The sequence below is a fragment of the Pseudidiomarina sp. PP-1MA genome (assembly GCF_041200125.1).
In the GTDB taxonomy this organism is placed as follows: domain Bacteria; phylum Pseudomonadota; class Gammaproteobacteria; order Enterobacterales; family Alteromonadaceae; genus Pseudidiomarina; species Pseudidiomarina fusca.
This window is the reverse complement of the sequence record NZ_CP165718.1, coordinates 1,203,377-1,318,331: the sequence shown is the minus strand read 5'-3', so window position 1 is coordinate 1,318,331 and position 114,955 is coordinate 1,203,377. Positions and strand designations below refer to the sequence as shown.

Here is a 114,955-nt window from a genome sequence, read left to right as displayed (position 1 = left end):
AATCCAACTTTCTCCCACCATCCCCCGTTCTGGGCATAGGTAAGAAAAATCAATCACGGTCAGATCGTTTACAAATAACTGCATATAGACATCAACTCTTAAAAATAGTGAGCTTAAGTTAGGCGAAAAACGCCATGCTACTAAGCTTAGTAAGGAATAATTTGATTACTCGCAATGATATCATAGCTGGCTGTTAAGCCTTATAAAAATAGTGCAAATTAAAGCTGCCACCAATCCCAAATTAGCTTCAGGCTCAATAATACTAGCGCTAAGCCCATGAGCCTATCGAGCCAATGGCTGTATCGCCAAAGCTTGCGGTAGAAAGGCCCCCAAGTAATCGCGGTGGCTAACGCCATAAACCATAAACCAGTAGCTATGGCCATATAACCGCCGTACCCGATTTTTACCAACGTTGGTGTGGCTGGGTCGATCACGGTCGAGAATAACGCTAAAAAAAACAGCGTGGCTTTAACATTTAAGCCATTGGTTAAAAAACCTACCCGAAAAGCTTTGCTTGCACTGACTTGACTGGCCCTACTGGTAAACTCTTCGGTACTTGGCATAGCGCCGCGAGGTTTAGCTTGTAACGCCAGCCATCCTAACCAACCTAAATAAATGGCACCCACCCACAGTAAAGTTGCGTAGAGCCACTGGTATCGATGAATTAATAACGCTACACCTAACACTGAATAGGCAATATGCAGCAAGATGCCGGTACCAATACCGACGGCGACCCAACGCCCTATGCGGCCACCAAAACTAATACTGTAGCGAGTGACTACGGCAAAATCAGGTCCTGGGCTAGCTACCGCCAGAAAATGTAACACTGCGATAAGCAAAAACTCATCCCAATAGATTGCTATTTGATTCATTCTGATTTACTTTTAGTTAATTAAATAATCACTCTGGCATGCTTATGAAATCGCAAAAACAGCCTTCTCTCAATGCGTTACGTGTATTTGCTGTGGCAGCCACGGCTCCATCATTCAAGCATGCAGCGCAGCAACTTAATGTATCGCAATCCAATATAACTCGACAGATACAGGCACTGGAAGAGCAGCTTGGCACGCGTTTGTTTCAACGTGATAATCGCGTGCATGCGCTAACTGCCGCCGGGCAAGCTATTGCAGCAGATGTTAGCCAGTTATTTAATGAGCTTGACCGCATCATTGAGCGCGCCCGTAACTTAAGCTATACCGAGCATACGACCCTAAAACTTGCCGTGCCAGAGAGCTTTTTGCGGTGGTGGCTATCGGCCCGCCTGGCTGAGTTTTATAGTCTTTACCCTCACGTGCAATTGCATTTTACTACCATCCCTTTGTTTCCGGAACCTGGCAGTAGAGCTCATGTTATTGCCGAGTTACAACATGAGTCCTTAGATATAGCCATTCATTACGGTCCGTTAAAAGATAAGACCATTCAACAACAGCCTCTGTACCAACCTTCTTATCGCGCTGTAAGTGCCATCGACAGTAGCACCGCTTGGGCCTCACGGGTATGGCATATTGATGTAAATGCGCCTTATTGGGCGCTATTTAAACGCCAACAACCCGCTTTAACCAAACAACTGCAGTTGCGTCCCGTAGGAAATAGTAACATCGCCATTGATTTAATGGCTGGTAGTGATCAAGTAACCCTATTAGATAGCTTGTATTTGCAACATCCCCAGTTGCAGGAGTTTAGCCAAGCGCCGGAACTAAGCGTGCAATTACCTGATGCTATCCAACTGGCGGTGAAACAACGTCAACGCCAGCCGGTCGCTGTGATTGCCTTTACTAAGTGGCTCCAAAGCCGATTACACAAAGGTTAACCCTAACCTTGGGTGGGTGGATAACGCTCTGCCAAGCTAATACTATCGCCGGTGTGGGTAACGACACGGGCATGGCGCCGAGTGAGTTCTCGAGGATCTGCAACACCACAAGAGTGCGCGATGATATTAACGCCGTATTCAAGGTATTTGTGGTAATTCGCAACTCGGACGCTTTTATCGGTTGGGTCAAGGCCCTTCTGCAGGCTCTTATTGTGAGTGGTGATACCGGTCGGACAGGTATTTTTATTGCACTGCATCGCTTGAATACAACCCAGTGAAAACATGAAGCCGCGCGCGGAAACAATAAAATCCGCACCAATGGCAAGCGCCCAAGCAACATCAGCGGGCGTGATCATTTTTCCAGAAGCGACCACTTTGATCCGATCTTTAAGCCCTGCTGCCATTAACTTATCAACTAAAATCGGCAAACTTTCAGAGAGTTTTAATCCCACATAGTCCATCAAGGGTTGTGGTGCCGAACCCGTTCCGCCATCAGCACTATCAAGGGTAATAAAGTCAGGTGCAGAGGCTGCTCCGCGCGCATGAATAGCGGCAATCAATTCATCTATCCAAGTCGGGTCGCCCATCACAAACTTAATCCCCGTTGGCTTACCGGTGATATCGCGTACACGCGCGATAAAATCGAGTAACTCTTCGTTATTACTAATTTCAGGATGACGATTAGGACTAATTGAATCCTGGCCAACTGGAATGCCGCGGATGTCTGCAATTTCTTGATTGACCTTAACCCCCGGCAAAATACCACCTTTACCAGGTTTAGCGCCTTGGCTGAGCTTAATCTCAAACATCTTAATCAAATCATGGTCGGCTATCTGCTTGAGACGTTGTTCACACAATTCTCCTTGCTCAGTGCGAACGCCATATTTTGCGGTACCTATTTGGAATACCACATCGGCTCCGCCAACTAAGTGATAGGGGCTCAGCCCTCCTTCACCGGTATTAATCCAGCAGCCAGCAAGTTTGGCGCCTTTTGATAACGCCGTAACCGCAACCGGTGATAGCGCCCCATAGCTCATCCCTGAAATATGAAAATAGCTGGTTGGCGAGTAAGGATGAGGGCATTCTGCGCCAATAGTCACCGCCATGGGCTGTGTTTTCTCTTCTTGCTGCCGCGGGTAGGCACTATTGGCAAAAATGATGGTGCCCTGCTTGGTTAAGTCTCGGGTAGAGCCAAAGGCGAGCGTTCTATCAGCATTTTTAGCGGCTCGATAAACCCAGCTACGTTGGGCTCGATTAAACGGCATTTCTTCTCTATCCATGGCATAAAAATACTGGCGAAAGAATTCACCTAAGTGTTCAAACAGGTAGCGAAACCTGCCAATAACCGGGAAATTTCTGCGAATGGTGTGTCTGGTTTGGGTCTTATCAATAATGTAGAGAACGAGTAACCACAACGCGCCTAATATAAGCACAAGGACAAATCCGGCTACCAGCCATTGGGCTATCATTAACAGCGTGTCGAGGCCGTTATAGGTTGTTTCAGTCGTGGCTGGCGTCACCGTTTGCAGGGTTAATAACATAGTTCACCTAATGCGTTCGTAGAAGATGCTATAACCATATAAAAAGCCCTCGTATTTAGCGAGGGCTTTTTTTACTCACCTAAACTGGATATGTGGCTCTTTTGTGGTGCAGAGCTTGAAAAACATCAGCAAAGGTATTTACTTGCGGATACAGTCTGACCGATTCTCCCGTCGCCGCCATGATGTGCAGTGAGGTAATCACTCCAGAAAAGGTTTGAGCGTCGGCATCACCCACCCACAGTACATCGCGTCCTGATGCTTGCATCGTGGCAGCTAGATCACCGATACGTGCGTTGGCTAAATCATGCGGATGAATCACGGGTAACAAATTGGCAGGTTGCATCACATAGCTCACTTGTAACTCGTGCCAAGGTAACTGTAATAAGTTCGCAATGGCTAGGGTTTGCCTACTTCGCAAATCACTGCTCATCACAATACCACTCACCTGGTTATCGGTACCTAGCACTACTGCATACCGCGATGCCTGCTTGCTCAACAAAGCTTCTGCTTCGGGTAACAACAAAGACTCGTTGATTCGTAACACCGATGGCGCTTGCCATTGCTCAACCACCGCCGCTGCTGGTTGATGCCAATCTAGCACCGCCGGCGCTGCGTATACTGCTGCTGGTAAAAACGTCGCGCTGGTGGCCGTAGCCCAGCGTAATGCATGAAAATCTGCCATAACTAACCTCGTTGCTGATAACAGCACATATTGAATTGAATGTTTTATAATGCGAATAAAAGTTCAACCAACAACGGGCGGAGCTCTGGCTTTATAGGTTTGGTAGGTTTTTTGATAGGTAGCAACAATGACTGGGGTAATTTGAACTGACCCAGTCGGGACCAAGGTTGGCCGAATGAAGATCGGCAACGCCGGATCGGGCTCGTCTAACGACAGCACCTCTTGATGAACACTGGTGGAATTAACATGGCTAGCAATGGCCTGAGACTCAAGTTGATAGCCGTCAGCAGTCTGCACTTGCGCATGTGGCGCAAACCAGAGCAAGCTCACGATGAGGGCTAAACTGAGTAATCGAATGGCGACCATGAGGTTCCTAAGTTGGACAAACTACGTCTTAACTTAAGATAAGGTCGATTGGATCAATAAACAAGATATATTTCAAAAAAAGAAGTGGTGCCCGGGGCCGGACTTGAACCGGCACGCTGTTACCAGCGAGGGATTTTAAATCCCTTGTGTCTACCAATTTCACCACCCGGGCATACATTGTAATTCCGAGGTACTACCTAAGGTCTTCGAGATGGAGGCGGGTCCCGGAGTCGAACCGAGATCCACGGATTTGCAATCCGCTGCATAGCCATTCTGCCAACCCGCCAACCGAATTTGGAGCGGGAAACGAGATTCGAACTCGCGACCCCAACCTTGGCAAGGTTGTGCTCTACCACTGAGCTATTCCCGCATCCAGTGCTTGCGCATTCTACTGGCTATTTCGTTAACGTCAACGCTTTTTTTCAATCATTTGGTTCGTTTGCTTTTTTTTTAATCCACTTGGCTTAAATCTGACCAAGCAGCCCGCAAATATTCCCACATTGACCACAGAGTTAACACAAAGGCTATGTATAACAGCAAGGTTGCGGTGCCAATTATAAAACTATTTGCCTCCCAAATTAAACCTCCAATTGCCACCATTTGTGCAATTGTTTTTAATTTTCCCAAATTAGAGACTTTAACTTGTTCTTGCCGCCCTATTTGCGCCATCCATTCGCGTAGCGCCGAAACGACCAATTCACGACTTACAATCGCCAATGCCGGAATACTGATCCACCAAACCGCGTAGTTCTCTACTACGACAATTAACGAAGCTGCCACCATAACTTTATCGGCAACCGGATCTAAAAAGGCGCCAAACTTAGTAAATTGATTAAATTTGCGTGCCACCCAACCATCTAAAGCATCGGTAATCCCGGCAATAGCAAAGACAAACGCTGCCCAAAAATGAGATTCAGGCCCGGGAATATAGTAAATAATTAAAAATACCGGAATTAAAACAATGCGAAAGCTGGTAAGCAGATTAGGAATATTCCACATCTTTAAAAGTTATCCTCTATTCGTCCCGAAATGCATGATAGATGGTTTCAGCGATTTCTCGGCTAATTCCGGGCACTGCGCTAAGTTGATCAATACTAGCCTGTTTTACTTCCTGTAATCCACCGAGATTTTGCAATAATTTCTGCCTTCTCTTGGCGCCAATACCAGGAATATCCTCGAGCTTGGATGAGCGTTTTACTTTTGCTCGCCGTTGCCGGTGCCCGGTAATGGCAAAACGATGGGATTCATCGCGAATATGCTGCACCAAATGTAAAGCAGGAGCATCGCCAGCTAAAGGTATGGTTTGATGGCTACCAGCAAGGATCAAGGTTTCTAAGCCCGGTTTGCGTGATTCGCCTTTGGCCACGCCAATTAACAACGGCGCATGTATATGTTTGGGTGCGGCCCATTGTTCAAAATAGGCTTCTGCTTGTGATAACTGCCCTTTACCACCGTCAATAAACAAAATATCAGGCAACGCCGCCAATCCCTCTGGAGTCTTCAGGGCTGCATCAAAACGGCGCTGTAGCGCTTGCGCCATCGCTGCATAATCATCACCAGGCGTGATGCCTTTGATGTTGAAGCGGCGATAATCACTCTTTTTCGGGCCTTGGCGATCAAAAACGACACAGCTAGCCACTGTTTCTTGGCCCATAGTATGGCTGATATCAAAACATTCCATCCGTTGAATCGGCTCAGCGACATCCAGTACTTGTTCTAACTGCTGCAAACGCATACTCATGGTTGAGGCTTGGTTTAATTTAGATTCAAGCGCATTGAGCGCATTCTTTTGCGCTAACACTTGATATTGTTTGCGTTCACCTCGCACATTGTGCGTCATCCGTACTTGTTGCGCTAAGGCTTGCTCAAGTACTTGCAAATCGTGTTCGGGGTCAAGCAACAAAGCGGCATTGTCGGCCGGTAGAATAATTTCTCGCGGTAAGCGTCGACCTACTTGGTCATTCAGATAAAATTGCAGCAAAAAGGCTAACAACACTTCGTTATCACTGGTGTCACTAGGTAGTTTCGGAAAATAGCTACGACTGCCCTGCACTGCTCCTTCACGAATAAATAGCAGATGGATGGCAGCAATACCTCCACGGCGAGCAAAGCCAATCACATCCAGCTCCTGCTGATTACCGGTAACGGCATTGCGTTCTTGTACTTTGCGCAAAGCTCCAATTTGATCACGAAAACGAGCGGCTCGTTCAAACTCCAGTTGCGTACTGGCTTGCTCCATTTTCACCACCAACTGATCGATCACTTGTTGGTTCTTACCCTGTAAAAACGACTTCGCTAAGTCTACTTGCTCTTGGTATTCCTCATCACTGCAGTAGCCTTTAACGCAAGGAGCTAAGCAGCGTTTTAGCTGATATTGCAAACACGGACGGCTGCGGGCGCGATAGTAGGAATCCTCACATTGCCGCACCGGAAACAGCTTTTGTAACAAGCGTAAGCTTTCACGCACGGCTACGCCATTAGGGAATGGGCCAAAATACTCACCTTTTTCGCGGCGCGTGCCCCGATGAAAAGCTAAGCGTGGATGCTGGTGTTGGCTGACAAGAATGTATGGATAAGACTTATCGTCACGCAATAAGACGTTATAGCGCGGGCGGTACTTTTTAATGAAATTATTTTCAAGAATTAGGGCTTCAGCCTCAGTATTGGTAACTGTGACATCCATCGCCGCAATATGACGGACCAAGGTTTGGGTTTTAGGTCTATCAACCGTAGCGCGAAAATAACTACTCACGCGTTTTTTCAAGTCTTTGGCTTTGCCCACATAAATAACAACACCTTCGTCATCATACATGCGGTACACGCCAGGTTGATGAGTCAGGTGTTGAATAAATGCTTTTGCATCAAATAACTGCTTTTCGGTCATGCTGTTTTATGTAGGTTCTAGGTCAACAAGTCCCGATTGTATCGCAAGATGAGTTAATTCTACATCTCCTGCGACACCAAGTTTTTGGAAGATACGATAGCGAAAAGTATTTACTGTTTTACTACTGATATTTAAATGCTTGGCTATTTCGACGACGCGAATACCTCGGCCTAACATCTGTGTCACTTGTAATTCACGCTCACTTAAGGAGTTTATCATTCGCACCTGCTCTTGCCGCCGCGGATTCTTAGCAAAGTATTCCGCTACTGCACTGGCCACAAACATTTGCCCACGACTTAAAGAATAACAAGCCGCATCAAACTCTTCATAGTTTGCATGATCTAACAAATAACCGTCTACTCGTGAAAGATTGCACTGATAATCCAGCACATCTTGAAATGATCGCGCCCATAAGAGCAGCTGCAAATCATTATATCGTCTATGTAACCGACGCCAACTTTCAATTGTCCCATCACCTACAAGCTGACTACTAAGAATAACCGTGGCATACGGGTTGTTTTTTGCTTCTTCCCGTAATTCATTCATATTCTTGACGCTTGCAACAACTCGGTATTTTTTATTCGAGCTTAACGTGGCGTACATTCCTGCACGCACTAAATCACTCGATACAGCTATAATGAAATCAGCCATGAGCCACATTCCTTTGTTTAGTATTCCACGAGTCCTGAAACCATTTCAGGTGGCTTAGATTTGCGCTATATCGGCATAAATTGCAAGCAAAAATTATTGATTTAATTAGCTATTAGGAAATTAACAAGGCGTTTTTAGTCTTTTTAAAAACACCTTGTTTCAAATGACATAAATAAGGTTTTTTTGAGTTAAATCAGCCTGTTTAAGCCTTAACCAAAGACCGTCACAGTCTGACGGCTAATGGCAACTAGGTTACCAGCGGCATCCCAAATATGTGCATGAGTATGACCATACCCCTCATTGGCGTAATCAATATAGGCAGCATACTGCCACCAATCATGACTATTTAATTGGTTATCTAACGGCTCTGGGAACTCAATGGTCCAGGTAAGAGAACTGGCTGGTGCAGGAGCGGTTAAATGCGGCAATACGGCAGGCGGCCAAGCATCAACCATACCTAAGAGCAGGCCTATCGTCATCGGTTGTTGTTCTGCACGAAAACGCATCCAGCCACCAAACTCGCGACTAGCATTGCCAGTAAAAGGTAAACCACCCAAACTCACACGGTAATCAAAGTGACTAGTAAACTCTGGCAGTATATCGATTGGCGGAAAAGCTGGGCCTTGCTCTCGAGGCGGCACATGGGCGCTGGGCAAATCTACCACTCGTACGCGGGATGGCCGTGATCGGCCATAACTTGCTAAAGCAGCTAACACCACCTCACCAGCCTGCTCGATGTCAACGGCGATTTGCGTCACATTTTTGCCTTCACGTAAAATTCGCCGTTTTAATGTTGCTGTGCCTGGTTGCACTGGGGCTACAAAAGAGACAGTTAGTGCCCTTAGGTGTTGTTCAGAACTGGCGCCAAGATGAGCATGTTGCCATGCAATGGCGGCAGTAAGCCCACCAAATAACGCGCGTCCTTGCCCCCAGCCCTCAGGCAGCTCAATCGTTTGCTCTGCGGCAGTGCTTATTTGCGCTAATACCTCACTAAACTGCATGGTAAGTTTCCTTGTGCCATTACTCTTTGCTTCAACAGAAACCAGTCACTATTCACCTAGCCACAGCAAAAATTGAGCTATAAGCCGTTAGGATACGTATGAATAGTACTGAACTAATGCCTTGAGATTATACACAGGTAAGACCAGATGGCTAGCAGCAGCCGTGATGAAAAACGGGCAAAAAAAAGCCCGCTTAAGTAGCGGGCTTTTCTAGAATGTGGCGGAGAGAGAGGGATTCGAACCCCCGGTGGGCGCAAACCCACGCCTGATTTCAAGTCAGGTGCATTAAACCGAGCTCTGCCATCTCTCCGGTGTCTGTGGCTGTGTGCCTCAAGACGAAGCGAATGATAAAGAGCTAAAACGCGCTTGTAAAGCAAAAATTTGAATCATTTGGTTCGTTTGCTGTCATTTTATACAATAAACCTATAAAAGTGCTGAAATCATTGCTAAGTGCCCCCATATATAAGGTACACTGGTTGGAGTTTTAATTTGCAGTAACAACAACACGGAGATATCCATGAGTAACCAAGCTCACCTATCAACCACTCATCAATCAGAGTCGGTGTTACAAACAAATAAGGTTTTACGCAACACCTATATGTTGTTGGGCATGACCTTAGGCTTTAGTGCCTTAATGGCGTTCGTAGCTATTGCTACTAATGCAGCACCAATGCACTTTATTATTACCCTTGTCGGTTTTTATGGTTTGCTCTTTGCTATCCACAAAACGGCTAACAGTGCTATGGGGCTGGTATTAGTGTTTGCCTTAACCGGCTTCATGGGTTACACCATTGGGCCGTTACTGGGCATGATTAGTGCCATTGGGCCGCAAGGTAATGAGATTATCATGACTGCCATGGGTGGCACCGCGTTAATCTTTTTTGCCCTATCAGCTTATGTATTAACCACTAAGAAAGACATGTCTTTCTTAGGTGGCATGATGGTTGCCGGTTTTGTGGCCTTGGTGGTCATGATGATCGCCAATATCTTCTTGAACATGCCAGCGCTAAGTTTAGCTTTGTCAGCGCTGTTTATTTTGTTCTCAGCAGGTGCCATTTTGATGCAAACCAGCGCCATTATTCACGGTGGTGAGCGTAACTATGTATTAGCTACGGTTACCCTATTCGTGTCTATTTATAATATTTTCTTAAGCTTGATTCAGTTATTAATGGCGTTTGCCGGCGGTGACGAATAAGTTATCTGTTATCTAGCAGGGGCTCCCGCCCCTGCTGCTCAATTTGAAGCTCTTGCTATGGCCCAATTTGTTTTAGCCTTACATACTTCCCCAAATGCCGCTCAACCAGCTCATTATCGTAGTTTACTAGCTTTACGCTTTGCTCAGGCTGCCGTGACTGCTGGCCACCGTATTAGCCAAGTGTTCTTTTATCAAAGTGCGGTATTACATGGGCACGCTGCCGCCGCGCAAGATATTGCCACCCAATGGCAGGCATTTGCACAACAACATCACATTCCCTTGGTGCTTTGCCATACCGTAGCCGCTACCGAGTATCAGCTCGAGCAACTTGCTGAGGGGTACAGTAACGGTGGTTTAACAGAATTTGCCACGGCGGCAGCCGCCGCCGACAAAGTTGTTCAATTTTAAGCTGAGGTTGCTTGTGAGTTTCGCTATTATTCAAACGAGTCCAGTCAACCACGCGGCCATCTGGCATGGTCAAGATATGCTGTTGGCGTTAGCTAGTGTAGATCTTAATCCACAACTTATCTTAACTGGCGCTGCAGTACAGGCATGGTTGAGTAACCAAGATCAACAACGTCATGGCCAATCACTGCATAAGAGATATGCGTTATTAGAGCTGTTTGACTGTCCTAACGTATGGATTCAAGCCAGTGAGTACCTAGCTGCCGGTGGCCCCGACAGCAACTGGATAGCTACGGTAGAAGTGATAGATGACGAGCTATGGAGCGCTCGCTTAGAGGAGTTTCAACATGTCCTACGCTATTGAGGGCTTATCCGAGACAATCGATACTCAGGCTGCGAGCAATCCCTTATGGGTTTTGCGCACTTGGCCTGATGCAGCTTGGTGTCAGCAGTGGTTAACTGCAGCAAGCCAAGTTATCTTATCGGAACTTGCCTTACTTGAGGTCTGGTATCACCCTGAGCGCATTGATGAGCTCCCGGCACGACCATTAGCGCTGCATACAGAAATTCAACTACTGCGCCAACAGCAGCCTGAATTAGCGGAGTTAGAGCTGCCTATCACGGTGATTCAGATTGGAGACCAACGTTGGGTGGAACTTACCTTGGAATGTCAGCCAGTCATTTTATGGGAGCAACCATGTTCGAATTAGAGGGTCAGCAATATGCTACCGACCAACACGGCTATTTAGCTGATTTTAGCCAGTGGTCGCCGGCTTTAGCTGAGCATATTGCCGAGCTAGAAGGTATTGCGCTTAGTGATGCCCACTGGGAAGTCGTCCATTTCGTCCGTGATTTTTACCAACAGTACGATACCAGTCCTGCGATGCGAGTGTTGGTTAAAGCCATAGGCAAGAGCCTAGGCGCAGACAAAGCTAGTAGTATGTACCTTTACAAGTTGTTTCCTAAAGGCCCGGCCAAACAAGCCACACGAATTGCGGGGTTACCCAAACCAGCCAAGTGCATTTAAGCTTTCGCCATAAACAACAACGCCAGCGATTCATGTTTTCGCTGGCGTTGCTATCAACCTAGGTTGTCCACCACTTTACCGCAATTCAGTAGCGCCACCTAAATAAGGCTGCAAGGCTGCTGGAATAGCTACCGAGCCATCAGCTTGCTGGTAGTTTTCTAACAAGGCCACCAACGTACGTCCTACCGCCAACCCAGATCCATTTAAAGTATGCATCAACTCAGGCTTCTTCGCTCCTTTGCGACGGAACCGTGCTTGCATTCTGCGAGCTTGAAAATCTTGCATGTTAGAGCAAGAACTGATCTCACGATATTTCTCTTGGCTTGGTAGCCATACCTCTAAATCATAAGTTTTGGCGGCACCAAAGCCCATATCGCCCGTACACAAAAGCACTTTACGATACGGCAGTTCTAAGCGTTGTAGAACGGTTTCAGCGTGCGCGGTGAGCTGCTCTAAAGCTGTCATCGAATGCTCCGGTGCAACCAACCACACTAATTCAACTTTATCAAACTGATGCTGACGGATTAAGCCACGTGTATCACGCCCATGAGACCCTGCTTCGCTACGAAAACAAGGAGTATGAGCTACGTATTGCAATGGCAGTTGAGCTTCGTCGGCAATCTCATCACGCCACATATTGGTTAAAGGAACTTCAGCGGTCGGAATCAAAGACAAAGGCACTTGATTCTCCGTGGCACCTTGCACATGAAATAAGTCTTCACCAAACTTAGGCAATTGTCCGGTTCCAAACAAGGTTTCATGGTTCACCAGATATGGCACATAAGTTTCTTGGTAACCATGTTCATTAGTATGTAAATCAAGCATGAACTGGGTTAAGGCGCGGTGTAAACGGGCAACCTGACCTTGTAACACCACAAACCGTGCACCGGCTAGTTTGGCTCCAAGTTCAAAATTCATCCCCTGCTGTAAACCTACTGCAACATCCACATGATCTTTCGGTGCAAAGCTAAACTGGCGCGGTGTACCCCAGCGTGCCACTTCTTGGTTATCGTCTTCATTAGCGCCTAACGGCACCGAGTCATCGGGTAAATTAGGAATGCCAGCAATGATACTATGCAGTTCATCTTGTACCTGCTGTAACTCCGCCTTGGCCGTATCTAAGTCCTTACCCAGTGCATCTACAGCAGCTAACAAAGGGGCAATGTCTTCACCTTTGGCTTTGGCTTGGCCCACGGCTTTGGCACTGGCGTTACGCTCAGCCTGTAGTGATTCAGTACGCACTTGTAAATCTTTACGGCGTTGTTCTAATTGCGCTAAGCCAGCAACATCCATGGTAAAATTACGGGTGGCTAGCAATTTAGCTGCGGTTTGCTCTAATTCACTACGAAAAAACTTAGCGTCTAACATGTTAATCCCAGATATTTAAATAATAAGGTTTTAGCCACAGCGCTATCAGCACTGCCGCCAGACAACAAATAAAATTAGCAGCTGCATGAATCGCAGCTTTAAATAGTTCGCCTTGTTGGGCTAGCTGCACAACTTCTACCGAGAAAGTTGAAAAAGTAGTAAAAGCACCGAGCAACCCGACTCCTAGAAAGAGCCACCAAGACTGATGAATGCTTTGCTGTTGTTGCCACACCAGCAGCATTGCCAACAAGAATGACCCCAATATGTTAACGGTAAGTGTTGCGAAAGGGAACGTTTTACCAAGGATATGTGGCAACAGTAACCCTACCCCATACCGAGCCATAGCACCGATGGCGCCGCCTAAGCCTACCCAAACCCAGTTAGTCAACATCACTGCGTCGCCAATTGCTACGTTGATCTTGTTCACGCAACCACTCTAGTTTAGCTTTTAGTTGCTGCTCTAAGCCGCGGTCGTTAGGGCGATAAAGCTGTTGATTGGCAAGAACTGCAGGCAAATAACGTTCACCTGGAACAATCGCTTGTGGATAGTCATGGGCATAACGATAATCGGCACCGTAGCCATCAGCTTTATGCAACGCTGTGGGTGCATTGGTTAAATGCTTAGGTACAGCTAAATCTGGATAATCTGCCGCCAGTTGCTTGGCTTGGTTAAAAGCTTGATAGACAGCATTACTCTTGGGCGCTAAGGCACAATAAATCAAAGCTTGCGCAATCGCCCGTTCGCCCTCGGCTGGGCCTACTCGGGTAAAGGTATCCCAAGCATTTAAAGCCAACTGTAGCGCACGTGGGTCGGCGTTACCAATGTCTTCAGAGGCAATCGCAAGGACACGTCGTGCGACGATCAAAGGGTCGCCGCCGCCATGCAAAATTCGAGCATACCAGTAGAGTGCGCCATCAGCAGAAGAGCCGCGAACTGATTTATGCAAAGCTGAAAGCAACTCATAATAAGCATCACCCTGCTTATCAAAGCTTGCTTGCCGCCCACCGACAGCCTCCTTGACTAAGGCTAAGCTCAGTTCAGACTCGGTGGCCGCATCGGCACTAATTTCTAAGTAATTCAGGGCACGCCGTGCATCCCCAGCAGCAGCATGCAATAAATACTGCAAGGCGTCGTCGCTAAGCTGCAAGTGGCGTTCACCCAAACCGCGTTCAGAGTCGGTTAAGGCCTGCATGATGACTTTTTTAATGGCCTCTTCATCCAGACTCTGCAATCGGTAAATGCGGGTCCGCGACAGCAGCGCGTTGTTGAGTTCGAACGCCGGGTTTTCAGTGGTGGCCCCCACGAAAATGATCGTGCCATCTTCTATGTGAGGCAAAAAAGCATCTTGTTGACTTTTATTAAAGCGATGTACTTCGTCGACAAACAGTACCGTGCGCTGTTGCCGTTGCAGAGCTCGCTGCTTGGCCGTTTCGATAGCTTGGCGAATATCTTTCACCCCGGCAGTTACCGCACTGATTCTATCTAATTGGGCAGCGCCGCTGGTTGCCACCAGCTCAGCTAAGGTGGTCTTACCGGTACCAGGCGGCCCCCATAAAATCATCGAGTGCAACAGGCCCTTGCTGATAGCTTGATAAAGCGGTTTTTCTGGCGCTAACAAATGCGCTTGACCGATGTACTCAGCCAAACGCCGAGGTCGCATCCGTGCCGCTAATGGCCGAAAATCAGGGTCGAACGCCAAGCGCTGGTTAGCGTTGGTCATCCACATCTACTCCAGCCGGCACTTTAAAGGTAAATAATTGCTTGGCGACCGCACTATTAAGCTTCACGTCGGTTAGCTCAATGGTACTCATTTGTCCTTGCCCATCATCAAGGATAATTCGGCTCAATGGTGCCTTTAGATCCGCACCGGCAAACACCAACTGCAAACTTTGCGGGCTCTGTGCTTGGTCATTTGGTTGCAATGCAAAACTATTGTCAGCCATTTTAACCTCATAATTTGCCCAAGCTGTCGCATCAGCATCAAGCAATAACAACAACGGACTTTGCTCCACTGCTTCTGCTTGTTGATAGACAGTAACCTGTTCAACAAAGGGATTGTAGTACCACAAATTAATGCCATCTGCGACCATCAGGGTTTCATCAGGAGCATCGGTTTGCCAATACAAATAATTAGGACGTGCGAGCGCCATGCGACCATGTAATTGCTGTACCAAATCGCCGTTCATATCGGTAACTTGCTGACTAAAGTCTGCTTCGAGTGTGGATACTTGCGCTAAGCGCTCTAACAGCGCATCACGATCGGCATCGTTGGCCGCAACTGGCTGCAACGCCTGCTGTACAAGTGCAAAGACACCAACTGAGTAGACTACTAGGGTTTTAAACGTCATTTTTTACCTTCTACCTTTTTGAGTGAGACCAGCAATGCTTAGCTAACAAGCCTTAATCGCGTGGAGCGCGCGGCGCAATAACGTCACGCTGGCCATTGTTGCCGGCACTACTAACGACCCCACTTACTTCCATTTGTTCCACAATTCGTGCCGCCCGATTGTAACCAATTCTGAATTTGCGCTGCACGCTAGAGACGGATACTCGACGTGTTTCGGTTACAAAAGCAACAGCTTCGTCGTAGAGTGGATCACTTTCTTCATCACCCATGTCTAATTGTTCGCCAGGCAACAGATTGTCTTCATCTAAGCCGCCCTTGAGAATTTCATCCAAGTAATTAGGTTTACCGCGTTTCTTCCAATCAGCGACCACTGCATGTACTTCGTGATCATCCACAAAGGCACCGTGAACTCGCGTTGGTACTCCGCTGCCGGGCGGTAAGTACAACATATCCCCTTGCCCTAATAGCTGATCAGCACCGGGCTGATCCAAAATGGTGCGCGAATCGATTTTAGACTGCACCTGAAAGGCGATACGCGTAGGAATGTTTGCTTTAATGAGCCCAGTAATCACGTCTACCGACGGACGCTGAGTTGCAAGAATCAAATGAATTCCTGCTGCCCGCGCTTTTTGCGCAATTCGAGCAATCAATTCTTCTACTTTTTTGCCAACAATCATCATCATGTCGGCAAACTCATCAATCACCACCACAATACTTGGTAATTTTTCTAAGTAAGGTGGTAATTCGTCCATCGAGTCCCCTGGTTTCCAGATCGGATCGCGCAAGGGTTCGCCCGCTTCAATGGCCTCTAACACCTTTTGATTGTAACCTTTCAAGTTACGTACACCCAAGGCTGACATCAGTTTGTAGCGGCGCTCCATTTCTCCCACACACCAACGCAGCGCATTGGCCGCATCTTTCATGTCGGTGACCACTTCGGTAAGTAAATGAGGAATCCCCTCGTACACCGACAGCTCCAACATTTTTGGGTCGATCATGATTAAGCGGACATCATCAGGTGAGCTCTTATACAGCAAGCTCAAAATCATTACGTTCACACCAACGGATTTACCCGAGCCGGTGGTACCCGCGACCAATAAATGCGGCATCTTAGCTAAATCAACTACAACCGGCGCACCAGATATACCTTTACCTAGCACCATGGTTAGCGGAGATTGGCTTTGTTGGAACGCATCACAGGCTATCACTTCACTGAAAAATACCGTTTCTCGAGATTTATTAGGAAGCTCTAAACCGACGTAGGATTTGCCTGGAATAACTTCGACAACGCGAACCGAAATAGCCGAAAGTGAGCGCGCAATATCCTTATCTAAGTTTGAAATCTTAGACACTTTGACACCAGGCGCTAAATCAAGCTCAAACCGGGTAATCACTGGGCCTGGTTGAACATTCGCGACCTTCACTTCCACCCCAAAGTCTTGCAGTACAGCCTCAACGGTTTCACTGATTTGCTGCAATTCAGCTGGTGTTAATGGGTTACCCGTGCGATTAGGACGGTCTAATAACTCAATCGATGGTAATGGATCTATCGGGCCCTGATTTGGTTCTTCGTTAGCATCATCATCCGCGGCTGACGATACTGCCGTATTCGCCCCAAGCTCAGTGTCCGGCTCTGGTTGCACAGCGTTACTAGTACTCAAAGAGGTCGCGTCAGAATTCACCCGTACTGGCTCGCGCGGTGGTTGGAATCGGCTCAGATCATCGGTGGCTTGAATACTTGGCAAGTCAAATGTTTCATCTAATTCTGGCTCTACTCGCGCACTAACAGGAGAGTCAATCGCTCGGCGGTTTGCTTTGTTAGCTGTGTCAGCGCCTTTCTTATTAAGCGCAGCATCGCTCTCATTGCTATTTTCGGTATCACTATGTTCTGTATCGCTATCTTCTGTATCAATGATGCGCTGCGCCGCTTGGCGCTCTGCCGCTTGTTGCTTGCGCTGTTGCGCTTGACCTTGTAACTTCATCATCGCCCAAGCCCAGCCGCGCTGACTTTGGGCGGCTAGCCATAATGCTGCGGTAATGGTCCACTCACCTAACTTATCGGCTAACCAAATCCAACTAACACCGGTAACTAAGGTCAAGCCGGTACAGAGAAAAGTTAACAGTAATAAGGTCGTGCCGATCAAATTAAAATAGGGTAACAGCGATTGGCTAATAACGTTTCCCACTACCCCGCCGGCAGAAAAAGAAAAAATATTAGCAAAATTTAAGGAAGCTAAGGCTGAAGCACCGATCAGCGTCAGGACTAAACCAATCAGGCGCAATCCTACCGCCAAATAGTCCAGCTCTAATAAACGGTGGGGTTGCCGAAACATCAAATAGCCCAAACCAGCCAGAGCAAAGGGGATTAAATACGCAACATAACCCAAGGCAAAGAGCAAAGCGTCGGCAAACCATGCGCCAATGGCGCCGGCATGATTATGAATGGTGCCTTCAAATCCCGTTTGCGACCAACTAGGGTCGGCCGGATGAAAGCTTGCTAACGCCAGAAACAAAAATACCGCAAAGGCCCCACATAAAATAAGGCCAACTTCCAACATGCGTTGTACACCGCTCATTTAAGACCTCGCGGTTGCTGCTGTTTTGCCATGGTATCGATATCCTTGCGCTTAGCGTTATAATTATTTTATCCCCTATTGTAGCGTGCTTGTGCGGGTTATTCAGCTATTTAGTAGGGTTCTTTTGTTAACCTTTAATCAAGACCTTATTATCAGCTTTAACTTCTTCCATCACCACGTAAGTACGTGACTCATTGACCCCTGGCATGGTTAAGATAGTTTCGCCTAATAACTTGCGATAAGAAGGCATATCTGGCACTCGTGCTTTAATCAGAAAATCAAAATCACCGGCAACCAAGTGGCATTCTAGAATTTCCGGTGTTTTTTGCACCTCAGCGCTGAAATCAGCAAACGCATCAGATGAGGTTCTACTCAAGGTAATTTCTACAAATACCATTAAGTTAGCCCCTAATTTAGCGGGATTAATCCGAGCATGATAGCTTTCAATGACGCCCTCTCGCTCAAGTTTACGCACCCGCTCGCTGCAAGCCGTTGGGCTAAGCCCCACCCGCTGGGCTAAATGCACGTTACTAATACGCCCCTCAGCTTGCAAGATGCGTAGAATCCGCCGATCGATACGGTCGACCGTGATTTCTATTGGAACTTCCGGACTAAACATTGTTTTTCTCTATTTAGCGCATGTTAATGCTATTTATACACTAATTCCTGCGTCAAAAAAAGTACGAAACACACCCCTGCTTTCTACTATAATGCCCGCCATTATCCATTGTTTTACAGAATCAACCAAAGAGGCTTGTTCCATGCTTATCGGTGTACCAAAAGAGATTAAAAACCACGAATACCGCATTGGCTTAACCCCCGCTGCAGTGCGCGAGTATGTTGCTCATGGCCATCAAGTTATGGTTGAGCAAAATGGCGGCTTAGCGATAGGTTTTACCAACGAAGATTACGAGCAAGCCGGTGCCACTATTGTTGCTGACCCAAAAGATATCTTTGCCAAGGCTGAAATGATTATCAAGGTCAAAGAACCGCAACCACATGAATGTGAACAATTGCGTGAGGGTCAGATTCTTTATACCTACTTACACTTAGCGCCAGACCCAGTACAAACTGAGTTGTTAGCAAAAGCTGGCGTAACTGCTATCGCTTACGAAACTGTAACCGATCGCAACGGTGGCTTACCTTTGCTTGCTCCGATGAGTGAAGTAGCTGGCCGCATGAGTATTCAAGCAGGTGCACACCACCTTGAAAAAGCCAATGGCGGCAGCGGCACCCTGCTTGGCGGCGTGCCTGGCGTAGCTCCTGCAAAAGTCCTGATCTTAGGTGGCGGTGTGGTTGGTACTCAAGCAGCTAAAATGGCTGTTGGCATGGGTGCTGACGTTACTATTCTAGATCGCTCATTACCGCGGTTACGTCAGTTAGACGACATTTTTGCTGGCCGCGTGAAAACCATCTACTCAACGGTTGATGCGGTAGACACCTACTCGCGTGAAGCTGATTTAGTGATTGGTGCGGTACTTATTCCTGGAGCCGCAGCGCCTAAGTTATTAACCCGTGAACACCTGAAAAACATGAAGCCAGGTTCAGTGGTTGTCGACGTAGCAATCGACCAAGGTGGCTGTTTTGAAACCTCTAAAGCAACGACCCATCAAGATCCAACCTATGTGGTTGAAGATGTGATTCACTATTGTGTGGCTAACATGCCAGGTGGCGTTGCTCGTACGTCCACCATTGCCCTGAACAATGCTACCTTGCCATTTGGTTTGGCATTAGCTAATAAAGGTCTGCAAGCATTAGCGAATGATCCACACCTGCTGAACGGTTTGAATATGCATCAAGGTAAAATCACCTATAAAGCGATTCACGATGATTTAGGTGCGCAATTAGGTCTGGAATACCTAGACCCACAACAGGCGGTTGCTGGTTAAATTTCACCTTTTGTCAACCTATTAAGCCAAGACCCGCAGCGTGAAAACCCTGCGGGTCTCTTGTTTCTTAGGGTTGCAAACCCTACAATCAGGCCATATACCTAAGAAATAATTTGAACGCATAACGGAGTACATTTTTCATGGCTACAGCCAAACATTGTCGTCTTCTCATTTTGGGTTCTGGCCCAGCCGGATATACCGCTGCTGTTTATGCAGCACGAGCCAATTTAAACCCAGTGCTAGTGACAGGTTTACAACAAGGTGGACAATTAACCACCACCACCGAAGTAGAGAATTGGCCAGGTGATCCTGAAGGTTTAACAGGTCCTGATTTGATGGTGCGGATGCAGCAGCACGCGGAAAAATTTAATACAGAAATCATTTTTGACACCATTAATAGCGTTGATTTTTCTACTAAGCCGCTCAAGTTATTCGGTGATAGCGGCGAATACACTGCCGATGCGGTGATTGTAGCTACTGGCGCGTCAGCTAAATACCTAGGCTTAGAATCAGAACAAGCTTTTATGGGCAAAGGTGTTTCTGCTTGCGCAACCTGCGATGGTTTCTTCTATCGTAATCAGAAAGTTGTCGTTGTTGGTGGTGGTAATACTGCCGTTGAAGAAGCTTTGTATCTTGCTAACATTGCTAGCGAAGTTCATGTTATCCATCGTCGCGATAGCTTCCGTGCTGAGAAAATTTTGGTCGATCGGTTAATGGAAAAAGCAGCCAACGGTAACGTGACCTTGCATTTACATAAGACCCTCGACGAAGTCCTAGGTGATGATATGGGCGTTACTGGAGTGCGCGTAAAAGACACTCAAACCGGTGCCTTGAGTGAGATTGAGGCTATGGGCTGCTTTATTGCCATCGGCCATCAGCCAAACACAGGTATTTTTGCCGATCAGTTAGACATGCAAGACGGTTACATCAGCGTGCAATCGGGTACCCACGGTAATGCCACAGCGACCAGCGTACCTGGCGTCTTTGCGGCCGGTGATGTGATGGATCATATTTATCGTCAAGCCATTACCTCGGCAGGCACGGGCTGTATGGCGGCACTAGACGCAGAACGTTATTTAGACGGCTTAACCAAAGCCTAAGTTTAGTTCAAGACGACTAGGGCAAAACGTGATTGCACATCTTGCAAGCGATTCTATTTGGTTTCCATCACCACGTTTTGCTCTAGCTGATCCTAACGGCTTGCTCGCCGTTGGCGGTGATCTTGCCCCCGCTCGTTTAATCGCTGCTTACCAACAAGGTATCTTTCCGTGGTTTGGCGAGGACGACCCCTTGTTGTGGTGGAGCCCGGATCCGCGCTGTGTGTTTAGTCCAACCTCCCTCCACGTCAGTCGCTCGATGCGTCGATTTATCCGCACTACGAACTTGCAGGTCACCATCAATCAGGATTTTGCCGGGGTGATCCAAGCTTGTGCTGAGGTACACGCACAAGCTGAACGTGGGGTCTGGATTCATCCAGAAATGATCGCGGCTTATCAGCAACTGCACCAATTAGGCCACGCCCACGCCATTGAGGTATGGCAACAAGGTCAGTTGGTCGGCGGTTTATACGGCGTTGCAGTCAACAACCTTTTTTGTGCAGAAAGCATGTTTCAAAGGGTCACCAATGCGAGTAAATTTGCGCTGCTGCGTTTTGCGCAGGCATTTTTTACAGCTGGTGGCAGCTATATTGATGCACAGATTATGAATCCACACACAGCTTCCTTAGGTGCCTTTGAACTCGCCCGGGCGGCTTATTTAACTGAACTTGCACAGCCGCAACGGGCAAGCGTCAAGCAATTTTGGCAGCAAGCTCAGCTTTAAATCATGGCTAAACGGCATTATCAGTGGCATTTATTGTCAAAAGCGGCTAAAATTCTGGCCACTTTTCGCACGGGGATGTCATCAGCGCGAGCGGTTAACCTCTTAACCACCTTCATCATACCCGGCAACGCATATATAAACGATAAAATATCGAGGATTTGAATGGCAAAAGAAGACAGTATTGAAATGCAAGGTACGGTACTAGATACCCTACCTAACACTATGTTCCGTGTTGAGCTAGAAAATGGTCACGTGGTGACTGCGCATATTTCTGGCAAAATGCGCAAACACTATATCCGCATTTTAACGGGTGACACTGTCACGGTGCAGCTTACCCCGTATGACCTAACCAAAGGTCGGATCGTCTTCCGCGCTCGTTAATAGCACCACCGAGCCCTGCTTAACTAGCAGAACTCGGGGTGGTTTCGCGCTCACTAATGGCGAGGTCTAACTCGCCATTTTTCGTACTAACAGCCACTGCCCCACCATTGCTTAAACGGCCGAACAGGATTTCGTTAGCTAATGGCTTTTTCAGATATTCCTGAATAACACGAGCCATCGGCCGCGCGCCCATCGCTTTATCATAACCTTTTGCTGCTAACCATTTCACCGCTGCTTGATCTAGAGTCAGCGACACTTGTTTTTTGTCTAACTGCACTTGCAGCTCACAAATAAACTTGTCGACGACTTGTTCAATCACTTCGGTATTCAAATGGTTAAACCAAACGATGCTATCGAGGCGATTACGAAATTCCGGCGAAAAGGTTCGGTTGATTTCTTGCATGGCATCAGGAGCATGATCTTGTTGCTGAAAACCAATACTTTGGCGCACAGTTTCTTGCACGCCAGCATTGGTGGTCATCACCACAATAACGTTCCTAAAATCCGCTTTACGGCCGTTATTATCAGTAAGGGTGCCATGATCCATCACCTGCAATAAGATGTTGTAGATATCGCTGTGCGCTTTCTCTATTTCATCTAACAGTAACACTGCATGCGGATGTTTTATCACCGCATCTGTCAGCAGCCCACCTTGCTCGAACCCTACATAGCCCGGCGGTGCACCAATTAACCGGCTAACGGCATGGCGTTCCATGTATTCAGACATGTCGAAACGCAAGAACTCAATGCCCATGGCCTTAGCTAGCTGCTGCGTGACTTCAGTTTTACCAACACCCGTTGGCCCGGCAAACAAAAACGAACCAATAGGTTTTTGTTCATGACCTAAACCAGATCGAGACAGACGAATGGCTGCGGTTAATTGGTCAATAGCTTGGTCTTGCCCAAACACCACCAGCTTTAGGTTACGATCGAGATTTTTCAGAATGTGTTGGTCTGAACGAGACACCGATTGCTCTGGAATACGGGCAATCTTGGCCACAATCGCCTCAATATCGCCAACGCCTATGGTTTTCTTGCGTTTCGACGGAGGCAATAGCCGTTGGCTGGCACCCGCTTCATCAAGCACATCGATAGCTTTATCTGGCAACTGGCGGTCGTTAATGTAACGTGCGGCTAATTCAGCAGCCGCTTTGATGGCCGGTTGGGTATAACGAATTTGATGGTGCTCTTCGTAACGTTCTTTCAGCCCCATTAGAATGCGGGTGGTATCTTCCACCGATGGTTCGCTGACATCAATTTTCTGAAACCGACGTACTAATGCCCGATCTTTTTCAAAAATATTTTTAAATTCACTATAAGTTGTAGAGCCTATGCATTTTAGCTCGCCGTTTGAGAGTAACGGTTTGAGCAGGTTTGAGGCATCTAGTACCCCACCACTGGCAGCACCGGCGCCAATAATGGTATGAATTTCGTCAATGAAAAGAATCGCATTAGTTTGCCCGGCTAATTCTTTGAGTAATTGTTTAAAGCGCTTTTCAAAATCACCGCGATACTTGGTGCCCGCTAGCAAGCCGCCCATATCAAGGGAATAGATCACGGCATCAGCCATCACGTCTGGTACTTCATGATGCACAATGCGGTAGGCCAAACCTTCCGCAATAGCAGTTTTACCTACGCCTGCCTCGCCCACCAAGAGAGGGTTATTCTTGCGTCGACGACACAGCACTTGAACACACCGTTCTACTTCGTACTCACGGCCAATCAAAGGATCAATACGACCATCTTTGGCACGTTGGTTTAAGTTGCTGCAAAAGCGGCTGAGAAAGCTCTGTTCTTCATCGGTATGATTATCAAGGGTTTCGCTAGCGCCGTGCTCATCGCTTTGGTTGTTAGCTTCATCCTCTAGCTTAGTCAGCCCATGAGATAAATAATGCACCAAATCGAGGCGCGTAATGTCGTGTTTGTTCAGGAGGTACACGCCATGAGATTCTTGCTCACCAAAAATGGCGACCAAAACGTTAGCACCGGTCACTTCGCTATTACCAGCCGACTGCACATGAAACACCGCGCGCTGCAACACCCGCTGAAAGCCTAAGGTAGGTTGGGTCTCGGTATCCGCGCTGTCATCGTCAAAACTCGGTGTAGTGCGCTCTACATAGCCTAATAACTCAAGCCTAAACTTAGTGAAATCCAAACCGCATGCGCGCAACGCTTTGCTGGCTTCAGGATTATCCAATAATGCTAGGAGTAAATGTTCAACGGTCATCAACTCATGCCGATAATCTCGTGCTAAACGAAATGCATCGTTGAGTGTTACTTCTAAAGCTTTGTTCAACATATCAACTCCTTATACCCAAACAACCCAACATTCTTATGCTTAGGCTAGTTCCATGCCACATAACAACGGATGTTGATGTTCGCGCGAATAGTGATTTACCTGCGCAACTTTCGTTTCAGCTATCTCGGCTGAATAAATACCGCAAACGGCTCGACCTTTGTAATGAATGGTCAGCATGGTGTCGGTAGCTCGCTCCTGGTCCATCCGAAAAAACTTGATTAATACTTCTACCACAAAATCCATCGGAGTGTAGTCATCATTATGTAAAACCACTTTATACATGGGTGGCGGCTTTAACGCCTGCTTGTCTTCAGTATGCACTTCACCCTGGTGATGATGATTTGGATGACTCATCGATAACCCTTTCTCTTATATATAGTATTAAATTCAAAAAATGGCTTAACTTTAAAAAAATAAGCTGTTCGGTTACTAACTAGACAAAAAACGCCTTGACTATCCGCAAAAGTCACCTATTGTAAAACATGGCGTTAACAAAAAAGAAATTCAAGACCTGCGCTTATGCATACTGGTTTCTTTTTTCACGATGCCATTCTAACAATAACTAAATCTTAAATGCAGAATAAAGGAAGTAGAAGTATGGCAACCGGTAAAGTGAAGTGGTTCAACAACTCTAAAGGGTTTGGCTTTATCGAGGCGGAAGATCGCGAAGGTGATATCTTCGCGCATTATTCAACCATTGAAATGGATGGATACCGCACTCTGAAAGCTGGCCAAGATGTTGAATTCCAACTAGAACAGGGCCCTAAAGGTTTACACGCAACCAATATCATTCCCGTTCAAGGTAAATAGCCCTGCCGTGGTTAGATAATGAAACCTTCACAAACGCCGGCTTTCGCCGGCGTTTTTTTAACTATCAATGCCAAAATACCGCCGCAGTTGATCGCGTAAGTTAGGTGGTGTGCCATGAATGGTTAAGGTATCTGTGTGTGGGTCATACTTAACCCGTTCATTCAACAGAGTTTGTTCAAAACCAACACTCAAACCACCACCTTGCCCTTGAAATTTAACCAGTTTTCGTAAGGTGGAACGATCTGTTAAAACTTCCTCGGGCAGGGCTTGCTCTTGGCTACCGGCAAAATCAGCAAAACTGCGCTCCAATGGCACTTGAGCCTGCAACTGTTCAGACAAGTCCTTAACACGCACTGGTTCGCCTTGTTGCCATTGATTGTCACAGATGTCGTACACCGATTGACGAACTTGACTCGCCTGCTCAGCAGCTAATTGTGACTCTTGGACGAACTTTTGCACACTTTCAACCAAGTGTTGTGATTGTTTTTTCGGGTTGGCAGCCTCGGCACAGCCCAAAAAGTCCAAGAAAAAGTCTGAAACTTTGCGCCCCACTCGTCCCTTAATAAAGGAAATGTAAGTGACTGAATCCGGCTCTTGCTGCCACTCACTGATATTAATAGTGGCAGCTAATTGCACTTTGCTGATAGCTAATTGCGACGAACGGTCAACAGATAAATCTGGGGCTATGGTAACGCCATCTTGAAACGGCAAAAAAGCCACCACGAGATAATCTTCACCGCGGTCGGTATAGCTCGCCATCAATAAAAAGCCAGCCTCTAAGATACCGTAATGCTGCAATTGCTGGTGCAAAATTTTAGCGGCTTGCTGCGAAAAATCGACAAATTCTAGTTGTTGACCTAACCACCCCGTAAGTAAGTGCGGAAACTCACTAAGCTGATGCGGCTCGGCATCCTCATCATTGGCGCTTAAAAATCTAGCGTACCCCTTGCTTGGCTTGGCTTGGTATACATCGGTTAACTCAGTCAGTAAGAGACTAACTTCATCGTTAATCGGTAAAGTTGCTGGAGCTACGCGCAGTCCAATTTGGCCGTCATTGGTATAAAACTGATGAATAATGCTATGTTTTACTTCTGCGTACATGGTCACCCTTGTATTCTGTTGCAGTGCCTGTGGTAAGATGACGCTATTCTATCAGATTGAGACAAAAAACTATGCCTATTGTGTCCAAATACAACGCCGACCAACAACAGCAATTACTCGACGACGTGTTAGCCGTATTCAGTCAACACCAAGCGCCTACGGATCTTATTTTAATGACCTTAGGGAATGCCGTTAGTAATACCATTCAAGCTCGTTATCACCCTGACGATACGCATAAGATTGCTGAACAATTTGGTAAAGTGCTGTTACAATCACTAGCATCTAATAAACAATAATCGCTAGAGCTTACTATGAAGCAACGTAAACAACGCAGAGACAAAATAGCTCGCTTAATAAGCTGGGGCCATTGGTTTACGTTTTTTAATATTCTTTTAGTATTAGCTATTGGTACCTTATATATAGAAGCATCTGCTGCGCCAGGGTCTGCACTTGGCGTTATCTACCTGATAGTAAATTGGCTTGGCCATTTTGCCTTTTTACCCTTTATTGTTTTTATCATTCTGATTTTTCCGTTCTGTATTTTTATTCCGATATCACGAGTGCTTCGGGGCATCGCCACGTTAGTTGCTAGTTTTGGCTTGATCGCTTTAGTTGCTGATGCTTTGTTTTATCGCCAATACGGCTACCATTTAAATACCTATTCACTCAGTCAACTGGCAAGCGACGCTGAATCAGCTTTTGCCGGCGCTAGTTTTTTAATTCTCTTAGGCATGCTACTTATTTTTGTGGTGTTGTTGGTCTTTGAGCTAGGCCTGTCTAATATCGCTTGGAAGCGCCTAGATTCATTACAACAAAAGCATTGGGGACCAACCTTTGCTAGCATCTTTGTCGCCTGTTTTTTAGCAAGTCATAGTATTCACGTGTGGGCAGATGCGGTGTTTTACACTCCGATAACCAAACAAGATGATATGTTTCCGTTATCTTATCCAACTACCGCAAAAACCTTAATGAGCAAGCACGGCTTGTTGGTGGAAGAACGCCAAGCCATTACCCAGAATCTGATCCGCACCCGCGCTGATATCAATCTGCAATACCCGCTTAACGAGCTGATGTGCTCGCGCCAGAGCAACCCTAACGACACCTTGTTAATTGCCGTGGATAAGCTAACGAGCAGCCAAGCAGCTAAGCTTATGGAGCTTTCCAGCAGCCCAGTAAAGGCGGCTAGCTTACGAGAGTTTAGTAGCGTTGCCACGCCGGTACTCGGACAAACCCATGTCAGCGCAGCACTGTTTGAATTAACTTATGGCTTACCCGATTTGTATCAACGCGCGGTGCAGCAAGCCAACACCCCACCGGCCTACCTAACCGTTTTGGAGAGCTACGGCATTGAGCTTCGTGCCGATGACGAATTTGCACTTGCGGACATCACCTCAAATAACCCGAACGCAAGCCTCGAGCTGCTCTATTATCGCCAAGATCAATGGGCGGAATTAGTAGCCCAGGTTAAGATCGCACTCACTGAGGTACAGAACCAACAACTACAGCTCATTATTGTGGGGCTAACGCCAGCAGTATCTAGTGGCACTGAGACTTATGCCATCAACAACCTGCAGGTGCCTTTGTTGATCAGTTCAAACCTGTCATGGCAAGCTCAACCCTTGGTGCTACTATCGGATATTATGCCCTCGGTGTTGCACAGCTACATGCGCTGCGCGAACGAGGCCGCAAGTTACTCGGTGGGCGTGAATATGACCGAGAAAGTGAGAAAACTGCCATTGATGACGAGCTACGGTACTGATTTAGTCATCTATCAAGAACAGATGACGTCGGTGATCGAAGCGGATGCTAATATTCGAACCTTTACCAACGATACTTATGAACCTTTAGCTGGGGTGGTTCCGGCAACCCCTATTCTTGTAGACGGTATTCGCAAGCTCAAACGCTTCAGTAATAATAACACGGCTGCAATTGATTAAATAACCCGCAGTTGAACGGTGCAGAGCTTGCTAAAGTTGAATTTATCAGTAATATAACGCCCTCGGTCGGCGTGTGGCGCAGCTTGGTAGCGCACTGTCATGGGGTGTCAGGGGTCGCTGGTTCAAATCCAGTCACGCCGACCAACTTTCTCTCAGCTCTCTCCACTATTGACTTACAAGGCATTAAGCATTAAAAATGCACCCATTCTGAGCAGCTAGTATAGCACCGTAGGGTCACTTTCTGGGTCACCTTTCGGGTCACTACGAGCCTCATACGCATCTAAATTGAGTGTTAGTAAACGAATGGATAAGAAGCACCTTAAGCGTCAATCATCTGGCTTGTGGCTCTACAGGCGTAAAACCCCTGTCCAACTGAAAGACAAGTACGATTCAGCCTACATACAGTACACACTGCACACGCACAGCCATCATGAAGCTATCATCAAGCGCAATAAGATAAATGCTGATATTGAGATGGAGCTACATCACGCTAAGCAAGGCAGCACAGACAAGTCTAAGTTCTTTTACTACTACACTCCTTGGAGACGGGAGCGTATAGAGCGTGAGTCTGAGCAGCAGCAAGACGACAAGCATCACCCGATGGAGATTGCAGACGTTGAGGTCATAGTCGAAGACCCTGACGACAAGCACAACCCAACTGTTCACGCTGCGTGGAATGCTGCAATGACAGGTAATATCCCTGATGAATTCCAGCCCACTATCAAAGAACTGGCAGATGAATGGTCGAGTTGGGCTGTCGATAAGAAAGACGCTAAGTACATCTCAGCATTAAAGACATACGTTAACGCATTGGTAGCCTTCTTGGGCAATGATGAACTCCCCTTCAATGTGTCGTCAGGACAAGCACAGCTGTTCATTGATGAACTATTAGCGCAAGGCAAGTCAGCTAACACAGCAACGCATTACAAGAGCAAGCTACAGGAGTTGTGGCGCTGGTCACTGACTAGGGAAAAGACTAAAGGCGGTAATCCTTGGCTGAACACGAAGGTTGAAGGTAACCGTAAACAATCTAAGTCAGAACATTTCAGGAACTTCACTGACGCTGAGCTGAAACACATATTAGCTGAAACAGAGTACGACAAGTTAAACACGGCAACGTGGAAGTACCCATACGCAATGCACATACTGACACGCCTGCTCCCCTTCCTCGGAACACGTCTCAGTGAACTAGCCAAGGCTAAAACAGAGCAGTTCGTAGAGATAGACGGTCACCTTGTCTTTGAGGTCAGAGAAGGTAAGACCGTGAACGCTCAGAGCATTGTCCCCGTCTGCCCTACCGTATCGCATCTCGTTCATGACGCTATCAAAAACGCTGGTGATTCACCTTGGTTGTTCCCTGATATAGCCACAGCAGAGATAGGCGTTAACGAAGCGGTCAATAGCATATCATCGAAGTTCGGCAAGATAACGAAAGGGTTTGCGAAAGTTGAAGGCTACAAGACAGGGCTACATTCATTCAGAGGACACTTTGCGACAGCACTTGAACAGATCGGTTGCCCTGAAGACATAGCAAGCGTTCTAGCTGGACATAAGCGACTATCATTGACTTACAGCCTTTACAGCAAGCACAGTGACAAGGATAGACTGTGGCAGTATATCGAAAGGATACACGAGGCGGACTGTATGAAGGTGCTAGTTCCTAAAGTCATTGACACTGCTGCTTAACAGGCTCGCGTACACATGCATGTGCTTTTATAAGGAAATGTGGGCTTACTTCAGAACAAATTATTCTGTGTTGCCGAGCCAGTCACCTTCAATCGTGTATTTGCCATGAAACGCATGACTACCTTTCCAATAGTTAGCAAGAAGCTGCTTGTAGATACCCCCAAGCTCTGACATTGCATTACAATATTCACTCCAGAGAGCGTCAGTCATTGGCCTTTCTGGTCGTGTATCACCCTTGTTTAATCCACATGGGTATCTCGCCCACGACTCTAAGCCATCCTCGAGAGCCTTGAGTGAGTCAAGGATGTGTGACAAGTCGACCAAACCCGTACCGATGAGTTCAACTGCAAGCTGCTCTAATGAGTGACTCTTCAACCTTGCATTCAACTTTCCGTTCTCAATCCACTGAGGGTTACTATAAACTAGCAATCCCTTAAGCGCGTTCTCCATAGCAAATCCTGCAAGCAGGAATGAAGCTCTACTAGAAACATCAATCTGCCATTGCTCTTCGCCATCAGAGTAATGTGTAAGCTTAGAAAGACCTTCACGTTGACGTACGTTCACAGCTTGTTCATGGAGGTTGTCCGCTACTAGAAACCAAGAGTGAGGAACTGCGGACTCTTCGAACTGTTCGTTAGTTATCATAATTAATTCTGCTCCGACACAGCGCATTATATGGCAGCTCAATGGTTGACGTTTTAGCTAGCATAGTAGTCAAGATTATTTAGGGTCAAAAATCTGAACGCGTATTCAACCTTCATGTAATCTTGACTCCCCCCCCCGAGGGGGCTCGATACGCATACAGACTGGGATGCAGTTGCCTCTCAGGTTAGGCCTAACGCCATTCTGAAAGAAGTGACTGAATACGAACAAAGTCAGGTCTCAACTTTGCTTCATGATTGACTAGTTTTTCAACCTCGCCTAAGTTTTGCTGCTCGTATTGGCAACGATTAAAGTAGCTCTTTAACTTTGAGCTCATTGACTTTGTCATTCGCCCTGAGGCGCTCCCCCATGCAGCCCAATACACAATATGCACGAGTGCCTGACGATGCTTACTTTCTAGTCTCAATACATTCGCAAGTTGTTCGTTAACAGTCGATAAGAGCACGAAGGCCTGCTTTGATGTAAAATGCCCTATCGGTGAGTTAATGTGCTTGGCATACGCTGATTGCTGCTCATGAAAATAGTACCAAGCATCGTCATAGTTGCCAGACTTCACTGCCTGCATTCCTTTGTGCTTAGCTTCTGCGGCCAAGCCTAAGTAATCGTATATGCCATTGAGCTTTTGGGGCTTCATTGGGCTACGCATACTCAATCCTTTCTGTTGCCATCACCTTGCAAGTCTATCTCAATTTTACAAGACAACAAGCCTGACATCGCGGTGTAGCTATGTGTCATACGACTAAAAGGCTACATGACAGGAATACATTCATTCAGAGGACACTTTGCCACAGCACTTGAACAGATCGGTTGCCCTGAAGACATAGCAAGCGTTCTAGCTGGACATAAGCGACTATCATTGACGTACAGCCTCTACAGCAAGCATAAGGACAAGGATAAGCTGTGGCAGTACATCGACAGGATACATGAGGCAGATTGCTTGAGGTCATTAGTGCCTTGCGTAGATGAATACACGCCTCAGGTCGGCTCTATTACTGCTAATTGCGCTTAGTTCGACTTCGCCATCTACGGTAAAGCTCGTTCAGGTTAAGTCCAACCCCAAAAAAGTTGGGCTTCACGTCTACAATATCGTCTCGATGAGCTTTCTGGGTATCTACCTCGTTCCCCTCAGCTTCAATACGTTCAACATTGTCGAGCGTTGCAAAGTCAGGTTGGTCAGTCTTATTGTCTTTGAGAACGACATCCTTTGAGTTCTTAATGTCAAACATTGGCACTAGAGCCCCTCCTTTTGTTTGAGCGTAACGACATTTATATTAGCTAGGTGAGTAGAGGTACTGCCTAACCAAAACAACAGAAGGCTTCAGGTCAAACACCGTCCCGTCTGGGAAGGTAACTTCCTTATGAATAGGCATTGACTGCATGTAATTACGGGCAGCCACCAACCTTGTTACTCTATCTGCCTTAATGGCTGTGCCAACATCACTAAATCGCATTCCTGAGACGTTGACATCGGAGCTACCTACTACATCTATTGCTATGTCAGCTCCAGTGACAGAACCGCCTTCAATCCTGATGTTACTACTGTTCTCGATGCGAATCCCTGCCGACATTGCTCCACCTCTAGCTGTTACATACCAATCAGAATGTACTCCACTCCTTACCCGTTGGCAAACAGTCGGCTACAACGTCATAGGAAGACATCTCGCTGGTGTTACTAACTTGGTTTATTTCCAACTAAAAATCTGTGAATGGATATACACAACGGTGAAGTCGGAAGTTCCCCCGTACGGGTGCTTTGTGTTAGATGTGCAAGAACCTTAACTCTTTCGTCATAATCACAGAGTCATTCAGTAGCCATCTGAACATGCTGCAAGATTGCCACATCGCTCGAAGGCAGCATCTCAACTAGGTACAGCGTAGCGATACACATGCATGAGACATAAAAAGTGTATCAAATAGATTGTCTTTTGAATTCTGATACAGTATAACTCACTACATCTAGACCCAAGTGAGACACAATCATGCAGACAATCGCCTACGTTCGAGTATCAACAGCAGACCAAAACACTGAGCGCCAGCTTGATGGCTTAGCGTTCGACCGTACCTTTACCGACAAGTGCTCAGGCTCAACGACAAACAGACCTGCGCTCAAACAGTTAAAGGAGCATGTCAGGGAGGGCGACACGGTTGTAGTGCATAGCATTGACCGAATGGCTCGTAACCTTGAAGACCTGCTAGAACTGATTAACTATTTCAACGACAAGGGCGTACAGATACGCTTCATCAAGGAGAACATGACCTTTGGGGGCGCTGAAGCTAGCCCGATGCAGAAGCTCATTCTGTCAGTCATGGGCTCAGTCGCTGAGTTTGAGAGAGCTATCATTCTGGAGCGCCAGCGTGAAGGTATTGCTCAGGCTAAGAAGCGAGGCGTTTACAAGGGGCGTAGACCTACCGTTGACCGTGAACAGGTGCTTGAGTTGCATCGTCAGCGAGTCGCTAAGGCTCAGATAGCTAAGCGCTTGGGCATTGGTCGAGCTACTGTGTACCGTATCTTGGATGAGCAGAGCAAAGAAGCAAACGTAGAAGCCCCGTAAAGACGCCTAAATGAGCCTGTAAGATCGTGTAAGCGCTGAGGCTATACGATGGTAGCGACATGCTTGTAGCCGATCTTACAGAGCTTCCTAGGCGTTCACTTGTCTCACCCTGCTTAAAATCTCAGGGGCTGACACGGTGACTATCATAAAGCAGCCACACAGCAACGCCTATAGAACGACTCAGAGCCTTGTAAATAAAGGGCTCAGTTTCAGGTCACGCACCTATGGGTGGGAAACTAAAAGAAAAACTCAAAGTCTTACTATGCAAGAACTTCTGGTGACTACCTCACTTACCTCTAATCGTTGGACTATCATGTCTGACCGACCTGTCATCTTAAGGGGGCATGACAGGAATCGTGGGGGTAAGGGGGCGAACTCTAAGTCATCTTAAGGTCTTCCCTTAAGTCTTCTCAGAGTCTTGATATAGGTAATAATCAATAATGATTAACACTAAACATGAATTACAGGTCTTCTTTAAGATGACTCTAGGTCAATCAGAGGTGGCATTAAGCTCATCCTAGAGATAACTTAAAGACAACCTGATGCACTCTAAACTAAGGCAAGTTGTAAGTCATAATCTGTCAGCCACTATCACAGGTTACGCTTACTTAGCTTCACCCATGCCAGTCCCCTTCTGTGCTTGCAATAGCCAGTACATCGACGCTAAGTATACTCTACTGCACTCAGTCACCAATGGCGGTGAGTCGATGGGAAATGCGTACAAGGCCGATATTGAAGCGTTTGATGCCTTGCGTTACTTGTTCAAGCAACTCACAGCAAGTAATCACGCAAACAGCGCCAGCGCTCGCCATAGAGCCCCACATGACCTAAACAACGAATAAGAGAACATCTAGCCTCAGCGACTATCATCAGTCACTGGGGCTTTTTTGTCAGATTCTTAGAAGTAACAAATTGCGCTAGAGTTACATCCGGAAAGCGAAAAATAACTATGACTTTCAAATGTTGGCATTTTTAAGTAGATTAGATTTTCTACTGAAAAGGAGAACGATAATGGAAGCGTATGAAATTACCTCACACCAAAAGAATTACAACGAGGTCGTCGAGCGAACTAATAAATTCTGGGAAATCCTCTGCGATACTGCTGCTAAAACTAACTTTGCTCAAGTGTTACCTTTAAACAAAGTACAGGGGCTTGGTACGCTATTTGGGTATAAAGTCACTTTCCAAGAGCGGCCATGTGTCGTAGATGGTAGCATCAAGGCAATGAAGGTAACTTTCTTTCTGGAATACTTTGAAGTGGGTGACGAGGATATGACAAAGCCTAAGTTCGCCGAACTTACTTCCATTTACATACTTAAAGGTGGGTTAGTACAGAAAGAGATAGATAGTAAAGATTACCTTACTGATATTGATTCTTACGATGCTGCGAACACTATAGCCCCAATCATAGTAAGCGCGGCTTTAAACAGCTCTCTCCTTCAACCTTGAGTTAGGGCTTACAAATATCCCCAAGGGCGTGTCCCCTTGGGATTCTATACTAGTCTTAGAATTCGAGTTTTTTCATCTATCTCTCGAAAAAATCAATTTAATAGCAAGTCATTATCTGGGTCACCTTTAGGGTCACCACATGGCGTACTTATTGTTCCAAAAGACGTACTTATTGGCTTTCACCACACCCTTAACTGCACTGTCATGGGGTGTCAGGGGTCGTAGGTTCAAATCCTATCACGCCGACCAAAAATCAAATAAAACAAGGGTTTAGGCTAACGCCTAAGCCCTTTTTTTTAGGCCCGTAAAATGTTGGTATACGAGGGGCTCGTGGAGGGGCAAACGGCCTAGCTGCTTATCATTCCGCCACGCAATACCTATTGCGGCCACTTTCTTTCGCACGATACATGGCATTATCGGCTTTATTGAGCAAGGTTTCGTAGTCTTCACCATGCTGTGGATAAAGCGCTATCCCAACCGATGCTCCAACGGTGACCGTATGCTGCTCGAGCACAAAGGGCTGCTGTAAGGCAAGCACCAGCTTTTGAGCAATAGCCTCGGCATCTTTAGGCTCAGTGAGTGCATTGAGGACAATCACAAACTCATCGCCACCAATGCGCGCCACCACGTCATGATGGCGCAGTTGCGCCTTAATTCTTGGTCCAATACAACGTAACAATTGGTCCCCTACATCGTGACCATAGGTGTCATTAATAGGCTTGAATTTATCCAAATCTAAAAACAACACGGCTAGGTGTGTCGGTGCATTGTGCAGCAGCACCGTAATTTGATGGTTGATAGCAGCTCGGTTAGGTAATCCAGTTAAGGGGTCTGTTAGGGCCTGTTGTTTGATGTTTTCCACCGCTAACTGGTCTGCTGTTACATCATTAAAGATATGGATAAGCTGTGTGACCGTGCGTTCTTGATTGCGCACCGCTGTGATCGTTTGCAATGCAGCAATGGGTTCGCCTTTTGCAGTGCGATACCAGATTTCGCCTTGCCAGCCATCCTGTTGTTGTAAATGTTTACGAACGGTTTCGGTAAGCCGTAGAGAGACTTTGTTGCTGTCAATAAAATCACTTAAAGAATGCTGCTTTATCTCTGTGCTGCTTAGGTTAAGCAAATTCAAAAAAGCTTGATTAGCTCTCTTAATACGTAAGTCCACATCCGTAATGACAATAGCTTCATGAGTTTTTTCAAACACCATCCCAGCTAGCTGGAGCTGCCGATTGAGTGCCTGTAGTTGCTGCTGTTGTTGTTGTTGCTGCTGGATAATGGGCCGCATGTATAATTTTAATAAATAGGCACCTATCGCTACAATCAAGAAAATTATGCCACTTACCCAGAGCAGCTCAACCAAGAGCTCTTCACGCAATGACGTTTCTGGCTGTGTTACCCACAAGCCCCAATTAGACTCGCTGAGTGGAATATAAAAGTGACGATGTTGTAAATTATGGAATACGCCGCTATGAAGTTGAGGTTGCTGGCCTACTAAAGCATGGGCAACTGAGACTGCTTCAGAATGAATCAGCTCGCGCACATTCGCGTTGAATTCAGTTGCTCCAGCAGTGCCTCTGGGGGACAAACTAAAATGCAGTTCAACTTTGCGGGTTAAATGCAACAAACTAAATTCGGTGGTTGCATCAAATTTATTCAAATGCACTAAAATATCAATGATTTCGGTTTGGTCGAATAACAACACATCATGACCAATGATTTCATTATTGAGGCTTATAATAGGCGCTACTACACTGATATAAATATGCCCAGAGAGGTTAATGTAGTCCGTTCTATGCAGATTTAATTGGCTCAGATTTACCTGCTTTAATAGGCTGGTGGTGCCTGATTCACCTGCAACTCGAGCAATCTCAGTGCCATTAGCTGCAATTCTTATAACCCCCACTAGGGTTGGAATAAACTCCACTGCATGGGCCAGTCGTGCGGCTGTCTCTTGTTGTACTTGAGCTAGCGCAATTTGCTGGTCCAAATACAAAGCCAAACGCTGACGTATCTGTGAGCGACTCGCAAACTGTTGAGCTATCTGTTCATAGTGAGTAAGTTGTTGCTCTACTGCGAGAGCCTGCGCAGAGGCATAAGCTAAGCCACGCCGATCTTCTGTTTTATCTAAATAAAAAAACAGCGGAACTAGGGTACTGATGCTAGCGATAATCCCCGTCATTAAAACGCCAATAATCACTCGGCGGCTTAATAGAGACAATGCATTCGTGTAAGGCGGTGGGGATTTGCCTTGGTCCTTTATTTTTACGTGCAATCCTTGGTCTGGCAATGATGATATCCCTATGCTAGAAACAACTACCCCGTAAATAATCAACAGTTGTGCATCTGTTACCAACTGGGTTGGCTCGCTCAACGTTGGCTATCTAACACATAAGACTTGAATTGATAAAATTATCTAATTAACTGTGCAACTAACTTGTCTATATATGTAGCACGTTCTGGCTCATTGATAAAATTTTCTTGCGCTAAAGTTGACCATTGCGGATTTTTTCGCGCTCCTTTAAACAAAGATTTTAGCTTACTTAACTCTTGTTCACGCTGGCTGTTATCACTACTGAGTAATAAGGTGTTTGTCGCCCCATGACCACGCAAGCTCAATTGCTGCAACAACTGCAGTTGGCGCACGGCTAAAAGCAAGATAATAGGGTCTTCAACGATCAGTTGATGTTGGCCTTGTAGCTTATGTTTCAGTTGCTTGCCGTAGTGTTGCCAGCCCTGCCACAAACCACCGATCGTGGCGCCTAACAAGGTTCCTGCGCCTAAACTGGCACCGCCCACCAAAAGATCAAAACCAGCACCTACGGCCGCCCCGCTGCCCACACCTAAGCCGGCTTTGATGCCAAACTCAGCCAAGGTCTCAGTATCGAAGAGATCGTCGTGCCAGTGACCGGTGCTAATATCTAAGTTATCGAGCGCCACGACATCTAAGTTGAACTCATACAAAGCTAGTAAGTCTTGCACACATCGACGCTCGCGTTCGGTAACTTGACGCTGTACCTTAGCTAAAACCTCCTGCAGAGCGCTACTATCGAGCTCCGCACTCACCAGATGTTGCAGTGCAGCTACATCGGTCAGTAATTCAGCGATCTGCTGTAGCCCCTGCTGTAAACGTCGTTGCCGTTGCTGCTCGCGGTGCTCAATAAGTAGGTTTAGCTGCTGATCAAAGCCTTTCACCACTAACTTTAAGCGGGTTAATAATTCGGCTTCACCTCCCTCAGGTGGGCTCACCGCATCAAACTCAATAAAACTATGCAAATTTACCTGCGCTAATGCTTGTTGCCAGGCGTTGCTGTAGCCTGCGGTAGTTGCGGTAAAGTTAAGCACAGGTAGTAGCGGTTTACCGCAGCGCATCAATACGGCTAATTCATCTTGGTATTTTGGCAACACAGGATCACGCACATCAATCACATAGAGCGCAGCGTCACTTTTAAGCAGTTGTCGTAGTACTTTGGCTTCTTGCGCAAATTCTGTTTCGGCTAAGGTAGAATTTAGAAACTGGTGTATTTGTTTGGCGCCATCGTGTCTAAATTCGGCATCGCTTAGGCTTAAACTCTCAAATAAGTCACTACCAGCTTCTAGCCCCGGAGTATCATAGAGCTCAACCAACACCTGCTCAGCATTCCCAATAGCCATGGTAAGCACGTCACGAGTGGTACTTGGGCGGCTAGCTACTTCACCAAATTGGCTGTCATGCAAAAGTGTACGCAATAACGAGGTTTTGCCCGTATTGGTATGCCCCACTACGGCCAATTGTAACGCCGTTAAACGAGTCGCCATGGTATCTCCTGTTCGGCTAACAGCTGCTGCCAATGCTGCAGGCGCTGTTGTTGTTCGGCACTAGCATGCTCATTAGCTGTGATCAGCAGTACTTCTAGATCAGCAACATATGCCATCATCTCTCGTAACAATTTAAGCGTGGTACGGTCTGGGCTTAGTTCACTATTAACCCGCACCCATAATTGCTGCGGAGGGTGCGCATGTAGGTGAGCTAATAACCGGCGTTTTTCTAGACCGCTGGCAACAACACCATAAAAACCAACCGATGCTGCAGTTTGCTGTTGTGCTAACCACGCATGGTCTAATTCAAAATCCAGGCTTACGGTTAAGCTATCAGCAGTTAATTGCGGCGGCTCCATACGCTGGCGTCGTGCTGAACTAGCCATGGCTACCGTAACTGGGGAATTCGTTGGCGGTTGGGTATCTGCATCAATCACCACGGCTTGGGCGCGAGGTTTTAAGCCCTGCACGACGGTTGCCATACCAGGTGCTTGTAAATCAAGTTGGGCCCGCCACGCGCGCCAGCCTAGCAGCAGCATAGCAGCAAGCAGAAACAACAACCGCGGCACAATACCGTAGCTAAACACGCACATAAGTAGCCAGCGGCCGGCTGCCAGTTGATTCGTGGCATCAGCACTAGCAGGGCCTAAATCAGCATAGCTAGGAGCGCTAACTCCCCACCAGCTGGGGCCCCAACCTATCACTTCAGCCCAGCTAGAAACCGTCGCCGCCGGCCAGATGGTGCTAGCCCAGGTAAATTGATAGACATTGGTGCTTAAGCTCACAAATAAAAACAACCAGGTGGCCAACATCACCAAGAGCCAATACCCATGGCTGAGCATAGCGGTGCCCGGCGCAATCATTTTATTGCGCTGAGCAACCGACCACAGGGCTGTTTGATACTGCTGATGTTGCGGCTGCCGACCTAGGCGCTGCATCAACCACATCGATAGTCGCAAAATACTGGTGCCGCGCGCCTGTGAGCTGGCTGAACGCCGTACCCCCTGCAGTAGGCTCAGCACCAGCCACAGCAGTAACATGACACTATTCATTCCGAGTAATAGCACTAAGGCAAATAGCAAGGAAATTGGACTTGGCAAGGCCAGCGTTGCCTGCACTTGCGCCAAGCCAATGAGTACTGCCAACAAACTTAAGCTGATCGCAATCACCCGCCGCAGTTGGTGCCACCGTTGCAAGTGCTGCGTAAGCCCGAGGCGCTCTGCCCAGAGTTGTCCACGCAATAAAACTTGCTGACTGAGCTGCGGTTGTTGCCGAGCCTGCTGCTCAATCACAGCATCGCGCTGAAAGCCGTGTTCGAGCTCGTATCGACGAACCAACTCGGACATCCAAATAGCTTTAAATTTTGCAAAAATAGCTGTCATAGTGCCTATTATTCTTCCGGAATAAAGCCGCCTGATTGGCGCGCCCATAATTGCGCATAGATACCGCCCTGCTGCAAGAGTTGCTCATGAGTTCCTTGCTCTACAATTCGACCTTGATCCATAACTACCAAGCGATCCATTGCGGCTATAGTTGATAACCGATGGGCAATAGCAATCACGGTTTTACCTTCCATCAAGCGATATAAATTCTCTTGAATGGCCGCCTCAACTTCTGAATCTAACGCCGAGGTGGCTTCATCTAAAATTAAAATCGGCGCATCTTTAAGCATCACCCGGGCGATAGCTACCCGCTGCCGTTGTCCGCCTGACAATTTAACCCCACGCTCACCCACATGTGCAGCTAAACCACGACGCCCTTCGGCATCCTCTAACTCATCAATAAAGGTATCGGCTTCGGCTTTGTGGATGGCTTCTTCAATCATCGCATCGGTAGCATCGGGCCGACCATAACTAATATTACCGCGTACCGAACGGTGCAATAACGAGGTATCTTGAGTAACCATGCCGATGTGCTGACGTAAACTGGTTTGCGTCACCTCAGCAATATTCTGTCCATCAATCCGAATCGCCCCTTCATTTACCTCATAAAACCGTAGCAACAAGTTAACTAAGGTTGATTTACCGGCACCCGAACGTCCTACCAAGCCAATTTTCTCACCGGCAGCGATGTGTAAGCTCAAATCATGTAAAACCGGTTTATCGCTATGATAATTAAAACTTACCTGATCAAATTCAATACTTCCTTGGGTAACATGAAGCGGTACTGCACCCTCTTTGTCGAGAATATCTTGCGGTACCGAGACGGTCTTGATGCCATCCTGCACTGTCCCTATATTCTCAAATAATGCGGAAATCTCCCACATAATCCATTGGCTCATGCCCCATAAGCGTAGTACCAAACTCAAAGCAACAGCAATGGCACCCACACTGATCTGATTGTCTACCCAAAGCGAAATGGCTAAAAAGCCGACCGCAAATAACAGCGTTGAGTTAAGCAGGTAAAGACAGGTATAAAGCTTGGTCACCCAGCGCATTTGTCGATGCACTGTGCCAAGAAACCCCGTCATACCGTCTTTGGCAAACTCTAATTCGCGCTCTGCATGTGAAAATAACTTCACCGTTTGGATGTTGGTATAACTATCAACAATGCGACCCGTCATGATTGAGCGCGCATCTGCTTGGGCAGCAGCTACTTTGCCCAGGCGCGGCACAAAAAAGCGTAATAGCAAACCGTATAACACCACCCAAACCACCAACGGTGCCGCCAAGCGCCAGTCCGCACTGGCAATAATGGCAACGGTACCAATAAAATACACGGTAACATAATTCAGTACGTCGAACAGTTTGATCACGCACTCGCGCACTGCGAGTGCTGTTTGCATCACTTTGGTGGCAATGCGTCCGGCAAACTCGTCTTGATAAAACGTGAGTGACTGATTAAGCAAATACTTGTGCACTAACCAGCGAATACGCATGGGATAATTACCTAATAGCGACTGATAGGTAATTAAGGAGTGCAAAATGACCAGCATGGGCAAGCCCAACATCACCACCAAGGCCATCCCAGTTAGCCCCCAGAATTGCTCCTGCACAAAGGTTTCGCGATTCTGCTCAGCCAGCCAATCGACAATATTACCGATAAAACTAAACAGCCAAACTTCAGTTAGCGCAATCAACATCATCAGCAGCCCGGCCGCAATGATATAAGGCCAAGCGCCGCGGCTATAATAAAGGCAGAATTTCACCAGGGTTTGCGGTGGTTGCTCTACTTTATCTTCGGGAAATGGATTTAACCGGCTTTCAAACCAACGAAACATATCGATCCTTAAATTGAGGTTTAGCCTAGACTTTGGTCCAATGTCAGACTTTACTATCTATGCATTACCATAACGCAGTTATTGATTTGCCAATAATAAACTAAAAAAGGATAAGCCATGAATGCAATTCTGCTGATGTTACTGGGCTTAGGTGCGATGTTTTTGGGCTACGTATTTTATTCAAAGTTCGTAGCCGAAAAAATCTACAAGCTAGACCCTAATTTTCGCACGCCAGCGCACGAGTTTGAAGACGGCGTAGATTTTGTTCCCACTAACAAGTACGTGTTGTGGGGTCACCACTTTACCTCAGTTGCGGGTGCCGCGCCTATCATTGGGCCAGCTATCGCCGTTATTTGGGGTTGGGTACCGGCCTTTTTATGGGTAGTGTTCGGTACTATCTTCTTTGCTGGTGTTCATGATGCGGGTGCTATTTGGGCCTCGAACCGCAACAAAGCCCGCTCCATTGGGGCGCTCACTGGTGATGTGGTAGGCCGACGCTCACAAAGCCTATTCATGATCGTGATTTTCTTAGTTCTGCTCATGGTTAATGCGGTATTTGCGACCGCTATTTCAGGGCTACTGATCAACTTCCCTAGCTCCGTAGTGCCCGTATGGGGAGCTATCTTTGTGGCCCTGATTATTGGCCAATTTATCTTCCGTAAATGGATGAACCTAGGCACGGTTTCTATTTTAGGGGTGATTGCACTCTATGCACTGATATGGGCTGGACCATCGTACCCGATTGAATTACCAGAAACTGTATTTGGCGTTTCTGATAACGCGCAGTGGATTATCGTACTATTCCTTTACGCTGCTATCGCTAGTTTGTTGCCGGTATGGATGTTACTGCAACCACGTGATTACATTAACGGCTTACAATTATTCATCGGCTTAATTCTTCTTTACGCTGCCGTGCTAATAAGCGGCCCTGAACTCGTTGCGCCAGCATTTAATACCAATACTCCAGAAGGGACACCATCGCTGGTGCCACTGTTATTTGTCACCATCGCTTGTGGCGCTATATCTGGGTTCCATGGTTTGGTTGCATCAGGAACCACCTCAAAACAGCTCGACAAAGAAACGGATGCTCGTTTTGTTGGTTATTTTGGTGCGATCGGTGAAGGTTCATTGTCTCTTGCCACCATTATTGCGGCAACTGCTGGCTTTGCTACGTTAGCCGATTGGCAAGCCGTGTATCATAGCTTCGGTCAAGGTGGCGTGGCTGCCTTTGTATCCGGTGGCGCAAATATCCTCGAGAATGGCATTGGTCTCGATACCGAAATCTCGCAAACCTTGCTCACGGTGATGGCAGTGTTATTTGCCGGTACCACCATGGATACTGGATTACGCTTACAGCGCTATATCTTCCAAGAATGGGGCAATATTTATAACATTAAATGGATGGAAAAAGCTGCGCCTGCTACCTTTCTAGCCGTAGGTTCGTGTTTATTGCTAGCCTTTGGTGCCGGTGGTGCCGATGGTTCTGGTGGCTTGCTAATTTGGCCTCTGTTTGGCACCACCAACCAGTTACTTGCTGGATTAACCCTGTTGGTGATCACCACCATGCTGGTTAAGTTGGGTCGCCCCATGTATGTGACCTTGATACCTTTGCTGTTTTTGCTAGTCATGGCTATTTACGCATTGCTTATTCAGCTAATGACCTTCTATCAAAAATCAGATTGGTTCTTGTTAAGCTTAGACTTAGTTGTGTTAGTTGCTGCCATTTGGATTTCTTTAGAAGCAGCTAGTACCCTTACACGGCTACGTCGTGAACAACGTAACAAAGCTTAATAAGGCGAGACGTAAAAGGTAATACTATGAAAATACGAGCTATTGTCGATTGGTTAGGGAAAGCTAATAGGTATGCCACGGCGGTCTATAACGCTCCTTACCGAGCTGCCATAGCTCGTGCGAAGCGGGACGAGGACGATCTTTTCATGCTGTTAGTATTCTCAGAACTGATGGGGGTTCCTAATCCCGCTTCTTATTACACCCTTGAACTACAACCTTTATTGCTTGAACGTTTTCATGAATGGCATCTACGCATGGGGATGGAACACTCCCCATTAGATGGCTTTCGTTGTTGTTAACACCCCTAACCTAGCTGAGCTTTTATGTTACCTATCTTATCTAAACGTATCTTATTTGTCGGCGGTAAAGGTGGCGTAGGTAAAACCACGGTTTCAGCAGCCATTGCCTTACAAGCAGCGCAACTTGGCAAGCAAGTCTTATTGGTCTCTACAGACCCCGCCCATAGCTTGGCTGATGCCTTTGATTTAACTATTGGTGACCCCAGTAGCGAACAAGAACAAGAGCAATATCAGCCACTGTTGCCAAACATTGATGCGTTAGAAATTGATCCGGATAAACAAGTGCGGGCGCACATCAATCGAGTCATGCGTACCATGAAGCGTTTTGCACGGCCGCAAATGTATGGAGAAATTGAGCGCCAAATGCGCTTAACCGAGCAGTCCCCCGGAGCGCAAGAAGCAGCGTTATTAGAACGCATTGCGAAAATCATCGATAGCGCACCCAGTCGGTATGATTTAGTTATTTTTGATACGGCACCTACGGGTCATACATTACGCCTGTTAACCTTGCCTGAAGCCATGGCCGCTTGGACTCAAGGATTGTTACGGCAAACCAAAAAGAGTGAACAGCTAGAGGGCGTATTAGCCCATCTCTCGGCTAAATCAGGCCGTGATATCGCTAACCCAATGGGCGACCCAACCACCCATGAAACAGCAGAGATGGATGATCGAACGGCTGAAATAACGGCTACTTTGCAACAACGGCAAAGCCTGTTTCATCGTATTCGCCATCAGCTCACAGATGCGCAGCAATGTGGCATTGTGTTTGTATTAACCCCAGAAAAACTCCCGATCCTCGAAACGACGCGGGCCGTGCAAACCTTACAGGCTGAGCATCTGCCCGTTGCGGGGTTAGTGATCAACCGCAATGTTCCTGATGCGATCGATAGTGAGTTTTTTGCCCAGCGTCGCCAGCAAGAGGCCATTTATCGCGAACAAATTCAGGCGCAATTTAGCAGCCTGCCGCAACTCTATTTACCGCTCTTCCCTACTGATTTACATGGCGTGGAAGCCTTGCGTGCGATCAGCGCCAAACTACAACTCAGCTAAGGCTACTAAACCAATAAGTATACTGCATAACCGCCCCCCAACAAGGTTAGCAACAACCATCCAGCTTTACGCGAATGTTGTTGCCACCATCCTAAAACGAGCGGTCCAAACCAATAAACCAAGAGTGCTAGGCCATAATAGCGCAGCCCGCGTGCTATCACGGCTGCCAACATAAACAGAGAAAAAGGATAATTACTACTCCCCGCCGCTAACATCCCTACCTGAAATGGAATGGGCGTGATCCCCGTCAGTAACAGGGTCACAAAGCCGTGCTGTTGAAACTGTGCGGTAAATTGTTCAAACGCTTGGCTGTAGCCAAAATAGGTGAGAATAGCGTCGCCGATATCATCAAATAGCCATAACCCAACCCCATAACCGATACTCGCGCCAACCAGACAACCTGCCAGCACCACGGTAGCTATGGCCCACAGCCGCTCGCGCTGATGAATCAACAACGGAATCAGAATAAGCTCCAGCGGGATCGGAATAATGATCGATTCTAACATCGACAATACAAACATCAGCGGTAACACCGCCGATGATTCAGCAACCCGCTGATACCAAGCGTCAGCTTGGCCGCTGTTAGAGCTTGGAGTGACTGCTGGTTTAGACACTTTGGACACGCTAATTCCTTAAAATGCATTGGCCCCTGAGTTGGCCGCTCATCTTAGCATCATGTTGTTACATAATACTGGGCTTTGATTCCCTCAACGAGGGACCTAAATTAGTCTACAATATTGCTAATAAATTCGCTTAATCTTGCTATGTTAACGTATTGAGCAAAGTTTCAGTTAGTTTAACCTCTGGCTTACTGAGTTTTTACGTTAAGCTAAACCAGAACATCACTTCGGCACTGAGGAACCAAGCATGAAAGCAGTCGGTTACCAACAATCGTTACCCATTGATAACAACCAAGCTTTATTGGATATAGAAATAGCTGAGCCAACTCTGCAAGCCGACGACATCTTAGTTGCTGTATACGGCTTATCTGTAAACCCTGTTGACACTAAAATTCGCCAGCGCAAACAGCCGGCAGCCGGCGAGTTTGGCGTTCTTGGTTGGGATGTCGCCGGGGTGGTGATTGGCGTTGGTGACAATGTCATGGATTTTAAAGAAGGTGACGAAGTTTGGTATGCGGGCGCTGTAGACCGTGCCGGTGCTAATGCTCAGTATCATGTGGTTGATGCACGCCTCGTCAGCAGAAAACCGCACAGCCTTAACTTTGCGCAAGCGGCGGCGATGCCGTTAACCTTTTTAACAGCGTGGGAGCTGTTGTTTGAGCGCTTAGCCTTAACCGCAGATACTACCGGTAGTTTGCTGATCACCGGGGCTGCTGGCGGCGTTGGTTCAGCCTTGATTCAACTTGCAAAACAACTGACCAAACTCACAGTGATTGCAACTGCATCCCGACCAGAAAGCCAGCAATGGGTGCGTGATTTAGGAGCTGATCTCGTTATCAACCATCATCAGCCGTTAGCCCCACAATTGGCTCAACATGGTGTAACTGGAGTTGATTATGTGGCCAGTCTAACCCATACCGACCAGCATTTTACTAGCTTAGCTGAGCTGATCGTGCCGCAAGGAAAATTAGCGCTCATTGATGATCCGAGCGAGCTGTTAGACATTCGCCTGTTAAAACAAAAGAGCATCAGTTTGCATTGGGAGTTTATGTTTACCCGCTCCATGTTCAACACCGCTGATGCCTATGTACAAGGCCAGATTTTGCAGCAAATTGCTGAATTAACCGATGCCGGTATTTTAAAAACGACCCTATCTGAGCATTTAGGCCCCTTAACCGCGGCCAATCTTCGTCTAGCTCACAGCTTGCTTGAAAGTCATCAAGTGATTGGCAAACTGGTGTTAGATGGCTTTAATGCGCCTGATTAGATGACCGCGCGGCTTTGTGTCTATCCGCTGCAGTCGGTAGGCACAAAGCGTAGTGTAAACAAAGACTGGTCATTTTGGTCGAGGTAACGAATTTCCAAAAAATCAGCATGCTCACGATAAAAGGCTAAACTATCATGCTGGCAATACTGGCGTAACATTGCTGGTTCAAGCTGTTGTTTGATATTGGCTTCATCGTGACTGTACTTGTCGATGCCCACTAACGAATAAATAAAGCGCATGCCGTAATGAACCACTTCGGCCCGTTCAAACCTAGTTTGCCGGTCGAGTAATTTAGGTAAGTCACGATTTAGCTGTCCCGAACGTTCCAGTAATTGTTGATACAAATAGTTACGATTTTTTGTTGAATCAGTGGCCTGCCATTGGCGTTGAACAATCATTCCAATAAGGGCAATCGCTAAAACCAATAATCCTAGTAACAACTGGCGTTTGAACGAAGTAGACATAATCTTTCTCGGTGTTTGAAGCGTACTTAACACATACCTTAGCATGTTTCTAACGCAGATAAACAAAGTGATTTTCGCTAATTTGCACTTACAAACATACATGAATGTATGTATAATTAGCGCAATTTTGTCGTCCTAGATTATTCCAATTGGCTGCGGCCAATCCATACATAAGAATAGAGGTAATTCATGCAGCAACGTTTACGTGTACCTTTGTTAGTTTCGATGCTTAGCGCATCGTTAGCGCTAGCAGGTTGCGGTGATGCAGAACAGGCACAGGGGCCTGGCGCACAACAACAACAGCAAATGACCGTAGGAGTAGTGACTATTGCTCCGCAAAATGTCGACCTCACCACCACCCTGCCCGGTCGTGCTAGCGCTTATCGCGTCGCTGAAGTACGCCCGCAAGTGAGCGGTATTTTACAACGCCAGCTATTTCAAGAAGGTGCGATGGTCGAAGCCGGCCAGCAACTGTATCAAATCGACGCAGCCATGTACGAAGCAACTTTAGCCAGTGCCGAGGCCGAATTAAAGCGTGCACAAGCCACGCTAAGAGCAAGCCAAGCTCGCTTTGAGCGCTCGCAAGGCTTGGTCGCTGATAAAGCCATTAGCCAGCAAGATTATGACGAAGCTGAAGCTGCATATTTACAAGCTGAAGCCCAACTTAAAATAGCTGAAGCCAATCTCACACAAGCTAAACTCAATCTCGAGTATACTCGTGTTGAGGCGCCTATTAGTGGGCGTATTGGGCGTTCACAGCTTACCGAAGGTGCGTTATTAAGTGTTGGTCAAGCCCAAGCATTAACCAGCATTCACCAATTAGATCCAATTTACATAGATATTGCGCAAAGTAGCTCAGAGTATCTGCAGTTGCAGCAAGCTATGCGTTCGGGACAAATTGTGACTGATGCCAATAACCGTGCGGCAGTGACTGTTAAAGTCGGTGACAACACTGAGTTACAAGGCGAATTGTTGTTCAACGAAGTTACCGTCGATCCGCAAACCAGTGCGATTACCTTGCGTGCCAAAGTAGCCAACCCTGAGCAGGTGTTGATGCCTGGTATGTACGTACGCACTGAGATTGCTAGCGGTGAACTGCAACAAGCTATTTTAGCGCCGCAAACAGGGGTAACCCGAGACCCACGCGGGCGCGCCATCGCCATGGTGGTTAACCAAGCGGGTGAAGTTGAGCAGCGCTACTTAACCGTGCAAGGTACCGTAGGCAGCGACTGGATTGTGACCGATGGTTTAACTGCTGGTGACCAAGTCATCGTCGAAGGTTTGCAAAAAATTCAACCGGGGATGCCGGTTAAAACTGAAGAAGTGAAATAACCTATGGCCAAGTTTTTTATCGATCGCCCAATTTTTGCTTGGGTTATCGCTATTATCATCATGTTGGCAGGCGGGTTAGCGGTCACGCAGCTTCCCGTTGAGCAATATCCTGAAATTGCGCCGCCGTCGGTGCAAATTAACGCCTCTTATCCTGGCGCTACGGCAGCCACCCTTGAAGAGAGTGTGACTCAGGTTATTGAGCAGAACATGAATGGTATTGATAACCTCAAATACTTTTCATCTACCAGCGATTCCGCTGGTAACGCCAGCATTACGTTAACGTTTGAAGCCGGTACCGATGCGGACATCGCGCAGGTTCAGGTGCAAAACAAATTGCAGTTGGCGTTACCGCTGTTACCACAAGAAGTACAAGACCAAGGTCTGGTGGTAGCTAAAGCGAACAACTCTTTCTTGTTAGTAGCAGCGCTCATTTCTGATAACCCTGAAATTACTCAAATCGATTTAGGCGACTATATTGCTAGTAACATTCAGGACCCGATTAGCCGTACTCCTGGCGTTGGTAGCGTACGTTTGTTTGGTGCGCCCTACTCCATGCGTATTTGGCTCGACCCTGAATTGCTAGTGCGCTACAACATGAACACCATCGATGTGGTGCAAGCGTTGCGTGAGCAAAACAATCAGGTTGCTGCTGGCCAAGTTGGTGGCACCCCGTCCGTTGAAGGCCAACGTCTAACCGCATCTATTATTGCCCAAACGCGCTTAGAAACGGTGGCGCAATTTGAACAAGTGTTACTACGGGTAAACAACGACGGCTCGAAAGTCACCGTGGGTGATGTCGCCAAAGTCGAACTTGGTGGCCAAGACTACAGTGTTGCCGCACGTTATAACCGCCAACAAGCTTCTGGTTTAGCGGTTAACTTGGCGACCGGGGCAAATGCTTTGGATACGGCTAAGGCAGTGAAAGCAACCTTAGCTGAACTCGAGCAATTCTTCCCTGAAGGCGTCAGTTTAGTCATTCCTTATGACACCACTCCGTTTGTTGAGATCTCCATCAAAGAAGTGGTGAAGATTTTATTTGAAGCGGTCATCTTGGTGTTCTTGCTGATGTTCTTGTTCTTACAGAACTTACGCGCCACTATCATTCCATCGTTGGCCATTCCAGTGGTACTGTTAGGTACCTTCGGGATCATGTCGGCCCTTGGTTTCTCGATTAATACCCTAACCATGTTTGGTTTGGTGCTTGCCATTGGCTTGTTGGTGGATGATGCCATCGTGGTGGTCGAGAACGTTGAACGTTTGATGAGCGAAGAAAAACTATCGCCACGTAAAGCTACGATTAAGTCCATGCAACAAATAACTGGCGCCCTGGTAGCCATTGGCTTGGTCATGGCGGCAGTATTCGTGCCTATGGCCTTCTTCGGTGGCTCTACCGGTGCCGTGTATCGTCAATTCTCTATTACCATTATTTCAGCAATGTCGTTATCGGTTTTGGTGGCCATCATCTTCACGCCATCTTTATGTGCGACCATTCTGAAACCATTAAACCATGACCATCAGCCAAAAGGTTTGCTAGGTTGGTTTAACCGTACTCTCGATAAAGCCACCAACAAATACACCAACTCTGTCCAAAATATCATCAAACGTAGTGTGCGTTTTGTACTGGTTTATTTGGGCTTGGTTGTGGTACTTGGCTTCTTATTTGCTCGTATGCCGAGTTCGTTTATTCCGAACGAAGACCGCGGTGTATTCTTAACTCAGATGCAGTTGCCCGCTGGCTCGACCCTTGAGCAATCACGTCAAACCATGGCTAAGATTGAGGATTATTACCTCGAGCAAGCAGAGGGTATCCAATCCGTCTTTTCGGTGGTTGGCTTTAGCTTCAGTGGTCAAGGACAAAACTCGGGGTTAGCGTTTATTCGGTTAACCGACTGGAGTGAGCGTACTGAGCCACACCTGCAAATAGATGCCATTATTGGTCAAGCTTTTGGCTTCTTCTCGCAAATTCGTGAGGCTATGGTGTTTGCCTTTAACCTACCTTCAATTCCTGAGTTAGGTACTGCCAGTGGTTTTAACCTTTACATTCAAGACCGTGTTGGTTTAGGCCACGCAGAACTCTTGAATGCACGCAACCAATTGCTGGGGATGGCCGCACAAGAACCTAGTTTAACTGGGGTGCGTCCGAATGGCTTGGAAGATACCGCACAACTGCGTATTGACGTTGATTATGAAAAAGCCAAAGCACTGGGCTTAAATATCAGCGAAATCAACGCGACCTTATCGAATGCTTTCGGTACTACCTACGTTAACGATTTCGTGGATCGTGGTCGGGTTAAGAAAGTTTACCTACAGGGTAAACCGGAAGCCCGGATGACGCCAGAAGACGTGAATGAGTGGTATGTGCGCAATAATCAAGGCGATATGGTCTCTTTTGCTTCCTTTGCGACCACCCGTTGGGACTTCGGTCCGCAGCGCTTAGAGCGCTACAACGGGGTGCCAGCGATGAACATCCAGGGTGAAGCTGCACCAGGTTATTCGTCAGGCGATGCCATGATGAAAATGGAAGAATTGATCAGTCGTTTGCCGCCTGGTATTGGTTATGAATGGAGTGGTATCTCACTCGAAGAGCGTACCTCTGGTAGCCAAGCACCACTGCTCTACGCGTTGTCGTTGCTCATCGTATTTTTGTGCCTAGCCGCACTTTACGAGAGCTGGTCCATTCCATTTGCGGTCATGTTGGTGGTGCCCTTAGGTATTCTTGGTGCCGTGATTGCAGCAACCATGCGCGGCCTTGAAAATGATGTCTATTTTCAAGTGGGACTGCTAACTACGGTTGGGGTATCGGCACGTAACGCGATTCTTATCGTGGAATTTGCTAAAGATCTACAAGCACAAGGCAAAGAGCTCTTGGCTGCAACGCTAGAAGCCGTCCGCTTACGCTTGCGCCCAATCTTAATGACCTCGCTGGCCTTTACCTTCGGCGTCTTGCCACTAGCCTTGTCAACTGGTGCCGGTGCGGTAAGCCGTCAAGCCATTGGTACCGGGGTGATTGGTGGTATGGTCGGTGGCACCATATTAGCTATTTTCTTTGTTCCTCTGCTGTTTTACGTGGTACGTAAAACCTTCCCGCCGAAGGCTCGGCCCGAGGATTAATAGTTAGCTAAACCCATAAAACATGCTAAGGTTGAGTCACTTTTGTGACTCAACCTTTTTTTTATGCTGAGACGATACTTTTCTTTATTATTAGCATTAGCTGCGGCCTTAGTTGGAGTGCAAATTCCTAACTACGTGACCCAGTACCAGCAGCGCATTGACGCCCAGTACACCGAAGCAATGATTTATTACCGCGAGTATCAGGCTATCGCCGATACTTATTTAAATGGTGATATGCAAGCACTGCTAGCTGCACATGAAAATAGCGATAATGACATCTTTAAGGCAGAAGCGGTGCCGCTCCGTACGCTGATTGATCGGGTCGAATTACTCAGCTACGAACAACAACAATTGCAACGGGCCCTGCCCGTTCAAGTTTGGTTTATTGCGACGCAAGCCAATCCCCAAATTCGCCAAGATACCTGGCGCATGTATAGCTACAACGTACCTATGACGACGACCGCAGTGGTGACCGCGTTGGTGAGTGCAGTACTGACACTACTGCTATGGGATGCGTGTTGGGGCTTATTGGGATGGGGTTGGCGACGTGTTCGTGGTGCCCACAAAGGGCGCCGAGTGACACCCTAGATTGCATCGATAATTAGGCGACTTCTGCAAGGATTAGGAGTCGCGCTTAACCTCATACTCACCTTCAATAACGCTATCATCTTGACGATTTTGGCGTTGCTGATAAGCATTCTGTGCCTGTTGACGAGCTTGCTGCTGTGCCTGCCGCGTCGCTTTACTAAACTGCCACATTTGCTTGAGTTGGCGACGTTTACGCCACATCACTGGGAGTAATAGAATCCAACCAACCAGTAAAAATACCAGCCCTAAAAATAAACCAACCAACAACAAAGTACCAAATAACAACCAGCCCAAAATAACCACCAACGGATTCGCTCCAGGCTGTGGTTTTATTTTGCTTTGCATTTGGCGAATATAAATCAACATAAGGTCTCGCTTGTTTAGCTTCTAAGTATCACCCTAACTTAATATATGGGGATGATTATTTCTCAGACAAGTCATTGCCATTATTGGTTGCACGAGCAGCGAGCTTGTCTTGTAGCATTTTAAGAATAATGCTGGTTAAGTTAACAATATTAAATACGGTACCAGACACACTGCCAACTAAAATGGCATAGGCTAAACCCAGTATTTCAGCCAGTAAAAACCAACGCCGAATCAGCACAGGATCGTTGAGTACGATAGCGCCAGCAGTAAAAATAATAGACGAGGTATAGGCCATCAATAAAGGTAATAATGGGGTATCGCCGGTTAATTCCCAAAAGAAGAAACCTAGGTTGATGCTAATAAATCCCCATAACACCAACTTGCCGCGCCATCGTAATGCAATCAGATTACGTAATACTGCAATCCCAGTAACAATAGCGCCAGCAACAGCACCAAGCATCGCAAAGTGAATCGACAAACTGCCTAAAGCAATCGCCGAGACAATACGATAGCGATTTGCGGTGCCTTGACGGTAGGCAATAAAATTAGCTACCAACGCAATAACGCCAAAGACTTCCGCTATTCCTTCTATACTTAAACCCACGGTTCACCTTTTCCAGATCAAAGCAATAAAAAAGCGGTCATGGTAGCTGCGCCACCACCACCGCTTTTTAATGTCATTTACGTCACTTAATTATTGGCGCTCGCCTGCACTTGCGTCACGAATCGCTTTAAATTCGTTGCCAGCATTCCAGTTCGGCCATAGCGCACTATTGGCAAGTTCTTCACCTACCCAGTAATACAACCAAAGATCTTGTTGTACACCGCGTAAATCCCAATTCGGGTCAAACTCATCAGCTGGCTTATGATAAGCTACTTGGACATATTCTGCACGTTTTTGCTGACCATATTCCTTGCCAAATTCAATGTGATCATTGCCACCTTTAGCGTACAACATAGGTACACCACGCTTAGCTAAGTTAAAATGATCTGAGCGATAGAAGGATCCCGCTTCAGGGCTTGGCTCAGGCGCAACGTAACGCCCTTGTTGTTCCACATACTTAGCTAAATACCCCTCAAGCTCGGAATTACCGTAGCCAACCACAACCATATCGCGCATCGGACCATAGACATTCAAAACGTCCATGTTGATACCACCTACAGCTTTACTAAGAGGTAACATCGGGTTATCCGCATACCAATCAGACCCTAACAGCCCTCGCTCTTCTGCTGTTACCAACACAAACACCACCGAACGCTCTGGTTGCGGTTGGCTGCTATAGAACTCTGCTAGTGCCATCACCCCAGCTGTACCACTGGCATTATCTTGCGCTCCATTAAAGATACCGTCGTCAGGATTGATCGGATCTAACCCCATATGGTCCCAATGAGCCATATAAATGACGTGTTCTTCAGGTTTTGATTTACCTTCAATGTAACCAATCAAGTTAGGTGAGTTGAGGTAGTCAAATTTGGTTGATACGCTAATGCTCATAGCTGTATTCAGCGCAACTGCTTTAAAGTCTGGTTGTTGTGCCGCTTTACGCATTTCATCATAGCTGCTACCTAAGCGAGCAAATAACACATCGGCGGCGTCTTTTGTGATCCAACCTTCAATTTGAGTTCGGTCCATGTTTTTATTGTCACGGGCCAAATCAAATCGCATCGGCGAACCACCAGCAATCACGCCCCAGCCATAACCTGCAGGCCCAGTGTCATGAATCACAATAACCCCAGCGGCTCCTTGTCGAGCTGCTTCTTCAAACTTATAAGTCCAACGCCCGTAATAGGTCATCGCCTTACCGTTAAAGACTTCCGCATCTTGGCTATCGTAACCAGGGTCATTCACTAACACCACCACGGTTTTACCGGCCACATCTAAGCCTGCGTAATCGTTCCAACCAAATTCAGGGGCAACAATGCCATAGCCAGCGAACACCATCTCGCTATTGCTTAGGTCTACTTGTTCTTGTACTCGTGGGGACCAAGCCATCATATCTTTGCGGTATTCAAACGCACTGATATCGTTATTGCTAAACGTCATATTAGATACTTGCGTTGGCAACATACGTACCAGCGGAACTTGCTGTTGATAGCTACCCTTCTCGCCATCATAAGGCTGCAAGCCCCATTCTTTAAATTTACCCTCGATGTAGGCAACTGTTTTTTCTTCACCTGCTGACGCTGGTGCGCGCCCTTCAAATTCATCGGCGCTAAGGGTTTGCAAATATTCCGTATAATTTTCATTAAAGCTATACGGATTAACGTCTACCGCCGGCTTGCTAGTTTGTTCTTGAGGTGCTTGCGCTGGGCTACAGGCAACCATCAGTAAACTAGCCGCAGCCAACGCTGAGAGCTTGTTCATGGGTTTATTCTCCTGGTTGTTTGCATGACTGTAATTGGGCGCCAACGGTAATACCATAACGCTCAAAATAGCCTTGGTTTAGTTCTAATGCCGCCATATAACGTACTTTAGGTTCGTACACGGGGCAGCGACGTGAATCAATACTTGGGCATGGGTCCATCGATAAAATGGTGGCAATTTTCATGTCCTTATCGAGATAAGCAATATCTAACGGTAAGTAGGTATTGTACATCCAGAAACCTGCATTACCGGGGCGTTCCTGTTGGTACTTAAACAACATCCCCGCGTGTTCAGCGAGAGTCTCGCGAAACATCAAGCCACGTGCTCGGCTATCAAAGGTGTCAGCAATTTCTAACTGCAATGGATGCTCGTGGCCAGCAATGCACCATTGCTCGGTTTCTAACGAGGAAGATGCCGGCTGCCCCGCCAACGCCGCAGTACCGGCTGGTTCTAAATGCAACAAGGACACTAACCACGCGGTAGAAATAAGACTGGTAAGAACCATGAGCTATGCCTCTGTGTTATTAGCTAAAAACCTAGTATCGCTTTATTTAACTCAGAAAAAAAGGTAAAAAAAAGCCTCCAGGTAAGGAGGCTCAAAGGGAGAGTGTATTCTTTACTCAATAACCACCGTCGTCACCTCACCATTATCGACAACTGTGACTGTTTGATGGCCTAACAAGCTAATATCGTCATCCACTTCAGGATCATCTGCGACATCGCAGGTATAGCCTAGGGTATAGTCCCCAGCGCTCACATAACCAAGCTCAAACTGATAATTTACCGCACCATCAAAATAGACCGCGCTCACGGCATAAGGTTCAACGGCTTCGCTACCACCAACATCAGCAAGATCCGCAACAACATGATCAACACCTGGGTACAGGTAGACGCTTGCTACCGCCGTGCCAGTATCAGCAGGGGCGACAGTGCAGCTATTTTCAATCAAAAGGGCTTCCGCCATGCTGCCTTCAATGTGTCCTACGGTTAGGTTATTAACCAAACGAACGCCGCGCGGTTTCAAGAAATACTGATCTTGTCCGACCGGATTAACTAAGGCTTGGCGTAAATCAAACTCCGCAGTGTAAGCAGTTTCACCGCCAGCACCAACGGTGATACCATCAAACTTCAATTCATTCGATGGCACGCTTAATGGGACCTTTTGGTCCCCCACTTGGACATAAGAACCATCCGCCATCACTAATCGTAGTTGACTGTAATCCCCAGCAGGAACCTCCACACCACTGATTAAATCTTCTGCTGCTGAACCAGTAAAGTTCATAAGGTTAATGCCGCGAGTATTAGCGATAACCTCACCGTTGCTATCTACACAGACATCGTTACTAGCAATGGTGTTACTGTCCTCGCCAATGGTGAAAACTTGCTTGCCAGTACTATTGCCGAGCAATTCGATAGCATGAAAGCAAGCCCATACCTCATCAGCGGCGTCTACGGGGGCATCACTGACAGCAAAGGAAAATTGACCGGTTTGCGCAACCACTTCAGAATCACTATCTGAACCACAAGCAACAAGCATGCTGCTGGCTAACGTTAAAGCAATCATGGTACTAATAGGAGCTCGGCTAAACATATCAACCTCTTCGTTATATGAAAGATGTCATATATATAGCAAAATTGAACAAAGAAAAAAGCTTTGTCCTTCCCTTTTACTTAGCCTTTACAGTTATCAACAAAAGATAGCTTGAATGCCATCTAACCGTTGATAAGCACCGCAGAACAGCATAAAGTAGCGCTATAAACAAACCACATATTGTTAACATGACACTAAAGACATCTCCTAGTCCCCTAGTAACAGCACCTAGACAACTGCAACAGTTGCGCTCAGTGACGGCTATTGGCGGTGGCCATGGTTTAGGACGGGTACTCTCAACTTTGGCGTTTCTAAATCGACGCTTAATAGGGATTGTGGCCACCACCGATGATGGAGGCGCTAGTGGCCTGCTTAGACGTAATCATGACTGTATTGCTTGGGGCGATATTCGCAATTGTTTATCACAACTGGCCAAGCATCCATTAGCGGCGGATGTGCTTAACTATCGCTTTACCACCGAACACAGCCTACATGGCCACAACTTGGGTAACTTATTGCTCTACACCTTAGATCAGCTAAGTGCGCGACCACTCGATGGGATTGCGCTGCTGAGTCGACTACTCAATATCAATACCCGTTTGCTGCCGATGTCTGAAACGCCCGTTGATTTGGTGGCAGCCACCCACGATGGAATGGAGTGTTTCGGTGAACTCTTGGTCGATGGCTTACAACAGATGCCTGCACAACTGCGCTTATCGCAACCGGTGGCGGCAACTCCTGAAGCCTTGCATCATGTGGAACGCAGCGAGCTGATCATTTTAGGCCCAGGCAGCTTTCTAACCTCGGTGATGCCACCGTTATTGGTAGAAGAATTTGCTCAAGCTATCGCAAACAGTGCTGCGCAAGTCATTTTTATTGATAATCTAGTGCCGGAAAATAGTCCTGCGGGGCAATTATCATTGAGTGAAAAATTAGCTTGGATGGAGCAGCAATTAGGTGTGCAAGTGGTAGATAAGGTCATTACTAATCGACCGGACCCGAACCTCACCCTGCCTAGTTTTGATCACGTCTGCCCCTCCTCAGAAGCAGCTCATCGGCATCAACCTGAATCCTTATTAGCAGCGCTAACAAAAGCTTTTAACGCCTAACCGGCAGCGCTGTGATCCTTACCTTATCGAGGAATGGCCCATGAAATTAACCAAACTTGTGGTGCAATTGGCGGCACTGTTAAGTTGCACCAGTTGGAGTGCGCTTGCCGCAGAACCAGCACAACAGCTTGGCTTGGCAATCGATTATCAAGCCAACAGCCCGACTATCGAGGCTGTTTTAGGGTACCCAGGCGGCAGTCGTATCAGTTCACCCGAGGCCATCGAAGCTTATTTTAATGCCTTAGCCAAAGCCTACCCAGAGCAAGTACAAGTGCACTCTTATGGGCGCAGCTGGGAGGGCAGAAATCTTTATTACGTGGTGATTTCGAGCGCTGAAAATATGGCTAAGTTAGGTGCTTATCAAGCAAATATTGCGGCGTTAAGCGCAGCCGATAGTACCTCCAGCAAACAAGCCGAGCAGTTAATTCAAAGCATGCCAGCCAGCGTCTGGCTCTCGTATGGGGTGCATGGTAACGAGATCTCATCACCTGAAGCCGCCATGCTTACAGCTTGGCATTTGCTGGCAGCAACTGATGCCACAACGCAAGGTTACTTAGACCAAGCTTATGTGTTTATTGACCCTGTTCAAAACCCAGACGGGCGTGCACGCTTTGTCAGTCGCTATTACATGACTGCAGGGTTAGAACACAGTAGCGATAGACTTTCAGCAGAACATAACGAACCTTGGCCAAGTGGTCGTAGTAACCACTATTTGTTCGATTTAAACCGCGACTGGCTAGCTCTAACCCAGCCTGAAATTGCCGGTCAAGTGGATGCCCTGTTAAAAAATATGCCGCTAGTGTATGTCGATTTACATGAGATGGGCGGCGACACCAGCTACTACTTCACGCCTGAAGCTGAGCCCTATAACCCTTTAATCACGGAGACACAACGCAAAGCGCTGTGGACCATAGGTGAAAATAACGGCAAGTGGTTTGATCAGCACGGTTACGACTACTACACCCGTGAAGTGTTTGATGCCTTTTATCCAGGTTACGGCGCCAGTTGGCCTTTGTACCATGGCGCTATTTCCATGACCTACGAAATGGCATCGGCACGCGGCCATAAATTTCGCACGAAAGACGGCGAGATCTTAACCTACGGTGATGGCGTACAACGCCATTTTATTGCCTCTATCGCTACCATTGAAACGGTCGCTAAAGAACGTCAGCAATTATTGCAAAGTTATTGGGACTATCGCCAACAAGCAGTGCAACTGGGGCGTCAAAGCAAGCAGCGATACTGGGTATTTAATCCACAACATGATGCTGCAGCAGCGCGCCGGCTTGCCGGTTTGCTAACCCGCCATGGCGTTAAAGTTGAACAAGCAGAGCAAGACTTCAAAGCCTGTGGCAATCAATATGCTGCCGGTAGCTTTATTGTCGATAGCGCCCAGCCGGCCTACTACATGTTGCGCACGCTGCTCGATAAAGACATTGCCATGGATGCCGACTTTATTGCTGAACAAGAGCGGCGCCGCAAGAATAACCTAGCCGATGAAATTTATGACGTTACTGCTTGGTCACTGCCGCAGATGTTTAATGTTAGCTATCAAACCTGTGCCAAGTTACCGCGGGTGGCCACTGTTGCTGCTGGGACGGATCTGATTAAGCCAGGTCAAGTTAATCAGGCTGATGCCAAGGTGGGCTTTATCGTCCCTTGGGGTGATATGAATGCGGGACGTTTTCTCACCGCGGCGCTACGTGAAGGCCTCACAGTAAAACAAACGGATTTACCTTTTACCCATAGTAACGGCAAGCGCTATCCAGCCGGGTCTCTCATTTTAACCCATGCCGACAATGCCAATTTGGCTGCAATTATCCAAGACTTAGCGGTTGCCAGTGGGGCTCAGGTTGATGGCGTGAATTCTAGTTGGGTGACTGATGGCCCTAACTTTGGTTCTAATAACGTGCAACGGGTGCATGCGCCCCAAATCGCTATGTTGTGGGACGAGCCAGTATCTAGCCTAAATGCCGGGCATACGCGGTTTGTGATTGAGCAGCAGTTTAACTATCCAGTTACCGCCATACGCGCGGCCCAATTAGCTGGCGCCAACTTAAGCCAGTATCAAGTGTTGATCATGCCAGCAGCCAGTAGCGGTGCATTGCAAGCCGCATTAGGTGAACGCGGGCAACAAAATATTCAGGATTGGGTTGCCAAAGGCGGTGTCTTAATTACTCTTGGCAGCAGTTCTGCGTGGGCCGTAGATGCCGAGTTTTTATCTAGTGCATTAGAAAGTGTTGTGCAAACTAAAGCCCCAAGCCACGGTGACGAAAAACGTGTTGAGGGCTTGCTGTTTAAGCAGCGTGAAGAACTTATGCACTACATTCAAGCCGACCATGCCGACCCATACTGGACCGCTGGCGTTATCACCCGCTTGCAGGTAGACCAAGAACATTGGTTAAGTGCAGGGGTCAAACCTGAGGTTTTTGCGGTAACGGTTGGTAATCAAATTTTCCGCCCGCTTACCATTGATCATGGCCGCAACATTGTGAATTATGCCGGCCCTAATGAGGTGTTAGCGAGCGGTTATTTGTGGGCTGAGAATCAACAGCAGTTGGCTTATAAACCTTATCTGATGTGGCAGCCGCAGGGTCGCGGCATGGTGATAAGCTTTACCCAAGAGCCCACCTATCGGGCCTACCTTGATGGTCTGAATATTCTGTTAATGAATGCCATCTTTGCCGGGGCTAGCCACGCTAGCCCACTCCGATAGCTATAACTGCAATAAGCGCCTAGACCTCCTCGTCTAGGCGCTCTTGTCAGCCCCAATACGCGATGCAACCGCACCTCGTTGATCCTTGTATTTAGCGTCTTTGCGCGAACTATAAGGGCGTACACATGGCTCATCAAGTTGTTCAAAGCTGAGTGCACCGATTTTCATCAGCGGCCGTAACGCTAACGGCAACTTACCACTATTAAAAAATTCAAGCACCACCTGCCCCGACCAACCGGGGTCGATGCGGTGAGCAGTTACATGCACCATTAATCCCAACCGCGCCAACGACGAGCGACCATCTAACCATCCCACCATATCAGCGGGTAAGGTCACCGATTCATGGGTAACCGCCAAGGCAAACTCACCCGGGTGAATAAAAAAGGCTTGGTCTTCATTCAGTACAATGGCATCGCTCATCACCGATTGAATCGCTTTATCAATCTCATCGCGTGGGCCGCTGATATCGATAAAAGGAGCAGCGTGATCTTGCAACACTCTAAATTCATTTCCCAAATGAATATCTACGGTGACGCCGCTGATATCCTCCGCCAATGGCGCTGGGTCTAAGATGATTTTACCAGCCGCTAAGTAGGCTTCTATTTGACCATCGGTTAAACGCATGGCGAGCTCTCCTGCTTGTTCTTATGATGCGTTAGCTTGGGCTTGTTGATAAAGCTGGGCCGCCAACGCCGTTGCGCTTTGTTTGATAATAACACTAATAGGGTCATCAGGAGCACTTACCACCAAAGGGGTGCCGTTATCTAAGCTCTCACGTAAGCGCGCTGCTAGAGGCCACTGGCCTAGCAAGGGCACGCCATGTTCAGCAGCCACGTTAACCCCGCCGCCAGTACCAAAAATCGCTTCATGATGACCACACTGACTGCACTCAAAATAACTCATGTTCTCGATTAAACCAGTAATCGGCACCCCTACTTTCTGGAACATGGTAATGCCTTTTTCAGCATCTGCTAGCGCCACAGTCTGTGGTGTGGTGACTACCACCGCCCCAGTGATGGGCAGCTTTTGCGCAAAGGTTAGCTGAATATCGCCGGTACCCGGCGGTAGGTCAACAATCAGGTAATCGAGAGCTGGCCATTTGGTATCCCGAAAGAGCTGTTGCAACGCAGCGCTGGCCATAGGGCCACGCCAAATAGCAGCATCCTTGGTATCGGTAAGGTAACCCAACGATGAAGCATACACACCATGGCGTTGATGGGAGATCATTTTTTGCTGCTCATTCACGGTCATCTTCTCATCAGCACCACCGAGCATGGTAGGTAACGAAGGACCATAAACATCGGCATCGAGAATACCCACCTTGGCACCGAAACTTGTCAAGGCCAACGCCAGTTGCACGCTCACCGAAGATTTACCCACCCCACCTTTGCCTGACGACACCACAATCACGTTGCCATAGACAAGCGGCAATTCAGGTTGGGAATTTTTTAGCTTAGCGACCTTGCACAGCAACTGCCATTGATACTGACCTAACTGAGGGTCTTGCTGGAAAGACTCCAACACACTGGCATCAGCGGCAAAGGGTAAGGTCAAAGTGGCTTTATTACCCGCTACGCTCACCCATGCCGCAGGGATAGCGCCTTGCCAACCTGGCAACCTCATCTTGGCTAAAGCAGCGTTAAACTGCGTGGTTGCATCCAACGTGGTTGATGGGTCTGTGGCGGCGGCTTTGGATTTTTTGAAACGACTAAACATCTATCCCTCCCAGCTTGGTTGTGGGCAGTCATGATACGGCTAGTTCGGCTGGATTGCCAGCCATGATTAAGTTACACTTTAGGCCTTTAAATATCACGGAATTAACGGAACTATCCATGCCGACAGCAACTCGCAAAATTCTGGTTACCAATGCCCTTCCTTACGCTAATGGGCCGATTCACATTGGGCATATGCTTGGCTACATTCAAGCCGACATTTGGGTCCGTTTTCAGAAGTTACGTGGACACGAATGCCATTATGTCTGTGCCGATGATGCGCACGGTACGCCGATTATGCTTAAAGCACAGCAATTAGGTATTGCGCCAGAGCAAATGATTGCCGATATGAATCAAGCCCACCAAGCTGACTTTGCGGACTTTCATGTAGCCTTTGATCATTATCACTCGACCCATAGTGACGAGAATCGTGAACTAGCGGAGCTTATCTACACCCGCTTACGTGATGCTGGACATATTAAAACCAAGACCATTGAGCAGTTGTACGATCCACAGCAAGAAATGTTTTTGCCCGATCGCTTCGTCAAAGGCACCTGCCCTAAATGTGGTGCAGAAGATCAGTACGGCGATAACTGCGATGTGTGCGGCGCTACCTATGCACCAACTGAACTTAAAAACCCTAAATCTGCGGTTTCTGGTGCCACCCCTGAGTTGCGTCAATCAGAACATTACTTCTTTGATTTACCAGCCTTTGAGCAGATGCTTAAAGAATGGACTCGCTCGGGTTCGTTGCAAGACGAAATGGCAAACAAATTAAACGAATGGTTTGAGTCAGGCCTACAAATGTGGGACATCAGCCGTGATGCCCCCTACTTCGGCTTTGAAATCCCAGATGCGCCTGGCAAGTATTTCTACGTGTGGCTTGATGCTCCAATTGGCTATATGGGTAGTTTTAAGCACTATTGCCAAACCACCGGCAAAGCTAATTTCGACGACTACTGGCAACTCGATAGTGACGCCGAGCTTTATCATTTTATTGGCAAAGACATCATCTACTTTCACAGCCTGTTTTGGCCAGCCATGCTCAAGGGTGCAAGCTTCCGGCAACCAACCAACGTGTGGGCACACGGCTTTATCACGGTGAACGGCACCAAGATGTCCAAATCCAAAGGCACTTTTGTGATGGCTCGTACCTATCTGGATCACCTAGATCCGGATTACTTGCGCTACTATTTCGCTGCCAAACTGACCAACCGTATTGATGATTTAGATTTGAATCTGACCGATTTCGCTCAGCGCGTTAATGCAGATTTAGTTGGTAAGGTGGTCAACATAGCGAGTCGTTGTGCAGGCTTTATTAGTAAGAAGTTTGACGGTAAGTTAGCAGCTAGCATCAGCGATACCAGCTTATTAGATGAGTTCCAAGCGGCGGCCGCTGGCATCGCCCAAGCGTACGAAAAACGCGAGTTCTCAAAAGCGATGCGCGACATCATGGCACTGGCTGATAAAGCAAACTTCTACATCGCCGAGCAAGAGCCTTGGCAGCTTATCAAAGACCCAAGCAAACAGGCTCAAGTGCATGAAATTTGTTCTATCGGCATTAACTTGTTCCGCTTACTGATGATTTATTTAACCCCTGTGGTGCCAGCCTTGGCAACCCGCGTGCAAGAGTTCTTGAACGATGAATTTAGTTGGGATAGTCACCAACAACTATTAACAGATCACACCATTAGCCCGTTCAAGGCCCTGTTACAACGTATTGACATGGAAAAAGTAGAAGCCATGATTGAAGATTCGAAAGCCAGCGCAACCCCAGCTGCAGCCGCCACCAGCAACGGTGAACTCGAACGTGACCCTATCAGCGCGGAAATTAACTATGACGACTTTGCTAAAGTTGATTTACGGGTTGCACTGATTGCTAACGCCGAGCACGTTGAAGGCGCTGATAAGCTACTTAAGTTGACCCTAGATTTAGGTGGTGAAACACGCCAAGTTTTTGCCGGCATCAAATCGGCTTATGCCCCAGAGCAACTGATTGGCCAACACACCGTGATGGTCGCTAACTTGGCGCCACGCAAAATGCGGTTTGGCTTATCAGAAGGCATGGTTCTAGCGGCCGGCCCTGGTGGCGAAGAACTGTTTATTCTTAATCCACACGCTGGTGCAAAACCAGGGATGCGGGTTAAATAATGGTCGCTACCGTACACCTCTACGAAGGCAAAGAGAAATCCTTAAAGCGCTTACATCCGTGGGTGTTTAGCGGAGCCATTGCGCGCGTTAAAGGCCAACCTGAAAGCGGTGCTACTGTCTCTATCCATGCACATAATGGTGACTGGCTCGGCTATGCCGCTTGGTCACCAAAATCGCAAATTCGCGCACGGGTATGGAGCTTCAATCAAGGTGACAGCATTGATGCGGAGTTTTTTCTGCAACGCATTGCCGCGGCAAAGGCGTTACGCGATGGGCTTGATCTGCGTAGTAATGCCTATCGACTGGTTGCCGCAGAGGCTGACCAACTGCCCGGCATCACCATCGATAAATACGACAATTGGCTGGTCTGCCAGTTACTCAGCGCAGGAGCTGAATTCTGGCGCGATGCTATTGTAAACGCTTTACGAGAACTGTTTCCTGAGTGCTCTATTTATGAGCGCTCCGATGTAGATGTGCGGCAAAAAGAAGGCTTACCAACGGTCACTCAAATACTCTACAGTCAAACTGGCGAGGCGCCTCCAACCACCTTATGGATTGAAGAGAACGGCTTGCAACTGGGCGTAGATATTCAAGCTGGACACAAAACCGGTTATTACCTAGATCAGCGTGATAGTCGGTTAGCGATACAAAAGTATGCACCCGGCAAACGTGTCTTGAACGCTTTTAGTTATACCGGTGGTTTTGGCTTATATGCAGCAGCAGCTGGTGCGACCGAAGTGGTTAATTTAGATGTGTCAGCTCCAGCCTTGGCACAAGCGGCTGCCAATCATGAGCGCAACCAATTGCCACCAGAGCAGCTACGAAATCTACAACTTGATGTGTTCGAAGCCTTACGCAAGTTTCATCAAAACGGTGAGCGTTTTGATGTGATCGTGCTCGACCCACCCAAGTTTGTCGATAATAAGGCGAACCTCAATAGTGCATGCCGTGGTTATAAAGATATCAATCGTCTCGCAACCATGATCCTTAAGCCTGGTGGTACCCTGATCACGTTTTCATGTTCTGGCCTGTTGCCTGTAGATTTGTTCCAAAAAGTAGTCGCAGATGCAGCCCTGGATGCCAAGCGTCCGCTACACATCATTGAGCGGTTATTTCAGGGCGCAGATCACCCAGTCCGCACTAACTTTCCAGAGTCGTTGTATCTAAAAGGATTTGTTCTGCGCGGTTAACTTAGCTAGAGTTATTAGCATAAGCAGCGCAACAGCAGCATAGACGAGGTAAGCATGAGTACTATTTTTGACAAAATTATCAGCCGCGAGATTCCAGCTGAGATAGTTTATGAAGATGATCTGAGTTTGGCGTTCAAAGATATTAATCCGCAAGCGCCCGTTCATCTGTTGATTATCCCGAAACAACACATAGCCACCATCAATGATATTACGGAAGACAATCGTGAGATCGTTGGGCATTTGTATTGGGTGGCAGCAAAAATTGCCGCTCAGTATGATTTTGCTAAAGACGGCTATCGGGTCGTGATGAACTGCAATGAAGATGGTGGTCAATCGGTCTACCACATTCACTTACACTTGTTGGCGGGGATCACCATGGGCTGGCCGCCATTTGCAAATAACCGGCCGAAACAAGTTTAGACGAAGCATAAAAAAAGCCGCTGGTACCATTTAATCACCAGCGGCCTTCCTTTTTAAGAGCAACTACTGACCGGTCGCAATACCCTCACGACGAGGATCTGCACCACCGTACAAGCTACCATCTTCTAAGCGGCTGATACCATGCAAACCGCTGTTAAGGTCTTGCACCCGTACCTGATGGCCACGGGCTTTGAGGCCCTCTGCTAGAGCTTCAATCGTGGTTCCCCGCTCTAGTGCAGTCTCACCATTTAAGTTAGTCACGTGCGGCAAATCCATCGCTGCTTGCATATCCAAATTCCAATCAAGCAAGCCGACTAAGGTTTGTGCAACATAGTTAATAATGCGAGCACCGCCAGGTGAACCCACCACATGCAGTAACTCTCCTTGCTCATCAAACACCATCATCGGTGACATCGAGCTACGCGGGCGCTTACCCGGCTCAACCCGGTTAGCGACCGCTTTGCCGTTCACTTCAGGTACGATTGAAAAGTCCGTCAGTTGGTTATTTAGCAAGAAGCCTCCTACCATCACCCCTGAACCAAATCCTGTTTCAATACTAGTGGTTAAAGACACCGCATTACCTTCAGCATCAACAATAGAAATGTGGGAGGTATTAGGGAACTCCGGCGATTGATCATCTGCATATACCAGAGTCATTAGTTCACCGGGCGTTGCCTTACCTAAATCGCGCTCGCCAATCAGTTGCGCACGCTCGGATAAATAACCCTTATCAAGCATGGCGGTGACAGGAACATCAACAAAATCACTATCGGCAATGTAACGGTTACGATCGGCGAAAGCTAACTTCGATGCTTGGGTAAAATAATGGACAGCCTGTTCACTGTTAGGCGCTAACTCGGCTAAATTTTTACTCTCTAACATGCTTAATATTTGCAGCACGGTAATCCCACCAGAACTTGGCGGTGCCATCCCGCACACCTCATAGACACGATAGTTACTACAAACAGGCTCACGAATAACTGCTTGATAGCTAGCTAAATCTTCGACACTTAAGGTGCCTGGGCTACGTTCTGCTTGTTGCACCGCTTGCGCTATTTGGGTGGCTAATGGCCCACGATACAAGGCATCTGCGCCCTGCTCAGCAATCATACGTAGGCTAGCAGCTAGTTCAGGGTTTTTTAATACTTGCCCTTGCTTGAGGGCTTGACCGTTTGGATAAAAGTAGTCTTTAGCTGGGCTTAAGGTTTTTAAGCCAGGATGAAATTCCAAATCAAGTAAGCCTTGAAGCCGCGCCGAGACAGTAAAACCCTGCTCGGCGGTAGTAATGGTATCAGTGAATAGCTGCTGCCATGGTAACTTGCCCCATTGCTGATGAGCTAGCTCTAAACCACGCAAAATACCCGGGGTCCCTACCGAACGCCCACCTACCACAGCGTCTAAAAAGCTAGCCGGTGGCTGCCCTTGGGCGTCAAGGAATAACTCAGGCGTGGCCGCCGCGGGTGCAGTTTCACGCGCATCAACGGTATAAAGTTGTTGTTCGCTGGCATCCCAATAAAGTAAAAAACCACCGCCACCAATACCAGAAGACTGTGGCTCAGTTAAAGTCAGCATGGCTTGTACCGCCACTGCGGCATCAATTGCACTTCCACCTGCCGCTAACACCTTCCGCCCAGCTTCTGCCGCCGCGGGTGTAGCTGCTGCCACCATATATTGCTGGGCTGCTTGCCCGCTTTTCGCAATAAAGCCAGTAGCTGCTTCAGGATCAGCTGCAACCCGTTCCGTAGGGGTAGTTTGGCTACCACAACCAACTAATGCAAGCGCTAGTAACGCCCAATACTTCTGCATAATTATCACCTTATTCGTGCTATTACTCGCAAGATGCGGATTTACCTAGTCATTCAGTCTTTTCATGCTATCGCTGCTATCATAAGATCTTGTGCCATTGATAACAACGCCATTGCGGCTTATCCTCGTCATTCATAGGCCGCCATGTAAGGATGACAACGTGTCAAAATCACCGCCCAAAACAACATTATCTGCCTTAGTCTTATCTGAACGAGGACAAATTACCATCAGTAGCTTGTTGCTTGCTGTGATTATGGTATGGCTGCATTTTTATCAGCAACAACAAGGCTCGTTGCTTGAGACCTTTGATTTTACTCAACCTTTGGTGTGGCAAGAGCCTTGGCGCCTGCTTACCGCTCATATCCTGCACCTTGATGCTCAGCACGCCATCTACAATGCGATTGGACTGCTTCTGCTCACCCTATTTTTTGCTGGCAACTTTACTCTACGTAGCTGGTTCAATGCACTTCTGATTATTGCTGTTGTCATTGCCGCTCTGGTTTGGTTGATTGGCTACCCGAGCCGTTTTGTTGGCTTTTCAGCGATATTACACGGGTTATTGCTACTTGGTGTATTACTAGACTGGCGGCAACAAGATTATCAGTGGTCTGATTGGCTGAACCCCCTAGCGCTTGGGTTATTAGGGCTTAAAGTGCTACTCGAGTATTATGGTTTGCTGCAAAGTAAAATTCTGTTGAGTATCGGCGATCCGCAAGCGGTTGGTATACTTCATGCCTGTGGTTTAGTGGGTGGTATACTCGCATGGCATCTGCACTGCCGTAGCCTTAAAGCTTTGGCTACCCTGACCGAATCAAACCAGGACAAATAAAATAAAGGGCCCAATCCGTGGGCCCTATAACTTAATCAGATCCGTCGCTATAACAGCTGCGTTAATGTCCCTTACAGGACAATCCGATCTTTGTTGAGTTCGAGCATACGTGGGCCTATTCCCTTCACCTGCATCAGTTGATTAGCATCACTAAAAGTGCCTAACTGCTCACGTAATTTGATAATAGCTTCAGCACGCTTTAAGCCAACGCCGGTGAGGGCCATGGCTAATTGTTCAGCGCTAGCAGTATTGATATTAACCGTAGGGGTACTTGCTGCTTCTTGCATCGCCACTGCAGCAGGAGCAAATAATAAAGGTTGGGCTACAGCCGGCTGTAACAACACCAGCGGTGATAACATCGAGGCGAAAATCAAGGTTTTCCGTAACATAAGGCACTCTCCAAGTCAGTTTGATGACTGCACCATGCAGACCTGAAGAGTGTACGAAGGGGCTGGCGTTTAAGCCATTAAATAGCTCGTATTAGGCCGTGAGCGATTGCTTAATTGCAGTTAAGGCTGCGGCGGGGTCAGACGCTTGAGTAATAGGTCGACCGATGACTAACACTTCAATTCCTAATTGATTAGCCGCTGCAGGCGTCATAGTACGGCGTTGATCATCTGCAGCACTACCAGCCGGACGAATACCTGGCGTGACTCGCATAAAGTTCGGGCCACAGTGTTCGGCAATCAGCTCGGCTTCTTGGGCCGAACAAACCACCCCATCTAAGCCCGCTTGCTGGGTTAATTTGGCTAACCGTAACACCTGCTCTTGCGGGCTTACGTTAATGCCTTGCTCGGCTAAATCTTCGGCTGTCATACTGGTTAACACCGTGACCGCGATTAAGAAAGGTGGCTGGGGTAAGTCTGCCAGAGCCTCCCGCGCCGCTTGCATCATCCGACTACCGCCGCTTGCATGCACGTTAACCATCCAAACCCCAAGGTCGGCAGCCGCACGTACCGCTTTACCTACAGTGTTTGGAATATCATGAAATTTCAGATCAAGAAATACTTTAAAGCCCAGTGCAACCAACTCTTTCACAAATTCAGGGCCTGCCGCAGTAAAGAGTTCTTTGCCAACCTTTAAACCGCACGCACTAGGCGAAAGTAACTTAATCAACGGCCAAGCTTGTGCAGGCGTGGCATAATCTAAGGCTACAAAGATTTCTGACTGTTTCATTTATTCTCCATCTAAACCAATTATGGGTTTTATTTCGCCCCAACTCCGACAGCTAGGGCAATGCCAATAAAGGGTACTGCCCGAAAAACCACAGTGGCGACAGCGATACTTCGGCCGCTGTTGCATCTGCTGTTGCACCAACTTCTGCAGCATGCGCAGACTATCGCGAGCTTTACCAACATCAGCCGCACGAATATGAAAATCCATTAATTTATGAAACCCGCGCATGGTCGGATTTTGAATCAAGGTAGACTGAATAAATTGCTCTGCTGCCTCAATGCTATTTTCACGAGCGATAAGTTCAGACAATAACACGGCCGCTGAAGTTGAATGTGCCACCTTCACGCATTCATGTAAAAACTGCACCAAGCCTGTTTCATCGTGTAAATCATCAAAACATGCCTTGATGAGTGGTAAGGCTTCGCTGACGAAATCGCTATCTTCATGCAGGATGCCCACTAATATATTACGCGCTTTGCCGAGCTGCCCCTGGGCATACCACATCCGCCCTAGCGCAAGCGCGGCACGGACACATTCAGAATCGTGCTGACGTGCTTTTAAATAATACTTTTCGCCCGCTTCAGGTTGCGTTTGTTGCTCTGCTAATTCGCAATAAAGTTGCCCTACCAATACCTCAGCAGAGCTGTCAAAGCGAGTGATTTTCAAGGCGACACGAATCGCTTTATCCCACTCATGGGTAGATTCATAAAGTTCTAATAAATGGCGTTGGCAGGCTTCATGAAACTGTTTGTCGGTTTGCAGGGCCAGTAACATGTCTTCGGCCCGATCGTAAATACCCGCAGCCAGATAATCTAGACCTAACTCAAACATGGCCATGCGCCGTTGCTGTTCGGTTATTGAGGGTCTTGAGGTGAGGTTCTGATGAATTTTAATCGCGCGATCTATTTCACCACGGCGGCGAAATAGTTTACCCAGCGCCCAGTGGGTTTCTAAGGTGTCTGAATCTACATCAAGCAGTTCAATAAACAGGTCGACTGCTTTATCCGGTTGATCAGAAAGTAATAAATTTAAGCCGGTGACATATTGCTTGGAGAATTGTTCTTGTTCTTTGCGGTCTTCATTACGCACACTGTTACGCCCCATGAACCAGCCATAGGCAGCAGCAACAGGTAACAATAAGAATAACAATTCAAGCATTAAGGGGTGCTCGTTTTCACCAGCTGTTTACGTAATTTCTTTATTTCTCGGCCTAACAGAAATTGCCGAGCTAACATGGCTATCACACCAATGATAAAGCCAAGAGCCAAAAATAGTGCTGCAACTAGTGCTAACGAAACTTGTTGTTGTACAGCCAGAAAATCAACGGTGACTGGCGTATTGTTCATAGCACCAAAAGCGATGGCAATTAAAAATAGAATCAATAAGGGTAAGCTAACAAACAAGAATCGGATCATAGTTACAGGTCTCGTCTTCATAAAAAAACGGCATGCTTTATAGTAGCATGCCGTTTTGTTTAACTCGACGTTAAAAATCAACCGATGTTGTCGACCCGCTCACGCAGTTCTTTACCCGGTTTAAAATGAGGGACATATTTGCCCTCAAGTTCAACCGATTCACCGGTTTTAGGATTACGTCCAACCCGCGGCGCTCGATAATGCAATGAGAAACTACCAAAGCCACGAATCTCAATCCGTCCGCCTGACGCCATTTGTTGCGCCATCTGCTCGATAATTTCTTTCACCGCATCTTCAATCTGACGCGAAGAATGCTCTGGGTACAACGCCGTTAACTGGTTAATCAGTTCCGATTTTGTCATCTTAAGCTCCTCTATGTATGCGTCAATGCGCTGGGGTTTTCAGTAAACCTGACTTATTAGTCGTTTTTCGCCGCTTTGAAGGCTTCAGCCATTGCGTTAGAGAAGTCAGCTTCGTCTTGCTGCTTGTTCACTGACTCAATAGCTTCTTTCTCTTCAACTTCGTCTTTAGCACGAATAGACAGGCTCAAAGTACGGTTCTTACGATCAACGCCCATGAAACGAGCTTCGATTTCGTCACCAACTTTCAACTCAGTGGTAGCGTCTTCAACGCGATCACGTGAGATATCAGCGGCACGAACGTAACCTTCAACGCTGTCAGCCAGTTCAACTTTTGCACCTTTGGCATCAACTTCGATGACCTTACCAGTAACAATAGCACCTTTTTTGTTAGCTGCCAGATAATTGTTGAACGGATCTTCTTCTAATTGCTTGATACCAAGAGAGATGCGCTCGCGCTCTGCGTCAACTTGTAACACCACAGCGGTAACTTCTTCACCTTTCTTGAATTCGCGTACAGCTTCTTCGCCAGTAGCGTTCCAGCTGATGTCAGACAAGTGAACCAAACCGTCGATGCCGCCATCTAAACCGATGAAGATACCGAAGTCAGTGATTGACTTGATCTTACCTGACACTTTGTCACCTTTGTTGAAGTTCTTCGCGAACTCTTCCCAAGGGTTAGCTTTACACTGTTTCAGGCCAAGTGAAATACGACGACGTTCTTCGTCAATTTCAAGAACCATAACTTCAACCACGTCATCCAAGTTAACAACTTTAGATGGGTGAACGTTTTTGTTGGTCCAATCCATTTCAGAAACGTGTACCAAACCTTCTACGCCTTCTTCGATTTCAACGAAGCAGCCGTAATCAGTTAAGTTGGTTACACGACCAGTCAAACGATGACCTTCTGGGTAACGAGCTGCGATATCCGCCCATGGATCTGCGCCTAATTGCTTCAGACCTAATGATACGCGAGTACGCTCACGATCGAATTTCAATACTTTCACATTGATTTCGTCGCCTACGTTAACCACTTCGCTTGGGTGCTTAACGCGCTTCCAAGCCATATCGGTAATGTGCAACAAGCCGTCAACGCCGCCTAGATCAACGAACGCGCCGTAGTCAGTCAGGTTCTTAACGATACCTTTAACTTCTTGACCTTCTTGCAAGTTCTCTAGCAGCTCATCACGCTCTGCACTGTTCTCAGTTTCAATAACAGCACGACGAGAAACAACAACGTTGTTGCGCTTCTGGTCTAGCTTGATAACTTTGAACTCTAAATCTTTGTTTTCTAGGTGCGTCGTTTCACGAACTGGACGAACATCTACCAATGAACCTGGTAAGAATGCACGAACGCCACCTAAATCTACAGTGAAGCCACCTTTAACTTTACCGCTGATGAAACCGGTAACAGTTTCTTGGTCTTCATAAGCTTTTTCCAGCTGTAACCAAGCTTCATAACGTTTTGCTTTTTCGCGTGACAGGATAGTTTCACCGAAACCATCTTCAACCGCATCTAGTGCTACGTCAATTTGATCGCCAACTTGAACTTCTACAACGCCTTCTGCGTTGCGGAATTGCTCAACCGGAATAGCACTTTCAGATTTCAGACCGGCGTCTACCAAAACAACGTCACGGTTGATAGCTACGATGGTGCCTTTTACGATAGAACCTGGGCGAGTTTCGACCTCTTTGAGGCTTTCTTCAAACAGCTGTGCAAAATTTTCTGACATATGAGTTAGCTTACTTCAGTTAAGTACGTCCACCAGACATCCTGTTCGGCGGGGTTATTAAAAATAATCTGTTCGCTTATCCTTGCTACAGACCGCTAAGTTAGCCAGCTACATGCTGACCTACTCAGAATGCGAGAGCTTGCTGTACGCAAACTCAAGAATACTGTCCACCACCTCGTCAATGCTCAGATCCGTTGAATCTATCTGCAACGAACCTTCAGCGGCACGCAAAGGTGCAACCGAGCGATTGGTGTCGCGTGCATCACGCTCGCGAATTTCGGTGATTAATTGGTCGATTTTAGCAGTAAAACCTTTATCTAGCAATTGTTGGTAACGCCGTTGTGCACGTTCTTCGGGGCTGGCTGTTAAAAACACCTTTGCCGCAGCGTCGGTAAACACCACAGTTCCCATATCTCGACCATCAGCAACGAGGCCTGGCAGCTCTTTAAACGCCCGTTGACGGCGCAATAAAGCTTCACGTACCCGTGGCAACGCAGCAATTTTGGAAGCCATATTACCGACCTCTTCATTACGAATGGTCATGGTAACGTCTTCACCTTCTAAGATAATATGGGTTAAGTCTGGGTCTTCTTCTACGTCAAACTTAACGTCTAGCGCTCCTGCTAGAGCCACTAAGCTTGCTTCATCATCGGCGGCGAACCCATGATGTAACGCAGCGAGAGCTAAAACGCGATAGATGGCGCCACTGTCAAGTAAATGCCAACCTAACTTATCAGCGAGAATACGGCTTACCGTACCTTTGCCGGCACCGCTTGGTCCATCGATGGTGATTACCGGAATCTGTTTGGTCATGCTATCCCCTACCCAATAAAAGCGCCGCAATTATACGGAATTGGCAGAAAATTGCACCTTTATTCGGTGAACTTACGATGAACCTTACTCGACGTTTGCGTTACCGCACAAAAATCTTCGAAATAACGCGGGTAGGTTTTGCGACAGCAATCAGGGTCAAGAATAGTCACGCCACTGGCACTGAAACCTAACAATGAAAAGCACATCGCCATCCGATGGTCATCGTAGGTGGCAATCTCAGCATGCTGCAATTGGGCCGGCGCAGTGATTTCAATGCCATCAGCATGCTCAACCACCTGAGCCCCCACTTTGCGCAGCTCAGTCGCCATAGCGTGCAGGCGATCGGTTTCTTTAATCCGCCAATTGGCGATATTGCGGATGTTTGTGGTGCCCTCGGCAAACAACGCCAAAGTGGCAAAAGTCATGGCGGCATCAGGGATGGCATTTAAATCAGCATCTAAAGCTTGTAACGGCTGGGATAACTGGCGGCTCACCCTGATTTGTTGCGGCTGGATATCAACCTCAGCGCCCATTTGCGCAAGGTAATCGGCAAAGGCTATATCGCCTTGAATGCTATCTGCACCCACCCCTTTAACCGTTAACGGACCACCGCTAATCGCCGCCGCCGCTAACCAGTACGAGGCCGCACTGGCATCCCCTTCTACCCAATACTGCTGAGGGCTTTGATAGCGTTGTCCGCCGGCAATGAAAAACTCATGGGCACTCACTTGGGCAATGGTGATACCAAAACGTCGTAACATAGCCAGAGTTAATTCAATGTAGGGCCAAGATACCACCTCGCCGGTCAGCTCTAACAGGGTGTCATCCGCCAACAAAGGTAGCGCCATCAGTAGCGCCGAAATGTATTGGCTTGAGGCACTCCCGTCTACTTGCAGCGAGCCCCCACACAAACCAGCACCGAGTCGTAACGGCGGATAGCCTGGCTGTTGTAGAAACTTGATTGAAGCATGGCCGGCTTGCAAGGTATCGGTCAACGCCGCGAGCGGACGTTCATGCATGCGTGCATCGCCGGCTATCACTACAGCTGCGGTTGCGGGTACGGTGGCAGCCAAGACTGCGGTCAACGGCCGTACCGCAGTGCCTGCATTACCTAGGAACAACTCAAGGGTTGCCGCAGGGTTAGCTTGCCAATAGGGCCAATCACCACCGCAACCATGCACGGTAACCTGGCTGGGGTCGTTGGCATCAAGCTCAATCCGCACGCCTAACGCAGTCAAAGCTTCGAGCATGCGTTCAGTGTCGTCGCTGCGCAGTAAATTCGTTACCCGAGTAACTGCCGGGGCAGCCCCAGAATGAGAACCAGAATTCGAATCTGAGTTACTACACAAGGCCGCCATTAGTAAGGCACGATTCGCTATACTTTTTGAACCGGGCAAAGTAACCTCGCCCGCACAAGAGCTTAATCCACTTAAGGCTATCCTACCGCTCATAGCATCAATAACCCCAATAACTGATTACAGTAGAATGCTTTTTAGTGCATCAATAAACACTTGGTTTTCGTGTTCAAGGCCAATACTTACGCGTAAGTGGTTCGGTAATTGGTACCCAGCTACCGGCCGCACAATCACGCCTTTATGCAGTAACTGCTGATAAATATCGGCCGCATTAGCTCCAACTTCAATGGTCAAAAAGTTTCCATAGGATGGAATGTAAGCTAAGTTAAATTGTTCACAAAATTCAATCAGTTGTGCCATTCCTGCCTGGTTGACAGCAATAGATTGAGCTAAATATTCAGCATCATCTAGAACAACTTCAGCAGCCTTTAGGCTCAAGCTGTTCATGTTAAATGGCTGACGCACCCGATTCATTAAATCTGCGATATCCGCATGGGTCACCGCATAACCGGCTCGTAAGCCGGCTAAGCCATAAGCTTTAGAAAAAGTACGGCTTACAATCAAATTAGGATAGCGCTGAACCCATTCAACCGAAGGCGCTCGTTCAGCTGCAGGCACGTATTCGTAGTAAGCTTCGTCTAACACCACCAACACCTGCGCAGGTACTTTAGCTAAGAAACTTTCCAGCTCAGCCGTGGTTAAGAAAGTACCGGTTGGATTATTTGGATTAGCGATAAAAATCATTCGTGTTTTATCGGTAATAGCTGCGGCCATAGCATCCAAATCGTGACCATAGTTTTTCGCTGGTACTGCAATACCCTTGGCACCAATAGCTTGAGTTACCAATGGATACACCACAAACGCATGTTGCGAAAACAGCACTTCATGATGTTCGTTAACAAAGGTACGCGCCAACAGTTCTAAGACATCGTTGGAGCCGTTACCTAAGGTGATTTGATTAATATTTACACCCAGTTTCTCAGCCAGTTTGCTCTTTAGATAAAAACCGTTGGCGTCAGGATAGCGAGCTAATCCGGCTAAGGTATCTTGCAAAGCTGCGGTAACCTGCTTGCTCAACCCCAGCGGATTTTCGTTCGAAGCAAGTTTCACGATATCTGTTAGCCCTAGTTCGCGCTCAAGCTCTTCAATGGGTTTACCTGCCTGGTATGGGCTTAAGTTACGTACGCCAACATTAGCGAGAGATTTTGCATCAAAGTTTGTCATGAGTTTCCTGGTTGTTCGTTGTTCGTTGTTCGTTGTCAGTAAAGGGTGCCCACGCCAATAGCTAATATCCAATAGCTAACAGCGCTCTTGCTTTCAAGTCATCACACCTTGCGTTCAAACTCAGCCATAAATTCCACCAGCGCATCCACGCCGGCCATTGGCATCGCATTATAAATACTGGCGCGCATACCACCCACAAACCTATGCCCTTTTAGACCCACTAAACCAGCCGCTGCAGCCTGTTCTAAAAAGGCATTATCAAGCGAACTATCAGCCAGTAAAAACGGAATATTCATGCGTGAACGATAATCTGGATGCACCGGGTTTGAATAAAAGTCTGATTGATCAATGTAGTGGTAAAGCTTAGCTGCTTTAGCTCGGTTTAGTTCACCTATCGCAGCCACCCCACCTTGGCGTTTTAACCATTGAAACACCAAGGCTGATAAATACCATGCAAAGGTGTTAGGAGTGTTATACATCGAGCCTTCTTTGGCCTGCACGGTATAATCCATAATGGTGGAGGTATTCGTTTGCGCGTGACCTAACAAATCTTCACGCACAATACTAATCGCAAAACCAGAAGGACCTATATTCTTTTGTGCACCGGCATAGATAACGCCAAACTTACTCACGTCCAGCGGCTCAGAGAGAATATTCGACGACATATCAGCCACAATGGGAGCATTCACTTGCGGTATCTCATGCACCGCAATACCGTCCACTGTCTCATTCGGGCAATAATGAAAGTACGCTGCATGTTCAGATAACTGCCATGAGTCTGGATGACTTATTGCTTTACCTTGATCGGTTTGCACAGCCGCGCCGACAACATTGACATGGCGTACGTACTTTTGCGCTTCACGAATCGCAAAGTCAGACCAAATCCCGCAGTTTAGATAATCCACGGTCGCGTCAGCAGCCGCAATATTTTGTGGGACAGCACTGAATTGACCGCGTCCACCACCATGCATAAACAGCACTTTATAGTGGTCTGGAATAGCCATCAAATCGCGTAAATCTTGCTCAGCTTGTTCCGCCAAGCGGATAAACGCTGGGTCGCGGTGACTTATTTCCATCACTGAAATGCCTAAATCATTCCAGTTTAAAAACTCATCGCGCGCTTGTTGCATTACTTCTGCCGGCAACATTGCCGGCCCCGCAGAAAAATTAAACGGGGCGCTCATGGCTTATTCCTCACCTTCGACAACATCGGTTTCGTCATCCGCTTCGTCATCTAGCGGCTCGTCTGTTTCGCCCTCAACAGGTTCATTCAACAATGGATCTAATTCTTCATCCTCGTCGATATCATCAACCCGTTGTAATCCAACTACTTTTTCATCATCACCGGTACGAATCAAGCGCACGCCTTGAGTGTTACGGCCAACCACTGAAACTTCACTGACGCGAGTCCGTACCAAGGTGCCTTTGTTACTAATGAGCATGATTTGATTACTATCAATCACTTCCATCGCACCTACGACTTGGCCGTTACGCTCACTCACCTTGATCGAAACCACACCTTTGGTAGCACGGCTCTTAGCTGGATACTCAGTGATTGGCGTACGCTTACCGTAGCCATTTTCAGTCACCGTAAGCACCGATGGCATTTCTGCTTCACCGTCGTCCGCAAGTTCGAGTTCGTCACCAGTGCGCGGCACAATCAAGCTAACCACATGCTGCCCAGCTTCTAGGCGAATACCACGGACACCTGTAGCAGTGCGGCTGACCGAACGAACTTGATCTTCGCTAAAGCGAACTACTTTACCAGCATTCGAGAACAGCATGATCTCATCACCAGCGGTAGTCACATCAACCCCAATCAACTCATCGCCTTCAACCAAGTTAAGCGCAATAATGCCGCCTTTACGTTGCCGCGAATATTCCACCATTGGGGTCTTCTTCACGGTACCGTTACGGGTGGCCATGATGATAAATTTATCTTCTGGGTAATCGCGCGTTGGCAGAATCGCAGTGATCCTTTCATCCGCTTCTAACGGCAACAAGTTGACGATAGGACGGCCACGCGAAGTGCGGTTGGCCAGCGGTAATTGGTACACTTTCATCCAATAGATTTTACCGCGGGTTGAGAAGCATAGAATGGTGTCGTGCGTATTCGCCACCCACAAGCGCTCAATGAAATCTTCATCTTTCATCTTAGTTGCGGCTTTACCTTTGCCGCCGCGGCGCTGTGCTTCATATTCGGTAAGTGGCTGATACTTCACGTAGCCATGGTGCGACAAAGTCACCACCACGTCTTCTTCATTAATCAAATCTTCCATGCTGATATCGTGTGCTGCCGCCGTAATTTCTGTACGTCGCGCATCACCATAATCAGCTTTGATTTTTTCTAGCTCTTCACGAATCACTTCCATCAGCCGCTCTGGGCTATTCAAAATCAACAGTAATTCTTCAATAACCTGCAACAAGCCTTTGTATTCATCTAGGATTTTCTCATGCTCAAGACCCGTTAACTTGTGCAAACGTAAATCCAAGATGGCTTGTGCTTGCTCGTCAGTTAAATGGTACTCACCGTCACGAATACCGTATTTTTCATCCAGATGATCAGGCCGCGCTGCATCAACCCCAGCCCGTTCTAGCATCGCGGCAACATCGCCTAAACGCCAAGCGCGACTGGTTAAACCAGCCTTCGCATCGGCCGCTGTTTGTGACCGACGAATCAGCTCAATGATCTCATCGATGTTAGCTAGCGCAATGGCTAAGCCTTCTAAGATGTGGGCGCGCTCACGAGCTTTACGCAGCTCATACACAGAGCGGCGGGTAACCACTTCACGCCGGTGCAGAATAAAGCAATGCAGCATGTCGCGTAAGTTAAACAGGCGCGGTTGGTTTTTATCCAACGCCACCATGTTAATACCAAACACCACTTGCATTTGCGTATTGGCGTACAGGTGGTTTAAGACCACCTCACCTACTTCACCGCGTTTTAATTCGATGACAATCCGCATCCCGTCTTTATCAGATTCGTCGCGTAAAGCGCTGATCCCTTCCAGACGTTTTTCTTTAACTAATTCAGCGATTTTTTCAATCAGTTTAGCTTTGTTAACTTGATACGGGATTTCCGAAACAATGATGGTTTCACGGCCATTATCTTCCGTTTCAATCTCAGCCTTAGCGCGTAAATGAATACGACCACGACCGGTACGATAGGCTTCAACGATGCCTGAACGACCTGAAATGGATGCCGCAGTTGGAAAATCTGGGCCCGGAATGTAATCCATCAATTCATCAATGGTGATGTCTGGGTTTTCAATCATGGCCAAGCAGCCATTCACCACTTCGGTAAGGTTGTGCGGCGGAATGTTCGTAGCCATACCAACCGCAATACCCGACGAACCATTCACTAATAAGTTAGGTACTCGGGTAGGTAAAACATCCGGAATTTGCTCTGTGCCGTCATAGTTAGGCACAAAGTTAACGGTTTCTTTATCTAGGTCAGAGAGCAATTCGCTGGCAATTTTTGCCATCCGAATTTCGGTGTAACGCATGGCTGCCGCCGAGTCACCGTCTACTGAACCAAAGTTACCTTGACCATCAACCAACATGTAACGCAACGAGAATGGCTGAGCCATCCGCACGATGGTGTCATACACAGCAATATCACCATGAGGGTGATATTTACCGATCACGTCACCAACAATACGCGCTGATTTTTTGTAAGGCTTGTTGTAGTCATTACGCAGTTCATTCATCGCAAACAGTACACGACGGTGAACTGGCTTGAGGCCGTCACGAACGTCCGGTAAAGCTCGACCGACAATTACACTCATGGCGTAATCTAAATACGAACTCTTCAACTCATCTTCAATGTTAACCGGAACGACTTCTCTGGCGAGATCACTCATAGTAGTTATATCCCTAAACGATCTGTCTTTTTATAGTTTTACAAGATAACGCCATTGTACCCGTACGGGCTTACTATCGCATCTTTTTTTATCCCTGTAGGTTGGGTACACTGTACCTACTTTTAAGCCGTAGCAGAAGCCCTATGACCACAAGTTCTAATGTTGATCCTGCAGAAATTGAAAAATTCAGTGCCATCGCCTCACGTTGGTGGGACCCCGCCGGAGAGTTTAAACCGCTGCATCAAATTAATCCGTTGCGCTTAGACTTTATCCAAGCTGCCTGTGATGGTGTGTTTGGTAGCCGTATTGTCGATATTGGTTGCGGTGGCGGCTTGTTGGCAGAAGGCCTAGCCCGGGCTGGTGCTCAGGTGACCGGCATTGATTTGGCTGAACAATCGTTGCAAGTAGCCAGATTACATGCCTTAGAAAGCCAGCTACAAATTGACTATCAATTTATCCCAGCCGAACAACTGGCCGCAAGTGAGCCAGGCCAGTTTGACGTGGTCACTTGTTTAGAAATGCTCGAGCATGTGCCCAACCCAGCGGCGATAGTCCAAGCGGCAGCAGACTTGGTTAAGCCAGGTGGTAAGGTATTTTTCTCAACCTTGAACCGTAATCTAAAATCTTGGTTGCTTGGGATCGTTGCGGCAGAATATGTGCTGCAGTGGGTACCGAAAGGCACGCATCAGCACCAAAAGTTCATTCAACCGGCTGAATTATTGCGCATGACCGATGCTGCTGGATTGGTTGCACAACGCATGACAGGGCTCCATTACCTGCCGTGGCGCGGCTTTTACTTAGACCAGAACAATGTTGATGTAAATTACATCGTCTGTTTAACCAAACCGTTGAAGGACTAAGCATGTCACGTCCAGCTGCAATCCTGTTTGATTTAGATGGCACCCTGTTAGATACAGCCCCTGACTTAGGCGCAGCTTTAAACCGCGTCCTTAGGGCTGAGCAACGCCCCTTAGTTAGTGCTAGTGATTACACTCCGATTGCCTCTCATGGCTCCGCTGGGCTTTTACGCTTTGCCTACGGTGAAGCTGAATTTGAACAACGCAAAGACGAACTCAGACACAAGTTCTTAAGTTTTTATAGCGAAGCTATTGCTGAACAAACCCAGCTTTTTGCTGGGGTTAGCGAACTACTAGCACAACTACAACAGCAACAGATACCCGTTGCTATTGTCACCAATAAGCCAACGGCCCTAACCGTACAACTGCTGCCTAGCTTTCCTGAGTTAGCTGCGATCGAGGTGGTTGTCTGCGGCGATACCTTGACGGTGGCGAAACCATCACCACAACCTTTACTGCACGCTACCCAAGCACTACAAGTAGTGGCGGGCGATTGTTGGTACGTAGGCGATGCCGAGCGGGATATTCAAGCCGGTCGTGCTGCTGGCATGCGCACTATTGTGGCTAATTATGGCTACATCAGTGCCATCGAAACGCCAACCGCATGGGGAGCCGACAGTTTCATCGAAACCCCCTTAGAGTTACTCGATTTATTAACTTAATTATGATCTCTTGGCCTAACTACGGGGCTTGCGCTGGTCTGGATTTTGGCCTTGATTCGGCACCAACAAAAAGTGCCAGCAGCGCTGCTTCGCAGTTTTCACCAAAAAAAACCAGCACAACATATAGACAGTCACACCGCTGAAACGCCCATATGTAGATTTATCTAACTAAACCTCCGCTTTCTAATCGGTTTTCATTGAGCAACAAAACGTCAGCTAATGACGGTAAAAAAATTTCCAATATTTTTTTTCAGGGTGCTTGATTTTACTAAACCTCTATTGCACCGTAGGTTTTAGCGAAAGCCTACACTTCGGTTAGTCAAACCTTCCCCTTTTTGTAACGTAAACGCACTTGATCAGTGTGCGATAAGTGCTAGGATAACCCCATTCATTCATCCCAAGATATTGTGTAAAAAACCGTCGTGCAGTCCTAACACGCACTATATCTTGTGGCTAGACAAAACAACCATAACAACGATGGATGCGCCTCATGAACCAAAAGCTTTTCGTAACTAAACGTAGCGGTGAACGCGAACCTTTAAACCTAGACAAAATTCACCGGGTGATTAGTTGGGCAGCCGAAGGCTTGAACAACGTTTCGGTATCACAAGTTGAAATCAAATCCCATATCCAATTTTATGACGGTATTAAAACTGAAGATATTCACGAGACCATCATCAAAGCTGCTGCTGACCTTATCTCTGAAGAAGCACCTGATTATCAGTATTTAGCAGCGCGCTTAGCAGTTTTCCATCTACGCAAATTAGCTTACAACCAATTTGAGCCGCCACACTTGTATGATCAAGTCACTAAAATGGTGGCTGCGGGTCGTTACGATAAACACTTGTTGACTGACTACACGCGCGAAGAATTCGAGCAAATGAACGATTTTATCGATCACGCCCGCGACTTGAACTTTTCCTACGCAGCGGTGAAGCAATTAGAAGGCAAATACTTGGTGCAAAACCGAGTGACCGGTGAGCTCTATGAAAGTGCGCAATTTTTGTATGTCTTAGTCGCTGCCTGTTTGTTTGCGAACTATCCGAAAGAAACTCGGATGAGCTATGTACAGCGTTTTTACGATGCCACGTCATTGTTTAAGATCTCCTTGCCAACCCCTATCATGTCAGGCGTTCGTACTCCTACGCGCCAATTTAGCTCGTGCGTATTGATTGAAACAGGCGACAGCTTAGATTCAATTAACGCCACTGCAAGTGCGATTGTTAAATACGTTTCTCAACGCGCTGGGATTGGCATCAACGCGGGTCGTATCCGTGCGCTTGGTAGTGCCATTCGTGGCGGCGAAGCTTTCCACACCGGCTGTATCCCATTCTACAAATACTTCCAGACAGCGGTTAAAAGCTGTTCTCAGGGCGGTGTTCGTGGCGGTGCCGCTACCCTGTTCTATCCGCTTTGGCACCTAGAAGTAGAAAGCTTGCTGGTTCTTAAAAACAACCGCGGCGTTGAAGAGAACCGTGTGCGTCACCTTGATTATGGCGTGCAATTCAACCGTGTTATGTATCAGCGCTTGATCAAAGACGACTACATCACTTTGTTTAGCCCGTCTGATGTCCCTGGTTTGTACGATGCTTTCTTCGCCAATCAAGAAGAATTTGAACGCCTCTATCTGCAATACGAAGCCGACGATAGCATTCGCAAGAAGCGTATCAAAGCCATTGAACTCTTTAGTTTGTTCATGCAAGAGCGTGCTAGTACAGGTCGCATCTACCTGCAAAACGTGGACCATTGCAACACCCATAGTCCGTTTGACCCGGCGGTTGCCCCTATTCGACAAAGTAACCTGTGTTTAGAAATCGCCTTGCCAACCAAGCCATTGCGCCACGTGAATGATGAAGAAGGTGAAATCGCTTTATGTACGCTGTCGGCCTTTAACTTAGGTGCGATTAAATCGTTAGATGAACTTGATGAAATGGCTGATTTAGCCGTGCGTGCGCTTGATAGCTTACTCGACTATCAAGAATACCCTGTACCTGCAGCTCGTAACGCAACCATGGGCCGTCGTACGTTGGGCATTGGGGTAATTAACTACGCTTATTATTTAGCTAAAAACGGTGTTCGTTATTCGGATGGTTCAGCGAACGCGTTAACTCATCGCACTTTTGAGGCTATTCAATACTATTTGATGAAGGCTTCCATGAACTTAGCGAAAGAGCTTGGTGCTTGTCCTAAGTTTAATGAAACCACCTATGCCAAAGGTGTGATGCCAATCGACACCTACAAGAAAGATCTGGATAGCGTTTGCCAAGAGCCATTGCATCTTGATTGGGACCAGTTACGTCGTGATGTACAACAATACGGTATGCGTAACTCTACCCTGTCTGCCTTAATGCCATCAGAAACCTCGTCGCAGATTTCTAATGCTACCAACGGTATTGAACCACCGCGCGGACATATCAGCATTAAAGCATCAAAAGACGGTATTACGAAGCAAGTAGTGCCTGAATACGAAACGTTGAAAGACGCGTATGAGCTGTTGTGGAGCATCCCTAGTAACAAAGGTTACTTAGAATTAGTTGGCATTATGCAGAAATTCGTCGACCAAACCATTTCCGCCAACACCAACTACGACCCAGCCAAGTTTGAAGCAGGCAAAGTGCCAATGAAGCAGCTGCTACAAGACTTGCTCTATGCCTATAAGTTAGGCGTAAAAACGCTTTATTATCACAACACGCGTGACGGCGCTTCAGATAACCAAGTAGATTTGCGTGACAAAGTAGAAGCTAAAACTCGTGAAGAAGAGAACCAACAAGCAACTGTCGCCATTATTGAAGAAGACGATGATTGTGCCGGTGGTGCCTGTAAGATCTAGTTCTGCGGCTTAATAACAACAAGTTGCATTCGCTGAGCAGCGCCGCTGCTCAGCTGATGATGCTAAAAAAGGTGTGCTAAGGTATGAGTTATTCAACATTTAATCAGAACCAAGTTAACCCTCTGTTAGAGCCAATGTTTTTTGGTAATTCAGTCAACGTTGCGCGCTATGACCAACAAAAACACAGTATTTTTGAAAAGCTGATTGAAAAGCAAATTAGCTTTTTTTGGCGCCCCGAAGAAGTTGATGTCAGCCGCGACCGCGTTGATTTTCAAGCGTTAACTGATAGCGAAAAACATATTTTTATCTCTAACTTAAAGTACCAAACCTTGTTAGATTCAGTACAAGGACGTAGCCCTAACATTGCGTTGCTGCCGATTGTATCCATTCCTGAATTAGAAACTTGGATTGAAACTTGGTCGTTTTTTGAAACCATTCACTCACGTTCGTACACGCATATTTTGCGAAATTTATTTACTGACCCGAGTGAAGTTTTTGAAGACATCGTGATTAATGAAGAAATTCAGAAACGAGCCACCGATATTTCTCGCTACTACGATGATTTGATTTTCTATACGCAGCTTTGGCAAACCCATGGCGAAGGCGAATGGGAAGTTGACGGTGAGAAGCATCTGGTTAGCATGCGTGAGCTCAAGAAAAAGCTATTCTTGTGCATCAACTCAGTGAATGCGCTAGAGGCTGTTCGTTTTTATGTAAGCTTCGCTTGTACCTTCGCCTTTGCTGAACGTGATCTGATGGAAGGTAACTCAAAAATCATCCGTCTTATCGCCCGTGATGAGAACTTGCATTTGGTCTCTACTCAGCAAATTCTTAATCTATGGCAATACGGTCAAGATGACCCAGAAATGAAAGAAATTGCCGAAGAGTTACGCGACGAAGCACTGAACATCTTTATGAAGGCTGTTGAACAAGAAAAGCAATGGGCCCACTATTTGTTCAGACATGGCTCTATGATTGGCCTAAACGAAGAAATGCTCTGCCAGTACGTGGAATACATTGCTAATATGCGAATGGAAGCCATTGGTTTTGATGCGCCCTTTAAACAGCGTAGCAACCCGCTACCTTGGATGAATAAATATCTGGTATCAGATAACGTTCAAGTAGCCCCCCAAGAAGCTGAAATCACTTCTTATTTGGTTGGGCAAATTGACAGTAACGTAAGTGCTTCTGACCTCGGAGATTTTGAACTCTAAATCATCATGAGCACTGCGTATAAAGTCATCGTCAATGGTCAGCAGCAGCTGACCGTTGACAGCTCACAGGGTACCCTCTTAGAAGCTATGGAAGCGGCTGGATTAGAGCCCCACTATCATTGTCGCAATGGTTTTTGCGGCGCCTGTCGAGTGCAACTAGTTCAGGGCGATATCACCTACATCAACGAGCCACTGGCTTTTGTGCGGCCCGGCGATTGTCTGCCATGCTGCTGCGTTGCAGCCTCGGATCTTGAAATTAATCAATAATCGCTAGGTTCGATAGCCGCTATCCACAAAACTCATTGGCAAGCCGCCGCTGTTTGTAGGAAAATACGGGCAATATCACATTTTTTTAAGGAGTCTGAGATGTTTACTGTTATTTTTGGTCGCCCTGGCTGCCCATTCTGCGTTCGTGCAGTACAAATCGCTGAAAAACTGACCGCTGACCGCGATGATTTTGAATTTCGCTACGTTGACATGCACGCTGAAGGCATCTCTAAAGCAGATTTAGAGAAAACCGTCGGCGCCCCCGTCTTAACCGTACCGCAGATTTTTGTGGACGAAAAACACATCGGTGGATGCACTGAATTTGAAGCTTATGCCCGCGCCAATTTAGGTTTATACGCCTAACTTAGTTAAGCACTACTGCAGCAGTATTTAAGCTGCTGCAGCAAGCGCTTGGCGAATTCTCTTTTCTGAGATCGGGTATTGGGTACCCAACGTCTGCGCAAAAAAACTTACCCGCAGCTCTTCTATCATCCATCTAATTTCAAGCACATCTGACGATATCAACTGCTGTTTGTTTTGTTTCGCCAACAGGCTTTGATAGGCTTGCGACAAGTCCGTTAGAACCAACGTGTGTAAACGATCTTTATTTGGATCCACCGGCAGTTTGTCTAAGCGTCGCTCAATTGCCTTCAAGTAGCGTTGAATATCATCCAAACGCTGCGCTCCGGCGTTACTAACAAAACCGGGTCCCACCAAGGCATCCAACTGTTGTGCTATATCGCCGTGGGCTTGAATTTGCTCTAAGCTAACCTTGCCTTTCATCCGTTTACGGATGCTGTGGCTAAGCAGCAGACAAGGCTCCAACTGTTTCGCTATCTCACTCACCCGCTCGTTTAAATGTGCTCTAGCAGTATCATACAAGGCTTGAAAAGCCGCTGGGTCACGGGCTGGATTTGCCTCTATAAACTCATCCAGCGCCGCCCTAATACAATCAGCGATAAGTTCTTCAACATTGCCCCATGGATTGTAATAAAGGGCTAATTTCGCTTTATTAGAAAGCGTTTGCTGCAAATGCCGAATAGGTGACGGTAGTTGCAGCAACAACAGCTGCCGCAATCCTTGCCGATGCGCATGCTCGGCTTTCGCTAGGCTATCGAAGAGTTCTTCACGCACTCCTTCGGCCTCAGCCACTAACGCCGGAAAGGCTTTAATCGCATAGCCTTGTTGTTGCTGCTCGAGCATGTCGGGGAGCGTACCAAACTGCCAACTCGTTGCCGCTTGCGGTGCCTGCTTACTGGCTACTGCCTGAGCGAGGGCCTCTTTCACGTCACCTTGTAGCCGCTGTTGCAACTGGTGTAAATCTCGCCCTTGTTGCAGTACCTTGCCCTGCTCATCCACTACCGCAAAGTTCATCTGTAAATGTGGTGGAATAGCATCTGCGCCACCATGATACCAAGCATCATCAGGGATAGTGACACCCGTCATACGCCGTAATTTAGCGGATAAGGCCGTAAGCAAAGGCTCTTTCGCTATCGTAGCCGCTGGAGTATCAGCTAAAAACGCTTGGGCGTAGTTAGGTGCCGGCACAAAGTTTCGACGGAGTTGTTTTGGCAAGCTCTTGATCAAGGCTACCACCAGATCATGGCGCAGAGCTGGTATTTGCCAGTCAAACCCTTGCGGCGTCACTTGGTTTAGCAGTGCTAGCGGGATCTGCACCGTCACTCCATCATCTTCACTGCCTGGGGCAAAATGATAATGCAGGGGTAAGGTCAGTTGGCCCTGCTGCCAAACATCTGGATAATCATCAGTGGTGACATGCTCCGCGTCTTGGGCCATCAGATCAGCGCGCACAAAATACAGAAGTTGAGGATTCTGTTTAACGGCTTTGTGCCACCAACCGGCTAATAGCTGTTCGTTGTAAATACCCGCGGGAATATGTTCATCATAGGCCTGAAACAGAGCTTCATCATCCACCAGGATATCGCGCCGACGCGACTTGTCTTCGAGCTCTTTAACGCTCTCGATAAGTGCAAGATTGTGCTTAATGAAAGGCAATTGTCGTTTAAGCTGCCCTTGCACCAGTGCCTCACGAATAAAGATCTCGCGCGCTTCAATAGGTTTTACCGGGCCATACTGCACTTTACGCCGTGGCACGATAATCAAGCCATAGAGCGTCACTTGCTCGTCTGCTAACACCGAGCCCTGTTTTTTCGAGAAATGGGGTTCAAAATAACTGTATTTAACCAGGTGTTTAGCCAGCGGCTCAACCCATTCAGGTTCAATCCGAGCATTAATCCGAGCAAACAAACGACTGGTTTCAACAAGCTCGGCGGCCATCAGCCACTTAGGTGATTTTTTAAACAAGCCTGAACCCGGGAACACAAAGAACTTGCGTTGCCGTGCACCCATGTAATCATGGCCTTCTTGCTTGGTACCCAGATGCGAGAGCATACCGGTTAAGAGAGCTTGGTGAATGGCCTCATAGCTGGCTGGTTCTTGATTAATCCGAAAGCCCATACCTCGTACACTTTGGCGCAGCTGAGTGTACACATCTTGCCATTCGCGCACCCGCAGAAAATGAATAAACTCTTCTTTCAGGCGCTTTCGCAGCTGGCCTCTTGAAAGCTCTTTTTGTAATTCCTCAAGATACTGCCATAACAGCAAGAAGCTGGCAAAATCAGAGTCTTTATGGTGAAATCTTTGATGCAGTTGGTCTGCTTTTTGCGCCCCTTGTTGCGGACGTTCACGCGGATCTTGAATACTCAGTGCGGCGGCAATAATTAATACTTCTTGCATACAGCCAAATTGATTCGCTGCTATCACCATCCGCCCCAACCGCGGATCAATCGGCAACTGTGCGATTTGGCGCCCAATCTCAGTTAATCGTGGGCCTTGATACCCGCGCCGCTTATTGCTTTTACCTTGCCGTCCAGTTCCATCTAACGCATGCAGCTCTTCTAATAAATTCAGGCCATCTTTGATAAAACGCTCATCGGGCCTTTCTACGAATGGAAAGCGGCGAATATCACCAAGTTTTGCCGCCGTCATTTGCAGAATAACCGCGGCTAGATTGGTGCGTAAGATTTCGGGATCTGTGTATTCAGGCCGAGCTAAAAAATCAGCTTCATCATAGAGCCGGATACAAATCCCCGGTGCGACCCGGCCACAACGCCCCATCCGTTGATTCGCTGAAGCTTGTGAAATTTTCTCAATCGGCAAGCGTTGCACTTTGCTGCGGTAACTGTAACGACTGATACGAGCCGTACCTGGGTCTATCACATAACGAATGCCGGGCACCGTTAGTGAGGTTTCAGCTACGTTGGTAGCGATCACAATGCGACGTTGGCTATGCGGCTGAAAAATCCGTTGTTGCTCAGCAGCAGATAGCCGTGCAAACAGCGGTAAAAGCTCAGTATTAGGTAACTGCAAATCACCAATAGCTTCAGCAAAATCACGTATTTCACGCTCACCACTGGCAAAAATCAAAATATCACCGGGTGCTTCACGGCTTAGCTCTAATACCCCATCGCAAACGCCTTGCACTACATCAGCGCTGTCTTGGTTATCATCATCGGCATTGCTTAACGGCCGATAACGCACCTCAACTGGATAAGTACGCCCGGTAACAGTAATGATCGGGGCCTGATTAAAATGTTTGGCAAAGCGTTCCGTCTCAATGGTAGCTGAGGTAATCACCAGTTTTAACTCTGGTCGCTTAGGCAAAATGGTGGCCAACGCGCCTAACAGAAAGTCGATATTCAGACTGCGTTCATGGGCTTCATCAATGATGATGGCATCGTATTGCCGCAACATGCGATCATTCTGCAGTTCAGCCAGCAACATCCCATCCGTGAGCAATTTAATTTCTGTAGTGGGTGCCGTTTGATCATGAAAACGCACCTTGTAACCAACCCGACTACCCAACTCAGTTTCTAATTCTTGTGCGATACGTTGAGCCACACTGCGGGCAGCTAAACGCCGCGGCTGGGTGTGGGCAATCATCTTACCGTAGCCCATTTCTAGCAGCATTTTAGGTAACTGTGTGGTTTTACCTGAACCGGTCTCGCCCGCGACAATCACTACTTGGTGTTTGGCAATGGCCGTTTGAATCTCGGCCTTGGCCTGCACCACAGGGAGTTCAGCTGGAAATTGAATGGTTTGCACAAAAATCCTGCATTAGCACTTAGATATAAAAGGGCTGCTAGTTTAGCAGCCCTCTGTAAGCTTGTTAACCCGCACCAGCAGTCCTGATTACGAGTTAGTTTTCGTCTGCATAAATCGCAATATGAACCGGACCATCACCTTGTTGACTAGCGCGGTACATGCCTTCAGTATTAAATGGCATATGCACCTTGCCTTGGCCGTCAACAATGATCACGCCACCAGTACCACCAACGGGCATCAGCACCTCATGAATTACGGTATCACCAGCACTTACGATATCTTTGCCTTGATAGGTCACTCGTGCGCAAATATCTGCTGCTACCTGATACTTAATAAAATATTCACCATGACCTGTGGCCGAGACCGCACAACTGCCATTATCTGCCCAAGTACCAGCGCCAATCACCGGTGAATCACCAATACGACCGTAGCGCTTACCTGTCATTCCTCCGGTTGAGGTGGCGGCAGCTAAATTACCATGAGTATCCAACGCCACCGCCCCAACGGTGCCATACTTGAAGCGCGCGTCTAGCTGCTGCCATGCGGTTTTATCTTGGCTACCAAGCTGCTGTTTCATGCGTTGCAGCGCATCGAAGCGAGCTTCGGTATTGAAGTAGCTGTTATCCACCCGCTCTAGTTGATGCAGATCAGCAAACTCTTCAGCACCAGCGCCACTGAGCATCACATGCACCGATTCTTCCATCACTTTACGGGCCAAGGCAATCGGGCTTTTGATCGTTGTCACCCCAGTCACTGCTCCCGCCGCACGATTGGAACCGTCCATAATAGCGGCATCAAGTTCATGCTGTTCATCCCAGGTATAAACGGCACCACGACCGGCATTAAACAGCGGAGAGTCTTCCAACACTTGCACCGCCGCGATAACCGCATCCATACTGGTGCCACCGGCGGCTAAGATCTGCTGTCCGGCGGCGATAGCTTCGGCTAGTTTTTCGCGATAGGCGCGTTCCCGTGCTGGCGTCATGCTTGCGCGGGTAATGGTGCCGGCGCCCCCATGAATGGCAATCGCAAACGGTGCGGCCTCGGTCACAGTCGCCTTGGCAGCTACACTAGAATTTGGCTCAGGTGCACTGCTGCAAGCGGCGGCAGTAAAGCAAGCGGTGGCGAGCAGACTTAAGCCCACGCGCTTGTTGGTGGCAAAAGAAAAAGAACTGAGTAGACCCATAATCGCCTCGTTGCTGTTGAATCATTTTATTGTCGTTAGTTTGCTATCTTAGCGGTAATTAGGGTTGCCCGTCACCTCTTGATTGCGGCTCAGTCAGCAATCAGGTAGTCTGACCTGCATACATTAGCAAGGATCATTATGCGCCATGTCTGACGCCAGTTTTTACTTTCATGACTACGAAACTTGGGGGGCTAACCCTCATTATGATCGGCCCTCCCAATTTGCCGGTTTAAGAACCAATTTAGAATTAGAGCCCTGCGGTCGTCCACTGACCCTATTTAGTCAGCCCACGCCAGATTTTTTGCCTCATCCGCAGGCGGTGCTAGTGACAGGTATTACGCCGCAATTTGCGCTTGCGCAAGGTACCAACGAAGCGAGCTTTGCCGCAGCCATCGCAGCACAAATGAGCGTACCCAACACCACTATCATTGGCTACAACAACATCGTCTTTGACGATGAAGTAACCCGACACCTGTTCTACCGTAACTTTCATGATCCCTACGCTCATACTTGGCAGCACCAAAATTCACGCTGGGATCTAATCGACTTGATGCGCGCTTGCTATGCCCTGCGCCCCGAAGGAATCGAATGGCCCTACCATGACGATGGGCGGGTCAGCATGCGCTTAGAAGACTTATCTAAAGCCAATGGTATTGAACACGCCAACGCCCATGATGCTATGGCTGACGTTCATGCCACCATCGGCATGGCTCGTAAAGTTAAACAAGCACAACCAAGGTTGTTTGCCTACGCTTATGGATTACGCCGCAAACAAGCCGTGCAACAACTGATTGATTTGGTAAATTTTGAACCACGCGTGCACATCAGTGGTTTTTACGGCGCACTGAACGGATACGTGAGTGTGATCATGCCGCTAGGCTATCATCCGGAGCAGCCCAACACCCTGCTCTACTGGGATTTACGCCACAACCCGCTGGAGTTTTTAGAGAGTTCGCTAGATGATTTGGTCGAACGCCGCTTTACCCCGCGTAAACAGCTAGCTGAGCAAGGTTTATCGGCCTTCGCTGGGGGAACCCTGCAACTCAATCGCTGCCCTTTTATCGCTAAACTCAATGTGCTCGACAGTACCGCACAGCAGCGTTGGAACTTAGATCTCGAGCAACTAGAACGCCACCGGCAAACGCTACTAGCACAAAGCGAATTACGCGACCGCTTGTGCCAAGCGTTACTGACCAGCAAAACCTATGACGCGGTTACGGATCCTGATTTTATGCTTTACAGCGGCCCTTTCTTTAGTGAACAAGACCGCTCCAACATGGACATTATCCGTAGTACCGCGCCTGAACAGCTACCAGGTTTGACCTTAAACTTTAGCGATTCGCGCTTACCCGAGATGCTGTTTCGCTACCGTGCCCGTAATTACCCAAGTACGTTAACTGATTCCGAACTACTAAAATGGCGTGAATTTTGCCAAGGTCGTCTGCTCTCACCCCCTCCAGGAGGCTTGTCTGCCGAGCGATTTATGCAAGAGCTGGAGTTAGCTGCGCAGCAGCATAGCGATAACTCTCGCAACATGCGTTTATTGAATGATCTTTTACGCTACGCTCAAAGTTTATAAAACGAACAATCACGAACAATAACGAATACAGAACAACAACCATGAGCACAACAAAGTACGATTTTATCATTGTCGGTGGGGGTTCCGCTGGATGCGTGCTGGCGGACCGCTTGAGTGCCTGCGGTAACTACCAAGTGCTCCTAATAGAAGCTGGCGGCAACGGCCAACACGAATTCAGTGATATGCCCGGTGGCGTAGTACGCTTTATGCACCACCGCGGCTTTAATTGGGGCTACCGCAGCAGTGATAAAGCCCCACTTCGCCAAGGCAAAGGCTTGTTTACCCCGCGCGGCAAAGGTTTAGGTGGCAGCAGCTTAATTAATGCCATGATTTATACCCGCGGTGCCCCTAGTGATTACCAGCATTGGGCCAGCTTAACCAACAGCAACTGGGATTGGCCCGCCATATTGGCAAGGTTCAAGAAGCTAGAAGCCAACAGTCGTGGCGCTGACGCTTATCATGGTGCTGATGGGCCGCTCAAAGTCAGTGATGTGCCTACCTATTTTCTCGCTGCCCAACGCTTTGTTGAGGCAGGAGTTGCTGCCGGTATCCCCTTTAACCCAGATTTTAACGGTGCTGAGCTCTATGGTATTGGCCCGTTCCAATTTACGATTCATCAAGCGCAGCGCTGGAGTGTGCGCCGCGCTTTCTTGCTGCCGGCAATGCAACGCCCTAATCTCAAGGTATTGACTGATAGCTTGGTACAGCGGGTGCTCTTTGACCAAAGCCAAGCCCAGCCCCAAGCCGTAGGGATTGAATTAGTCAGTGGCGAGCAATGGCTGGCACAACGCGAAGTGATTATCAGCGGCGGCGCAATCAACTCCCCGCAATTGTTGATGCTATCTGGTATTGGGCCAGCCGCCCAGTTGCAACAACATGGCATCAGTGTCATTGCCGATCGTGCCGAGGTAGGCGCAAATCTGCAAGAGCATGTGGATGTGATGATTCATTACCGCAACAAGCGCAAAGACGGCATCAGTATTAATCCCATAGGATTAGTCAAGATGGCGAAAGCTTGGTGGCAATATCGGCGTGATAAAACCGGCCCACTCGCACATCCTCCGGCCGAGGTGGGTGGATTTTTGCGCAGCAGTGAACAGATAGAGACACCTGATCTACAACTTCACTTTGTCTCGACTCGCTTTAACGACAGCGGGTATGACCTTAAACCGGCTTTCACCCATGGCTATGCCTGCCATGTTTGCCTGTTACGACCACAAGCCCGAGGCCAGTTACGTTTACGCAGTAACAAAGCCACAGATAAACCGCTTTTTAGCTATGACTTTTTGCAGCATCCTAGTGATCAACAGGCGTTGTTGGCTGGGGTGAGACAGGTACGCGAGATTATGAGTCAAGCGCCCCTCGCTGAGCATAATGGCGGCGAAGTATGGCCAGGGCCTTGTGCTAATGATGCGGAGTTGTTAGCTAAGCTGATGAGTAATGTCGGGCTGATTTACCATCCAACCAGCACGTGCCGCATGGGCAACGACCAAGATGCTGTGGTTGATGCGCAGTTGCGAGTAAATGGCGTTGCTGGTTTGCGCGTCATTGACGCTTCCATCATGCCGACCGTAGTGAGTGGCAATACCAATGCACCCACCATGGTGATCGCTGACCAAGGTGCTGATTTTATATTGCAAGACGCCGCTAACAAGTAGCGGCGTCTGCTGGTTCTAACGGTAACGCAAGCCTACAGTTAGTGGGCTTTGCGGCTAAAGTTAGCAAAGAAGCGTGCTAACGCTGGGATCAGGATCAAGGCACCTAGCATGTTCCAGATGAACATAAAGGTTAACAGGATCCCCATATCCGCTTGGAACTTAATCGGCGAGAAAATCCAAGTAGCAACGCCAATAGCCAAGGTCAGCCCAGTAAATCCAACCGCTTTACCGGTGCTGTCTAGCGCGTACTTGTAGCTGTCATCAAGATGCATGCCTTGCGCTAAACCTTCACGAATCTTGGTGTAGATGTAAATACCATAATCCACCCCAATCCCCACACCTAAGGCAATCACTGGCAAGGTTGCTACTTTCACGCCAATGCCCAGAACTGCCATCAAGCCTTGGCTCATCACCGTGGTTAGTGCCAACGGTAAAATGATACAGGTGACTGTACGTAAGCTCCGGAACGTTAGTAAGCATAAGAAAATAACCACGCCATACACCCACAACATCATTTTGTTCTGAGCTGACTCAATCACTGAGTTTGTCGCAGCTTCAATCCCTGAATTACCTGCTGCCATCAATAGTTCAAGACCATCTTGTTGATATTCTTGATTAAAACTATTGACCGAGGCGACCACGGTTTGCAAGGTTTCGGCTTTGTGATCATTCAAGAAGATAATCACCGGTGCCATCGAGCAATCAGGGTTAATCAACCCCGGCGGCGTACGGCCCGTGTAACCATTCAATGAATATTGATTACGAGTTAGGCTATACCACTTTAAATTACCCTCGTTGAGGCCATAGGAACCCATTTTAGCCACATAAGCGACAGACTTAACGTCTTGCACCCCAGGGGTATTTTGCATGTGCCACGTAAAACGGTCTAACAGCTCCAGGTTATCGTAGGCAATACATTGGCTTGGCGCCGTTTCTGCCATCACCACAAACACATCGGTACTCGAGCTGTAGTTATCAACAATAAATTGGTTATCTAAGTTATAACGACTATCTGGGCGCAGTTCTGGTGCCCCTGCGTCTAAATCACCAATCTTCATTTGCTGGCCGTAGTACAAACCCCAAGCTAACCCCATCAGAGCCACAACTAAGGCACTATAGGCCCACTTAGGGCGCGAAAAACGGCTGAAAATATTAAGCACCGGATGTTCTTTTTGGCGCGCTTTAGCAGCGTATTCAACGCCGTCTTTAGAGACTCCGGTGTAGGACATTAAAATAGGTAACATCCCTAAATTAGTTAACACCACGACCGCCACACCAATACTCGCGGCAATAGCTAACTCTTGAATCACCTCAATATCAATGACCATCAAGGTCGTAAAACCGATGGCATCTGAAACCAAAGCAGTTAAGCCAGCGATATACAAACCACGGAACGCCAAACGAGTAGCGCCCACCTTATCTAACGCATCCACTCGGTTATTACTGATGGCGTTGATGATTTGCACCCCATGGCTCACGCCAATGGCAAACACTAAGAACGGCACCAACATCGAGTAAGGGTTAATCCCACTTCCAATCAGTTCAATGATGCCTAACTGCCATACTACCGCAATGATGGAACAACCCAGCACCGCAAAAGCACTGCGCCAACAACGGCTGTACCAGTACAGCATCACGAGAGTGATCACAATGGCGATAACAAAAAACAGCCCTACCTGATACGCACCTTCAATCAGGTCACCAATCACTTTGGCAAAGCCGGTAATGTGAATTTTTACGGTATCCGTTTGATATTTGTCGCGAATGTTCTGCTCTAAGGCTTCAGATAACACCTTGTAATCAAGTTTTTCGCCGGTATCTGGATGCACTTCATATAAAGGCACATAAATCAGTGCCGATTTGAAGTTATTGGCAACTAAGTTACCTACTTCACCAGAGCGCAAAATATTAGTGCGCAATTGATCCAATGAACGCTCAGATGCATCCCATGTGTCTGGAATTACAGGTCCGCCGACAAAGCCCTCTTCGGTAACTTCGCTCCAGCGCACATTCGGCGTCCAAATACTTTTTAAACCACTACGGTCAACACCAGGTACATAGAAAACCTCGTCGGTAATTTGCTGCAAGGTTGCCTGAAACTCTGGGGTGAAAATATCCCCTTCGGTGGTTTCTACCGCCACCCGAATCACGTTACCTAAACTCGCCAAGTCTTCTTGGTGCTTAAAATAGTTCTGAATGAACTCGTGATTAGTAGGAATCATTTTGGTTAAGCTAGCTTCAGGACGAACCTGACTTGCATGCCAGCCCAAATAAACCGTCAAAATAGCAAACAGAGCCAACCACATGGGTCGCATCGAAAACAACACCCGCTCTAACAAAACACTTTTGCCCGGCGGAGTTGATGTTGAAGATTGTTGAGACATAAAAACGTCAATCCTTAGTTACGCAAAGCGGGTTGAGTGAGCAGGCCTCGCTGCCCCACCATAGTCAGGGTACCGTCGTCGTTAAGCACCACGTCGGTTAGTGCGGCACCACTACTGTGAGTGCTTTCAAGCACCTCACCAGCGGCATTCGCCCAGGCTATCACACCAGCATTACCCACTAAATAAACGCCACCATCGGGGGCATCTATTGCAGCATTAATATTGACCGGATCTTGCAAGCTAATCTGACTAAAAGATTCGCCTTGATCCTCGCTTACAAAGATATTACCACGTAGTCCAAACGCCCACAGCCGCTGCTCTGCATCCACATGCAAACCAAAAAACGAGCCATAATAAGGGCTATCTAGGGTTTCCCAGGTCGAGCCCTGATCAGCACTTCGAAAGAGTAATCCCGATTCACCCGCTAAGTAGGTATAATCAGCATCGGCTGTTAAACTATTCAAATGATAGCCATCAGGATTTTCTAGGGCGCCGTCTAGCACTTGCCAACTGTTGCCAGCATCTGTGCTGCGCAACAAGGAGCCATAAGCACCAGCTACTAAGACAACCTCAGGGGTTAGCGCTAATACATCTAAAAACGGTTTGGTGGGGCCTTCTTCTTCGGCAAACTGCGCATTTTCTAAATTAAACTCGGCAGTTTCTAGTGCGAATTCAAGATCGCCAATAAGCTCGTCAGCCCCCTCTGCTTCAGCTGCTGCGCTCTCATCTGTTAATTGTTCAATACGAGTTGCGAAGTAATCTTGCTGTAGCTGAATAAATGCAAAACCATCCAATTGCCGCTGCCAAGTTTGGCCGCCATCGCTGCTACCAACAATCACCCCATGGTGACCGACAGCCCAGCCGTGTTGCGCATCGGCAAAACTCACTGAGCTTAGAAAAACACTGGTAGGAACGGGCATTTGTTGCCACTGCTGCTCGGTGCGGCGCAAAATAATGCCATAATCGCCAACGGCGATATCAGCCTCGCCTGCTTCAGCGATATCACTTAATACCGCCCGCTGCGCTTCTTTTGCCATCACCGCAGGTGCGGTAATCACTTCGTAGGCGGAACTTTCTTCAGCGCTAGCTATAGGCGCTGCTAAGGCCGTTGCCACTGCACTTGCTAGCAGCGTTAATGCTGCACCAGCAGACGCTGTTGCTTTAATCATGGAACCCTCTTGATTGTTCTTGGTCTTAGAATTGTCATGTAAACTGTTGCAAATTTTTGTTTCGCGATACATGCTATGTGAAATCGCTAGAGGTCAAACCAGCTGATACCTTACATCGAGAATGAATGTAACGCTAGTAGCAGTTGGGCATTTATATTACATTAGTTTTGATGTAGCTTTAACGCGAACTAAGAACAACAAGGAAAAGCACAATGAATAAAATGATGCTAAAAGCCGGTATTTTTGCGCTATCAGTGGTATCAGCAAGTGTCATGGCTAAAGTTAGCCCTGACGAAGCCAACCGCTTAGGTCAAGATTTAACTCCGGTAGGTGCCGAAATGGCAGCCAACGCTGATGGTTCTATCCCAGCTTGGACTGGTGGCTATAGTGTGAAAGCAGACGGTGAAGTGCCAGACCGTCCAGCCGACCCGTTTGCCGATGAACAACCGATTCTAACGATCACGCCAGCTAACGTTGATCAGCATGCCAACATGTTGTCGCCTGGCCAGGTGGCCATGTTCAAGAAATACCCAGACTTTAAGATCCACGTCTACCCTACCCACCGTACCGCAGCTTACCCGCAAGCCGTGTACGATGTGATTAAGAAAAACGCCCTTAACGCTGAGCTTATCAGTGGTGGCAATGGTTTAGCTAACTTCGACAAGCACATTCCGTTCCCAATTCCATCATCAGGTGTTGAAGCTGTTTGGAACCACATTACCCGTTATCGTGGTGGCTCGGTTCAACGTTTAGTGAACCAGTTCCCCGTACTAGAAAACGGTAGTTTTGTACCTGTGTTATTGCGTGAGTCGTTGGTATTCCCTGAATACTTAGCCAGCGGCCGTGAGTCAGCAGACGACAACGTGCTGTTCTACTTCTTACAAGAAGTTCTAGCACCGGCACGTATGACGGGTACCGTGCTATTGGTTCACGAAACGATTGACCAGGTGAAAGAAGCACGTCGTGCATGGCTTTATAACGCAGGCCAACGTCGTGTTCGTAAAGCTCCATCAGTAGCCTATGACGGTCCAGGTACCGCATCAGATGGCTTACGGACTTCCGATGGCTTGGATATGTTCAACGGCGCGCCAGATAAATACAACTGGGAACTTGTGGGCAAGCGCGAGATGTATATCCCATACAACAACTACAAGCTGATGGATACGAGCTTGTCGTATGACGATATCATCGGCCCTGGCCACATGAACCAAGACTATGTACGGTACGAAAAACACCGTGTATGGGAAGTGAAAGGCACCTTGAAAGATGGCGAACGTCATATTTATGCAACCCGCCATATGTTTATCGATGAAGATACCTGGACAGCCTCAGTCATCGACCATTACGATGGTCGCGGCGAATTGTGGCGCGTAGCGGAAGCCTACAACACCCAATTCTACTACCACGACACCCCGTGGATGGCAGCAGAAGCTTTGTATGACCTTAACTCAGGTCGATACATCCTACTGGGCCTATCCAACGAAGAAAGCGAGTTCATGAACTTTGGTATTAAGATGAGCCGCTCAGACTTCAGCACCGGTAGCTTACGTCGGATGGGTATTCGTTAAGATCTAAGCCGCTGAGCTTATAAGCAACAGATAATAAAAGGCCTTATCAATTGATAAGGCCTTTTTTATTAGCGATTAATCTCGTTCTAGACGAGCTAACAAACTAGACGTATCCCAACGTGAACCACCCATTTTTTGAACTTCAGCATAGAACTGATCCACCAAAGCTGTCATCGGCATACTCAAGCCTTGGCGTTCTGCTTCCTGCAACGCAATTTTTAAATCCTTGCGCATCCAATCCACGGCAAAACCATGCTCATAATGATTGTTCCACATGGTTTGATAACGATTCTTCATTTGCCAAGAGCCGGCGGCACCTTGGCTAATGGCGTTGATCAAGGTATCTGCATCCAACCCCACTTTACGCGCCAGTTGTAGTCCTTCCGCTAAGCCCTGCACCACCCCAGCAATACAGATCTGGTTCACCATTTTGGCTAATTGCCCATGGCCTGCCGGCCCCATGTACTCACGGGTTTTCGCATAACAAGCTAAGGCCTTGTCGGCTTGAATTAAAGCCTCTTTATCACCACCAATCATAGCCGTTAAAACCCCATTCTCTGCGCCCTGTTGACCGCCAGATACCGGCGCATCGAGCCAACCAATACCACGTTCGGCACAAGCCGCAGCGAGTTCCTTCGCAAGTTCTGCTGACGCAGTCGTGTGGTCAATTAAAATGCTGCCCGGCTGCATGCTGGCCAACACCCCATGCTCACCGTACACCACGCTGCGTACATCATCGTCATTGCCCACACACAGCATCACTAAATCAGCGCCTTGCGCAGCAGCTGCCGGAGTTGCAGCTGCATTACCTTGGTAACGCTGTTGCCACTGCTGTGCTTTGCTTGCAGTACGATTGTAAACAGTGGTGGTAAAACCCCCAGTTTGTAAATGGCCAGCCATGGGATATCCCATCACACCTAAGCCAATAAATGCACATGCAGTCATGTTTGTCTCTCCAACTCAGTCATACACAAGGCTTAATCTATTGGTAAATTAAGTTTAATTGCCCGCGGGCAAACACTCACGGCCACCGGCCCCTCACCAACAATATCACCATCTACTTCAAAAGTTATTGCCGCCGCTGCTAGTATGAACGGCTGCTCTTCGGTCACAGTTACCGGCCGACAATCAATCACTGCTGAGGTATCAATACCACCCCATTTAACTTGTATTAACGCAGCTAACTGCTGCCAGCGTCCCAACAAGGGGATCTCGATACGACGCAAGTCGCCGCGCTGACGGTTGGCTTGTGGGTATACCTCTAAGCCACCGCCAATAAACCGTCCCAATACCACCAGTTGGCCATTTAGTGCCTGCCCAGATGAGGCTTGCGGGTACCATTGAGTGCGTTTGCTTAGCGGCCCGAACAGGTATCGCAATAAGGCGACCGTGTAGCTTAATGAACCTAGCCAGCGCTTCATCCACGGCGGTTGTAAGTGCATAAGATCAACACTGAGGCCACAACCAGCATGATTGATAAAATAATAACTGGCCGTGGCTGTGGCGACTTTACCTAGCGCAAGTTGCAGCTGTTGGTAAGGCGCTCGCATCCGCCAACGCCAGTCCTTAAGCGCAGTGCATCGGTGTTTTGTATGGTTCAAATAATGCCGCGCAAAATCATTACCCGTTCCAACCGCTATCAAACTGATACTCACAGCGCTGTAGGCAAACGCATTAACTGCAATATTGAGGCTGCCATCGCCACCAATCACCAAGCATTCAGCCTTGGTTGTTGGCGCCTTAGTTACTGGCGTCTCGGATGCCGGTGCCATGGCTGCCCGAAGCGCTGCTACGTCGGTGTCTCTATCACCGCTGCTAGCAACTAACTGGGCCTCGCCAAAATAGCTCGCATAAGCTTTAGCATAACGCCGCGCACGCCCACTTAGGCTATGAAAATAAATCACCTGCAGCATATTAGTGACCCAACCCTATGCTCGCTTGAGTTGCCAATGTAAATAACGGCCAATATCACAAAACGGAGCTTGTTGGTTGTAGCGCAGTTCAAGTGCTAATAATTGCTCGAAGCGCTCTTTGTCGGCGGCATTTTTAAGATAATCATGAAAACAACGCACGCCAGTTTTGTATTCTATCTGTAGCCCTGCTTGTTCTAACCACTGAGCTACGTGAGCAGGAGCTAAAGGTTGTTGTGGGCTTAATCGCACTTTTTTCTTAACTGTTAAGCCGGCTTCTACGTAGTCAAAATTACCAAAGATAACGTTAGCCAACACCTTGGCGTCTTTGTTGTAAAACATCAAGGAAATGCCGCCCTGCGGTGCTAGTAACTGGGGTAACAAAGCAATCGCCGCGGCGGGATCTGCTAGCCACTCTAACACCGCATGACACAAAATCAGGTCATAATCATCAGCTACTTGTTCAGGTAGTTGCTGCAACGGCGCTACTAAATACTGATAGCGCTGTGCCACCCCCGCTTGCGCATGCTGTTGTTGCGCTGCCGCCACTATCTCAGCGGATATGTCCGTGTGCATGATGTTGCAGCCTAACTCCGCAAACCACTGGCTAACTTGCCCTAACCCACCTCCAATATCCAAAATTTTTAAGGGGCGCTGCTTTGCTCGTGTTAACCAAGGCTGCAAATCACGTTTTAATACAGCTAAGCGCAAACGACCTTTAGTGGTGGCATAGATGTTGTGCGAAAACTTATGCGTGATGCCATCAAAGGATTGATCTCCTGTGGCTTTCGATGCTTGGTTGTTCTGCTTGTTGTTGCTGTTCATGAAGAAAGTTTGGCCTACGCTGGGTTATCGATATCAATAAAGTGATGCCGCAGGCCAAACTGCGCGGCCAAATGCTCGCCCAAAGCCTGCACACCATAGCGCTCGGTCGCATGGTGTCCAGCTGCGATATAAGCAAGACCTTGCTCGCGCGCACTGTGGGTAGTTTGTTCGCTGATTTCACCACTAATGAAGGCATCAAAACCAGCCGCAGCTACAGCATCGATAAAGCCTTGTCCGCCGCCGGTACACCAAGCCACTCGTTGAATGGGTGCAGCCCGCTCAATACACGCGGTTACTGGACGCTGTAGCGCCTCACTGAGGTGTTCGGCTAAGGCGACGCTGCTTAAGGGCGCGGTTAGGTCACAGCCCATCACCACCCCAGCGGGACTGATGCCGGCCACCTGATAACTATTCTGCCAACCTAGCACCTGTGCTAATTGGGCATTGTTACCAAGCGTGGCATGAACATCGAGCGGTAAATGATAGGCAAACAGATTAACATCTGCTTGAAGTAAGCTTTGTAGCCGACGTTTTTTCATACCCGTAATGACTTCGGGTTCGTTTTTCCAGAAATATCCGTGATGCACCAACACGGCATCGGCATTGAGCGCAAGGGCTTGGTCTAACAGAGCTTGGTTAGCTGTTACACCAGTCACTAAGGTGTTTATCTCTGCTCGTCCTTCTACTTGCAGACCATTGGGACAATAATCCTTAATGGTGTCCACCTGCAGTAATTCGGCCAGATACTGTTGTAATTGATATCGTTGCACAATAGGCCTCAATGTCGTCGCTAAATAGGCTCTTTTTTACCATAAATTACAATCTTTTGCCTTGTTGATTAGACAATAACTAGAAAAGACGGTATAAAAAAGAATCACTCTCATGCAACAACGATAGGAACAACACATGAGCAAACTTGATAAGGACCAAGTATTAGCTGATTATTCAGCAGCTTACCTAAAGGCTCACGGCAAACAACCTAACATCGAAGCCAAAGGCGGCTGGTATAGCGTGGATGGCGGCAAAAATATGCGTCTGGCCCAGTTAGCTGACGCAACAGCCGAGCTTGGCGGTGCAACTGGTAGCTCAGCAGCGCCCGCCAAAGCAAAAGTTTCAGCAAAAAAAGCAGCAGCGAAACCGGCAGTTGCGCCTAAAAAGGCGGTTAAAGTCAGTAAAAGTGGTGGTGGCTTGAGTGCCAAAGAATTGTGGAAGCAGCGCTTAGAACAAGATCAAACCTTGTCGCGGCTACCCCGTGGTTACGATGAGTAAGTTATAACGAGCCGCCTTGGGCGGCTCGTTTGTTATTGCCTGTCTAACTTTTATAAAAATAGCCAGGTACGAATAACTACGCTCGATGACTTAAGAACTCTTACCTATATACAGGGTGATTTCACCTACCGGTAACCCAAACTTGTACATTTGGGTACGGTTAATCATGTTATTTTCATCCACCAAGTACATCCAATCATCAAGGTCAACAGCAAAGGGTTCACCATCAAGCTCAATGATTAGGGTATAGCGCCAATGTAAGGCGTTACCACTCGTAGTGCCTATCGCAGTGCCTTCAACATCGCTGGCACGGCCCTCATAGGTATTGTCTGCGGTTTTGGTTAAATACCAAATACGCTCTTGACGAGTACCGTCCGCATAGTAAAACTGCTCATCTAACACTCCTTCGTTGCCATCCCAAGTACCCTTGAGATCAGCAGTAAAGCGCTGAATAACCTTGCCACTGTAATCTTGGACAATGCCATGTGCCACCAAGTCACCGTTAAAAAAGGTTTCTAACTTAAGCTGCGGTTGCTCACCTTGGTAGTCTTCTAACTTTGCCGAACAGCCCACCAGCAGCACCAACAGCAACAGCGCGATCATAGCTTGCCATGCTTGTTTCATTATTTAGCTCCTATTAATTCATCACGCTCATCTTTAAAGCGTGATTTAGCATCAAGCCAGATAGCTAGAAAGTCATCGGTAAACTGCGCCGATGCAATCTCACCAAGTAATTCCTGATTCGCATAAAACTGCGCTTCGCCCGTATTGGTCTCAACCAAGGTAATACAATCACCTTTGCTCACGTTAGGCCACATCTCACGCAACTCTTGTAACCATTGCTGGTGCTCTGGGGTTTGCACAATCCCTAAACGCTGCCATTCGTCAGCCGTGGTATCCACTAAATCATCCGCATCGATATCACGTAAGTAGGTAAGCTGGAGTGCACGCTGGTTAGCATCGCTAAAGGCACCTGTATCGGTTTTAAGTTGCGCATCATAAACATCCCAAAACCACACTTTTAAGCGTGTTTTGCCTACGGTTTGTAGTTGCTGAAATGCCGGTACTGTACAACTGTCTGCCGCCGCGACAGCCGTCGTCATGGCACTAGCTGCAGCGCTCTCGTTAGCGGCTGCGCTTGGCATACCAACGGCTACCGTTACGAGCATCCCCGCGGCTAAACTGCTCAGTAATGAACGTGCGGCTGACTGCGGTGAAAACATGTTAAGCAGGCTAAGATTAAGACGACTGCGAACTGTTGCTAATGACATCATGACTGCCCTCCTGTGTCTGCTTTATACGTTGTGACACCAGCGCAAAGATCACCATATAAGCAGCCCACAACAAACCATACACCAACCACAAGAGCCATTCTTCAACCAAAATTTCTGCAGCACCCAAGCGGGCACCTATCGCATAAGTTAACGGACCCGAGGCAATGCCCAGCAATGCTGCCCACCAAGGGCGCCCGGCTAAGCCACTGAGAGTGTTCATCAGCATGCCGACAAAGCCCACCCACAGAAGTACCAGCCAAATGGGTAGCCAGCCTTCACTAAAACGTAGGATGCCCATGCTAACCACACTGGCTTCTAATGCTAAACCCAGCACCAACAAAGCGACGTACAAGCGCCAGCTGAAAGGCCCAGTACGCAGTGCTAACACCACCTGAGCAGCCACTAAAACCAACGTCAGCGCCAGCCATTCACCACGCCCAGCAACTGCTGCGAACCACACTGCATCAAATAAAAACAAACCTACCAGCTTAGGCAGGTAGGTTTTTATTAACGCCTTAGGATTAGCCATAACCTCTTAACGACTCTGCGGCTTAGTTGCAACCAACTGCACCGCAGATACGGTCCGCTCCCAAAAACCACCTTCGCAATAGCACAGGTAGTAATTCCACATCCGGCCAAAGCGCTCATCGTAGCCTTTGTCGATCAGTTGCGGGGGCGCCTGATTAAAATTATCGCGCCAGTCAGCTAAGGTTTTGGCGTAGTCATAACCAATATCATGTACTTCACGCATTACCATATCTGTATGCTTAGTAAACATTTCAGCCATCATGGTTAACGACGGCAAAAAACCACCTGGGAAGATATATTTTTGAATAAAATCCACCGAGTTGGCATAGCTTTTCATGCGCTGGTCCGCAATCGTAATGGCTTGCAACGCCATTTTGCCATTTGGCTTAAGTAAACGACTGCAGGTTTTAAAGAAGGTCGGCATGTACTTTAAGCCTACGGCTTCAATCATCTCCACCGATACCAACTTATCGTAAGTACCTTCTAAATCGCGGTAGTCTTTTTTCAGCAAAGTGATCTGCTGCGTCAACCCTTCTCGCTCAATCAGCTCTTTGGTATAGCTGTATTGCTCTTCTGAGATGGTCGTTGTAGTTACTTTACAGCCGTAATGTTTGGCGGCAAATACCGCCATACCGCCCCAGCCCGTACCAATTTCGAGCAGGTGATCTTCCGCAGATAGCTCTAAGCTGTCACACAAGCGTTTGAGCTTATGTTGTTGCGCTTCGGCAAGACTTGCATCAGCATGCGGATATACTGCACTTGAATACTGTAGTGCTGGGTCTAAAAAGGCTTGATACAGGTCGTTACCTAAATCGTAGTGCGCTGAAATATTCTCTTTGGCCTGGCGCTTGCTATTGTTGCGGCGCCAGTGCTGAAACTTTTGGAGCGGTAATAACAACCAGCTAAACTTAGCTTCGGCTGCATCTAACGCGGGTAAGTTCCGGGCAAACAATTGAATGACATGGGTCAGGTTGGGTGTCGTCCAACTTTCATCCATAAATAATTCAGCGGCGCCAATACTACCACCAAACAAAAAGCGGCGATAAAAATCCCCTTTCTGTATATCTATCTCAGCTTTTAACTCACTGGCTTTATCACCAAACTCAGCAATCAGCTGACCTTGCTCAAACATCTTAAGGTGACCCAACTGCAGATGATTCAGTAGGCGTAAGACAATGGTACGAAAGGTTTTATCGAGCGTAGTTAAATCGTTCTGCATCACTGTTAAGGCATCTTCTTTATACATGGAACTTACCTGTTATATTGGCCTAAATTAGACCATTATTTGTTGAGTTCATTCTGTTTGGACTCAGTACTGGTTGCCGCTGAACTTGTTGTCTCTGAACTTGTTGTTTCTGAACAAGTACGCTCACTGATATACACTGGATTACGTTTTAACCATAATCGCAATGCTTGCCAGTAAATAGCCGCCACCGTACCTACCGTGTTTATTGGATACCGCAATAATACGTTACGAATGCTACGTCGGTTCAATGCCACCCGTGATAATTTCATCGTGGCACTAAAATGACGCACCCAACTAGCGGCATCAGTGCCTGCCGTTGCTTGTTGTTTAAGCACATCTAAATGAATGAGAGCCTTGTCACCCGCCTCTGCTGCATACCCAGCTGGTGGTTTGAGCTGCCACCGATAATGCATGTTAAGTGGATTAAAGGGCGATACAAAAAAAGTCTTGGGATGCCGCAGTGGTTGCTGTAAGTCTACGGCATAGTAATGGCGTTCGTTCCAGGGCGTGTTACTTACTTCAGCCAACATATAACTGAACTCTTGTGCCCCATCGCTCTGCACGAAGTAACAATTTAATGGGTTGAAGTAAAGCCCACAGGTTCGCAGCGCACCAAGAAAAAATACTCGTCCGCTGATTGGCTGCTGCAACTGTTCACTGAGTTTTTGGCGCACAGCTGCAGCTAAATCACCGTCGGTATCAGGTAAATAATCGCTGCGTTTAAAGCGTAATGGCGCCCAGCGGTTGGTTAACGAAAACCACCGACTTTGCGCCGCCACTTGCTCTAACTCGTCCAATGCTAACCACCACTGCGCGATACTGTAGCTAAAGGCGTGGGGATGCGGTAAGTAGCGAGCGTGGTGCACTCGCCCTCGATAGATAGCACTAGCTAGCGACAAATTCTACTCCTAACCGTTTAGCCACATCAACGGCACTACGTACCCCGTCTTCATGGAAACCGTTATACCAATAAGCCCCGCAATAATGGGTATGTTGCTGGCCACAAATCAGCTCACGCTGGGCGCGGGCCTGCATCGACTCTACACTATAAACCGGGTGCGCATAATGGTAGGTGCCTAGAATCTTTTCAGGATGAATCGCTGCCGTGTTATTTAACGTAACGCAAAACACCTCTGGAGCCTGAATGCGCTGTAAGATATTCATGTTATAGCTGACTGAACTCGGCCGTGTCCGTGCCTGATCGTCGCTATGCAATAGATAATTCCAGCTGGCCCATGCCCGCTGTTCGCGTGGTAGTAAGCGCACGTCAGTATGTAACACTACTTCGTTCATTTGATACGGGATAGCACCTAAAACCTGCTGCTCTGCCGCGCTCGGTTGAGCTAACAAAGCCAAAGCTTCATCGCTGTGACAGGCAAACACCACTTCGTCAAAATCGCGTAACTCGCCATCAGCAAACTCTAATGTGACCGCAGCTTGGCGTTCTGGCAGCTGACGATGTACCGCAACAATATTGGCGTTTAACTCAATGCGCTCGCGATAACTAGCGGTTAATGGCGCTACGTATGCACTTGAGCCGCCATCTATGGTCGCCCATTGTGGCCGGTCTGCAACATTCAGTAACCCATGATTATTAAAGAAGCGTAAGAAAAAGCCTAACGGAAAGGCTTCTGCTTCTTGTAAAGAGGCACTCCAAATAGCCGCCACCATGGGCAACAAATAAAACTCACTCACTGACGGATGGATGTGCTGCTGACGTAAAAACTCACCTAAGGTCAACTGATCAAGATCCGCTCCGCTGTTGTAAGCCTCTTTTGCAGCCTTGTTGAACTTTAAGATACCGCGAATCAATCGCCAGAAACTGGGGGATACTAGGTTTTTGCGCTGTGCAAACAAGGTGTTCAGATTGTGCCCATTGTACTCCAAACCAGACTCAGGATCGCGCACACTAAAACTCATTTCGGTATCTTGCCAAGATACGCCGATCTCGCGCATCAGCTTACGAAATAACGGATAGGTTCTATCGTTAAATACGATAAAGCCGGTATCGATGGCGTATTCCTTGCCTTGCACCTCAACGGTGACAGTACGGGTGTGGCCACCGATATAACTATTCTTTTCAAACAGGGTGATCTCGTGCTGTTGCTGCAACAAATAGGCCGACGTCATGCCAGCAATCCCAGAACCAATAATGGCGATCTTCATGAACGCATGTACTCCGTTAACTTAAGCGTTTAGATAGTGCTACTTGCCAACTCTGTGGCAACCGCGATAAAAATTTAAGCACCCAGCCAAACAACGTCGGAAAGGTAATGTCGGTGGTTTTATTAGTAATACCTTTACGAATTCGCTGTGAAGCGAATTCAACCGTTACCTGCATCGGCATCTCAAAGGTATTGGCGTCGGTCATCGGGGTTTTTACAAAGCCCGGAGATACGGTTTGTACATGGATACCCCGTTTCGCCAAATCCACCTGTAAACTACGCGCGATATACTGGATAGCTGCTTTAGAGCCACCGTAAGCTTGGGCTTTGGTAAACGGCAGCAGCCGTGCAGTACTGCCAACAAAGACTAACTGCGAACCAGCTTGCAGGTTCGGCAATAAAGCCTCGACACAACGCATCATGCCAAACACGTTCACTTCAAACACGCGCTCGAACATGGCCGCTTCAAACTGCTCGACGTCCAAGTACTCACATACGCCTGCCGACAAAATCACTACATCGATATCTTGATACACCGCTAAAGCTTGCTTGGTGCTGGCCGCATCACTTACATCTAAACGCTGCCCGGCAATGTGCTGGGGATGAACTTGTTCAAGTTCTGCTAGCGCATCCGTATTACGGCCACAAGCTATAACTGTGTGGCCGGCCGCCGCATAATCGAGGGCGAGCTGCTTGCCGATGCCGGAAGTCGCGCCAGTAATCAAAATTTTCATGCAGACTTTACCTTATCTTTTACAGTACGAATGGCCCAACCAAGCACCGGAATATGTTCATAGACCATAGCACCAGCATCGTAGTAATCCACTTGAGCGATAATCTTGCCATTCGCTAACTTAAAATGGCTGGTACCTGGCAATGTTACCTGCTCTCCTTTAGCTAACTTAGGGTGCCGTAATATCATCTGCCAAGCTACAAACAAGTTATCGCCCTGCAACGCATGGTCGGTAAACCTAAAGTAGCAGCTCTGCACATTTTTAATGGTGTTTTGAAAATAAGCTTTGAGGTCGCTCAACCCATGCACTTGGTGAATCGGATCGACAAAGCTCACCTGGTCAGCATAGAGTGCATCTAGCGCGGCAATACTTTGTTGGTTTAGCTCGGCATAGACCTGTTCTAGGCGTGCCACAATGTCACTGTTATCGGTTGCGCTTGTATCAGTCATGCCTGATCTCCGGTGTTATGCCTACCATCTACCCTCTAACTTAGTAAACTCAGCGGTTTTATAATGCTTTAAACGCAGCTAAAAAACGCTCTCGAGCTACTTTATGGTCCACGATAGGTTGCGGATAATCACTGCGTTTACGGTCTTTCAGCCATTTTCCTGGAGCATGAATATGCTGTTTAGGACAATCGGCTAATTCTTTTACCCATTTACGAATATAACTGCCGTCGGGATCAACTTTTTCGCTCTGTAAAGTAGGATTAAACACCCTGAAATAGGGTGCTGCATCAGTACCCGTCGAGGCACTCCACTGCCAGCCGCCGTTGTTGGCCGGAAAGCTGCCATCAATTAAGTGACGCATAAAAAACTGTTCACCTAAGCGCCAATCCAGCAGTAAATCTTTAACTAAAAAGTGAGCTACTATCATCCGTACTCGGTTGTGCATCCAACCTTCTGCAGCTAATTGCCGCATGCCAGCATCCACGATAGGAAAGCCGGTACGGCCTTCACACCAGCGTTGAAAGCTGTCAGTATCCTCACGCCATTGCATGGCATCGGTATGTTTCAAAAAGGCTTTGCCATAATTTAAGCGCGGCACGTGGAACATCAGATGTTGGTAAAACTCTCGCCAAATCAATTCCGTTAGCCACACATCAGGACCTTGATCTAACGCATCTGGAAAGTCCGGACTTAACTGCGCTAACTGCTGCACGGCTTGCCATGGCGATAGCATGCCTAGTTCCCAGTAGGGTGATAAACGCGAGGTCGTATCTAGGCCAGGAAAATCACGTTCCGCCGCATAAGCGCTCACCCGCTCCTCGATGTACCCTTGTAATTGCTGATAAACTGCATCTTCACCCACCACCCAAGCGCTGGAATCCTGTCGCGGGTAATCAACCTCAGGCACCACGGCCGCTGGCACCATGCAGCGGCGTTCCACCGGTTGCATGAATGGCAACCCACTATGACCAAGCTGCTCTCGCAAATGCTGCCGCCACGCTTTCGCAAATGGAGTGAACTTCTGGTAAATAGTGCCGGTTTGAGTGGTCAACACAGGGGGGACGACGAGGTTGCCATGATGCCCATGCCACGCCACACCTTGCTGCTCCAACAGCGCCTTTACTGCACGATCTCGGCGCACTTCGTGCAACGGATACTCTACATTCACATGAACTTCTGAGAGCTGCTGTTGTTCGGCAAATCGCTTCACGGCTTTAGGCGCCACTTGCCAACTTTCAATCACCTGAATGGATAGCGCTATCCCAGCCGCCGCCGCGCTTTTCACAAACTCGTGTAGGTGCCGATAATACAAGTCCCACTTGATTGGAGCCCAATCGTGTTCATGCATTTGCTGTGGGCAAAGCAAAATCAACGCTGGGATAGGCTGCTCAGCACCATTCAGCTTAGCCGCTGCTGCCAGTGCCGGATTACTGCGTAGCCGCAGGTCGTGGCGCAACCACAACCCTGCCCGTGCGCTACCCGTTGCTGGTGCCTCTGAACTCATAACGCGTACCTCAATTTCAAATCAGCTGGGTAAGGATTCAAGTAACGCTGTCCGGCCAAGTAGCTATCTGGATATTCCCGTAAATAATGTCGTAGCAAGGTTAATGGCGCCAACAACGGCTGGATACCATCATGGTAATCCAGAATCAGCTGACTTAGCTCTTGCTTTTGCTCAGCGTTTAAATGACTACCAAAATAGCCCTGCAAATGTTGCAAGACGTTAGTATGGTTGGCTCGTGTCGCTGGTTTACCTAACGCCTGCATCACCTGTTCAATATACTCTTGTGCATCTGCTGGGGTTAAATCTTGTTGCGCCGCAACCCAGCGGCCAAGCTCACGATATTGCTGCTGGTTATGCGCCATAAGGAGTAGTTTTAGGCTGGTATGAAAAGCTAATAAATCAGCTTTCTTCACCGCCACCGCCGGCGTTGCTTTGCCCAACAGTTGCTGCCAAGCATGATATACATACACCCGCATGATAAAGTTCTCGCGCAGTGGTGCATCGTTTAACCGGCCATCTTCTTCTAGCGGCAAAGCCGGATGCAACTGCCTTAATCGCTGTACAAAAATGCCCTCAGCAGCTTTTTTTGAATAGCCAGTAACAGGATCGTACAACTTAACCCGCTCCATCCCGCAACTGGGCGATTTTGCACAAAGTACGTAGCCACTTAATTGGCGCAAATGCGGCTGCGCCCGGTCGGCAAATTCGGTTAAGCGTGCAGTCACGTCTTCACCTGTCTTAGGTACTACGGCGCGAACGGAAGCTGCTTGCTCATGCCACTCAAGACGAATGGTTGGACGCGGCACCGGCATACCAATCCCGACTTCGGGACACAACTTGACAAACTCCACATGACGAACTAACTCATCGGCACAAAAAGAAGACCTTTTATGGCCGCCGTCATAACGCACCTGATCGCCTAATAAACAGGCACTTATCCCAACTTTGATGGTCACAAGCTACTCCTTGTTCTTGAACTCATGCTGACAACATACTGGCAAATTACGCTAGTCGCGAGGAAAAGTTCACTCCGTACTAATCCAAAGCCCATAGGCTAGCGTAACAGAGCATAAGTTTAACTATGAAGGATTTAAGCATGACACATGCGCAACCCACAATTCCATTGTTTCCTCTCTCTGGACATGTGCTTCCTGGGGGAACCATGCGTTTGCGCATCTTCGAGCCTCGCTACGTGCGGATGGTGAAAGAAGCCTGCAATGGTACCAGTTGTTCACCGATTGGCTTATGCATGCTCAATGAGGATGGCGACGTAGCTTCTAACACCCATATCCATCCCATTGGCACCAAGGTCACCATTGTTGATTTTGAGCAATTGCCTGATGGCTTACTAGGGATCACGGTAGCCGGCAACGAGCTGTTCCGTATCGTCGACATTCAAGTGCAAGACGATGGCTTACGAGTAGGCGAAATTGAGCCGATTGGAGCTTGGTCAGCGTTGCCATTGGGCGCGAACGATAAGCATATTGCTGACCAGTTAAACGCTGTCTATCAAGCTTATCCAGAACTTGCCATCGAAGCTGACCCTGAATTGTGGCAACGAGCTGATTGGGTAGCGCTACGCTGGCTAGAGTTATTACCCATAGCCGCTACTGCCAAGCAAGAATTGTTACAGGCTCCAACGGCTGATGCAGCTTTAGAGTTTTTACGCGATCTGATGGATGCTAGCCAAGAGTACGACAGCTAATTATTTTGCAGATTTTTTAGGCGGTAGTGATCCTTGTTTAAAACCTTAGCGTAGTCTTAGGTAATCCTTGAATATCCAAGCGGGTATCACTACTATGCAGATAGCAACTGAGCAAATAACACAACGGAAAACTATGCCTCCTGCGCAGCCGGATAATCCCGAACACGCTGCCGAGCTTCTCGCCCAAATTGCTACTGAGCAATCGCGTGCTGCCTTTAGTGAGTTATTCAAACACTTTGCACCACGCTTACAAGCTTACGCAACGCGACAATTCGGCAATGAACAGACCGCGATGGATTTGGTTCAAGAAACCATGACCAACGTTTGGCATAAGGCTCATTTATTTAAGCCCGACCGCGGTTCTGCAGCCACTTGGATATTCACTATTGCTAGAAACATTCGCTTTGATTTCTTGCGGAAGAATAAATATCGTCAGAATGATTTAAGTGCGGATGATTTGTGGCCAGTTCTGGCCGAGCAAAATGAATCTCTTGATGACGATTATGCGTTAGATGACGATTTACTGATGCAGCAGTTGGCGGTTTATTGTGAACAATTACCGCCTGCTCAAAAGACCGTGATTGAGTTGATTTACATAGAGGGCAAGTCGCAACAAGAAGTTGCTGATGCCTTGGATATTCCGTTGGGTACCGTTAAATCACGTACTCGCTTGGCACTACAGAAATTGAAAGAGTTAATACAGCATGATTAAATTCCACCCTTCAGAACAGCAACTTGTGCTTTATGCTGCTGGTGAACTCAGCCCTGCCATGCTGATGATGGTGGGTACCCATGTGGACATGTGTAAGCAATGCCAAGCACAGGTACAAGACATCGAAGAGCAGATGGCACGCAAACTATTTGGCGAGAATAATGTTGCCGATTATCAAGCCAATAGCCTAGATAGTAAGACTCATGATGCTATGCTCGCTGCAATATTTTCGTCAACGGCGCCGGTTGCTGAACCCAGCCCACCCCTGCCCCATGACAACCTATTGTACCTAGAAGGCAAGCGTTTTACGTTGCCAGCGACCTTAGCACGTAACAGCCACCGCATTGGTGACTGGAGCCGCTTACCAGGTAAATTGTGGCGTGCCTCCGTAGATATCGGAGCTGAGCAGTCGCTCAACTTTATCTACATGGGCGAGCAAAGTACCGTACCAGAGCATACCCATAAAGGTAACGAAGCAACCTTAGTGATAAACGGTGTGTTCAGTGACGAGCAAGGTGACTATAAAGACGGTGACTTTGTGTTGCTGGATGGCGCGCACAAACACAGCCCGCATACCACTCACGAAGATTGTTTAACTCTAGCAGCACTAGACGCTCCGTTACACTTCACTACGGGCCTAAGTCGCTTGTTAAATCCTTTTAGTAGTTTGTTCTTTAAATAGTTCAAGCTAGACTAACGCCATTAAAAAAGCCGTTGTGATAATCACAACGGCTTTTTTTTAGTCTTGCGGGTTGGCGTTAACAACACGCTGCTTTAATTTCTGTCCAGGCCGGAAGGTTACTACCCGGCGAGCTGAGATTGGAATATCTTCACCCGTTTTTGGGTTTCTACCCGGCCGTTGGTTTTTAGTACGCAACTCAAAGTTACCAAAACCAGATAGTTTCACTTCTTCACCAGCTTCTAATGCACGACGAATTTCTTCAAAAAAACATTCAACCAGTT

Annotated in this window: 108 protein-coding genes and 5 tRNA genes (2 of these 113 cut by a window edge); 44 read left to right on the top strand and 69 right to left on the bottom strand. The window is 47.7% G+C overall.

What is annotated here, in order from left to right; genetic code table 11:
- Positions 1 to 84, bottom strand: partial view of a 6-carboxytetrahydropterin synthase gene (locus AB8S08_RS06365; RefSeq protein WP_110075056.1) — the 5' portion only. 798 nt of this gene lie to the left of the window's left edge; the window shows 84 of its 882 coding nt (coding positions 1-84); the start codon lies at positions 82 to 84; its stop codon lies off the left edge, out of view.
- Between the two features lie 134 nt (positions 85 to 218).
- Positions 219 to 872 (bottom strand): LysE family translocator, encoded by a 654-nt coding sequence (locus tag AB8S08_RS06360; RefSeq protein WP_110075055.1) that lies wholly within the window; start codon positions 870 to 872, stop codon positions 219 to 221.
- Positions 873 to 916: 44 nt separating this feature from the next.
- On the opposite strand from AB8S08_RS06360, the gene AB8S08_RS06355 reads away from it, so the two are divergent.
- Positions 917 to 1,810, top strand: a complete 894-nt coding sequence (locus tag AB8S08_RS06355; protein WP_369744159.1) for a LysR family transcriptional regulator — start codon at positions 917 to 919, stop codon at positions 1,808 to 1,810.
- Between the two features lie 2 nt (positions 1,811 to 1,812).
- On the opposite strand, the gene AB8S08_RS06350 is transcribed toward AB8S08_RS06355, so the two are convergent.
- The 11 genes from AB8S08_RS06350 to AB8S08_RS06300 form a co-directional block, all read right to left on the bottom strand.
- Entirely contained in the window at positions 1,813 to 3,279 is a 1,467-nt protein-coding gene (locus tag AB8S08_RS06350; RefSeq protein ID WP_110075201.1) for an FMN-binding glutamate synthase family protein, read from the bottom strand.
- Between the two features lie 151 nt (positions 3,280 to 3,430).
- Complete coding sequence (locus AB8S08_RS06345) at positions 3,431 to 4,033, bottom strand: hypothetical protein (protein WP_369744158.1); 603 nt, start codon at positions 4,031 to 4,033, stop codon at positions 3,431 to 3,433.
- Positions 4,034 to 4,096: 63 nt separating this feature from the next.
- On the bottom strand, positions 4,097 to 4,399 hold the full coding sequence (locus AB8S08_RS06340) for a hypothetical protein (RefSeq protein WP_110075052.1): 303 nt from the start codon (positions 4,397 to 4,399) through the stop codon (positions 4,097 to 4,099).
- 85 nt (positions 4,400 to 4,484) lie between these two features.
- Positions 4,485 to 4,571, bottom strand: a tRNA-Leu gene (locus AB8S08_RS06335).
- Positions 4,572 to 4,611: 40 nt separating this feature from the next.
- Positions 4,612 to 4,685: transfer RNA gene (locus tag AB8S08_RS06330), tRNA-Cys, on the bottom strand.
- Between the two features lie 9 nt (positions 4,686 to 4,694).
- Positions 4,695 to 4,769: transfer RNA gene (locus AB8S08_RS06325), tRNA-Gly, on the bottom strand.
- Between the two features lie 80 nt (positions 4,770 to 4,849).
- A complete protein-coding gene (gene pgsA / locus AB8S08_RS06320) occupies positions 4,850 to 5,398 on the bottom strand; it encodes a CDP-diacylglycerol--glycerol-3-phosphate 3-phosphatidyltransferase (RefSeq protein ID WP_110075051.1) in 549 nt (182 codons plus the stop codon).
- Positions 5,399 to 5,414: 16 nt separating this feature from the next.
- Positions 5,415 to 7,283, bottom strand: a complete 1,869-nt coding sequence (uvrC, locus tag AB8S08_RS06315) for an excinuclease ABC subunit UvrC (RefSeq protein WP_369744157.1) — start codon at positions 7,281 to 7,283, stop codon at positions 5,415 to 5,417.
- A gap of 6 nt (positions 7,284 to 7,289) precedes the next feature.
- The gene (locus AB8S08_RS06310; RefSeq protein ID WP_110075049.1) at positions 7,290 to 7,934 is read right to left on the bottom strand and encodes a LuxR C-terminal-related transcriptional regulator; all 645 of its coding nucleotides are present in this window, start codon (positions 7,932 to 7,934) and stop codon (positions 7,290 to 7,292) included.
- A 209-nt stretch (positions 7,935 to 8,143) separates the two neighbouring features.
- Positions 8,144 to 8,935 carry a thioesterase family protein gene (locus AB8S08_RS06305; protein ID WP_369744155.1) on the bottom strand — a complete coding sequence of 264 codons (792 nt, stop codon included), beginning with the start codon at positions 8,933 to 8,935 and terminating at the stop codon, positions 8,144 to 8,146.
- A gap of 218 nt (positions 8,936 to 9,153) precedes the next feature.
- Positions 9,154 to 9,245, bottom strand: a tRNA-Ser gene (locus AB8S08_RS06300).
- A gap of 207 nt (positions 9,246 to 9,452) precedes the next feature.
- Here AB8S08_RS06300 and AB8S08_RS06295 point away from each other — a divergent pair.
- From AB8S08_RS06295 to AB8S08_RS06275, 5 genes are read left to right on the top strand one after another with little or no spacing between them, the layout of a single operon-like run.
- The gene (locus AB8S08_RS06295) at positions 9,453 to 10,130 is read left to right on the top strand and encodes a Bax inhibitor-1/YccA family protein (RefSeq protein WP_110075047.1); all 678 of its coding nucleotides are present in this window, start codon (positions 9,453 to 9,455) and stop codon (positions 10,128 to 10,130) included.
- 57 nt (positions 10,131 to 10,187) lie between these two features.
- On the top strand, positions 10,188 to 10,538 hold the full coding sequence (locus AB8S08_RS06290) for a DsrE family protein (RefSeq protein ID WP_369744154.1): 351 nt from the start codon (positions 10,188 to 10,190) through the stop codon (positions 10,536 to 10,538).
- Positions 10,539 to 10,551: 13 nt separating this feature from the next.
- Positions 10,552 to 10,899 carry a hypothetical protein gene (locus AB8S08_RS06285; protein ID WP_369744153.1) on the top strand — a complete coding sequence of 116 codons (348 nt, stop codon included), beginning with the start codon at positions 10,552 to 10,554 and terminating at the stop codon, positions 10,897 to 10,899.
- Positions 10,883 to 11,245, top strand: coding sequence for a hypothetical protein (locus AB8S08_RS06280; RefSeq protein ID WP_110075044.1), 363 nt, complete (start codon positions 10,883 to 10,885; stop codon positions 11,243 to 11,245). The genes AB8S08_RS06285 and AB8S08_RS06280 overlap by 17 nt, the downstream gene beginning before the upstream one ends.
- Positions 11,233 to 11,562, top strand: a complete 330-nt coding sequence (locus tag AB8S08_RS06275; RefSeq protein WP_110075043.1) for a TusE/DsrC/DsvC family sulfur relay protein — start codon at positions 11,233 to 11,235, stop codon at positions 11,560 to 11,562. Before AB8S08_RS06280 ends, AB8S08_RS06275 begins: the two co-directional genes overlap by 13 nt.
- A gap of 75 nt (positions 11,563 to 11,637) precedes the next feature.
- Here AB8S08_RS06275 and serS read toward each other — a convergent pair whose 3' ends face one another.
- From serS to lrp, 6 genes are all read right to left on the bottom strand, one after another.
- A complete protein-coding gene (gene serS, locus AB8S08_RS06270; protein WP_369744152.1) occupies positions 11,638 to 12,930 on the bottom strand; it encodes a serine--tRNA ligase in 1,293 nt (430 codons plus the stop codon).
- Between the two features lies 1 nt (position 12,931).
- The gene (gene crcB / locus AB8S08_RS06265) at positions 12,932 to 13,321 is read right to left on the bottom strand and encodes a fluoride efflux transporter CrcB (protein ID WP_369744151.1); all 390 of its coding nucleotides are present in this window, start codon (positions 13,319 to 13,321) and stop codon (positions 12,932 to 12,934) included.
- Complete coding sequence (locus AB8S08_RS06260) at positions 13,311 to 14,651, bottom strand: replication-associated recombination protein A (RefSeq protein ID WP_369744150.1); 1,341 nt, start codon at positions 14,649 to 14,651, stop codon at positions 13,311 to 13,313. The genes crcB and AB8S08_RS06260 overlap by 11 nt, the downstream gene beginning before the upstream one ends.
- On the bottom strand, positions 14,638 to 15,279 hold the full coding sequence (gene lolA, locus AB8S08_RS06255; protein WP_369744149.1) for an outer membrane lipoprotein chaperone LolA: 642 nt from the start codon (positions 15,277 to 15,279) through the stop codon (positions 14,638 to 14,640). The genes AB8S08_RS06260 and lolA overlap by 14 nt, the downstream gene beginning before the upstream one ends.
- Positions 15,280 to 15,331: 52 nt before the next feature.
- On the bottom strand, positions 15,332 to 17,854 hold the full coding sequence (locus AB8S08_RS06250; RefSeq protein WP_369744148.1) for a DNA translocase FtsK 4TM domain-containing protein: 2,523 nt from the start codon (positions 17,852 to 17,854) through the stop codon (positions 15,332 to 15,334).
- Positions 17,855 to 17,981: 127 nt separating this feature from the next.
- Entirely contained in the window at positions 17,982 to 18,473 is a 492-nt protein-coding gene (lrp, locus tag AB8S08_RS06245; RefSeq protein WP_110075037.1) for a leucine-responsive transcriptional regulator Lrp, read from the bottom strand.
- A 142-nt stretch (positions 18,474 to 18,615) separates the two neighbouring features.
- On the opposite strand from lrp, the gene ald reads away from it, so the two are divergent.
- From ald to infA, 4 genes are all read left to right on the top strand, one after another.
- Positions 18,616 to 19,743 carry an alanine dehydrogenase gene (gene ald / locus AB8S08_RS06240; protein WP_110075036.1) on the top strand — a complete coding sequence of 376 codons (1,128 nt, stop codon included), beginning with the start codon at positions 18,616 to 18,618 and terminating at the stop codon, positions 19,741 to 19,743.
- Positions 19,744 to 19,883: 140 nt separating this feature from the next.
- Positions 19,884 to 20,843 carry a thioredoxin-disulfide reductase gene (trxB, locus tag AB8S08_RS06235; RefSeq protein WP_110075035.1) on the top strand — a complete coding sequence of 320 codons (960 nt, stop codon included), beginning with the start codon at positions 19,884 to 19,886 and terminating at the stop codon, positions 20,841 to 20,843.
- Between the two features lie 28 nt (positions 20,844 to 20,871).
- Positions 20,872 to 21,564, top strand: a complete 693-nt coding sequence (gene aat / locus AB8S08_RS06230; protein WP_369744147.1) for a leucyl/phenylalanyl-tRNA--protein transferase — start codon at positions 20,872 to 20,874, stop codon at positions 21,562 to 21,564.
- 162 nt (positions 21,565 to 21,726) lie between these two features.
- Positions 21,727 to 21,945 (top strand): translation initiation factor IF-1, encoded by a 219-nt coding sequence (gene infA, locus AB8S08_RS06225; RefSeq protein WP_008489926.1) that lies wholly within the window; start codon positions 21,727 to 21,729, stop codon positions 21,943 to 21,945.
- Positions 21,946 to 21,964: 19 nt separating this feature from the next.
- Here the strand turns inward: infA and clpA are convergent, their stop codons facing one another.
- Both clpA and clpS read right to left on the bottom strand, forming a co-directional pair.
- Positions 21,965 to 24,244, bottom strand: coding sequence for an ATP-dependent Clp protease ATP-binding subunit ClpA (gene clpA, locus AB8S08_RS06220; RefSeq protein ID WP_369744146.1), 2,280 nt, complete (start codon positions 24,242 to 24,244; stop codon positions 21,965 to 21,967).
- Positions 24,245 to 24,283: 39 nt separating this feature from the next.
- Complete coding sequence (gene clpS / locus AB8S08_RS06215; protein WP_110075032.1) at positions 24,284 to 24,598, bottom strand: ATP-dependent Clp protease adapter ClpS; 315 nt, start codon at positions 24,596 to 24,598, stop codon at positions 24,284 to 24,286.
- Between the two features lie 243 nt (positions 24,599 to 24,841).
- Between clpS and cspD the strand changes: the two genes are divergently transcribed.
- Positions 24,842 to 25,054, top strand: a complete 213-nt coding sequence (gene cspD / locus AB8S08_RS06210) for a cold shock domain-containing protein CspD (RefSeq protein WP_110075031.1) — start codon at positions 24,842 to 24,844, stop codon at positions 25,052 to 25,054.
- Between the two features lie 57 nt (positions 25,055 to 25,111).
- On the opposite strand, the gene yejK is transcribed toward cspD, so the two are convergent.
- The gene (gene yejK, locus AB8S08_RS06205) at positions 25,112 to 26,155 is read right to left on the bottom strand and encodes a nucleoid-associated protein YejK (RefSeq protein ID WP_369744145.1); all 1,044 of its coding nucleotides are present in this window, start codon (positions 26,153 to 26,155) and stop codon (positions 25,112 to 25,114) included.
- A 71-nt stretch (positions 26,156 to 26,226) separates the two neighbouring features.
- On the opposite strand from yejK, the gene AB8S08_RS06200 reads away from it, so the two are divergent.
- From AB8S08_RS06200 to AB8S08_RS06185, 4 genes are all read left to right on the top strand, one after another.
- A complete protein-coding gene (locus AB8S08_RS06200) occupies positions 26,227 to 26,451 on the top strand; it encodes a DUF1414 domain-containing protein (protein ID WP_110075029.1) in 225 nt (74 codons plus the stop codon).
- 15 nt (positions 26,452 to 26,466) lie between these two features.
- A complete protein-coding gene (locus AB8S08_RS06195; RefSeq protein ID WP_369744144.1) occupies positions 26,467 to 28,092 on the top strand; it encodes a DUF3413 domain-containing protein in 1,626 nt (541 codons plus the stop codon).
- A gap of 67 nt (positions 28,093 to 28,159) precedes the next feature.
- Positions 28,160 to 28,236, top strand: a tRNA-Pro gene (locus AB8S08_RS06190).
- A 159-nt stretch (positions 28,237 to 28,395) separates the two neighbouring features.
- A complete protein-coding gene (locus AB8S08_RS06185) occupies positions 28,396 to 29,778 on the top strand; it encodes a tyrosine-type recombinase/integrase (protein WP_369744143.1) in 1,383 nt (460 codons plus the stop codon).
- A 60-nt stretch (positions 29,779 to 29,838) separates the two neighbouring features.
- Here AB8S08_RS06185 and AB8S08_RS06180 read toward each other — a convergent pair whose 3' ends face one another.
- The 3 genes from AB8S08_RS06180 to AB8S08_RS06170 all read right to left on the bottom strand — a co-directional run bounded on the left by AB8S08_RS06180 (position 29,839) and on the right by AB8S08_RS06170 (position 32,009).
- Positions 29,839 to 30,423 (bottom strand): hypothetical protein, encoded by a 585-nt coding sequence (locus AB8S08_RS06180; RefSeq protein WP_369744142.1) that lies wholly within the window; start codon positions 30,421 to 30,423, stop codon positions 29,839 to 29,841.
- Between the two features lie 190 nt (positions 30,424 to 30,613).
- Complete coding sequence (locus tag AB8S08_RS06175) at positions 30,614 to 31,087, bottom strand: hypothetical protein (RefSeq protein ID WP_369744141.1); 474 nt, start codon at positions 31,085 to 31,087, stop codon at positions 30,614 to 30,616.
- 625 nt (positions 31,088 to 31,712) lie between these two features.
- Complete coding sequence (locus AB8S08_RS06170; protein WP_369744140.1) at positions 31,713 to 32,009, bottom strand: hypothetical protein; 297 nt, start codon at positions 32,007 to 32,009, stop codon at positions 31,713 to 31,715.
- Positions 32,010 to 32,420: 411 nt separating this feature from the next.
- Here AB8S08_RS06170 and AB8S08_RS06165 point away from each other — a divergent pair, with 411 nt between their 5' ends.
- The 3 genes from AB8S08_RS06165 (at position 32,421) to AB8S08_RS06155 (ending at position 34,442) form a co-directional block, all read left to right on the top strand.
- The gene (locus tag AB8S08_RS06165; protein ID WP_369744139.1) at positions 32,421 to 32,993 is read left to right on the top strand and encodes a recombinase family protein; all 573 of its coding nucleotides are present in this window, start codon (positions 32,421 to 32,423) and stop codon (positions 32,991 to 32,993) included.
- Positions 32,994 to 33,613: 620 nt separating this feature from the next.
- Positions 33,614 to 33,835: a hypothetical protein gene (locus AB8S08_RS06160; protein WP_369744138.1), complete on the top strand. Its 222-nt coding sequence runs from the start codon at positions 33,614 to 33,616 to the stop codon at positions 33,833 to 33,835.
- A 169-nt stretch (positions 33,836 to 34,004) separates the two neighbouring features.
- A complete protein-coding gene (locus AB8S08_RS06155; protein WP_369744137.1) occupies positions 34,005 to 34,442 on the top strand; it encodes a hypothetical protein in 438 nt (145 codons plus the stop codon).
- A 358-nt stretch (positions 34,443 to 34,800) separates the two neighbouring features.
- Here the strand turns inward: AB8S08_RS06155 and AB8S08_RS06150 are convergent, their stop codons facing one another.
- The 4 genes from AB8S08_RS06150 to AB8S08_RS06135 form a co-directional block, all read right to left on the bottom strand.
- Entirely contained in the window at positions 34,801 to 36,660 is a 1,860-nt protein-coding gene (locus AB8S08_RS06150) for a diguanylate cyclase domain-containing protein (protein ID WP_369744136.1), read from the bottom strand.
- A gap of 191 nt (positions 36,661 to 36,851) precedes the next feature.
- Entirely contained in the window at positions 36,852 to 38,237 is a 1,386-nt protein-coding gene (locus tag AB8S08_RS06145) for a GTPase/DUF3482 domain-containing protein (protein ID WP_369744135.1), read from the bottom strand.
- The gene (locus AB8S08_RS06140) at positions 38,222 to 39,619 is read right to left on the bottom strand and encodes a DUF2868 domain-containing protein (RefSeq protein WP_369744134.1); all 1,398 of its coding nucleotides are present in this window, start codon (positions 39,617 to 39,619) and stop codon (positions 38,222 to 38,224) included. Before AB8S08_RS06140 ends, AB8S08_RS06145 begins: the two co-directional genes overlap by 16 nt.
- A gap of 8 nt (positions 39,620 to 39,627) precedes the next feature.
- Positions 39,628 to 41,457, bottom strand: coding sequence for an ABC transporter ATP-binding protein (locus AB8S08_RS06135; protein WP_110075024.1), 1,830 nt, complete (start codon positions 41,455 to 41,457; stop codon positions 39,628 to 39,630).
- A gap of 117 nt (positions 41,458 to 41,574) precedes the next feature.
- Between AB8S08_RS06135 and AB8S08_RS06130 the strand changes: the two genes are divergently transcribed.
- The 3 genes from AB8S08_RS06130 to AB8S08_RS06120 are packed head-to-tail and all read left to right on the top strand — an operon-like array spanning position 41,575 to position 44,597.
- On the top strand, positions 41,575 to 43,248 hold the full coding sequence (locus AB8S08_RS06130) for a carbon starvation protein A (RefSeq protein WP_369744133.1): 1,674 nt from the start codon (positions 41,575 to 41,577) through the stop codon (positions 43,246 to 43,248).
- 26 nt (positions 43,249 to 43,274) lie between these two features.
- Entirely contained in the window at positions 43,275 to 43,547 is a 273-nt protein-coding gene (locus tag AB8S08_RS06125) for a cory-CC-star protein (RefSeq protein WP_110075022.1), read from the top strand.
- 24 nt (positions 43,548 to 43,571) lie between these two features.
- Positions 43,572 to 44,597 carry an ArsA family ATPase gene (locus AB8S08_RS06120; protein ID WP_369744132.1) on the top strand — a complete coding sequence of 342 codons (1,026 nt, stop codon included), beginning with the start codon at positions 43,572 to 43,574 and terminating at the stop codon, positions 44,595 to 44,597.
- A gap of 5 nt (positions 44,598 to 44,602) precedes the next feature.
- Here AB8S08_RS06120 and AB8S08_RS06115 read toward each other — a convergent pair whose 3' ends face one another.
- Complete coding sequence (locus AB8S08_RS06115) at positions 44,603 to 45,220, bottom strand: YqaA family protein (protein ID WP_369744131.1); 618 nt, start codon at positions 45,218 to 45,220, stop codon at positions 44,603 to 44,605.
- A 244-nt stretch (positions 45,221 to 45,464) separates the two neighbouring features.
- On the opposite strand from AB8S08_RS06115, the gene AB8S08_RS06110 reads away from it, so the two are divergent.
- Complete coding sequence (locus AB8S08_RS06110) at positions 45,465 to 46,484, top strand: zinc-binding alcohol dehydrogenase family protein (protein WP_369744130.1); 1,020 nt, start codon at positions 45,465 to 45,467, stop codon at positions 46,482 to 46,484.
- 20 nt (positions 46,485 to 46,504) lie between these two features.
- Here AB8S08_RS06110 and AB8S08_RS06105 read toward each other — a convergent pair whose 3' ends face one another.
- Positions 46,505 to 46,948: a hypothetical protein gene (locus AB8S08_RS06105; protein WP_369744129.1), complete on the bottom strand. Its 444-nt coding sequence runs from the start codon at positions 46,946 to 46,948 to the stop codon at positions 46,505 to 46,507.
- A 189-nt stretch (positions 46,949 to 47,137) separates the two neighbouring features.
- On the opposite strand from AB8S08_RS06105, the gene AB8S08_RS06100 reads away from it, so the two are divergent.
- From AB8S08_RS06100 to AB8S08_RS06090, 3 genes are all read left to right on the top strand, one after another.
- The gene (locus AB8S08_RS06100; protein WP_369744128.1) at positions 47,138 to 48,280 is read left to right on the top strand and encodes an efflux RND transporter periplasmic adaptor subunit; all 1,143 of its coding nucleotides are present in this window, start codon (positions 47,138 to 47,140) and stop codon (positions 48,278 to 48,280) included.
- A 3-nt stretch (positions 48,281 to 48,283) separates the two neighbouring features.
- On the top strand, positions 48,284 to 51,391 hold the full coding sequence (locus tag AB8S08_RS06095; protein ID WP_110075017.1) for an efflux RND transporter permease subunit: 3,108 nt from the start codon (positions 48,284 to 48,286) through the stop codon (positions 51,389 to 51,391).
- Positions 51,392 to 51,454: 63 nt separating this feature from the next.
- Positions 51,455 to 51,979, top strand: a complete 525-nt coding sequence (locus tag AB8S08_RS06090; RefSeq protein WP_369744127.1) for a DUF2937 family protein — start codon at positions 51,455 to 51,457, stop codon at positions 51,977 to 51,979.
- A gap of 33 nt (positions 51,980 to 52,012) precedes the next feature.
- Here AB8S08_RS06090 and AB8S08_RS06085 read toward each other — a convergent pair whose 3' ends face one another.
- From AB8S08_RS06085 to AB8S08_RS06065, 5 genes are all read right to left on the bottom strand, one after another.
- Positions 52,013 to 52,345: a hypothetical protein gene (locus AB8S08_RS06085; RefSeq protein WP_369744126.1), complete on the bottom strand. Its 333-nt coding sequence runs from the start codon at positions 52,343 to 52,345 to the stop codon at positions 52,013 to 52,015.
- A 55-nt stretch (positions 52,346 to 52,400) separates the two neighbouring features.
- Positions 52,401 to 52,949, bottom strand: a complete 549-nt coding sequence (locus tag AB8S08_RS06080) for a YgjV family protein (protein WP_369744125.1) — start codon at positions 52,947 to 52,949, stop codon at positions 52,401 to 52,403.
- Positions 52,950 to 53,039: 90 nt separating this feature from the next.
- Entirely contained in the window at positions 53,040 to 54,710 is a 1,671-nt protein-coding gene (locus AB8S08_RS06075) for a M28 family metallopeptidase (RefSeq protein WP_369744124.1), read from the bottom strand.
- A 4-nt stretch (positions 54,711 to 54,714) separates the two neighbouring features.
- Positions 54,715 to 55,215 carry a DUF192 domain-containing protein gene (locus AB8S08_RS06070; protein WP_369744123.1) on the bottom strand — a complete coding sequence of 167 codons (501 nt, stop codon included), beginning with the start codon at positions 55,213 to 55,215 and terminating at the stop codon, positions 54,715 to 54,717.
- A gap of 111 nt (positions 55,216 to 55,326) precedes the next feature.
- Complete coding sequence (locus tag AB8S08_RS06065; RefSeq protein WP_369744122.1) at positions 55,327 to 56,301, bottom strand: DUF4382 domain-containing protein; 975 nt, start codon at positions 56,299 to 56,301, stop codon at positions 55,327 to 55,329.
- Positions 56,302 to 56,489: 188 nt separating this feature from the next.
- Between AB8S08_RS06065 and yvcK the strand changes: the two genes are divergently transcribed.
- Positions 56,490 to 57,410 carry a uridine diphosphate-N-acetylglucosamine-binding protein YvcK gene (gene yvcK, locus AB8S08_RS06060; RefSeq protein ID WP_369744121.1) on the top strand — a complete coding sequence of 307 codons (921 nt, stop codon included), beginning with the start codon at positions 56,490 to 56,492 and terminating at the stop codon, positions 57,408 to 57,410.
- Positions 57,411 to 57,450: 40 nt separating this feature from the next.
- Positions 57,451 to 60,126 carry a M14 family zinc carboxypeptidase gene (locus tag AB8S08_RS06055; RefSeq protein WP_369744120.1) on the top strand — a complete coding sequence of 892 codons (2,676 nt, stop codon included), beginning with the start codon at positions 57,451 to 57,453 and terminating at the stop codon, positions 60,124 to 60,126.
- Between the two features lie 33 nt (positions 60,127 to 60,159).
- On the opposite strand, the gene dcd is transcribed toward AB8S08_RS06055, so the two are convergent.
- Positions 60,160 to 60,750 carry a dCTP deaminase gene (gene dcd, locus AB8S08_RS06050; RefSeq protein WP_369744119.1) on the bottom strand — a complete coding sequence of 197 codons (591 nt, stop codon included), beginning with the start codon at positions 60,748 to 60,750 and terminating at the stop codon, positions 60,160 to 60,162.
- A 21-nt stretch (positions 60,751 to 60,771) separates the two neighbouring features.
- A complete protein-coding gene (apbC, locus tag AB8S08_RS06045) occupies positions 60,772 to 61,842 on the bottom strand; it encodes an iron-sulfur cluster carrier protein ApbC (RefSeq protein WP_369744118.1) in 1,071 nt (356 codons plus the stop codon).
- Between the two features lie 116 nt (positions 61,843 to 61,958).
- Here apbC and metG point away from each other — a divergent pair, with 116 nt between their 5' ends.
- Genes metG through AB8S08_RS06030 form a run of 3 tightly spaced genes read left to right on the top strand, consistent with a single transcriptional unit; the run spans position 61,959 to position 65,599 of the window.
- Entirely contained in the window at positions 61,959 to 63,989 is a 2,031-nt protein-coding gene (gene metG / locus AB8S08_RS06040; protein ID WP_369744117.1) for a methionine--tRNA ligase, read from the top strand.
- Entirely contained in the window at positions 63,989 to 65,179 is a 1,191-nt protein-coding gene (locus AB8S08_RS06035) for a class I SAM-dependent rRNA methyltransferase (RefSeq protein ID WP_110075008.1), read from the top strand. Before metG ends, AB8S08_RS06035 begins: the two co-directional genes overlap by 1 nt.
- A gap of 54 nt (positions 65,180 to 65,233) precedes the next feature.
- The gene (locus AB8S08_RS06030; protein WP_110075007.1) at positions 65,234 to 65,599 is read left to right on the top strand and encodes a histidine triad nucleotide-binding protein; all 366 of its coding nucleotides are present in this window, start codon (positions 65,234 to 65,236) and stop codon (positions 65,597 to 65,599) included.
- A 63-nt stretch (positions 65,600 to 65,662) separates the two neighbouring features.
- Here AB8S08_RS06030 and ggt read toward each other — a convergent pair whose 3' ends face one another.
- Complete coding sequence (gene ggt / locus AB8S08_RS06025) at positions 65,663 to 67,405, bottom strand: gamma-glutamyltransferase (protein ID WP_369744116.1); 1,743 nt, start codon at positions 67,403 to 67,405, stop codon at positions 65,663 to 65,665.
- 160 nt (positions 67,406 to 67,565) lie between these two features.
- Between ggt and AB8S08_RS06020 the strand changes: the two genes are divergently transcribed.
- On the top strand, positions 67,566 to 68,234 hold the full coding sequence (locus AB8S08_RS06020) for a rhomboid family intramembrane serine protease (RefSeq protein WP_369744115.1): 669 nt from the start codon (positions 67,566 to 67,568) through the stop codon (positions 68,232 to 68,234).
- A gap of 71 nt (positions 68,235 to 68,305) precedes the next feature.
- Here AB8S08_RS06020 and AB8S08_RS06015 read toward each other — a convergent pair whose 3' ends face one another.
- From AB8S08_RS06015 to gyrA, 11 genes are all read right to left on the bottom strand, one after another.
- Entirely contained in the window at positions 68,306 to 68,623 is a 318-nt protein-coding gene (locus AB8S08_RS06015) for a helix-hairpin-helix domain-containing protein (protein WP_110075004.1), read from the bottom strand.
- Positions 68,624 to 68,714: 91 nt separating this feature from the next.
- Complete coding sequence (gene pyrF, locus AB8S08_RS06010; RefSeq protein ID WP_153825533.1) at positions 68,715 to 69,410, bottom strand: orotidine-5'-phosphate decarboxylase; 696 nt, start codon at positions 69,408 to 69,410, stop codon at positions 68,715 to 68,717.
- Complete coding sequence (lapB, locus tag AB8S08_RS06005; RefSeq protein WP_369744114.1) at positions 69,411 to 70,568, bottom strand: lipopolysaccharide assembly protein LapB; 1,158 nt, start codon at positions 70,566 to 70,568, stop codon at positions 69,411 to 69,413.
- On the bottom strand, positions 70,568 to 70,846 hold the full coding sequence (locus tag AB8S08_RS06000; protein WP_110075001.1) for a lipopolysaccharide assembly protein LapA domain-containing protein: 279 nt from the start codon (positions 70,844 to 70,846) through the stop codon (positions 70,568 to 70,570). The genes lapB and AB8S08_RS06000 overlap by 1 nt, the downstream gene beginning before the upstream one ends.
- A gap of 56 nt (positions 70,847 to 70,902) precedes the next feature.
- Positions 70,903 to 71,187: an integration host factor subunit beta gene (ihfB, locus tag AB8S08_RS05995; RefSeq protein ID WP_110075000.1), complete on the bottom strand. Its 285-nt coding sequence runs from the start codon at positions 71,185 to 71,187 to the stop codon at positions 70,903 to 70,905.
- A 56-nt stretch (positions 71,188 to 71,243) separates the two neighbouring features.
- Positions 71,244 to 72,917, bottom strand: coding sequence for a 30S ribosomal protein S1 (rpsA, locus tag AB8S08_RS05990; RefSeq protein WP_110074999.1), 1,674 nt, complete (start codon positions 72,915 to 72,917; stop codon positions 71,244 to 71,246).
- Positions 72,918 to 73,037: 120 nt separating this feature from the next.
- Entirely contained in the window at positions 73,038 to 73,730 is a 693-nt protein-coding gene (gene cmk / locus AB8S08_RS05985; RefSeq protein ID WP_369744113.1) for a (d)CMP kinase, read from the bottom strand.
- Positions 73,731 to 73,789: 59 nt separating this feature from the next.
- Positions 73,790 to 75,181: a 3-phosphoshikimate 1-carboxyvinyltransferase gene (aroA, locus tag AB8S08_RS05980; RefSeq protein ID WP_369744112.1), complete on the bottom strand. Its 1,392-nt coding sequence runs from the start codon at positions 75,179 to 75,181 to the stop codon at positions 73,790 to 73,792.
- Between the two features lie 24 nt (positions 75,182 to 75,205).
- A complete protein-coding gene (gene hisC / locus AB8S08_RS05975; RefSeq protein ID WP_369744111.1) occupies positions 75,206 to 76,309 on the bottom strand; it encodes a histidinol-phosphate transaminase in 1,104 nt (367 codons plus the stop codon).
- 101 nt (positions 76,310 to 76,410) lie between these two features.
- Positions 76,411 to 77,493 (bottom strand): 3-phosphoserine/phosphohydroxythreonine transaminase, encoded by a 1,083-nt coding sequence (serC, locus tag AB8S08_RS05970; RefSeq protein ID WP_369744110.1) that lies wholly within the window; start codon positions 77,491 to 77,493, stop codon positions 76,411 to 76,413.
- Positions 77,494 to 77,496: 3 nt separating this feature from the next.
- On the bottom strand, positions 77,497 to 80,172 hold the full coding sequence (gyrA, locus tag AB8S08_RS05965) for a DNA gyrase subunit A (RefSeq protein WP_369744109.1): 2,676 nt from the start codon (positions 80,170 to 80,172) through the stop codon (positions 77,497 to 77,499).
- Between the two features lie 143 nt (positions 80,173 to 80,315).
- Between gyrA and ubiG the strand changes: the two genes are divergently transcribed.
- From ubiG to AB8S08_RS05935, 6 genes are all read left to right on the top strand, one after another.
- Positions 80,316 to 81,032, top strand: coding sequence for a bifunctional 2-polyprenyl-6-hydroxyphenol methylase/3-demethylubiquinol 3-O-methyltransferase UbiG (gene ubiG / locus AB8S08_RS05960; protein WP_369744108.1), 717 nt, complete (start codon positions 80,316 to 80,318; stop codon positions 81,030 to 81,032).
- Between the two features lie 2 nt (positions 81,033 to 81,034).
- Positions 81,035 to 81,691, top strand: a complete 657-nt coding sequence (locus AB8S08_RS05955; RefSeq protein ID WP_369744107.1) for an HAD family hydrolase — start codon at positions 81,035 to 81,037, stop codon at positions 81,689 to 81,691.
- A 490-nt stretch (positions 81,692 to 82,181) separates the two neighbouring features.
- Positions 82,182 to 84,521, top strand: coding sequence for a class 1a ribonucleoside-diphosphate reductase subunit alpha (nrdA, locus tag AB8S08_RS05950; protein WP_110074991.1), 2,340 nt, complete (start codon positions 82,182 to 82,184; stop codon positions 84,519 to 84,521).
- 83 nt (positions 84,522 to 84,604) lie between these two features.
- The gene (gene nrdB / locus AB8S08_RS05945; RefSeq protein WP_110074990.1) at positions 84,605 to 85,735 is read left to right on the top strand and encodes a class Ia ribonucleoside-diphosphate reductase subunit beta; all 1,131 of its coding nucleotides are present in this window, start codon (positions 84,605 to 84,607) and stop codon (positions 85,733 to 85,735) included.
- 6 nt (positions 85,736 to 85,741) lie between these two features.
- Positions 85,742 to 86,002 carry a class I ribonucleotide reductase maintenance protein YfaE gene (gene yfaE / locus AB8S08_RS05940; protein ID WP_110074989.1) on the top strand — a complete coding sequence of 87 codons (261 nt, stop codon included), beginning with the start codon at positions 85,742 to 85,744 and terminating at the stop codon, positions 86,000 to 86,002.
- Positions 86,003 to 86,101: 99 nt separating this feature from the next.
- Entirely contained in the window at positions 86,102 to 86,365 is a 264-nt protein-coding gene (locus AB8S08_RS05935) for a GrxA family glutaredoxin (RefSeq protein WP_110074988.1), read from the top strand.
- A 27-nt stretch (positions 86,366 to 86,392) separates the two neighbouring features.
- Here the strand turns inward: AB8S08_RS05935 and hrpA are convergent, their stop codons facing one another.
- Both hrpA and AB8S08_RS05925 read right to left on the bottom strand, forming a co-directional pair.
- The gene (hrpA, locus tag AB8S08_RS05930; RefSeq protein ID WP_369744106.1) at positions 86,393 to 90,127 is read right to left on the bottom strand and encodes an ATP-dependent RNA helicase HrpA; all 3,735 of its coding nucleotides are present in this window, start codon (positions 90,125 to 90,127) and stop codon (positions 86,393 to 86,395) included.
- 94 nt (positions 90,128 to 90,221) lie between these two features.
- Positions 90,222 to 91,313, bottom strand: coding sequence for an isoaspartyl peptidase/L-asparaginase family protein (locus AB8S08_RS05925; RefSeq protein ID WP_369744105.1), 1,092 nt, complete (start codon positions 91,311 to 91,313; stop codon positions 90,222 to 90,224).
- Between the two features lie 145 nt (positions 91,314 to 91,458).
- On the opposite strand from AB8S08_RS05925, the gene sbcB reads away from it, so the two are divergent.
- Together sbcB and AB8S08_RS05915 are read left to right on the top strand one after the other, a co-directional pair.
- Positions 91,459 to 92,892 carry an exodeoxyribonuclease I gene (sbcB, locus tag AB8S08_RS05920; RefSeq protein ID WP_369744104.1) on the top strand — a complete coding sequence of 478 codons (1,434 nt, stop codon included), beginning with the start codon at positions 91,459 to 91,461 and terminating at the stop codon, positions 92,890 to 92,892.
- A 41-nt stretch (positions 92,893 to 92,933) separates the two neighbouring features.
- Entirely contained in the window at positions 92,934 to 94,550 is a 1,617-nt protein-coding gene (locus AB8S08_RS05915; RefSeq protein ID WP_369744103.1) for a GMC family oxidoreductase, read from the top strand.
- 38 nt (positions 94,551 to 94,588) lie between these two features.
- On the opposite strand, the gene AB8S08_RS05910 is transcribed toward AB8S08_RS05915, so the two are convergent.
- Positions 94,589 to 96,934, bottom strand: a complete 2,346-nt coding sequence (locus AB8S08_RS05910) for an RND family transporter (RefSeq protein WP_110074983.1) — start codon at positions 96,932 to 96,934, stop codon at positions 94,589 to 94,591.
- Positions 96,935 to 96,948: 14 nt separating this feature from the next.
- Entirely contained in the window at positions 96,949 to 98,103 is a 1,155-nt protein-coding gene (locus AB8S08_RS05905) for a WD40/YVTN/BNR-like repeat-containing protein (RefSeq protein WP_369744102.1), read from the bottom strand.
- A gap of 212 nt (positions 98,104 to 98,315) precedes the next feature.
- Between AB8S08_RS05905 and AB8S08_RS05900 the strand changes: the two genes are divergently transcribed.
- The gene (locus AB8S08_RS05900; RefSeq protein ID WP_110074981.1) at positions 98,316 to 99,671 is read left to right on the top strand and encodes a DUF1329 domain-containing protein; all 1,356 of its coding nucleotides are present in this window, start codon (positions 98,316 to 98,318) and stop codon (positions 99,669 to 99,671) included.
- A 75-nt stretch (positions 99,672 to 99,746) separates the two neighbouring features.
- On the opposite strand, the gene AB8S08_RS05895 is transcribed toward AB8S08_RS05900, so the two are convergent.
- The 4 genes from AB8S08_RS05895 to AB8S08_RS05880 are packed head-to-tail and all read right to left on the bottom strand — an operon-like array spanning position 99,747 to position 103,179.
- Positions 99,747 to 100,616, bottom strand: a complete 870-nt coding sequence (locus AB8S08_RS05895) for an NAD(P)-dependent oxidoreductase (RefSeq protein ID WP_369744101.1) — start codon at positions 100,614 to 100,616, stop codon at positions 99,747 to 99,749.
- Positions 100,617 to 100,648: 32 nt separating this feature from the next.
- Positions 100,649 to 101,584 (bottom strand): diacylglycerol kinase family protein, encoded by a 936-nt coding sequence (locus AB8S08_RS05890; RefSeq protein WP_369744100.1) that lies wholly within the window; start codon positions 101,582 to 101,584, stop codon positions 100,649 to 100,651.
- A 15-nt stretch (positions 101,585 to 101,599) separates the two neighbouring features.
- Entirely contained in the window at positions 101,600 to 102,406 is an 807-nt protein-coding gene (locus AB8S08_RS05885) for a methyltransferase domain-containing protein (protein WP_369744098.1), read from the bottom strand.
- Between the two features lie 14 nt (positions 102,407 to 102,420).
- Complete coding sequence (locus AB8S08_RS05880; protein WP_369744189.1) at positions 102,421 to 103,179, bottom strand: Nif3-like dinuclear metal center hexameric protein; 759 nt, start codon at positions 103,177 to 103,179, stop codon at positions 102,421 to 102,423.
- Between the two features lie 133 nt (positions 103,180 to 103,312).
- Between AB8S08_RS05880 and AB8S08_RS05875 the strand changes: the two genes are divergently transcribed.
- Positions 103,313 to 103,675 (top strand): hypothetical protein, encoded by a 363-nt coding sequence (locus tag AB8S08_RS05875; protein ID WP_369744096.1) that lies wholly within the window; start codon positions 103,313 to 103,315, stop codon positions 103,673 to 103,675.
- 90 nt (positions 103,676 to 103,765) lie between these two features.
- Here AB8S08_RS05875 and AB8S08_RS05870 read toward each other — a convergent pair whose 3' ends face one another.
- Genes AB8S08_RS05870 through AB8S08_RS05825 form a run of 10 tightly spaced genes read right to left on the bottom strand, consistent with a single transcriptional unit; the run spans position 103,766 to position 112,531 of the window.
- Positions 103,766 to 104,299, bottom strand: a complete 534-nt coding sequence (locus tag AB8S08_RS05870) for a DUF3833 domain-containing protein (RefSeq protein WP_369744095.1) — start codon at positions 104,297 to 104,299, stop codon at positions 103,766 to 103,768.
- Complete coding sequence (locus AB8S08_RS05865; RefSeq protein ID WP_369744093.1) at positions 104,299 to 104,949, bottom strand: chalcone isomerase family protein; 651 nt, start codon at positions 104,947 to 104,949, stop codon at positions 104,299 to 104,301. Before AB8S08_RS05865 ends, AB8S08_RS05870 begins: the two co-directional genes overlap by 1 nt.
- Entirely contained in the window at positions 104,915 to 105,478 is a 564-nt protein-coding gene (locus AB8S08_RS05860) for a DUF2878 domain-containing protein (RefSeq protein WP_110074973.1), read from the bottom strand. The genes AB8S08_RS05865 and AB8S08_RS05860 overlap by 35 nt, the downstream gene beginning before the upstream one ends.
- 6 nt (positions 105,479 to 105,484) lie before the next feature.
- Complete coding sequence (locus AB8S08_RS05855) at positions 105,485 to 106,723, bottom strand: class I SAM-dependent methyltransferase (RefSeq protein ID WP_369744091.1); 1,239 nt, start codon at positions 106,721 to 106,723, stop codon at positions 105,485 to 105,487.
- Between the two features lie 35 nt (positions 106,724 to 106,758).
- Positions 106,759 to 107,622 carry a DUF1365 domain-containing protein gene (locus AB8S08_RS05850; protein ID WP_369744089.1) on the bottom strand — a complete coding sequence of 288 codons (864 nt, stop codon included), beginning with the start codon at positions 107,620 to 107,622 and terminating at the stop codon, positions 106,759 to 106,761.
- Positions 107,609 to 108,889, bottom strand: a complete 1,281-nt coding sequence (locus AB8S08_RS05845) for an NAD(P)/FAD-dependent oxidoreductase (RefSeq protein ID WP_369744087.1) — start codon at positions 108,887 to 108,889, stop codon at positions 107,609 to 107,611. The genes AB8S08_RS05850 and AB8S08_RS05845 overlap by 14 nt, the downstream gene beginning before the upstream one ends.
- Before the next feature lie 16 nt (positions 108,890 to 108,905).
- On the bottom strand, positions 108,906 to 109,622 hold the full coding sequence (locus AB8S08_RS05840; RefSeq protein WP_369744085.1) for an SDR family NAD(P)-dependent oxidoreductase: 717 nt from the start codon (positions 109,620 to 109,622) through the stop codon (positions 108,906 to 108,908).
- Positions 109,619 to 110,071, bottom strand: coding sequence for a nuclear transport factor 2 family protein (locus AB8S08_RS05835; RefSeq protein ID WP_369744084.1), 453 nt, complete (start codon positions 110,069 to 110,071; stop codon positions 109,619 to 109,621). Before AB8S08_RS05835 ends, AB8S08_RS05840 begins: the two co-directional genes overlap by 4 nt.
- Before the next feature lie 58 nt (positions 110,072 to 110,129).
- Positions 110,130 to 111,575 (bottom strand): deoxyribodipyrimidine photo-lyase, encoded by a 1,446-nt coding sequence (locus AB8S08_RS05830; protein ID WP_369744083.1) that lies wholly within the window; start codon positions 111,573 to 111,575, stop codon positions 110,130 to 110,132.
- A complete protein-coding gene (locus AB8S08_RS05825; RefSeq protein WP_369744082.1) occupies positions 111,572 to 112,531 on the bottom strand; it encodes a YbgA family protein in 960 nt (319 codons plus the stop codon). Before AB8S08_RS05825 ends, AB8S08_RS05830 begins: the two co-directional genes overlap by 4 nt.
- A gap of 140 nt (positions 112,532 to 112,671) precedes the next feature.
- Between AB8S08_RS05825 and AB8S08_RS05820 the strand changes: the two genes are divergently transcribed.
- The 3 genes from AB8S08_RS05820 (at position 112,672) to AB8S08_RS05810 (ending at position 114,674) form a co-directional block, all read left to right on the top strand.
- Positions 112,672 to 113,280 (top strand): LON peptidase substrate-binding domain-containing protein, encoded by a 609-nt coding sequence (locus tag AB8S08_RS05820; RefSeq protein WP_369744080.1) that lies wholly within the window; start codon positions 112,672 to 112,674, stop codon positions 113,278 to 113,280.
- Positions 113,281 to 113,413: 133 nt separating this feature from the next.
- Positions 113,414 to 113,992: a sigma-70 family RNA polymerase sigma factor gene (locus AB8S08_RS05815; RefSeq protein ID WP_238387588.1), complete on the top strand. Its 579-nt coding sequence runs from the start codon at positions 113,414 to 113,416 to the stop codon at positions 113,990 to 113,992.
- Positions 113,985 to 114,674, top strand: a complete 690-nt coding sequence (locus tag AB8S08_RS05810; protein ID WP_369744078.1) for a ChrR family anti-sigma-E factor — start codon at positions 113,985 to 113,987, stop codon at positions 114,672 to 114,674. Before AB8S08_RS05815 ends, AB8S08_RS05810 begins: the two co-directional genes overlap by 8 nt.
- Positions 114,675 to 114,731: 57 nt before the next feature.
- Here the strand turns inward: AB8S08_RS05810 and AB8S08_RS05805 are convergent, their stop codons facing one another.
- Positions 114,732 to 114,955, bottom strand: partial view of an integration host factor subunit alpha gene (locus AB8S08_RS05805; RefSeq protein ID WP_110074962.1) — the 3' portion only. The gene runs 73 nt beyond the window's last position; only the last 224 of its 297 coding nucleotides appear in the window; the start codon falls outside the window, past its right edge; it ends in the stop codon at positions 114,732 to 114,734.

Excerpts from the sequence above, each read along its gene's own strand:
- AB8S08_RS06185 (WP_369744143.1), top strand. The coding sequence starts at position 28,396 with ATGGATAAGAAGCACCTTAAGCGTCAATCATCTGGCTTGTGGCTCTAC.
- AB8S08_RS06110 (WP_369744130.1), top strand. The coding sequence starts at position 45,465 with ATGAAAGCAGTCGGTTACCAACAATCGTTACCCATTGATAACAACCAA.
- pgsA (WP_110075051.1), bottom strand. The coding sequence starts at position 5,398 with ATGTGGAATATTCCTAATCTGCTTACCAGCTTTCGCATTGTTTTAATT.
- AB8S08_RS05840 (WP_369744085.1), bottom strand. The coding sequence starts at position 109,622 with ATGAAAATTTTGATTACTGGCGCGACTTCCGGCATCGGCAAGCAGCTC.
- AB8S08_RS06000 (WP_110075001.1), bottom strand. The coding sequence starts at position 70,846 with ATGAAGACGAGACCTGTAACTATGATCCGATTCTTGTTTGTTAGCTTA.
- yejK (WP_369744145.1), bottom strand. The coding sequence starts at position 26,155 with ATGTACGCAGAAGTAAAACATAGCATTATTCATCAGTTTTATACCAAT.
- AB8S08_RS06030 (WP_110075007.1), top strand. The coding sequence starts at position 65,234 with ATGAGTACTATTTTTGACAAAATTATCAGCCGCGAGATTCCAGCTGAG.
- AB8S08_RS06085 (WP_369744126.1), bottom strand. The coding sequence starts at position 52,345 with ATGTTGATTTATATTCGCCAAATGCAAAGCAAAATAAAACCACAGCCT.
- lapB (WP_369744114.1), bottom strand. The coding sequence starts at position 70,568 with ATGCTTGAATTGTTATTCTTATTGTTACCTGTTGCTGCTGCCTATGGC.
- AB8S08_RS05925 (WP_369744105.1), bottom strand. The coding sequence starts at position 91,313 with ATGGGTCTACTCAGTTCTTTTTCTTTTGCCACCAACAAGCGCGTGGGC.
- AB8S08_RS06340 (WP_110075052.1), bottom strand. The coding sequence starts at position 4,399 with ATGGTCGCCATTCGATTACTCAGTTTAGCCCTCATCGTGAGCTTGCTC.
- AB8S08_RS06260 (WP_369744150.1), bottom strand. The coding sequence starts at position 14,651 with ATGACCAACGCTAACCAGCGCTTGGCGTTCGACCCTGATTTTCGGCCA.
- clpA (WP_369744146.1), bottom strand. The coding sequence starts at position 24,244 with ATGTTGAACAAAGCTTTAGAAGTAACACTCAACGATGCATTTCGTTTA.
- AB8S08_RS05820 (WP_369744080.1), top strand. The coding sequence starts at position 112,672 with ATGACACATGCGCAACCCACAATTCCATTGTTTCCTCTCTCTGGACAT.
- aroA (WP_369744112.1), bottom strand. The coding sequence starts at position 75,181 with ATGAGCGGTAGGATAGCCTTAAGTGGATTAAGCTCTTGTGCGGGCGAG.
- trxB (WP_110075035.1), top strand. The coding sequence starts at position 19,884 with ATGGCTACAGCCAAACATTGTCGTCTTCTCATTTTGGGTTCTGGCCCA.
- AB8S08_RS05915 (WP_369744103.1), top strand. The coding sequence starts at position 92,934 with ATGAGCACAACAAAGTACGATTTTATCATTGTCGGTGGGGGTTCCGCT.
- lrp (WP_110075037.1), bottom strand. The coding sequence starts at position 18,473 with ATGTTTAGTCCGGAAGTTCCAATAGAAATCACGGTCGACCGTATCGAT.
- AB8S08_RS06055 (WP_369744120.1), top strand. The coding sequence starts at position 57,451 with ATGAAATTAACCAAACTTGTGGTGCAATTGGCGGCACTGTTAAGTTGC.
- uvrC (WP_369744157.1), bottom strand. The coding sequence starts at position 7,283 with ATGACCGAAAAGCAGTTATTTGATGCAAAAGCATTTATTCAACACCTG.
- AB8S08_RS05835 (WP_369744084.1), bottom strand. The coding sequence starts at position 110,071 with ATGACTGATACAAGCGCAACCGATAACAGTGACATTGTGGCACGCCTA.
- AB8S08_RS05910 (WP_110074983.1), bottom strand. The coding sequence starts at position 96,934 with ATGTCTCAACAATCTTCAACATCAACTCCGCCGGGCAAAAGTGTTTTG.
- AB8S08_RS06095 (WP_110075017.1), top strand. The coding sequence starts at position 48,284 with ATGGCCAAGTTTTTTATCGATCGCCCAATTTTTGCTTGGGTTATCGCT.
- AB8S08_RS06175 (WP_369744141.1), bottom strand. The coding sequence starts at position 31,087 with ATGCGTAGCCCAATGAAGCCCCAAAAGCTCAATGGCATATACGATTAC.
- AB8S08_RS05830 (WP_369744083.1), bottom strand. The coding sequence starts at position 111,575 with ATGAGTTCAGAGGCACCAGCAACGGGTAGCGCACGGGCAGGGTTGTGG.
- AB8S08_RS06135 (WP_110075024.1), bottom strand. The coding sequence starts at position 41,457 with ATGTTTCGTTGGTTTGAAAGCCGGTTAAATCCATTTCCCGAAGATAAA.
- clpS (WP_110075032.1), bottom strand. The coding sequence starts at position 24,598 with ATGAGTCATCCAAATCATCATCACCAGGGTGAAGTGCATACTGAAGAC.
- cmk (WP_369744113.1), bottom strand. The coding sequence starts at position 73,730 with ATGACCAAACAGATTCCGGTAATCACCATCGATGGACCAAGCGGTGCC.
- AB8S08_RS06065 (WP_369744122.1), bottom strand. The coding sequence starts at position 56,301 with ATGTTTAGCCGAGCTCCTATTAGTACCATGATTGCTTTAACGTTAGCC.
- AB8S08_RS06100 (WP_369744128.1), top strand. The coding sequence starts at position 47,138 with ATGCAGCAACGTTTACGTGTACCTTTGTTAGTTTCGATGCTTAGCGCA.
- ggt (WP_369744116.1), bottom strand. The coding sequence starts at position 67,405 with ATGCAGAAGTATTGGGCGTTACTAGCGCTTGCATTAGTTGGTTGTGGT.
- serS (WP_369744152.1), bottom strand. The coding sequence starts at position 12,930 with ATGTTAGACGCTAAGTTTTTTCGTAGTGAATTAGAGCAAACCGCAGCT.
- AB8S08_RS06155 (WP_369744137.1), top strand. The coding sequence starts at position 34,005 with ATGGAAGCGTATGAAATTACCTCACACCAAAAGAATTACAACGAGGTC.
- AB8S08_RS06070 (WP_369744123.1), bottom strand. The coding sequence starts at position 55,215 with ATGGTTCTTACCAGTCTTATTTCTACCGCGTGGTTAGTGTCCTTGTTG.
- ihfB (WP_110075000.1), bottom strand. The coding sequence starts at position 71,187 with ATGACAAAATCGGAACTGATTAACCAGTTAACGGCGTTGTACCCAGAG.
- AB8S08_RS06015 (WP_110075004.1), bottom strand. The coding sequence starts at position 68,623 with ATGTTACGGAAAACCTTGATTTTCGCCTCGATGTTATCACCGCTGGTG.
- AB8S08_RS06075 (WP_369744124.1), bottom strand. The coding sequence starts at position 54,710 with ATGAACAAGCTCTCAGCGTTGGCTGCGGCTAGTTTACTGATGGTTGCC.
- crcB (WP_369744151.1), bottom strand. The coding sequence starts at position 13,321 with ATGTTGACTAACTGGGTTTGGGTAGGCTTAGGCGGCGCCATCGGTGCT.
- AB8S08_RS06360 (WP_110075055.1), bottom strand. The coding sequence starts at position 872 with ATGAATCAAATAGCAATCTATTGGGATGAGTTTTTGCTTATCGCAGTG.
- gyrA (WP_369744109.1), bottom strand. The coding sequence starts at position 80,172 with ATGAGTGATCTCGCCAGAGAAGTCGTTCCGGTTAACATTGAAGATGAG.
- AB8S08_RS06160 (WP_369744138.1), top strand. The coding sequence starts at position 33,614 with ATGCCAGTCCCCTTCTGTGCTTGCAATAGCCAGTACATCGACGCTAAG.
- AB8S08_RS06140 (WP_369744134.1), bottom strand. The coding sequence starts at position 39,619 with ATGACAGCTATTTTTGCAAAATTTAAAGCTATTTGGATGTCCGAGTTG.
- AB8S08_RS05855 (WP_369744091.1), bottom strand. The coding sequence starts at position 106,723 with ATGTATAAAGAAGATGCCTTAACAGTGATGCAGAACGATTTAACTACG.
- cspD (WP_110075031.1), top strand. The coding sequence starts at position 24,842 with ATGGCAACCGGTAAAGTGAAGTGGTTCAACAACTCTAAAGGGTTTGGC.
- AB8S08_RS05890 (WP_369744100.1), bottom strand. The coding sequence starts at position 101,584 with ATGCTGCAGGTGATTTATTTTCATAGCCTAAGTGGGCGTGCGCGGCGT.
- pyrF (WP_153825533.1), bottom strand. The coding sequence starts at position 69,410 with ATGAAACAGTCAGAAATCTTTGTAGCCTTAGATTATGCCACGCCTGCA.
- nrdB (WP_110074990.1), top strand. The coding sequence starts at position 84,605 with ATGAGTTATTCAACATTTAATCAGAACCAAGTTAACCCTCTGTTAGAG.
- AB8S08_RS06130 (WP_369744133.1), top strand. The coding sequence starts at position 41,575 with ATGAATGCAATTCTGCTGATGTTACTGGGCTTAGGTGCGATGTTTTTG.
- AB8S08_RS05875 (WP_369744096.1), top strand. The coding sequence starts at position 103,313 with ATGAGCAAACTTGATAAGGACCAAGTATTAGCTGATTATTCAGCAGCT.
- serC (WP_369744110.1), bottom strand. The coding sequence starts at position 77,493 with ATGAGCGCCCCGTTTAATTTTTCTGCGGGGCCGGCAATGTTGCCGGCA.
- AB8S08_RS05885 (WP_369744098.1), bottom strand. The coding sequence starts at position 102,406 with ATGAACAGCAACAACAAGCAGAACAACCAAGCATCGAAAGCCACAGGA.
- AB8S08_RS05860 (WP_110074973.1), bottom strand. The coding sequence starts at position 105,478 with ATGGCTAATCCTAAGGCGTTAATAAAAACCTACCTGCCTAAGCTGGTA.
- lolA (WP_369744149.1), bottom strand. The coding sequence starts at position 15,279 with ATGACGTTTAAAACCCTAGTAGTCTACTCAGTTGGTGTCTTTGCACTT.
- AB8S08_RS05900 (WP_110074981.1), top strand. The coding sequence starts at position 98,316 with ATGAATAAAATGATGCTAAAAGCCGGTATTTTTGCGCTATCAGTGGTA.
- AB8S08_RS06355 (WP_369744159.1), top strand. The coding sequence starts at position 917 with ATGAAATCGCAAAAACAGCCTTCTCTCAATGCGTTACGTGTATTTGCT.
- sbcB (WP_369744104.1), top strand. The coding sequence starts at position 91,459 with ATGTCTGACGCCAGTTTTTACTTTCATGACTACGAAACTTGGGGGGCT.
- AB8S08_RS05955 (WP_369744107.1), top strand. The coding sequence starts at position 81,035 with ATGTCACGTCCAGCTGCAATCCTGTTTGATTTAGATGGCACCCTGTTA.
- AB8S08_RS05935 (WP_110074988.1), top strand. The coding sequence starts at position 86,102 with ATGTTTACTGTTATTTTTGGTCGCCCTGGCTGCCCATTCTGCGTTCGT.
- nrdA (WP_110074991.1), top strand. The coding sequence starts at position 82,182 with ATGAACCAAAAGCTTTTCGTAACTAAACGTAGCGGTGAACGCGAACCT.
- metG (WP_369744117.1), top strand. The coding sequence starts at position 61,959 with ATGCCGACAGCAACTCGCAAAATTCTGGTTACCAATGCCCTTCCTTAC.
- AB8S08_RS06195 (WP_369744144.1), top strand. The coding sequence starts at position 26,467 with ATGAAGCAACGTAAACAACGCAGAGACAAAATAGCTCGCTTAATAAGC.
- AB8S08_RS06345 (WP_369744158.1), bottom strand. The coding sequence starts at position 4,033 with ATGGCAGATTTTCATGCATTACGCTGGGCTACGGCCACCAGCGCGACG.
- AB8S08_RS05865 (WP_369744093.1), bottom strand. The coding sequence starts at position 104,949 with ATGATGTCATTAGCAACAGTTCGCAGTCGTCTTAATCTTAGCCTGCTT.
- AB8S08_RS06145 (WP_369744135.1), bottom strand. The coding sequence starts at position 38,237 with ATGGCGACTCGTTTAACGGCGTTACAATTGGCCGTAGTGGGGCATACC.
- dcd (WP_369744119.1), bottom strand. The coding sequence starts at position 60,750 with ATGCGTTTAACCGATGGTCAAATAGAAGCCTACTTAGCGGCTGGTAAA.
- ubiG (WP_369744108.1), top strand. The coding sequence starts at position 80,316 with ATGACCACAAGTTCTAATGTTGATCCTGCAGAAATTGAAAAATTCAGT.
- AB8S08_RS06090 (WP_369744127.1), top strand. The coding sequence starts at position 51,455 with ATGCTGAGACGATACTTTTCTTTATTATTAGCATTAGCTGCGGCCTTA.
- AB8S08_RS05810 (WP_369744078.1), top strand. The coding sequence starts at position 113,985 with ATGATTAAATTCCACCCTTCAGAACAGCAACTTGTGCTTTATGCTGCT.
- AB8S08_RS05815 (WP_238387588.1), top strand. The coding sequence starts at position 113,414 with ATGCCTCCTGCGCAGCCGGATAATCCCGAACACGCTGCCGAGCTTCTC.
- AB8S08_RS05905 (WP_369744102.1), bottom strand. The coding sequence starts at position 98,103 with ATGATTAAAGCAACAGCGTCTGCTGGTGCAGCATTAACGCTGCTAGCA.
- AB8S08_RS06290 (WP_369744154.1), top strand. The coding sequence starts at position 10,188 with ATGGCCCAATTTGTTTTAGCCTTACATACTTCCCCAAATGCCGCTCAA.
- AB8S08_RS06125 (WP_110075022.1), top strand. The coding sequence starts at position 43,275 with ATGAAAATACGAGCTATTGTCGATTGGTTAGGGAAAGCTAATAGGTAT.
- rpsA (WP_110074999.1), bottom strand. The coding sequence starts at position 72,917 with ATGTCAGAAAATTTTGCACAGCTGTTTGAAGAAAGCCTCAAAGAGGTC.
- AB8S08_RS05895 (WP_369744101.1), bottom strand. The coding sequence starts at position 100,616 with ATGACTGCATGTGCATTTATTGGCTTAGGTGTGATGGGATATCCCATG.
- infA (WP_008489926.1), top strand. The coding sequence starts at position 21,727 with ATGGCAAAAGAAGACAGTATTGAAATGCAAGGTACGGTACTAGATACC.
- AB8S08_RS06105 (WP_369744129.1), bottom strand. The coding sequence starts at position 46,948 with ATGTCTACTTCGTTCAAACGCCAGTTGTTACTAGGATTATTGGTTTTA.
- hisC (WP_369744111.1), bottom strand. The coding sequence starts at position 76,309 with ATGACAAACTTTGATGCAAAATCTCTCGCTAATGTTGGCGTACGTAAC.
- AB8S08_RS06170 (WP_369744140.1), bottom strand. The coding sequence starts at position 32,009 with ATGTCGGCAGGGATTCGCATCGAGAACAGTAGTAACATCAGGATTGAA.
- yfaE (WP_110074989.1), top strand. The coding sequence starts at position 85,742 with ATGAGCACTGCGTATAAAGTCATCGTCAATGGTCAGCAGCAGCTGACC.
- AB8S08_RS05845 (WP_369744087.1), bottom strand. The coding sequence starts at position 108,889 with ATGAAGATCGCCATTATTGGTTCTGGGATTGCTGGCATGACGTCGGCC.
- ald (WP_110075036.1), top strand. The coding sequence starts at position 18,616 with ATGCTTATCGGTGTACCAAAAGAGATTAAAAACCACGAATACCGCATT.
- AB8S08_RS06200 (WP_110075029.1), top strand. The coding sequence starts at position 26,227 with ATGCCTATTGTGTCCAAATACAACGCCGACCAACAACAGCAATTACTC.
- AB8S08_RS06250 (WP_369744148.1), bottom strand. The coding sequence starts at position 17,854 with ATGAGCGGTGTACAACGCATGTTGGAAGTTGGCCTTATTTTATGTGGG.
- AB8S08_RS06180 (WP_369744142.1), bottom strand. The coding sequence starts at position 30,423 with ATGATAACTAACGAACAGTTCGAAGAGTCCGCAGTTCCTCACTCTTGG.
- AB8S08_RS06275 (WP_110075043.1), top strand. The coding sequence starts at position 11,233 with ATGTTCGAATTAGAGGGTCAGCAATATGCTACCGACCAACACGGCTAT.
- AB8S08_RS06035 (WP_110075008.1), top strand. The coding sequence starts at position 63,989 with ATGGTCGCTACCGTACACCTCTACGAAGGCAAAGAGAAATCCTTAAAG.
- yvcK (WP_369744121.1), top strand. The coding sequence starts at position 56,490 with ATGACACTAAAGACATCTCCTAGTCCCCTAGTAACAGCACCTAGACAA.
- AB8S08_RS06295 (WP_110075047.1), top strand. The coding sequence starts at position 9,453 with ATGAGTAACCAAGCTCACCTATCAACCACTCATCAATCAGAGTCGGTG.
- AB8S08_RS05870 (WP_369744095.1), bottom strand. The coding sequence starts at position 104,299 with ATGAAACAAGCATGGCAAGCTATGATCGCGCTGTTGCTGTTGGTGCTG.
- AB8S08_RS06350 (WP_110075201.1), bottom strand. The coding sequence starts at position 3,279 with ATGATAGCCCAATGGCTGGTAGCCGGATTTGTCCTTGTGCTTATATTA.
- apbC (WP_369744118.1), bottom strand. The coding sequence starts at position 61,842 with ATGTTTAGTCGTTTCAAAAAATCCAAAGCCGCCGCCACAGACCCATCA.
- AB8S08_RS06120 (WP_369744132.1), top strand. The coding sequence starts at position 43,572 with ATGTTACCTATCTTATCTAAACGTATCTTATTTGTCGGCGGTAAAGGT.
- AB8S08_RS06280 (WP_110075044.1), top strand. The coding sequence starts at position 10,883 with ATGTCCTACGCTATTGAGGGCTTATCCGAGACAATCGATACTCAGGCT.
- AB8S08_RS06310 (WP_110075049.1), bottom strand. The coding sequence starts at position 7,934 with ATGGCTGATTTCATTATAGCTGTATCGAGTGATTTAGTGCGTGCAGGA.
- AB8S08_RS06305 (WP_369744155.1), bottom strand. The coding sequence starts at position 8,935 with ATGCAGTTTAGTGAGGTATTAGCGCAAATAAGCACTGCCGCAGAGCAA.
- AB8S08_RS06165 (WP_369744139.1), top strand. The coding sequence starts at position 32,421 with ATGCAGACAATCGCCTACGTTCGAGTATCAACAGCAGACCAAAACACT.